We start from the raw sequence: 95,553 nt of genomic DNA on the forward strand, positions 1-95,553 counted from the left end.
CAGGAACTTAATGAACGCCAAACATTAGTTGATACCGTTAAATATTACGAAGAAAAGTTTAAGGGTGAACCCGTGCCGTTACCTGAGTTTTGGGGAGGTTACCGAGTTATTCCAGAATCAATAGAGTTTTGGCAAGGTAAAGCAGACCGTTTACATGATCGTTTTGTATATAAAAATGAAGAGGGTAAATGGGTTATTACTCGACTTAATCCTTAAACTTTACCCGTTAACTTTTATTCCTTAAACCTTAACCTAGGAGAATTCCTTCTTAGATAGGTTTACTGGTCATGTTGCTTTGTTTACAATCATTATTGTAAGCAAAGCAATAATACGAACCGACATCGCTATTCTTCATTCCAATATAGCACCAAGGTCGCACCACTGATTGAACTGCCATAATTGACTGAAAGTCCAATACCTATATTATCCAAAAATGGAATTTTATCTTGAGTATCGATGACCCAACCGACTGTTGTTTCATAATAGTAACCGTTATCTGCCATTGCCTCTAAGTCACCCATCAAATCAATTCGCTTAAAGTCGACGGTGATAAAGTCATTAACACCCCATAATTCTGGGACGTTAACCGTAAACTCAACACCGTTGGTAATTCGCCATCCTTCAGGATTGATGCTACTTGGTTTATCAATCGAACCAGACAAACCATGACCATAAATATAATTGATTTGATTATGTGCTCGCCATTTTCCCCATTGCTCATCTCTTTCATACCCAATGCCTACTTCCGGCTCAGCAATTAAAGCCAAGGTAGTAACATTAAACGCGATATTATCCAATTCTGCTTTTATTTCTTCTGGAAAACCATCGCCGTAAGAGTAAGAGTTTTTATAATAACTGAGGTGTGCGCCTAAGGCGGAAGTGACATACCATTGATTAGTAATATGGTAAAACTGAGAATAATTACCGTAAATACCATAGGTATTTTGCTTTAATTTATCACTGACATCACTAAATAACTGGCTATCTCGTTTAGAAGCGATGTAAAAAGCACGTACTGTTATCGCATGGTCCCAAGCTTTACTTTTAGGCTCTAAATCCCAGGTATAAGGGATCACAAACACATCCAAGCTATTTTTAAGGTTGGTGCTTTTTTCGTTGCCAAAGCCTGGGTCTTCGACTTCTAAATCTACATTAGCAAATCCAAAAGTCAGTGCCTCGCTGTCGGACATCAACGTAGCAATCGCCAAAGCTTGCTCTACTGAACGCACTGCAACACCTAAGGACTCACCATAAACAGGCGTCGTTAAGGTCGAAGTTAAGGCCGATGTTAAAATTAATGGTGAAATGATTTTTAAATAACGATGATAATACAAGACTACAACCACCCATGCTGTTCAAACATTAATGCTAGTTTATCCAATTCTTTATCAACATGTGTTTTCCAACTAATGCCATTTTGTGCAGCACCCAGCTGCTGCATAAACCAATTATAAAAGGCGGCATTATCAAATAATCCATGTAAATAAGAGCTATAAATATTACCCTGTTGCCAGCCAATATTATCACTGATAAAGGGAGTGACTGCATCATTTAATAGCTGACTTTCACCATGATGAATTTCATATGCTTCTATACTTTGCCCCAACCAATCTATATTTCTCTGCTGCGTTGCTTTATTTGGCGCGAGAGTGGTTGTTAGTCCAATTAAGCCAAGTGCACTTTTATCACCATCCTCTAATTGTAAAGGGTCTTTGATTTCATGCCCTAATATTTGCAAACCACCACAAATTCCAAGTACTAGTTTACCACTTTCAGCAAATGTCTTAATAGTCTTGTCTAACCCTGTTTGTTGTAAAAAATGCAGGCTTTTACCACTGTTTTTACTACCGGGTAAAATCACAGCATCAAAAACAGATAAATCTTGATTTAACTGCACTGGGACTAAGTTAATATCATCTTGATAAATTAAAGCATCGAATTCATCCATATTGGATGCGTAGGGATAATATATCAGTGCAACATTAATTGCGCCCTGTTGCCAAGTTGTGCCTAACCTAAAACTATCTTCTTCTGGCAATTGATGGCGGTGATAAGGCAAGTTTGCAACGGTAGGAATACCGGTTTTTTCTTCTAACCAGTCCATTGCGTTACCTAACAACTCGGGGTCTCCTCGAAACTTATTCAGTACAAATCCTTTGATCAGTTTTTGTTCTTCTTCAGCTAAACATGCCCAGGTACCTAATAAATGAGCAAAAGATCCGCCTCGGTCAATATCAGAGACAAGATAGACATCCGCTTGGCAAGCTAATGCAACACTCATATTAACGATATCGCCTTCGCGTAAGTTTATTTCTGCGGGGCTTCCAGCACCTTCAATAACAACTTGTTGGTATTGTGCTTGTAACAACTCAAGTGACTGTATTACTTTTGGCCATAATAGTTTTTTTCTTGCCATCCACGGCATATTGGAGATTTCAGTATCGACCTTGCCATTCACAATTACCTGGCTAAATGTATCGGCACTTGGTTTTAATAGAATAGGATTCATTAATACTGAAGGTTTCGCTTTTGCAGCCAATGCTTGCAGATATTGCGCTCGCCCTATTTCTAATCCATCTTCAGTAATGGCAGCATTGTTGCTCATATTTTGTGCTTTAAAAGGTGCAACACTGACACCTCTATTCGCTAATAATCGGCAAATAGCCGTGACAATCAGCGATTTTCCAGCATCACTGGTACACCCTAAAATCATGATCGGTTTATGTGGTACAGTCATTTCACTCACTTGCAAATAGTCTCGTCAATTAAGGGTAAAGGTCACAAACGACTCGGTCGATTATCTAAAACCAAGTACATAATTGCTTGGGCTTAAGTTTTAAAGACAAAAAAAAGCACTGTCTAAACAGTGCTTTTAATAACCGTTAATACGTCATTAACCACGACGAGCAATAACAGCCTCAGATAATTGTGCTAATAATGTTTCAGTTGCATCCCAACCAATACATGCATCAGTAATACTTTGACCATAAGTAGGTGTAACACTTTCACATAGATCTTGACGACCTTCGACTAAATGGCTTTCAACCATAACACCTGAAATTGCACGGTCACCCGCTGCAATTTGACCACAAACATCAGTACAAACTTTCATTTGATTTTCGAATTTTTTCTCTGAGTTTGCATGACTGAAGTCGATCATTAATGTTTCAGTTAATCCTGATTTTTTAAGATCTTTTTTGATAGCTGCAACGTCTTCTGCGCTATAGTTAGGCGCTTTACCACCACGTAAAATAATGTGACAGTCAGGGTTACCTGCTGTTTCAACAATCGCACTATGACCAAATTTATTAACAGATAAGAAGTGGTGAGAAGCATTAGCTGCACCAATTGCATCAACGGCTACTTTAATAGTACCGTCAGTACCATTTTTAAAACCAACTGGGCAAGATAAACCAGAAGCTAATTCACGGTGAACCTGTGACTCTGTAGTACGTGCTCCGATTGCACCCCATGTCATTAAATCAGCAACATATTGCGGTGTGATCATATCTAAAAATTCAGTCGCAGCAGGTAGGCCCATTGCATTAATATCTAATAAAAGTTTACGACTTTTACGTAAGCCTTTATTAATATTAAAAGTACCATTTATTTCAGGATCATTGATCAAACCTTTCCATCCAACAGTCGTACGTGGTTTTTCAAAATAAACACGCATGACTACTTCTAAAGAATCTTTATATTTTTCACGTAAAGGCATTAATTTTGCTGCGTAATCAAGTGCTGCTTCTGTATCGTGAATTGAACATGGTCCGATGATCACTAATAAACGGTCATCTTGGTTACTTAAAATTTTGCTAATTGCTTTACGTGAATCAGAAACCGTATGGCTGATTGCAGATGTAGCTGGAAATTTCTCTAAAAGTGCAATAGGGGGTAATAGTTCTTTAATTGCAGTTATATTCACGTCATCTGTTTTGATCATAATTTTTCCTGAGGCACATCGTTGTGCTTATAGTTAGTATTTAATATATTTTTATTAATTATACCCGTTACATTTTTACCTTACGGATATAAGTATCTTTTTTGCATTGCACCTTTTACATGGTGCTTTTTGACTAATACCATCAATAAACAAGCAACGATGTTGATTAAAATCATCAACTTTCATAGGAATAAATAAACAAGCAAGCTACTAACATTTTTATAAATGGCATAATCAGTAAAAAATTAATTTTTTATGATTGTTCCTCTTGTAATGGGTTAACAGCAGTCCCCCATCAAAAGCTATAAAATATAACCTTAAAACTCGCTTACTTTTCCCTGTGTTACTTGCTCCACATGATTAATGGAATTGGTCTTTTTTCGTTATATTTATGGCATTTAAACGTATTAATCCATTAGGGGACTATACGGTTCAATCACCACTGTTTCACCTACGCTGATATTGCCACGGTCTTGCTCAAGCACAATAAAGCAATTTGACTGACTCATTGAGCTAAACACACCAGAGCCTTGATTACCGGTTGTATTGACAACTAATTGGCCTTGTTCATTGACAGAATAGTTCCCGCGTTGAAAATCAGTTCTTCCTGGTGCTTTAGACAATGCATCGGTACAGATTGCATTGAAGCGAATAGCGGGTTTAACAACTTCACCACTCATTTTTGCCATTGCTGGCACTGCTAATTGGTATAGAGTCACGATAGCGGAAACAGGATTTCCTGGCAACCCAAAAAAGACACTGTTTTTCAACTTACCAAAGGCAAATGGTTTTCCAGGCTTAATAGCCAGTTTCCAAAAGCCAATTTCACCAATTTCATTGAGTACTTCTTTAATGAAATCAGCTTCACCAACAGACACACCACCGCTAGTGATCACAACATCAGCTTGTTGATCTGCACTAACCATTGCCTGCTTAATAGTTTCATAATCATCTTTGATAATACCAAAATCAATTATTTCAACATTTAAACGTGATAATAAAGCCATGATGCTATAACGATTAGTGTCGTATATCTGCCCTTGTTGTAAAGGTTCACCTAAACTTGTTAATTCGTCACCCGAGGATAAAACCGCTACTTTTAATTGACGGTATACTGCGACGTTTGGAATACCTAATGAAGCAAGTAATGGAATGTCACGGGGTGTTAATTTATGCCCCTGTTGCAATACCGCTTGCCCAATACTTAAATCTTCACCAGCAAAACGCACATTGTTGTATTGTTTAGGTGCGTGGTTAAAGGTGATTTTCGTACCTTCTGCCACAGTACGCTCTTGCATTACCACACAATCTAAATCGTCAGGCACAACGGCGCCGGTCATTATTCTAATACAACTGCCTTTAGGAATATTTCCGTCAAAAGGTGCGCCCGCAAAGGATTTACCTATTTGCGTTAAATGCACAGGATTACCCGCATCACAGTTTTTTAAATCGCTAGCATGAAGTGCATATCCATCCATTGCTGAATTATTAAATGAAGGGACATTTTTTTCTGAAATTATATTTTCACTTAGCGTAAAACCTAGCGCCTTAGGCAAAGGTAAAACGATTTGTTCACAAACGTTAGAGAGAGACGATTGCATCTTTTGTAGTGCATCAGAGAGCGGCATTAAGCCTTTTACATCACAACAACTCATATTTGGTTACTCTTTTAATTAGTTAAATAGCAGTATTATTATTGTGTCTTTTTCTACTATAGCGTGCAATTGAACAACTGAAATAAATGCCTTTTAGATCAATTAAACTGAATATAAAACGTTAAGTGTCTATTTTTCATTCAGTTAATTACAGGTTAAACAGGCTAACAAATCTCCCCCTATCATACCCTTGACCTTTAACTTAAACATAAGCTTTACTAGCTTAAATCTAGGCTTTTAACACTAAAACCTTAATTGTTCCCCTGGAAACTTGAGCAAGGCATTTTTATGCCTTTTAAGTTTTCAAAACAACTATCGATAGCCGTTGAGATAAAATCCTCAATAAATGCCAAGGATTGTTGTTCTTCTCGTACTGCTGCATATAAGGTTTTCCAGACGCCCTCTTTTCCTAAACGGCGAGCAACCACATAATCTTTTTGTAAATACTCAAATAGTGCCCAGTCAGGTAAACCAGCAACGCCTCTGCCACTCGCTACTAGTTGTAACATCATCAACGTCATATCTGCATGACGAATATTAGCTGGAGACACGCCTTCAAGCATCAAGAAGCCATTAAAAATATCTAATCGTTCTTTTTCAACAGGATAAGTAATCAATGTTTCTTCGCTCAGGTCTTCAGCATCGATGTAGGTCTTGTTTGCTAAGCGATGGTGGCGACTTAACGCCAACATACATTGATAACTAAATAATGGAATATAAGTGATCCCGGGAATTTGTTGTGGATCTGAAGTTACCACCAAGTCTAAATTACCTCGTTTTAATGCCGGTAATGGTAAAAAGCTAAAACCACTGGAAAAGTCTAATTCTACCTCTGGCCAACTGTCCCTGAATTTATCAATGGCAGGCATCAACCATTGAAAGCAGGAATGACATTCTATTGCCATGTGCAAACGTCCTGCATCACCAGAAGCAAAACGCGACAGATCCCGTTCTGCTTGACGAATTTGAGGCAATACTTGGTCTGCAAGTTCCAATATACGGAGTCCAGAAATAGTAAAACGGATCGGCCGAGACTTACGAATAAATAATGAACAATCAAGGCGTTGCTCTAATTCTTTTAGTTGATGTGATAGCGCTGACTGAGTTAAATGCAATTGTTTTGCTGCTTCTACTAAGCTCCCTGCTTTACTTAATACTGATAATGTTTTTAAGTGTTTAAATTCAATCATATTTTGTCCTACTAAAAGCAAACAGGCAGAAATTCTATTTTAAGAATTAATTATATTAAAGCTTTTTTGTTATTAATTGAATTAAATTCACTATTAGTTGTATTTAGCCCTACATATTTTTCATTTCATCTTCACTAACGCAATGAGATAAGGTACTTTAACTCACTATCAAAAGCATTATGGAAATTAGGGTTTAAGGGGTTTAAATGTATTCAATTGTTCGTTCAAACAAACTAGATAACGTCTGTTATGACATTCGTGGACCAGTATTAAAGCAAGCGATGAAATTAGAAGATGAAGGCCAACGCATTCTTAAATTGAACATAGGTAATCCCGCCCAATTTGGTTTTGAAGCCCCAGAAGAAGTATTAATGGACGTGATCAAAAACTTACCAAATAGCCAAGGTTATTGTGATAGTAAAGGTCTCTTTTCTGCACGTAAAGCGGTAATGCAACACTACCAAGCAAAAGGTTTATTATCTTTAGATACCAACGATATCTATATTGGTAATGGTGTCAGTGAGTTAATCGTAATGGCGATGCAGAGTTTGCTTAATAATGGTGATGAAATATTAGTGCCTGCTCCAGATTATCCATTATGGACTGCGGCGGCTAATCTATCAGGCGGTAAAGCTGTTCATTATATTTGTGATGAAGAGTCTGACTGGTTTCCAGATATTGACGATATTAAATCAAAAATCACCTCTCGCACTAAAGGTATTGTGCTAATTAATCCTAACAATCCAACCGGTGCTGTTTATAGTAAAGAGCTATTAGAGCAAATAGTTGAGTTAGCACGTCAACACAACTTAATTGTTTTTTCCGATGAGATTTATTCAAAAATTGTTTATGACGATGCAGTTCATATTCCGCTTGCAACCTTAGCCGATGATATTTTGATTGTGACCTTTGATGGTTTATCTAAAGCCTATCGCGTGTGTGGGTTTCGAGTCGGTTGGATGATGATCAGCGGTGCTAAAAAACAAGCGCGTGATTATATTTCGGGCATAGAGATTTTAGCCAGTATGCGTTTATGTGCCAACGTACCGATGCAACACGCGATACAGACTTCACTGGGCGGCTACCAAAGTATTAATGAGTTAACAGTGCCGGGTGGGCGCTTATACGATCAAACACAAACGGCTTGGAAATTATTAAATGATATTCCGGGTATTAGCTGCACTAAACCCAATGGCGCGTTATATCTTTTTCCTAAGTTAGATCAAAAGCGTTTTAATATTAAAGATGACCAACGCTTTGCTATGGATTTATTAGTTGAAGAAAAAATACTCATTGTGCAAGGTACTGGCTTTAATTGGCATAAACCCGATCATTTCCGTATCGTTTGTCTACCTCGCGTTGATGAAATGGCTATCGCGATCAAAAAAATAGGCAATTTCTTAGAAGGTTATAGTCAATAAGATTAATGCTGTTACAGGTTAATTTTTCCTAAAATAAAAGTGTCTTTTTGCACAACATTAGATAATCAATGTTGTGCAAAAAGATGCTGCTCCATATTCAAATAGTTAATATGTAGTAGCAGTATTTGGTAACATTATCATTTGGTAACATTATCATTTGGCAACATTACGTATTAACAGTATTTCATTGCGATATAAAGTAGACAGAGACAATACGTAAGTACTCTATAATTTAACAAAGACCTTCTGTTCACTAACTTTTATCACTTCATTCCCTTTGAGTTAAAAGATGTTTAAAAAAATAATTTTCGCTGCTTTGGCAATCTGTGCTTTTTTATTACTATTTATTGATGTGGGTAGCTTATTTTCTCAACGATTAATTGAAGCATTATGGCCCATTGGTCATCTTAGTGTTTTTTGTTTTTGGAGTTTCTTACTACTACAATACCACCCGTCAATCAGATCACTTCCCCTGCTTAAACAATGCTTCACACTGACACTCTTATGTTTTGCTTTTGGATTGAGCATTGAAATAATACAACCGTATTTTTCACGTGAAATGGAGGTACAAGACCTATTTCTCAATTACATGGGAGTATTATTAAGCTTAATTTTATTTAGTAAACACCCTATCCATTGGCTATTTAAAGTCGCCTACTTGCTGTTAATAGGTTTAGTTCTGCACCGTTCTGCTTTATTGATTTATGATGAAGCAAAAGCACAAATCGATTTTCCTGCTTTAGCCTCATTTGACCAAGAGATCGAACTGACTCGCTGGAAAGCAGATCAACCATTAATGATTAAAAAGCCAATGATACAAACAGGCTCAAGCAGTATGATGCAAATCACTTTTGTGCCGCGGCAGTATAGCGGAGTGGCGCTACGTTATTTTCCCGGTGATTGGCAGGATTACAACAAGATAACTATGCGCTTTTATAATCCTAACCCAAACGCGTTACCTGTAACCTTAATTATCATTGATCAACACTATGAAAAAGGGCACCCAAATTACCGTGACCGTTACGATCAACATTTAACCATTGCCCCAGGTTATAGTGAACAAAGTATTTTGCTTACTACTATTCAAGCTGGTGTTGAATTGAGAGAAATGGATTTAAGTAAGATAGCTGGTGTGGATTTTTATATGTATAAGTTGAAAAGCCCAATCCATTTATATTTAGATTCAATGTATTTGCAATAAATTTAATCACTATAATGGAATTTATAATAGGATATGTAGTGGCGACGTAAAGTACTAGATGTTATGTACTAGATGTAATGTACACTATGTAGTCGGCTATATAATAGGCAACATGTTTGTTAACGCAATGAGCATTTTAGCTCAATGAGTATAAGTGACTAAGATTGCTGATGCACAAATTAGTCACTCATTTAAAGCAAGAAAATGATTATAATGGACCGTAAATTTTATCCGTTAGGCGCACATGCACAGTTATCTCTTCTCGATCATGGTATAAATGCTTAGCTTGTAATTCATAGTTAAAACCAGCTTGATCAATCATATCAGTTAAGATTTTTAAATCGTCAGTAGCTTCTTGGTAACGTTGTTTCATGGGTAGCTTGAGATTAAAAATCGCCTCTTTACACCAACCATCAATCAACCATTGCGCCATTAATTTTGCTACACGTTTAGGCTTCTCAATCATGTCGCACACTAACCAGTGAATGTTTTTACGTTCTGGTTCAAATTTAAAACCATCTTCCATGTAGTGGGTCACCTGGCCAGTTTCCATTAAGCTATCGGCCATCGCCCCATTATCAACACAGCTAACGAACATACCACGTCTTACTAATTGATAAGTCCAACCACCGGGACATGCACCTAAGTCGACTGCGCGTAAACCAGAATGAGCACGTAAAGCTTGTTCTTCTTTAGTCAAGAAAGTTTGAAACGCTTCATCCAACTTCAATGTAGATCGACTTGGAGCTTCATTGGGGAATCTTAAACGAGTGATCCCCATATGTTCTTCGCTGCGATTATTGGGTAAAGAGTAGCCCACATAGGCAGTTTCATAATCCATAAAGCAAACGTGCGTACGTCGTTTTTTAAGGTTTTCTTTATTGGTCAGATTATTATGTTTTTTTAATGCTTGTCTAAAAGGCACAGTAAATTTACGACAAAAAGTAAGCAGAGGTTTTGTTTCATCACCTTCAGGGCATTCAACATAAACATCGCCGGCCATAGGTAATTGGCGAGTGATCGCTAAAATAGGCGTAATACGGTCTTCAGCAGGCAACTCATCTACTAATGCAACTGCCACAATCATCTGACGTGCAAAAATTAATTGCGCAAAGTTTAATTGCTCGGCTAATACTTCAACTTGTGATGAGTCATAGCAGTGATATAAAACAAAGCCACTGTTTTTCAGCGTTTTAATATAGCCAAAGACTTCAAGTTCACTAGCTTTAGCTTGAATTTCGTTGGCACAATCGTTTTCAAAACCTGGACGACAATATAATAAAATACCTAACATAGAACCTCTAACATAGAACCCTTGGTTTATTGTTCATAAATAAACCTTTATTTTTGTTTAAAAATCATAGAAATAATAATGGCTAGCCAGCCAAAAATCAGTAATAAACCACCGACAGGTGTAATTAACACCAGCAGCTTTGAACCTAAAAATACCAAGTAATACAAGCTTCCACTGAAGCATAAAGTGCCTAGCATAAAGCAATACTGACTTATTGTGAGTAAACGTTTAGAACCTGCCGGCAATGCAAACACACTACCTAACACCGCAATCAATAATAATATGATGGCATGGAATAACTGATATTGCGCAGCAAGTTGTACTTGTGACACTTGAGCAGGTGTTGCCCATAGCGCTAAACCATGGCTAGCATACGCTCCAAACATAACCGCCGTTGCACCCAAGAAGGCTGCAACGGCGATAAAAGTACGAGATTGTTTAGTTAATAACACAAGTGTTCTTATTCAGTGACTATTGGTGCTAAACTTTTTGCTAAATCATCCATTTGTTTCATTTGTGTTAGAAATGGCACTAGCTTATCTAGTGGTAGTGCACAAGGGCCATCACACTTAGCATTACTTGGATCAGGATGAGACTCAAGGAATAGACCAGCAATCCCCTGTGACATACCCGCTAAACCTAATTGTACCACTTGGCTTCTTCGGCCATCGGCACTATCACTGCGAGCACCTGGTTTTTGGAGAGAATGGGTAACATCAAAGATAACCGGATAACCGGTTTCTTTCATGGTGCTAAAACCTAACATATCTACCACTAGGTTATTATAACCAAAGCAACTACCACGTTCACAAAGAATGATTTTGTCGTTACCAGCTTCTTTAAATTTAGTAATAATATGCTGCATTTCATGTGGCGCTAAGAACTGTGCTTTTTTTACATTAATCACCGCATTTGTTTCTGCCATTGCTTGCACAAGGTCAGTTTGGCGACTTAAAAAAGCAGGTAATTGAATAACATCAACGACTTCAGCTACCGACTTAGCTTGATAAGGTTCGTGCACATCAGTAATAATTGGCACATTAAACGTAGATTTAATCTCTTCAAAAATACGTAAACCTTCTTCTAAACCAGGACCACGATAGCTATTGATCGATGAGCGATTTGCTTTATCAAAAGAGGCTTTAAAAACATAAGGGATATTCAACTTACTAGTTGCTTCCACGTAGGTTTCAACCATTTTCATCGCTAAATCACGAGACTCTAAAACATTCATTCCACCAAATAATACAAAAGGAAGGTCATTTGCAACGTCTATATTGCCTACTTTAATAATTTTCTGAGTCATTTTTTCTCTCTTGTTAGTTGTAACTTGCTATGCCAATTTTTGCAGTAGATTCATTATTGGGTAGCTAAGTATTCTCGATAAACCGGTGCGTGATTAATGAATTGTCTGAGCACTGTGCTCATCTGTCATTTGCTTAATTTGTTGTTTTAATAAATTAACAATCGGGTCTTCTGGGCACTGTTCTATAAAATAGGAGAAATCATTGCACGCTAATTGAAAACATTCTAGTTGCTGAAATAAGAAGCCTCGATCTCTTACTTCAAAAGCATCTTCGGGATCTAGGCGTAATAAAATATCACTACACAATAAGGCCAACTCGATATTTTCCGCTTGAATATAAGCCGCTTTCAAAACACTAATATAACGTTTTATAATCACTTCATTAGTATCTGCATTGAGCATTTCAGCAGTTAGTCGTGCATGATTACCCAACTGACCACGTACTTTTAGCTCTAGTTGCTTAAAGCTGACCAGTTCACCATTAAAGGGGTCAACATAAATAACATCGTGTTCTAATTCAACTTTTACAATGAACCCACTTGGAAAGCAGATCCCCTGCGCAGAAAAACCTGTCTCTTTTAGCATTTCAATCAATAAAATCCCTAAACTAATAGGAACCCCCTTACGACGTGCTAATACTTTAGAAACCAAGGCATTTTTAACTTCGAAAAATGCTTTCCAATCTCCGCTAAAACCTTGCTCTTGATAAAGTGTATTTAACAATAATTTTAACTTATTTAGACAGTTCGTTGTTTCATTCTTTATTTGTGATTTGATCACAATCATCTGTAAACGCATTGAATCTTGAAATTGTAAAATAGACTGACCAGTAATTTCAGATTCCACCATAGTCGCTAATTGCAAAAGCGAATATGCACTATAGTCAATACCCTCATGAATAATACTTGCAGTAAGAATGGGCTGTTCTATTGCATCTTGTTCATCTAATTCCACTTTTTACCCCACTAATAAAATGGCTTGTTTAGTGAATGCTAATTTCGCTATGTAGGCCAACCAACCGAAAGCACCAATAAACGCTAACCATTGAATATGTTTTTTAGTTTTTTCATTTAATGCGACTTGCACCATTGCAAAATAAGCGACAAAAGCAATGAGCTTTTCTAATAACCAATATCCACTTTCAACAAAAGGATTAAAGTGCAAAAGTCCCATTAACGCTAGTCCTAAAACGATAATTGTTAAATGAGTATGTAAATGAATTTTTTTGTAAACGGCTTTCTGTGCATTTGCATGCCCTGATTTTAGCCAAAAGAACCTTAAAATAAAGATAACTATAGCCAGTAAAATGAAAGTCATATGCGTGTGTTTTAAAATTGAGTACATCTTTATCCTAGAGGTAAGTCATTAAACTTACAGTTATTTTATTAATATTGTTCGAAAATACAAATTTATAATATGAACGTTAACTCGGTAAAAATCCTAACGTCACACGGTCGTTATTTGCGTAATCTTGTTCAGTTCGTATACCTGTAAAGCCATTTTCATGCAAAATGTGACTCACTAATTCAGCTTGTTCAAAACCATGCTCAAATAATAGGCAACCAGCGTTATTTAAATAATTTTTTGCCTGTTCGCAAATATGCCTTATATCAGATAAGCCCTGTTCATTAGCCACTAAAGCGGATAACGGTTCAAAACGCACGTCACCAAGGTGAAGGTGTTTATCATTAGCGTCAATATAAGGCGGATTACTAACAATCACGTCAAAACACTCATGCACATTTTCAAACCAATCGCTTTGGTATATTTGTACTTGTTTAAGCTCTAAATTATCTCGGTTTTCAGTGGCAAGTTTGACTGCCTGCTCACTAAAATCTACCGCTACGCAATGCGCTTTAGGTAATTCACTGGCGAGTGCAAGAATGATTGCTCCTGTGCCCGTACCCAAGTCCAATATATGCGCATCAAGGTAATTTTTTTCAAGTATTATATTAAGCGTAACCTCTACTAAGACTTCAGTATCTGGTCTCGGTATCAAGGTACTATTATTGACCTTTAACGGTAATGACCAAAACTCGCGCTGCCCGACTAAATGAGCAACGGGATGACCATTAACACGTTGTTCTATTAAAGATTCAAAATGTGCCTTTTGCTGTACACTTATATCGCGCTCGGGCCATGTTATTAAATAGAGAGTTTCTTTGCCAAGTACAAATGCTAACAATACTTGAGCATCCAAAAGTGCAGAATCACTATTTACAAGCGTGAACTCTGCCCATACCAAAGCATCATCAATACGCAATTAGAAATTACCTTGTGCCAATGCCGCTAATTTGTCTGCTTGGTCTTCTTGTAAAATAGGGCCAAGCAGTGCATCTAACTCACCTTCTAAGACTTCATTTAGACGATAAATAGTTAAGTTAATACGGTGGTCACTAACACGACCTTGCGGATAGTTATAAGTACGAATACGCTCACTTCGATCGCCACTGGCTACTAAGCTACGACGAATATCTTGCTCTTCCGCATTATTTTTTTCATCTTCAGCTTGTTGCAAGCGAGCCTGTAATACTGACATAGCTTGAGCACGATTTTTATGCTGCGAACGCTGATCTTGACACTCAACCACGGTCCCAGTGGGAATGTGCGTAATACGAATAGCAGAGTCAGTTTTATTAACGTGCTGACCACCTGCACCTGATGCTCGGAATGTATCAACTTTTAAATCAGCAGGATTAATTGAAATCGCTTCAGATTCTGGGATTTCAGGCATCACTACCACAGTACAAGCGGAAGTATGTATACGCCCCTGAGATTCGGTTTCAGGTACACGTTGTACACGATGACCGCCAGACTCAAATTTCATTAAACCGTAAGCACCTTCACCTTCGATTTGCATGATTACTTCTTTGTAACCACCCTGCTCACTGACGTTGCTATTCATGATCGTCACACGCCACTTTTTACTATCACAATGCTTACTGTACATACGGAACAAGTTACCCGCAAAAATAGCAGCTTCATCACCACCAGCTCCGGCACGGATCTCAACAAAACAGTTGCGATCATCGTTAGGATCTTTTGGTAATAATAAAATTTGTAACTGGTCAGCTAATTTTTCTACATTAGCCTTTGCTTCAACAACTTCGTCTTCCGCCATTTCGCGCATATCTTCATCATCGTCTTCTAACATAAGTTCAGCAGCGACGAGGTCTTGTTGTGCAGTTTGAAATGATTTAAAACACAGCACAACTTCTTCTAGCTGTGAATACTCTTTTGTTAACTCACGATATTTCTGTTGATTACTAATGGTATCAGGATCGCCTAACAGCGCTTGAACTTCTTCGTAACGTTCAACTAAAATTTCTAATTTTGCAACAATTGATGCTTTCATCTTTATCTCTTTTTATGAACAGGTAAGCAGTCGAGCTACTTAATATATTCTTTATAAATCATCTTTTTGGCTTAAACCCAATGTTACTCTGAGTAACTCTAAATCTTGTTCATTACCGGTCTGACTAACTGTAGTTAGTGCTTGACTAGGGTGATGAATCAGTTTATTGGTTAATTTAAACGCCAGTTCTTTTAATACTTTTTCGCTATCATTGCCATTCGCTAATGAAGTAATAGCACGTTGTAATAGTTCATCTCTTAATTGCTCACTGTTTTGACGATATAAACGAATAGTTTCAACCGCTTTTAAAGATTCTCTCCAAGCCATGAAAATATCAACACAGCCGACAATGATTTTTTCTGCTTCAATTGCGGCTTCGGCACGAGCTTGTTTGTTTTCTTCTATTATGCCCTGCAAATCATCCACACTATATAAATAAGCATCGTTTAATTCTGAGACTTGCTGCTCGATATCACGAGGTACCGCAATATCAATAAATAACATTGGTTGATGACGACGGTCTTTTAAAGCACTTTCCACCATACCTTTACCAATAATGGGCAAAGGGCTAGCCGTTGAAGAGATAATAATATCTGATTTAGATAAGTGATTAGGAATTTCACCCAGTGTGATTGCTTTGGCATCAAACTGTTCTACTAAATCCATGGCACGTTCTAGGGTACGGTTAGCAATAGTGATATTAGGCACTTCATGCTCAAGTAGATATTTACCTACTAGTTCAATGGTTTCACCGGCGCCAATTAATAAAACACGACTTTGTTTTAAATCACTAAATATTTGCCTTGCTAAACAGACCGCAGCAAAGGCCACAGAAATCGCATTTGCTCCAATTTGTGTTTCAGTACGCACTCGTTTAGCAACTCTAAAAGAATGTTGAAACCATTTGTTTAGTGTTTTACTGACCGCTTTGTATTGGCTAGCGGTAGCAAACTCTTGTTTGATCTGCCCTAATATTTGCGGCTCACCCAGCACCAATGAATCTAAGCCACTGGCAACACGAAATAAATGCGCTACGGCTTGCTGATCTTGATAGCAGTAAAAATTATCATTTAAGCTGTCAGTTTCAATACCATGGAACTGCGTTAACCAATGTAATATTGAACTGGGGTCTTCCTGCTCAAAATGACAATAGATTTCGCATCGATTACAGGTTGAGATAATGACCGCTTCCTTGACAAAGGGTTGAGCCAACAAATCAGCATAGGCAATAGATAAAGAATCAGGCGAAAAAGCAACCTTTTCTCTCAGCTCTACTGATGCAGTTTGATGATTAATTCCTAACGCAAATAATGGCATTTATATAATTCACAGAGTCAAAAAGATTGGGATAAAATAAAAGAGCTGAATTCTACGTAAATTTACAACAAATTTAAAGCTAACTCTGTTTCTAGCACCTAATTAGTCTTATTTTTAAACAATTACTTAACTTGTTCTGCTTGATAAAACAGAAACACAAAATTTCTTCGCTTATATTTTTACTTGTCTGCTGTGCTTGGGTATTATCTGCTTCATCATTTTCACCCTTTAACGATTGATGAGCCCATGAACATTAAAAAAATATTCGCTAGTATTATAGTTACCTTTTCGCTTTCAGGTTGTTCTTATTTGTACGATACCTTTGTTTACCAAATTGATGTAGTGCAAGGAAACTATATTGACAGTGAAAAACTAGCCAAAATTGAGATAGGCATGACACAGGAGCAAGTTATTTACGTTTTAGGCTCGCCGATGTTAATAGATCAGTTTGATTCATCAAAATGGTATTACATTCGTTATATCAAACCAGGCGGTGAAGACATTCAGCAATCAGAAATTTTACTTACTTTCAAAAATGGTCAATTAGTTGAAATCGTGAGTGACAATACCTCTGTTGAAAATCCATTAATTAAGAACCCTAAAACTAAAAATGCACCTAATGAAGCTGCGCAAAGTGATCAGACCGAAGTGCCTCTAACCTCAGAATAAATTTTATAATACGGTTAAAGTGTCACTAGAAAAAAGGAATGCCAAGGGCATTCCTTTTTTTATTGCATTATTATGAAAGTGAAATTAACAAACCTCATTTCGTAGCCATAAAACAGATTATATTCTCCATAGTAATATCTGTTTAAGTGCGCTAAATCACCTTTAATAACAGAATATTACAGAGAATTGATCTAGCCCATGTTCCCTTCGAGTAAATTTTGCTTTTTATATAACAGAGCATATGATGAAAGTTCCTTAATACAATAGAAGTGAATTAAAGATGATTAAAACTTACTCTGATACTTTTTTCGAAGAAATGAAATTACTTGCTAAGTTCCCACAAAAATCACAATTAGAAGGATTAAAAATTCACAAAGAAGCATCCCCGTCAGTTATCCAAGCCGCACAATCTCTTTTTGACAAAGGTCTCACTACGCAGCATGACGGAGGTTACTTAACCGACAGTGGTTTAGAAACAGCCGAGCATTTACACCATGTATTGATTGCGTTAAATTAATAAATCAATCAAATTGATGAACTCAGTTAATGAATTTACTTAAAATAACTAATTAAAAAAATTGGCTGATTAAAATAATCAGCCAATAGTTAATGTAACTTTGTATAGAATATACAGCGGACATTTAATTAGATAACTATTCTGCATTTTACAAATGCACTTCTATCAAATGTATTTTGACTCAACGTAGATTAAATAAATGTATTTTTTAATCATTGTACTTGATTAAATCTAGAGACTATTAAGCTCGTTTCAATATTGTTGGTACTGTTAAACTATCGATAAATAGATTAGTAAGCGATGCTCATATGTTGATTTAAATGCGCTGCATTTTCAGCTTCATCTACCATAGCAATCGCATAATCAGTCACTGATACTTTACTTTCACCATCGGTATTAGTAAAAAATGTGTTATCACCGATACGATATTTAGCTTCGCTATCGCCTGGATAAATAATCGCAGCCGGACTAACAAATGTCCATGATGCATTACTTTTACTGGCTTTGAACACATTTAATGCCTCTACTTGTGCTAATGCTTCTTGCTTATAATCTTCTGGAAATTCAGGTGATGAAACGAGTGTAACACCGGGTGCCACTTCTAAGCTTCCAGCACCGCCAACCCAAACGATGCGAATACTACTGCCATCAAGATCTGTCATCAAACGTTGTGCAGTTTCAGCCACTAGCTGGTGATTATCGTTAGTACGTCCACCGACAGAGACAATCACGACTTCAACATCACGTATCAAAGGTGTTATCTCTTGTTCGTTTTGTAAGTCAAACGAGACAACACTAGTTTTTGAATTACTGATTTTTGTCGGATCACGTACAAGACTAACCACCTCATGACCACGCTTTACAGCTTGCTCCATAATGTGACTACCAATCCAACCCGTTGCACCTAATATTGCTAATTTCATTTTATGTTCCTTCTTTCATGTTTACTGTTGAGCGAGTAAAAACAGTTTACTTGTTCAATTTAAAATGATAAATATTGAATTAAGATGCATATTGTTTCTAAATAGGATGCTAATGGATAAGATAACGGCAATAAATAGCTTCATCGAAGTTGCTCGAACAGGCAGCTTTACTAAAGCAGCTGAACATTTATCTTTAAGTCGCCTACAGGTAAGCCGCCATGTACAAGAAATAGAACAATGGTTATCACTTCGATTATTTCATCGCACTACACGTAAAGTAAGTCTAACGTTACAAGGAGAAGAAGCTTTACTGTATTGCCAACAAATAATCAGCACGGTTTCAGACATGCAGAGTCGTGCTCATAGCCATAATAATGAGCTAGTGGGGACAATACGAGTTGCATCACCCATTGGGCTTGGGCAAACGTTGCTTTTTGATAAAGTTGCAGCATTTTTAACATTACACCCTAATACAAACATTCAACTTATTCTGTCTGATAACCTGTCACAGTTAGTTGATGAGCGTGTCGATGTTGCGCTTCGTTATATGCAACAGCCCGATGAGCAACTTATTGTTCGCAAATTGATGCACATCGACAGTGTATTATGTGCTTCAAGCCTTTATTTAAAAAATTCTTCGGCATTAAAAATTCCGCAAGACTTAATCACTCATAACTGTTTGGTACATAGCAGTGCCACTAAATGGCGGATTACATCTTCCAACAGTGATCAAGAAATAACGGTCAAGGGGAACTTGCAATGTAATGAAATGGGCGTCCTGATTAATGCAACGCTCAGAGGTATGGGCATTGCTAATATTCCGTGTGATTTAGCAAATACCTATTTACAAAGCGGAGAACTAGTTGAAGTGCTACCTGACTATTATTCTCCCGGCCATAACTTATGGGCCGTTTACCTTTCTCGTAATTATCAACAATCGGTCGTGCGTGCTTTTATCGACTTTTTAGCAACACACTGGCAACAAGATATTCATAAATTTACTGGAACCATCTCCTAAGCATAATCACCCCATAAACGGCACTGTTATAATTATTACAATTGTGAGTAGCTATACCCATGCTACCTCTAGATGCAAAGTCAGCAAGGCAAATTGTACCGAGATGCTAGGCATAAAATTGAAGTATAGTTATTCTACATAGAGATTTTATAACAACGCAGATTGGTACAAGTTGCCTTGCCCTGAGGGGCGCAACCTCGAAAATCAGCCCTGCGTTGCAACAATCAAAAAGGGAATAACCATTACCTCATGTTGCGCCTTGCTCTGGTATCCGAGGTTTCGCCTGACAAAGCATATTGAGGTAGCATGGGTATATACAAAGAATGTAAAAGATTAGTATTTAAAAAGCCCCCAACCAATAGCGACTAATATTTATATAAAGCCAGTTAAATAAGCTGCGTAGGCTTTAATTATTATTACTCGGTTGAGTAAATAAGCACAACAAGGTACATTCAGCCTTTCGATTCTGTAAAGGCTATTATTTTATGAAAGTTATCTCCTTCAATATTAACGGGCTACGTGCACGTCTACATCAATTACAAGCAATTATCGATAAACATCAACCTGATGTGATCGGTTTGCAAGAAATCAAAGTGCACAATGATGCATTTCCAATTGAAGCAGTAGAAGCAATGGGTTACCACGTATACTTTCATGGACAAAAAGCCCATTACGGCGTTGCAATGTTATGCAAACAAAAACCAAGCTCAGTTCAGTATGGCTTTCCTAGCGATAACGAAGAACATCAAAAACGCATGATCATGGTCACCGTGGCAGATGAAGATGGTCAGCCAGTACATATTTTGAATGGTTACTTCCCACAGGGTGAAAACCAAACCCATGAGACTAAATATCCTTATAAACGCCAGTTTTATAAGGATTTAAATACTTATTTACATGAAAACCATAATGCCGATGAACAGGTCATTGTGATGGGTGATATCAATATATCTCCGCTAGATTTAGATATCGGGATCGGTGAAGTCAATGCTAAACGTTGGTTACAAACAAAAAAATGTAGCTTCTTACCGGAAGAGCGTGAATGGTTAGCCACATTAATGGACTTTGGTTTCATAGATACTTTCCGCTTATTGCACCCGGAAGAAAATGAGAAATTCAGTTGGTTCGATTATCGCTCTCGCGGTTTTGATGACAATCGAGGTTTACGCATCGATGTCGTATTAGCAACACACTCATTAGCAGAAAAGACGATAGAAGCCGATATAGATTATGAACTAAGAGGTATTGATAAACCTTCTGATCATGCACCTATTTGGACGGAATTTGCTTAACTCGGAACATTAAATCACCTTTCAATGAATAGTGATCAACATGCTGTTGGTCACTATTATAGTTATTATCATTGAAGAGGCAAAAATCATTCAATGAAATCCTGTAAATATTTCTAAAAACTTCTCATAAAACGAATTAAAGTTTAGGCCAATGTAAGCCGTCACAGTTACCCAGTTCTAATAGTTTTTGCTGACAAGCATCTGATAGAAATTCTACTCCCGATTCTGGCATTACACTAAATTGATGATCTTGCCCTAGATAATTAAACTGAATTTGATAAGCATGTAAATACCCTCTGTCGTATTGATGCGCGGTTTCCGTAGCATAAATAGGATCGCCACAAATAGCACTACCAACACTTTTTAATGCCACTCGAATTTGATGCGTTTTACCGGTTTTAGGTTTCACAATAAATAACCGCTTACCTTCACCTAGGGCATAACTAAAAAACTGTGTGATAGCAAGGTTATCTTGATTACGTGTCAGTTTCCACATCGAGCGACGCGATTTCTCCATACCACCTTTAATTAGCCCCTGTGTTTTTTTAGGCTTCTTATCTGCAATAGCAAGGTAATACTTTTGAACCTGCTGTGCTTTGAATAATTCAGACAGACCATTCGCTACCTGCGATGATTTTGCCAATAACAATAGTCCAGAAGTCATCTTATCCAAACGATGTACGCTATACAGCTTTATATTCAAAAACTTTTCTACTGCAACAACAACACCAAATTCACCATCTTCACTATGAAAGTTAATACCCGGTTGCTTATTAATGACAACAAAGTGTTCATTTTCTGACACTAATGAAAAGTACTCATTTTCTGTTTTACTCTGTGCAATCATTGCTAGCTCCAAGCGTTAAATAGCTTATTATTGTTGGCCTGTATTAGTGTGGCCTCACTTATAAGCTAAATTGCTTACTTTTTATTAATAACTACTAACTTATAATCTGAATCCAAGAATTACTGCTGATCTGTATTTGTTGAAGCTGCACTATAGGCTAAATTGCTTATCAGCTGTGGTAGTATTTTTACTATTTCAGCAACATCAGGTAATTGCTCAAAAACTTCTATCAGTGCCGGATCAATGGTTTCACTTGGAGCCATTTTTGTTAACAGTAAAATAGTTGTTTGTAGTAAGTTTTGCGCCTCAGGATCATCTTCAAGCATTAACCATTGTGCATTAAACAATTCAATGGCGGCTAAAAATCCTGCTGAAAAAAAGTGAGCATCATTACTTAATGTTTGATCTCTTCGGATCCAGGAATCACAATCCAGTGCATTTAACGGAGTCGCTTGTTCGTATAAACGTTCCAGTTCAGCAACCAGTTTCAATACATTATTTGCAAATTCAGCCGCTTGAAGTTCATTTTCAAAACTAATGTCAGCCCCCTCTTGCCATAAATATGCTAACCACTGCTCAAGATCCACTATTTCGGGTATTGCTTGAACGCTACATATAAAACCAAGCTGATAATAGGAGGGATGAAGTTGCTGTGACTGTTGGCAGTTTTCGTTGTAATCAATGAATTCTTTAAAAATGCAGATTTTATGATCGGACATAGTTATTCCTATTATACTTTCTATTGTTATCGTTATTATATTAAATAAGGGTTGTAAGCTTCACGAAGGAAAAATGGCTTAGTTCAAGGTTAAATCGATGTGAAAATATTTTATGCTATATAAACAAAAACTTACAACGAAGCACTAAGTTATTTTAACAAAAAAATAGGTTATTTATTGAATGTGACGAGTCTCATTAATATTGACAAAAAAAAGCCTACTCGAAGGTAGGCTTAGCCGATCACTTAAATCTTACCGATGATTTAGTCTTATGTTTTAGTATTATGTTTTAGTATAATATTTTTGATAAGTCGTATAAATCTTGGCGGAATGGGCGTTGCATTGTTTGTAAACACTCAGCAATATCATGGTGAACCATTTGACCATTCTTAATACCGATACAGCGTGCGCTTTGTCCTTCTTTTAATAATTCAACAGCGTATGAACCCATACGACTTGCTAAAATACGGTCAAAGGCCATTGGCGCCCCACCACGTTGTAAGTGGCCTAAAATAGTCGCGCGTGTTTCACGCTTAGTTCTTTCTTGAATACGTTTAGCTAGCGCATTAACATCGGTGATATGCTCGGTAATAGCAATAATCGCATGTTTTTTGCCTTTTTCTTCACCAACTCGTAACTGTTCAATCAAACCTTCTTCATCGAAGTCTTTTTCAGGAACAATCACATACTCGCTACCACCAGCGACAGCAGCCCATAGTGTTAGGTCACCACAATGACGGCCCATGATTTCAACAATTGAAATACGGTTATGTGAAGAAGAAGTATCACGTAGACGGTCAACCGCTTCTACGATTGTATTTAAACAAGTCATAAAACCAATAGTGTAATCAGTACCTGCGATATCGTTATCGATAGTCCCAGGAACACCAATACATGGGAAGCCCATTTCGCTTAATTTCAACGCACCCATGTATGAACCATCACCACCGATTACGATCAAAGCCTCAATACCATGTTTTTCTAATTGTTTAATCGCTTCTTTACGAACACTTTCTTCTTTAAATTCAGGGAAACGAGCTGAACCTAGAAATGTACCACCTCGGTTAATAATATCTGAAACTGAATAACGGTCTAATTGTTCAATTTTACCTGCATGCAGTCCTGCATAACCATCGTAAATACCAAAAACTTCAATACCGTGTGAAAGACAAGTACGCGTTACTGCACGTATTGCAGAGTTCATACCTGGCGCATCGCCACCACTTGTTAAAACACCAATTTTTTTAATCACAATTTACCTCAACCAATTACACTAATTGACAAATAATATAAAACTACGTTATTACGACTTATGAATAATTTCAGTTAATGATTATTGTCTATAAAATTAAAACTTTTATTATTTTAACTCAACTTATATGCAGTTTTCTATAAATAATATAGACATCAAAAATCACTGCGTACTTTGAATGGTTAAAATAGCTATTTTTTAATCATTGGTTTTTCATGTAAACAACCGATGACACTCTGAACGGTAAGCATACAATAACTGTGACGACTACAATAACAATATTATAAAGATTCTCACTAAAAAGATGTTTATTTATTATTTTATTAACATCTTAATTTTTACTACAAATCTTTTTTAATGGTCACAAAATTGTAACCTTTACAGGTTATTGTACTTACTAACTAAAAGGAGAAGAAAATGAAAAATAGAAAGAAAACATTTCGAAATAAACACATATGGTTTTCAGTTTGGAATCCAAAATCCACACAACTCAGTCCTAAATGTGATGCAGACTACCGTCCTACCCGCCAATCAAACCGCTAAAACAAGCTGAAAAATAGTTTCATATATTATAAAAGAATCAAACCATCAAACAAAAAAGCAGGCGATTATCCTGCTTAATACCCTACACCTTAAATACTAACCCTTCATCTGAATGTTAACGGTTAGTATATCAATAAGGTTTATATAACCACTTAACCCAGTTGGTCTGATGCAACCGCATAAGATGGATCTTCAATTACATTCATTTCTACTAATACGCCCGCTTTGTTTAATAGCTTGCGACAATCTTTACTTAGATGACGAATATGTAATTTTTTACCTTCTTTAGTATAGCGCCCGTTTAACACACTAATCGCTTCGATAGCTGAATGGTCAACAACGCGACACTCTGCAAAATCAACAATGACGTGGCGAGGATCATCTTTCACGTCAAATAACTCTAAAAAGTTGCTAACAGAACCAAAGAATAAAGGACCGTTAATACGGTAAGATTTTTCATTGCCGTCTTCACTCACTTCAATCTTCGAATGGATATGACGCGCATGTTCCCATGCAAATACTAAAGCAGAAACAATCACACCAATAAATACAGCAATCGCAAGGTCAGTAACAACGGTAACACCACTTACTAACACAATAACAAATGCATCTTTAATCGGTACATTACGCATCATCTTGAATGAAGCCCATTCAAAAGTGCCTAGTACTACGATAAACATAACCCCCACTAAAGCAGCTAATGGCACGATTTCAATCAGGCCTGACGCAAACAAAATGAAAGCAAGTAATGCCAAAGCAGCAGTAACACCCGACAAACGACCACGACCACCGGAGTTAATATTGATCATTGATTGTCCAATCATGGCACAACCACCCATACCACCAAACAAGCCGTTGACCATGTTAGAAGCACCTTGTGCAACACATTCTTTATTAGGTCGACCACGCGTACCTGTCATTTCATCAACCACGGTTAATGTTAACAATGATTCAATTAGTCCAACCGCGGCTAAAATTAACGCGTAAGGTAATATGATTTGTAATGTTTCTAAATTAAATGGCACAGCAGGAATGGCAAAGGTAGGTAAAGATCCAGCAATGGTTGCATTTTCATCGCCACTCATACTTTGCAGGTAATCCAGTACCGTACGAGTATCTAATGCAGGTACAAAATAAACCAATAATGTCACCACTACAATTGCAACTAAGGTAGAAGGTACTGCATTAGTTAATTTTGGTAAAAAATGAATAATTGCCATGGTTAAAATAATTAAACCCAGCATTACATATAATGCTTCGCCTTGTAACCAGCTTAGGTTACCACTTGCATCTTTGACCTTAAACTGCCCAAGTTGAGCTAAGAAAATAACAATCGCTAATCCATTAACAAAACCTATCATTACCGAGTGTGGCACCATGCGGATAAATTTACCCAAATGAAATGCACCAAATAAGATTTGTAATAAACCTGTTAATAAGACAGCTGCAAATAAGTATTGCAGTCCATGTTCGCTCACTAGTGCAACCATTACTACGGCCATTGCACCTGTTGCGCCAGAAATCATACCAGGGCGACCACCAAATATAGCAGTAATTAATCCCACCATAAATGCGGCATATAAACCAACCATAGGTTCAACACCAGCCACAAAGGCAAAGGCTACTGCTTCAGGTACCAGTGCTAATGCAACGGTTAAACCTGAAAGCACATCATTTTTAATACTGCTTTTATTCATTTGGGGAAATTCGAACACCGATTAGTTCCTTGTAAGGGCAAATATAGGGCGCGTATTATAGCGTCCATTGAGGTGAACAGCAAAACAAACAAAATTTATAAGAAAATTTATTATTTTTTAGCGTTACTTTTTTAGCGCTACTTTAGGTGAATATCGATATATCGTTGCTGCTTTTTTTGTTTTAAATAACTTAAATCCACTACCACTAAACCATCAACACAGTGGTTAAAGTCCGGATCAATATTAAAATCAACAAACTGAACACCTCCTTCATTACAAAGTTCAGTATATTGTTTATAAAGTGTCGGTACGCTAACACCCAGATCATGCATCATGGTTTTTAACTTCATAAAGTCCTTTGTATAATTTTCTCCAGTGAAATACTTACATAACTCATTATCTAATTCATCTGATATTAAATAACCATTACGTGCACTTGCTAATGTACCCTGCGCAGGAAAATATAACTGATAAAAATAAACAAGGTAAGCATGAGCAGCCCTAGGTAAAGTAGCACTTAAAGAAACAGCTCCAAATAAGTAACGTATATCCGGATTCATGGCTAAATAAGCACCAATCCCCTGCCATAAAGATTCTAAACTGCGCTTTCCCCAATACTTAGGTTGTACAAAACTACGCCCTAACTCAATACCTCGCTCAAATATGGGATGCATATCAGACTCATATTGAAATAGTTTATGACTGTATAGTCCATCTAATCCCTGCGTAGTGAGTAATTTTGATGTCTTAGCAAAACGATAAGCACCAACTAACTCAAGCTGTGTTTGGTCCCATAGAATAATGTGCATATATTCTAGATCGTATTTATCTACATCACGTTTTTTACCCGTCCCCTCTCCAACAGCCCGAAAAGTTATTTCACGGCATCGACCTAATTCTTTTAATAGCACGCCCTGTTGTGGGTTTTCTAGTAAATATATACATTTATTATCCGACGTATTACCTAGCAGTTTACATTTTTCAATTGCTTGCTTTAAATCAACTCTCGGGACAGGGTGTGCAATCACCGATTCTGTCTTGAAATAACTAACTTTACCTTTAGCTACTCTGGAGACCTCATTTTGTAACAAGTTTACTTTTACCTGAGTTGATAACTTATTTTTAGCATAGCTATTGAAAGGAATTAATTTACCTATACTTACCAGGATGCTTTGTTGGTTATGGTTAAACATCTCCTGTACTAATAACAGACTTGCAAGTGGTTTATAAAAAAACGAAGACGCATAGAATGTCCATGAATTTCTTGCTTTTATATGTATCGGTAGGATCGGTGCTTTAGCACGTAAAGCTATTTTTAAGAAACCTTTATGCCAAGTACAATCTTTAATACCTTTGGCTGTAAAACGAGAAACTTCACCGGCAGGAAAGATGATCACTGCACCATCACAGGAAAGGAAATCATGAATATTTAATAAATCTTGTTTTGCCGTATTACCCGAAAAGTTATTAACCGGTAGTAATAACTCATGTAACGCAGATATTTCCATTAACAGTTCATTGGCCACCACTTTTACATCACTACGCAGCTTCCTAATTAAGTGCAACAATGCCAAACCATCTAGGGTGCCAATAGGATGATTAGATACAATAACAACACGCCCTGTGACTGGTATCCGCTCAATTTGCCTGTCAATCGTGGCAAAACTAAAATCAAAATGTTCGAGGGTTTTTTCTATCAAATCAAAACCACGTAGGTTGGGATAACAATCTGCGAAGTGAATAAATTCCTTTTCATGAAGCAGTTTTTTGCAAACAGAACTGAGTAGCTTATGTTTTAAGGTATTTTCTTGTAACAGTGGAAAATATTTTTTTAAAATTTGTTGGCTTGAAATCATCTTAGTCATACCTCTTATCTCAGCGTTTTTTATGCTTTTAAATTAAGATAAGTAATAACGATGACAGTTAGGTTGCAAAAATAAGACGTATTTATGACGTATAAAAATACAAATACAAAAACTTCGGGTTTATATTTTAAGTTTTATAGGCTTCAAGGTTTAAAGACTTTGTGGTTTGTTGATCTTTCAATTGATGAAAGATCAATTAATCTATTTAATGAGAAAATTCAGTTTCAACTTCCCACGCTTGTTGATGGTATTGATAAAGCGCATTACTGCCTAGATAATTAACCTTGATGTTATCTTTATCTACATAGAAATCTTTATTAAAAACAAATGACCCCGTTAATAACGGCAACGTTAACCACTTTGTTGGAACATCAATATCATTGAATGCAGATAATCGTTGTAAAGGAGGCAACCCAGTTTTACTTGCAATGGTCCAACCCCACTCACCAAATGATGGAACATTTTGATGGTATTGTTGGGTTTGATAACCAGCCTTTTGTAATGTTTTACCGATTGAGATAAAAGCTGATTTTGCATGAAATGGGGATGTTGATTGGATAACTATCGTCCCGTCACCATTTAATAAATGCTGTAAGCGATAATAAAAATTAACACTATACAATTTATTCAAATCTGGATGGCTTGGATCCGGTAAATCGACAATAATCGTATCAAAACTTATGTTGGCAGCTAATAGCTTATCAATAGCAATAAAAGCATCATCGTGAATCACTTCAACCTCGGGTTGATTAAAACTATTTTGTGTTAATGCTTTAATTTTATTGCTTAAATGTGCAGGTAAAAATTTTTCAGGTTGTTTAAATAAGGCTACTAAATTAGGGTCAAGATCAATTAAAATGACCTTCTTAGGGTACCATTTTTGTACTTCTCTTAAAGCAAGCCCATCACCTCCCCCAATGATTAATACTTTATCGTGGCGGGCTGATGCTTGCATTGCAGGATGTACTAAAAATTCGTGATAAATATGCTCATCTAGACTCGAAAACTGCAATCGACCATTAATATAAAAATTATAAATAGGTTCATAACCGCCACCAAGTAGACGCTCAGTAAATACTAGATTCTGATAGGGAGTCTGCGTTTGATAAACTACTTTATCCAAATACAACATATTCTGCATCTGCTTTTGCCAATGTCCACCAGAAACAAAAATTAATACAATTAACAGCCCTAATAGAACGTGCCCTAACACCAGCTTAACTTTAAAACGAAGATAAGTTCTGAAGCGAACTAAGAAGATAAAGCCTGCGATCAGGTTTAAAGACGCAGTTAATGCCGCTGCTTGGCTGATTTCTATTTTCAGCATGAACAACACCCAGATAGCAGCCCCTATCCCTGCACCAATATAGTCTGCACCATAAATAGTCCCTGCATTATGGGCGAGATGATGACCATAAACGGTCTCTCGAATACGAGCGATTAGTGGGATTTCCATACCAATTAAAAAGCCAAGAACAAATGCAAAAAAGTAAGGTAGCTGCAGGCTTACCCAACTTAGCGTTGATAGAAAATCGCCATTCACTAATACATCATTAGGTATTTGATAGGTATCAGCGATAATTTGTGGCAAGGTTTGACTAAAACCAATCACCGAAGCAATTAACAAAGTTGCACTACAACCGATCAATGCAACGGTTAACTCTAATACCACAAATCCTTGAAATGCATCCTTTATTCTTTTTGCTGCAAAAGCCCCTAAGCCCATGGACACAATCATGATCCCAATGATTGCATAAATAACCGTTTCAACACTGCCTAAAATGCGCGCTGAATAATGGGATAAAAGGTATTCGTAAATCAAACCACAGCAGGCTAAGGTCGCCATGATTAAAATTAATAGTGTATCGTCAACAAGGAGTTTTATTTTGTTATTTTTGTCAGCATTTAAGGACATAGATTGATATTCGCTTATAAAAAAGGCCATCTTAAAGATGGCCTGAACGATTTAGGAGACTGTAAATTACGACATTAATGCCATTAGTAATAAAGCAATAGAAAATGAGGTTGTTAACTCAATCGTTGCAACACCGATATTTTGCTGATCTTCAACTTCTTGTCGACGGTCAATGCCCCATAACACTAATAATTTAGCAACGGTTGTTAACAGAGTTAATAGCACCATTAATACCACACTGATCACGACCCACTGTGCTAGCCCTAACCATAATTCGTCGATATTAAATTCAATAAAGTAACTGGCTGCCGTAACTGACATTGCCGTAGAGATTAAATAGCCGCTGTAGCGAATGGATAATGCAAGATGCTCATTCACTAATGCAGTTTGAAAGGTAATACCGTTGTTTTTCGAGTACTTCCATTCAAAAATACGCGTAATGATCACTAGCATTACCTGTGACACTATCCACACGCACGTTAATGCAATAAAGGTATCAACACTGATCCCTTCTACCCAAATAATGGCAGCACGCACCACAATAGCCGTTGCAATAGCAGAAGCAGCATCAACTAAACCAACAGCAATATTTCGATTACCGATCAAATCTTGTTTATTAAAAGAAGGTAAGGCAAATTTATCGTGAATATAGCGGCCTGCTTTAATCAAGATTAATGCCGCTATTCCGTAGCTGAGCATACCAATTAACTCTATTTTATAAGAGCCTGCCACTTCGCCAGTAATTGCACCACTTAGTGCGATGCCCATAGCCGCGACACCGCCAGCCATACTAATACCAAATGCAAAGTTGTCCTTGGTAGCCAGTTCATCAGTGGTATCTAACTTATTGAATAGACCCATCATATAACGGATACAGCCGAGGAAAAGCATCGCGACTGCCATATCAATAGCTAAGTAACCTATTAGGGAACTATTGTTTTCCAATGTTGTAATTAACTCATTCATATCAATACCTTATTTACCGCGACTAACGCCGCGTGACGTGGTCGATTTACTATTTCTAAAGCTACTACTGCCAGTACTGGTAGACTTTTGCTTAGAATAACTAGACTTAGATGCAAAACTTGGGGCTTTTTGTGCTTTTTTACTCGCTGTAGACATCCGACTCGCGCCCGTTTTTGATTTGGCATAAGGGCTATTAAAACCGCCTTTATTGGCAAACTGTTTTTTAGTTCGTTGTGCTAAATCATTTTGAGACTGTTTTTGTTGTGGTGAGGTATAACGTTGGCGACCAACATCATTGTAATAACTATAATCACGTCGAGATGACCAGTTATGGTAACCAATCGGACGAGGGGAAATAGCAGAAAACAGAGAGTACGCAGCGTACCATTGCCAAAATGAACCGCCACTACTGTTTGTTTGCCACTGCCCGTAACTTGGATTACCTACTAACTGACTCCCCGCCCCATTATTTTCTGCCGCGTTCGCTTGCAAACTTTGTGCTTGGCTGATGGCATTAACACGCGCTAGCTTTCCTTCAGACATATCTGCGATTACATTGATTGGATCTGACAATGCATCACTGAACAAGTTAGGGTCGGACGCTTCTATTAAGGTATCACTTTCTGACAACTGTGCATCAATATCACCCAATAATTCAGGCTTTGATTGCAACGTAGACAAACGATGACTCAATGAATAATACATTGGTCCAGATCGGTTAGCATCCTTAGATAGCTCAGTAACTAAGGGTTTAAGTGACGGTTTTTGTGCTGCGAGTAACTGAGCGTATTGTTGTAAAATAATCGCATTACGGACACGCCCGGCATCTAAGTCTGAGCCTAGATTCTCGATCAAATAATCAGCGGTTTTAATATTTGCTTGTAAACGATCATCTCGCTCATCACCACAAGCGATTAATAACCAACTCACACAGCAGATAATAAAAATACGCATAAGTGTTATGACTCCATAGAGTGTTGGGTTGCGTTTGCTAAAACATCAATCACACGTTGTAGATCTGCAGCGGTATCAACACCAGCAGGTGGTATTTCACAAGCGACATCGACGTGAATTTTAAAACCATGCCACAATACACGCAATTGCTCTAATTTTTCAATGACTTCTAATGGTGAAACCGACAGTTCCGCATATTGTTTTAAAAAACTAACTCGATAGGCATAAATACCAATATGGCGTTGTAAATGCGTTAAATTGACTTGTTTAGCCTGTTGATTTTGTGGCGTAAAGTTATCTCTATCCCACGGCGTTGTTGCTCGACTAAAATATAATGCGAGATTGTTTTTATCGGTCACCACTTTGACCGCATTAACATTAAATGCATCCTCTTGGTCGGTGATAGGCGCACTTAATGTTGCGACACTGGCCTGTTGATTAGTAAATAAATTATTGGCCACTTGCTCTATAACAACCGGCGGAATAAGTGGTTCATCACCTTGCACATTGACAATAATTTCATCATCGGCAAACTGATAAATAGCACAGACTTCAGCAAGTCGATCAGTTCCTGACTCATGGTCAGGAGACGTTAAACAAACATCGATATTTTGTACATTGTGTAATACATCCACAATACGTTGATCATCGGTTGCAACAATAACTTGTTTTGCTCCACTCAGCAGAGCTTGATTTGCAACGCGTTCAATCATGGTTTTACCCAAAATATCAGCCAGTGGTTTCGCTGGTAAACGTGTTGATTGATAACGGGCAGGAATGACAGCAATAAATGACATAGTTATTCCTCGTCCGCACTCAATCTTCGAGCTTCAACATACAATAAAGCCGGAATTCCGTCTCGCACGGGATAAGCTAAATGATCAAATTTACAGATTAATTCATTATTAACTTTGTCATAAGCTAATTTACCTTTGCACACTGGGCAAGCAATAATATCCAGTAATTTAATATCTAACATTTTGATTCCTTAATCTGTTTTAATTTTTCTAAAAAAGGCTGAGTAAAGTCAATGGATAGTTGTCCATCAATAGGTAAATACCACCAATTTGGTTGCGCAAATGCAACACATTTAACGGCATCTTTTTCTGTCATCAATAGTGGTAGATTAGATTCAAATTGTTTGAAATCTTCTTCGCTATAAGGATGATGGTCAGCAAACGCCACTTGTTTTCTAACACTAAAACCTTGTTTTACCAAGGTATCAAAAAAACGCGGTGGATAACCAATAGCGGCACAGGCATTGACCTCTTGAACGGATAAAGAAGAAGCCTCTCCATTCACTTTCTTAGCAGCAGATGGTGCTAATAACATTGTGAATTCACCTGCGTGCTGTTCACCGTTATTAATAATAAAATCTACACTATTTAGGCGACTAGTTGGTTCTCTTAATGGCCCCATCGGCATAATATGCTGGTTACCGTAACGACGTTTACCATCAACGACTACAATTTCAATATCTCGCTGCAGCGCATAATGTTGAAGACCGTCATCGGTAATAATGACATCAACATCACAATGTTGATTAAGGTAAGCCGCAGCATTTGCGCGTACTGGATCAACCACCACCGGAATATTTAAACGTTTGTGGATTAAAACAGGTTCATCACCCGCTTCTTTTCCGGTGGTATCCATGTTCACTGACAAAGGATAACTGTTGGCTTTACCGCCATAGCCTCGACTGATCACACCGGGTTTATAACCTTGTGCCATTAATAACTCACACAAGCTGATCACAAAAGGGGTTTTGCCATTACCACCTACGGAGATATTGCCAACCACCACAACGGGTAATGCACTTTGATAACTTTTTAACCAACCTTTTGTATAACAATAGCGACGAATAACATTAATACATTGCATTAACAACGCAAAAGGCCATAGGCTCCATGCCCACCAACGTGTTGGTTGATACCAAAATGGCATTACAACTCTCCCGATGCTTGCATCTGGTTTAAGCTATGATAAATCTTTCCTTGTGCTAATAATTCTGCGTGCGTACCTTGCTCTACAATTTTACCATGGTCAATAACTAAAATTTGATCGGCATGTTCAATGGTAGACAAACGATGCGCAATGACAATCGAAGTTCTGTTCTTCTGTAACTCATCTAATGCAGATTGTATATGACGCTCTGATTCAGTATCTAGTGCTGAAGTTGCTTCATCTAAAATCAAAATAGGTGCATCACGTAATAACGCACGAGCAATAGCTAAGCGTTGGCGTTGACCACCGGATAACATCGCGCCATTTTCACCAATAATAGTGTTCAGTCCGTCAGGAAATCCATTAATAAATTCCATCGCATGGGCAGTAGTTGCAGCATCAACGATATCTTGTTCAGAGAATTTACCTTCACTGGCGTACGCAATATTATTAGCAATAGTGTCATTAAATAAATGTACATTTTGAGACACAATAGCAACTTGACTACGTAATGAGGTTAAACGATATTCTTCTATATTTTTACCATCTAATCTTATTACACCGGAGTCAATGTCATAAAATCGAGTTAACAAATTAGCAATGGTCGATTTACCACTGCCAGAGCGACCTACTAACGCCACAGATTGGCCTGATTTAACTTCAAAACTGACTTGATTTAATGCTGGCTTTTCAGCCGTAGGATAAGTGAAAACGATATTATCAATACTTATATCACCCTTCACTCGTTCAGCGTCATATGTTCCTTCATCCTTCGCTTGTGTCATGTCTAACATATTGAAAAGACTGGTACTAGCGGAGATACCTTTTTGAATTTCGTTGTTAACTTGCGTAACATTTTTAATCGGTTTCATTAACGCCATCATAGAGCTGATGATCACCACAAAAGTACCCGAAGATAGCGTATCCATGATTTGCGGGAAGGTAGCAAGATAAAGCACAAACGCTAAAGCAAATGAGGCAATAGTTTGAATGACAGGAACACTAATCGCATTTGCACTGGCCATTTTCATATTTTGAGAACGTACCGTGTTACTGACTTTTTTGAATTTTTCATTCTCGACTTTTTGACCACCAAACATCAAGACTTCTTTATGTCCTTTTAACATTTGTTCCGATGACGTGGTTACTAGGCCCATCGCATTTTGTAAGTTTTTACTTATTTTTCTGAAACGTTTACTAACGATATTAATAGCAATACCCACGATCGGTGCAACTACAAAAAACACTAACGATAATTGCCAACTTTGATAAAACATTAACCCTACAAGGCCAATAACAGTGGCACCTTCACGGAAAATTTTAACAAGAGCATTACTGCCCGCGTTAGAAACTTGGCTTGCGTCATAGGTGATTTTTGATAACAAGTCACCGGTATTGGTTTTATCAAAAAATGAGATAGGTAGCAGTATCAACTGTGAAAAAAGCTGTCGTTGTAGCTTCATCACAACATGTGTGCCTACCCAAGCCATACAATAAGAACTCAAAAATGCAGATACACCACGTAGTCCAATAATAATGACAACGAAATAAGGCATCATTTCTAGCACACTTGGATCTTTACCAGTGAAACCATCGTCGATTAAAGGCTGTAGGGACCAGATAAGCGCCATATCAACTGCGGCGTAACCTACCATGCCGATAATCCCACCAAATAACGCCAGTTTAAATTCTTTAATATAACTCACTAGTCGCTTTAATATCGACCAGCCGTTTTCTTTATTCTCTTTCATGAATACACCAAATAAGCCATTTACAATGCAAGATGCCGATGATACCAATAAGCGGCAAGATCTTCTCTATAAGTTTTTACTTCAATGTGATGATTTTGCACATTAAATCGAATAAATCCAGTATTTGCTGTGCTTAAATGCTTAATTCCTAACTGTTGATAACGTTGTACCACTTGCTCAACAGGGAAACGCCAACGATTTTTGTACCCTGCGGAAAACACCACCCATTGCGGGTTAACTTGCTTTATAAATGCCAAACTTGAGGAGGTATTACTGCCATGATGTGGGGCGATTAGAATATCAGCATGTAAATTGTTAACATTTTTTTCGGCTATTGATTGACGGTTTTCGACTATTAATTTTTGTTCTACAGCTTTACTGATATCGCCCGTTAGTAGCACCCTATTAACACCGTCACTGACCTGTAATACACAGGAGTTATTATTGTTATTACTCCCTACTGATGAAGGAGATAAGGTAGTCAACGTTAATTTACCTAACTGGTGTACTTGACCACTGAAACACTGTTGATACTGTGTATGACGCTTATTTTTATGTTTTTTAGATAGACGGTTATTAGTTTGGTGACTATGAGTTTGAGTTTGAGTTTGAGTTTGATTCATCAAGTCAGCTTCACCCGCATACGCTTTTTTTATATCAAGGTTATCTTGAATGACTGCCCTTCCCCCCGCGTGGTCATTATCACTGTGGCTAATAAAAAAATAATCTAACTGCGTGATGCCACGAGCTTGTAAATAAGGTAAGACAGTGCTCTCTGCCACAGCATAACTACCACCATAACTTGGCCCTGTATCATACAATAGAGTTTGGCCATTACTGTAAATAAGGATTGCTAAGCCTTGTCCAACATCAAAAACCTCTAGTTGCCACTGTTGCTCATTTTGCCATCTTTGTTCCACAACTCTAATGCCTACAAAAACTAACAATATTGACGGTAATAACCACATTTTCGTTTTAGTGATATTAAAAAAACGGTGTATCAAGTTTAATAATAAAAATAATGAACTGAAAAGAATGAAGGTTAAGATCAATACAATATGCAATTGAGATAACGTCACATATCCCGCAGACAGTATTGAGAAATAATCGAGAAAATGGCTAAGAAATTGGTCACTAATTGAGAATAGAGCTACCCCGACGGGCTCTATTAACAGTAAAAACATTACACCGAGTAACGTTAATGGAATAATAAACCAAGAAAATAATGGAATAGCAATGAGGTTAATCGGTAGTGCATAAAGACTAATTGCTGAAAAATTAATTAATTGAATTGGCAACATAAATAAGGTTAGAACTAACTGCAATAGTAATAAACCTTTAATGGTAATGAATAATCGTTGTAATTTGACCTTATACCATGAATTTTTCTGTTCTGTAGTTTCCTGAGGCCGTTGCAATAGCCAAATAAATGCCAATATCGTACTCATGGCCATAAAAGATAGCCATAAACTACTGCTCAAAATGGATAATGGATCCAGCAATAAAATGATCCATAAGCATAAAAGAAGTAAATCCAATAGGCTAATTTTCAATTTACTTGAGAGTACTAACACACTGATTAACAACATCAATAATGCACGCTCTGTGGGTAAAGAAAACCCGGAAATATAGCCGTAACTTAAACACACTAACAACCCGACCGTGTTCACTAAACGCCAGCAAAACCAACCTAAATATCTGACAGGTAAAAGTTGCTTAAATACTGCATTTAAAATAACCGTAGAAAATATAAACAACAACCCGATGTGCAATCCTGATATGGCAAATAAATGGGCAATTCCAAGTTGTTTAATCAAGCTTTTCTCGTGCTCATTTAATAAACTTTTATCGGCAAAAATAAGTGCCAGTAAACTCCCCTGCTGTGGCAGCTCGTTTGTAGCTTGCATCACTTTTTGATATAAGCTTGCCCGTATTGATATACGCTTATCAATAACTTGCATATGTTGTTTAATATTCGCAATGTAAGCGATGTGCTGTGAATAACGCCATTTTTGCCGATCAAAACCATGAGGGTTAGCTTTGCCTTGTAACGCTTTTAACCTCACTTTGAATTGGTGCACTTGGCCCGCTTGAACTTGCAGGTTAGGTTTATACCAACGCATTTCAACTAATGGGCAAAAATCACAACGTTGTTCATTGATGGAAATAATACTTGCTATAAAATAACCAGTATTTTTTGTATTGATTAATGATTTAACCCTGACAATTATGGTATTGTCTTGTTTGCTAAGTGTAGAAGAGGTCTGACTTACTTGTTGCTTATGTTTCTTAATGTTTGAAATATTATTTACTAATTGATGATTCCCTGGTTCAGAATTGGATAGTGAAGTACGCGAAGTTGACTGCAGATGAGCTAAATCCTTTGCTAATAAAGGTATTGCTAACAGATCATTGGCAAGTAGCGGTTTATAGTTAATGGATTCAAAAGACCCGCCAAATAAACTAACGTAACTAAAAAGGCTAAAATAAAGTGCTGTAAATGGCAAAATTGCCAAATACCGCCACTTTGGCCAACATAAAAAAACAAAAATACACAGCGCACAACTGAATATACCACTATAATTGACTAATTGTGGCCAATACAGAGTGGTAACAAAAACAGCGATTGAGAGCCATATTGTTATTCTCATTTTTTCCCGTTTACAAAGATAAAGTTTAATTATATGCCAAAAAAATTTATTAAACGTTTTTCCCCTAATCCAGAAACATTAAAAGCCCACCCGCATTTAAAACACTTTGGCGCTAAATTACAAAACCCCAATTTATGGCATATAAATAGGCGAAGTGCAGCAGGTGCAGTTGCCGTTGGATTATTTTGTGCGTGGATGCCGATCCCTTTTCAAATGTTACTTGCCACTTTTGTGGCGATGTTTTTTTCTGTGAACTTACCAATATCAGTTGCTCTGGTTTGGTTATCTAATCCATTCACTATGCCGCCATTGTTTTATGGCGCTTACCGTTTGGGTGCATTTATACTGCAACAACCTTTAATGGACTTTCATTTTAAACTTTCATTTCATTGGATTATTAATGCCTTAGAAACCATTGCACCGGTTATGTTTTTAGGTTGCTTTATTCTTGGTTGTATTAGTGCATTTGTTGGTTATTGGGGCTTTACCGTATTCTGGCGTTATAGTTCTGCACAGAAATGGAAAAAAAGAAAACGTACGCCAAAACGTTAACTTGTCTATTAAACTTTGAACCTAAAGTAATAACCTAACGATTAAATTCTATGCCAAAAATATCATTAAGCTTAGATGACAATCGCTAAAATAATATTCATTCTCAATATTTGGTTGAAATTTTCTCGCATTTGTTACTTGAATTGAAGACTAAATAATCACCAAGTTTATGCGATTTCGCTTAATACAAATAGATGGATTGATATGCCACTTCCATTTAATCTTGTCTTGGGATAATTTAATTCTTGTCTTAGGATAACTTGCAATAATAGAAGTGAACGCTGTCATTGTAATAATAAATTACATTTTACAGTTCGGTTCATTTTGTGCACTTCAAAGCTAATTATCAAATTTTGAATTCAAGTATTAACTGAACGCTAATAAAGCGCTCGAGTTTATGGATTATTTAATTTATTCTATCTCTACATCAGCATTGTCAATATTATTGAATATTTTTTATTGTTCTCAATGCTTACTCATTATCGGTTAGCCCTAATCCTTCAACTTTAGTTGTTTTTAATAAAGTCAGTTATTAGTGATGATCTTCAAAATTTTAACATTGGAAACGCCCATGAAAATGTATCAATACATAATGCCTACTTTACTACTTAGTACTTTTTCATTGCCTACTTTGGCAGAAAGCCTAAGCACGGAAACCTTAGCTAGTAACGATTATGTGACCATTACAGGCTATTTAGGCGCTCGTCTCAATCAAGATATTAAGAATGATTACAGTGGGCAAGATGTTGATATTAGTTCTGAGCTCGCGCAGGCCATCTCTCTCGGCTGGTATTACGCTAAAAACGCAGAGGGTGAGTTAATATTTTCTAATAGTAAGCAAAACTTTTCATCTCCAAATGACTTCGATATTGATGTTTATGTGCAATACCTACACGTGGGTGGCAGAATATTATTTAGAACTAATTCGCCATTCTCTTCGAGCATTGGATTAGGAATGGGCGTAACTCACTTTAATCCATCGGGTAGTCGTTATGATGCAAAATTTGCTTTTTCTGGTAGCGTTTCAGCGGGTATACGTTATCAATTGACTGAGCAGTTTGCACTACGCAGTGATTTACGTGTTTATGGGACCTTTTTAGAAAACAGTGACGAGATGTTTTGTGATAATGGTAGCTGTTTATTAGATGCTTCTGATCATCTGTATGTCGACGCAGAATTATTAGCGGGCATTGAATACAAGTTTTAAAGATCTATCCTTCGATTCTTATTTCTACAAAAAAGCCTTTCTAATTTAGAAAGGCTTTTTCTCAAATTTGATTACTGTACCACTACAAGTGAGCGTTTTTAAAATAACAGCTTAGCAAATGTAAGTTTATTTTTGCGCTAATGCTTTAGTCACTTTTTCGTACAGATCAACAGCCAAATCAGGTAATGCGAGTAAGCGATTTAACTGTACTTTTATTAGCTCAATACGCTTTTTATCAAGACGTTTAAATTGAGTTAATGGCGTTATCAAACGTGAAGCGACCTGTGGATTTTGACGATTAAGTTTAATCAATTGATCCGTTAAGAACGCATAACCACTGCCATCAATATTGTGAAAGCGATAAGTATTATTCTGCGAAAATGCCCCCACTAAAGAGCGTAATCGATTAGGATTATTAAAATCAAAACTACGATGCGTAAATAAGGCTTCGATATTATTAAGTGCATTATCTGAAGGAATGCTAGCTTGCAGTGCAAACCACTTATCCATCACCAAACCATTCTCAAACCATTTATCATCAAAAGCCTGCATAACAGCTTCACGGCAAGGTAATAAACCATTGTTAGCGGCAGTTAACGCACCCAGATAATCGGTCATGTTATTACAATTTGCAATTTGTGCTAACACATATTCATCTGCTAATTGTTTATCAACACGGGCAATGAAGGTTAACGCTAAATTTTTCAATTTGCGTATCGCAATATCATTAATATCGGGCTGATAAGCTTTTAACTGTTTATGGCGTAAATAAGTATCTACAAACAACTCATGCAACTGTGTTGCAATCTCTTGCAGCATAAAATCACGTGCTTCATGAATAGCATCCACATCAACTACTTCAAACAGCTCTCGCGCACCATTTTCACTAGTAAAAGTAAACATATCAGCAACTAGAGAAGGATCTAATGTTTCACTAACTAGTACAGATTTGAATCCATCAATGAAAATAGAAGGTAATGACAGTGTTTGACCTTTGTGTAAGGCACGTACATTACTTACTAAATATTTATTAAATAAGGTTTGCCCTGCATCCCAACGAGAGAACTCATCGGTAGCAAAGCTCATGATATCTAATAACTGCTCATCACTATAAGCATATTGATATTTAACCGGCGCAGAGAATCCACGGAATAAACATGGCACCGGGTGACTTTGAATATTTTTAAATACAAAGGTTTGCTCTTTTTGAGTCAAACTTAACACACGATTCTTTTTACCCGCTAATAATTCAATTGAATTACCATTGCTATCTAGTAACTCGATATCGATAGGAATATGCAGTGCGAGTTTTTTGCTTTGGTCTGCAGTTGGCATCGTTTTTTGCTTAAATGTAAGCTGATAGGTGCGATTAGTCGCATCATAATGATCAGTAACAAAGACATTAGGCGTACCCGATTGTGAATACCAACGTTTAAATAAAGTGAGATCAATACCACTTGCATCTTGCATTGCAGTAACAAAATCATCACAGGTAACGGCTTGACCATCGTGGCGTTGCACATACAATTGCATACCTTGTTGGAACTTTATTTCACCTAATAGCGTATGTAACATACGGATAACTTCTGAACCTTTTTCATACACGGTTAAAGTATAAAAATTATTCATCTCCATCACACTTTCAGGACGAATTGGGTGAGACATCGGCCCAGCATCTTCAGCAAACTGATGGTCACGCATAGTCATCACATTAGCGATACGATTAACACTGCGGCTACCTAAATCAGAACTAAATTCTTGATCTCGGAAAACCGTTAACCCTTCTTTTAAGCTTAATTGAAACCAATCTCGACAAGTAATACGGTTACCTGTCCAGTTATGGAAATACTCATGTCCAATAACCGCTTCAATGCCCAGATAGTCTTGGTCTGTTGCGCTTTGGGAATTAGCTAATACAAACTTAGAGTTGAAAACATTTAACCCTTTGTTCTCCATCGCGCCCATATTAAAGAAATCAACGGCAACGATCATATAGATATCTAAATCGTATTCTAAATTAAAACGTTGCTCATCCCATTGCATGGATTTTTTAAGCGAGATCATCGCGTGTTGTGTTTTGTCTAAGTTGCCTTTATCAACAAACAAAGCCAATTTCACATCGCGTCCACTTTTTGTTACGTAACTATCTTCTAAACAATCAAAGTCACCAGCTACCAATGCAAATAAATAAGCAGGTTTAGGGAATGGGTCTTGCCAACAAACAAAGTGACGACCGTTATCGAGCTCACCTTGGTCTACTTGATTACCGTTAGATAACAAAAAAGGATAAAGCGTTTTATCTGCAATCACTTTAGTCGAGAATTTAGCCAACACATCGGGACGATCTAAGTAATAAGTAATACGACGGAAACCTTCAGCTTCACATTGTGTACAGAAAGCATCACCCGATTTATATAAACCCTCAAAAGCTTGATTCGCTGCGGGGTCTATTTCAGTATTGATTTCTAACTTAAATGACGCAGGCAGGTTGTTAATGTTCAAGCCTCCTTCAACCAATTCAAAATCAGTATAATCAACATCATCAACTAAAATAGAAACTAAATTTAGTGCCTCACCAAATAAAAATAAAGGCGTGCTCGCTTGGCTAACACGTTCAACACGACTAACGGCTTTGACCTTTGTTTGGTTATCAAACAAATCGAATTCAAGGTCAATACTGGTGATTGTATAATCTGATGGACGGTAATCACTTAGGTGTTTTTCTTGTGGATTTTTTTCTATATTCTCTGCTACGAGAGAGTCGACTTGGCTCATTATTTATACACTCTTAAGTCTGGGGAAATAATACGCTTAATATACAAGAAGGCTTACTATTTACTAAGCCTTATTTGCATAGAATCTTGACACACAATGATCTAAACATTGAATTAGTCATGTTAATAGGTTGAACTAACATCTAATCTCGGCTAATCAGACCGAAGGACCTTTGTTTAGTTCCATATGCATATTAATCACCCCTTCTTCTATATCTCTTTCTGTAGAAAAGCCTAATTTTTTGGCCAATGTTGCCATGCCTCGATTACTCAGCATGGTCATTCCAGCCAGATATTTAGTACCTTTTGATGTTTGATAACTAATTAATTTATTGAGCAGAACTTTACCTAACCCTAACCCTTGCATCTCGGAACTAACCACCATTCCAAATTCAGCTTCGGTATTATCAGGATCAGTCGAAGCGCGAATCACGGCTAACGTTTCTTGCTCTTCAGAGCCTATTAAACGTACGGCAATAAAAGCCATTTCTCGCTGATAATCTATTTGCGTTAACATCGCCATCTCTTCGTGAGTCATTGATCCTCGTTGTGAGAAATAACGTTTGTATCTATCTTCTTTGGTTAACCCATCATCAAAAGTTTGATGCCTGACTTCATCTTCAGCTTTAATCGGGCGAACTAATACCTTCTGACCATCTTTGAGCGTGACTACCTCTTCTAATTGCTTTGGATAAGGGCTAATAGCAAAACGATTAGCTAAATTATCGCTATTGTTAGCGTTAGTGCGAGATAATTTCACTTGGCTATCAACGATGATCACATCACTGCCAGAAACTAATACCGGATTTAAATCTAAATCGTTAATTTCTGGATTATCCAACAACATTTGAGATATCTGCGTCAACATCAAACATACCGCTTGCATATCAAAGTCCTTAGCATGTTGCTTCACTTTGATTTTTTTATCCTTAATACCTTGAATCACTAGGTAACGTGCAAGCGCCATATTTAATGGAGGTAAAGCAACCACTGCATTCTCTAAAGTGGTTTGTAAGTCACGCGCATCGCTGTCCTGTGATATAGCAATAACAGGACCAAAAATAGCATCTTGCTTGATCATGACTCGTAGCTCTAATGCTAGTCCAGACGCCACCATTTTCTGTAACGTAAAACCATTTAATCGCACATCAGGCAAAGCGGTTTTAATACGTAATTTAATGGAATTTAAGGCAGAGTCTAATTCTCTGGCGTTATTAATGTTTAACATCACACCATGCACTTGAGATTTATACTGAATATCAGGTGAATTAATTTTTACCGCCAATGGATAACCAATAACTTTTGCTTTTTCGATAGCATCTTCAATATCTTTAGCGATAGCGGTATCAATGGTATTGAGATGATAAGCGTCTAATAAAGGTTTAGTGAAGTAAGTATCCAATTTAACGTTTTGTGGCAATAGTTGTCGATCATGATCTGAAAACTCACAGGTCGCCTGCAGTTCAAAACGCTGTTTAATGTACTCGGCAGCGATATCTGCTTCGTAAATTAAATGATCAGGCAATGTTGTTGGAGTTTCCATTAATAACTTTTTATTGCGACGATATTGTACTAAATGCATAAAAGCGGTGATCGCACCATTAGGCGTACGAAATGTCGGAATTTTTGCATTAGCAAACATTTGTCGCGCCGGTTTAGCCGCTTCTTCTCCAGTCCAATTGGTTAAAATATTAATCTGTTTACGCTTTGGATGCTGCTTAATTACATCAATAATAGCTTGAGCTGTCTCTTCACTATCAGATAAAGCAGAAGGTGAATGCATGATCAGCACAGCATCTACTTTATCATCATCCATTAAATGCCCTAATGCCGTAGCATATCGCTTAGGATCCGCATCTCCAATCATATCAATGGGATTATTATGCGACCAATTCACTGGCAAACATGCATTTAATTTATCCATTACAGTGTCGTCTAGTTCCGCTAACCGGCCCCCTTCTTCCACTAAATTATCCACGGCTAAAACGCCTAAGCCTCCGCCATTACTAATAATGGCAAGGCGTTCCCCATGTAAATAATTGGAATAGGCAAGTGTTTCTACTGCGGCAAATAATTCGTGTAAATCATGTACTCTAAGCATGCCGGCACGCTTAATTGCCGCATCATAAACACTATCATGGCCAAAATCACCGCGACTATGCAACGCCGCTGCTTTAGCGCCAAGTACTGAACTACCTGATTTAATCACCAACACCGTTTTATGTTGTGCAATAGCGCGTGCCGCAGATATAAAATCGCGCGCATTATCAATATTATCGATATACAGCAAAATAGATTGGGTTTTAGGATCTCTAGCTAAATAATCTAATAATTCAGCAAAGGAGATATCTTGTGCATCACCTATAGAAATAAAAGCAGAAAAACCGATACCTTTGCTAGTTGCCCAATCTAATACCGTGGTACAAACCGCCGCAGACTGGGAAATAAAAGCAATATTACCCGGTAGCGCATTACAGTGCGCTAAACTAGCATTCACTAAATTATGTGGATTAATGATACCTAGGCTACTCATGCCTAGCAGACGAATTTTATGTGTCGCTGCAATATCATAAATACGGGTAGAAACGACATGGTCGCTTTCGGTGGTAACAATAATAGCTGCATGGCAACCTTTAGCAGCTAATGCTTCCAATATTTTTGGAATGCGAAACTCATTAGTACAGATCACAGCCAAATCTGGCACAATTGGTAAGTCACTTACCTGTTTATAAGCAAGCACACCATGTACAGAAGTATATTTAGGGGTTACAGGCATAATAGGTCCGTTAAAACCTGCAGCTAATAAGTTATTCATCACTAAATAACCCGCTCGCTTAACATTAATAGATGCTCCGATAACGGTGATCGACTGCGGATTAAAAAAGTGTTTAAGTAACTGCAAACTCATAGAAAACTCGCCTCATATAAACATTAAAAATAATTGCTATTTGTTATCATTCACGACAGCCAATCATGAGCAGCGGAATAAACAGATTGTGTACATAAAAGTAAAAATATAACGGCTATAAGTTTACCCTTTAAAACGAATCCTGCTGTGTTTTTTAAACAAAATCAGAGCCATATCATTTAAATATTTTACGAATTCATTTGCTCACTTTGAGTACTAAGCTTACACTCGCCCTTTTGCCCTGCTCGGAGTGATTTGTGCCTTTTATTATTGAATCTAAAAAAATTATTAAACTCAGCTTACCTATATTTATTGCACAGTTTGCACAAACTGCAATGGGGTTTGTAGATACAGTAATGGCAGGTGGAGTAAGTTCAACGGATATGGCCGCAGTAGCCATCGCATCGAGTATTTGGCTTCCTTGTATTCTGTTTGGAGTGGGTGTGTTGATGGCCATTGTGCCCTTAACTGCACAAGCACATGGTGCAAACGATCTGCTACAAATCCCTAAAACAGGGCAGCAAGGTTTATACCTGGCATTATTATTATCTATTCCAATAGCCGTGATTTTATTTAACGCCGGCTTGTTAATGAATATAATGGATATTCATGATTTATTAGCGTCGATCACCGTACAATATTTGTATGCTATGATTTTTGCGATACCTGCTTTTTTGCTATTTCAGGCCCTGCGCAATTATATCGAAGGTTTATCGCTAACCAAACCAGCAATGGTGATTGGATTTTTAGGCTTGATCGCAAATATTCCACTTAACTGGATGTTTGTTTACGGAGAGTTGGGTGCGCCAGCTTTAGGTGGTGCGGGTTGTGGAGTCGCCACTGCAATAGTGTATTGGTTGATGGCATTTGCATTAGCGAGTTATGCTTTTTATACAAGAAAACTAAAGCATTATCCTCTGTTTAAACAATTTACAAAACCCGACATCAGACATCTATTGTCTATCACTAAGTTAGGATTGCCTGTCGCCGTTGCTTTGTTCTTTGAAGTCACCATTTTTGCCGCAATAGCGGTCTTAATTGCACCACTAGGTGCTAATATTGTGGCCTCCCATCAAATTGCGATTAACTTCTCAAGCATGGTCTTTATGTTACCAATGAGTATCGCTAATGCGGTTAGTATTCGTGTTGGCTTTAATCTTGGCCAAAAAAGAAACGAAGAGGCAAAACAAGCCAGCTATGCAGGACTTGCTATTGGTTTAGGTCTGTCGGTAATAACAGCGTTATCTACTGTTATTTTTAAAGAAAACATTGCCTTATTATATTCAGATAACCGAGCAGTTATCGACCTAGCTATTACGCTGATTCTTTTCTCTGCTATTTACCAATGTGTTGATTCGATACAAGTAGTGGCAGCCGGCGCATTGCGTGGTTATAAGGAAATGACGGCTATTTTTACACGTACTTTCATCTCTTACTGGGTAGTTGGGTTACCACTGGGTTATATCTTAGGCATGACTGACTTGTTAGTTTCGCCACTTGGAGCCAAAGGATTTTGGATAGGTATTACGGTTGGTTTAACCGTAGCTGCGATCCTATTAGGTCAACGCCTATATACGGTACAAAAGCATCGCTTTGCCTAATAACTCGAATAAGAGTGGTTAGTTTAAAAGGTGATAAACTAAAGTTATAGCAATAGTGATCGATATAGTTATTAAAGCAAAAGCCTAATAATTGGCATTGATGAATAATACTTTAATCAATGCCAATATTTTTTAAATCACCTTTCGACATTTGGTTTAAGGTTTAAATGGGCTTAATCTTTAAAAGTACTTATTACATAAATTTACTTAATGTTAAAATGGGCTTAGCCCTTTAAATAACTGCCACGTCATCCTATAGACTAATAAACAAAGTAATAACAAACTGGCTAAGATAATCCCTATCACAGACAGCGTTGATAATAAATTCAATCCCCCTGTTAAACCAGAATCCCATTCACCACCTAAATATTGATAAAATCCTTGTACTATTAGGTAAATGACCAGTAAAAGTATCAACCCGCTCCACGATCCTTTTAGGTCCTCCTTTGAAGGAGATAAATGTAAACTGATCGCAGCACATAAATAAGCCCAAGTAACAACATGATAAGGAGAAGTTAAATAAGCACTTTTAAAGAAGTAGAAAAGGTCACTGCTTAAAGCAAGTAGCGAATGCAATTGAAGGGAATATAAGTCGTTCAGGAGTGCGCTTTTGATTATAAGCAATAAAGTACCGCTATCCTCTAACATTAACAATGTTAGTAAATAAATACAGCCCAGCCCGCCGAATAAAGGTGCGATACCAATCAGGAAGTTACCCAACACTTTCCATAATTGACGGTTATCATAAGAGTGTGTCACATAACCTAATGTACCACGTCGGTCAGGATTAAATAAAACCATCCGCTGAATTTTATGACCAAATAATACACAACATAATGCATGACTTAGCTCATGAACAGGCGTGCCAATCCAAGCACTGATATAAATGAGTCGGCCACTTAACATGTTATTTGCCAATATCAATATCGATTTTTGTAAAAGAAAGAGGATCCCTACCAATACAAAAAACACACCCACATGACCGCACAAGGTAACTAACTGAGTCATTGACCAAGATAACCACTCAACCGAGAGACTATTTATAAACTCTAGAAATGCTGACATTAAATTGTGCCTACTAATAAGTTTGGTTACTTTTAACGTGATACTTGCCCGGAGTCTACTTGATAAGCTTTAATCCTTGCCACCAAAAAATCTATTGCCGCTTTTAACTTAGGCACTTTATAACGTTGTTTTTGATACAGTAAATATATGCCTAAATTAGGGTTCTGAGTTATGACTAAAGCAGGTTTTATTGCTAACTCGATTAATTCACCGGATTGTAAATAATGCACTAACGCCCAACGAGGCATCATTAAAATACCTTTACCAGCAATAGCTTTCTTTAATAACCAGGGTCCATGATTAGAAATTAACACGGGTGGCGCAGATACATCCTGCCATTGTTCATTAATTTCACATAACCATGGTGTTGGTCCATTTGGGGTTTTAAAATACAACCCATGATGTTGCTGCAGGCTTAATGCGTTATTAGGATAACCGAAGCTAGCAATATAACTTTCTGCACACACGGCAATAAAATCATTATCCATTAATCTGATCGCCACAACACGTTCATCGGGGGCGTAACCGCCTCGAATCGCGATGTCAACTTGATCTCTTGCAAGTGTAGATAATTCATCACTTAAATTAACATTCAAGGTTATTTTCGGGTACAAACTTGAAAACTCATCTAACAGAGGTAATAGAATTTGTTCACCAAACCCAACCGTGGAACTAATATTTAGTACTCCCATGGGTGTACTTTGATATGAACGCACAGACTCATCGGTTATTTCCAATGATTTTAAAATTTCACTGACTTGTTGGTAATAACGCTGACCAATCTCAGTTAATGTCACCACGCGAGTCGAACGCTTTAATAACGTAGCACCGAGACTCTTTTCTAAATCAGCAATCCGTCGAGACAGAGAGGAAGGCGGAACAGAAAATACGTCTGCAGCCTTAGTGAAACTTCCTGCATCAACAACTTGAACAAAATATTTAAGGGCACGTAGCTGGTCCATAAGATTCCTAGAATGTTTTAGTGTTTGGCTTACTTTTTAAGGTACTTTTTATGTGTATATATCTATTCATTGCTCAACGAAATGAATACCGCTCAGGATTGAATTTTCTAATATCAAGTTCAGATGCTATCAATCTATTAAATATATTTATTATTGTCTTTAAGACAATAGTAAATACTAAATTAGCTACTATATCTTACTGTTTAAAGTTGCCATAATGATTTAAAGCAATACGTTCAATCTTTAATAAAAGGAACATACAATGACAACATTTACAGCCATTAACTTAGTTAAACGCCCTCAAGGCGGAGCAATAGATTCTTCATTATTTGATGTAGTACAAAAACAAATACCAAGCGTTGCACCGGGGCAAATTTTAGTAAAGCAAAATTACATGTCATTAGATCCTGCTATGTTTGGTTGGATGAGTCCGGACACTAATAGTTATATTCCACCCGTTGCATTGGGTGATGTAATGCGTAGTTCTGGCATTGGTGAAGTCACCGTTAGTAATCACCCCGACTTTACCGTTGGCGACCGAGTAATGGGTATGATGGGATGGCAGGAATACTGTTTAAGTGACGGCCAAGGTCTTAACAAAGTAACAGCTCCCCTTCCTGATGAAAGTATTTTATCAGTGTTCGCGCTACCAGGTTTAACAGCTGTACAGGGTTTGTTTAATGTAGGTAAACCTCAAAAAGGCGAAACCCTAATCGTTACTGGTGCAGCAGGATCAGTAGGCTCTATTGTTGGCCAACTTGCAAAAGCCGAAGGCTTACGTGTGATTGGTGTGGTGGGTAGCCAAGAAAAAGCAGATTGGATTGTTAATGAATTAGGATTTGATGCTGCCATCAATTACAAAAGTGATGATTTAGATGCTCAATTAGCTACCGCTGCACCCGATGGTATTGATTTATTCTTTGAAAATACCGGGGGCCCTATTCAGCATTTAATCTTCGATCGAATCAATGCGCATGGGCGAGTAGTTGTTTGTGGTCTAATTTCAGATTATCACAACGAAGTACCCGCAGCAGGACCAAGTTGGTTAAATATCATTAAACGTCGCATTACTATTCAAGGTTTCACTATGCCTGATCACTTTCATCAAGTACCTGAGTTATTAGAAAAATTAACTCCCTATGTGATGGCCGGAAAAATAAAACATCGCACGCATTTATTGGATGGATTAACCTCTGCCATTGATGGTTTGAATCTTTTCAGCACCGGCGCTAATAAAGGCAAGTTGATCGTTAAATTATAAAAAAGCTGAAATTATAAAAAAGCTGAAATTATAAAAAACTTGAACTATAAAGAGCTTAAATTATAAAGCTCTTTGATTTGTTACTATGGGCTTAACACGGGCTGAAGATTACATTTTAATTGGCAATGAGTAATCGCCAAATCCCAAATGTAACTGCTTTAGATTTGCCGCACACTTTGCATGTGTGGCTTTTTATTTGTATTGTTTAGCAAATAATTAATTAAGTTAACTTTCAAAGTAGAACCAACTGAACCAATTGGAAGAACTGAAACCATTAAGCTAAAGAGGAATAACGATGACTCGCAACACCATATTATTTGATATCAATGAAACCGTGCTTAATTTAAATTTATTAAAACCTAAGTTTGCTCAAGCCTTTGGTGATGAATCGGTCACCGCACTTTGGTTTTCTACCCTATTACATTCATCAACGGTAGCTTCATTAACCGGATTAAAAACTGGTTTCGCAGCATTAGCCGCTGATATTTTAGATAACATAGCCGCCCGAAAAGACATTAATTTATCGGCTAGTGACCGAGATGAATTGCTTGCAACTTTCGCTAGCCTAGCGGCTCATGATGATATAAAACCTGCATTAACACATTTACGTGAGCAGGGTTACCGCACTATTGCTTTCTCAAACTCATCATTAACCTTAATTAACAAACAAATACAGAACGCAGGGTTAACTGATTACTTTGATGAAGTTGTTTCCGTTGAAGAAACCGGTAGCTTTAAACCCGATCCTAAGGTTTATCAATTTGTGGCTAATCACTTAGGGCAACCAATTTCATCGCTACGTTTAGTGGCGACACATGATTGGGATACACATGGTGCAATGTCAGCAGGTATGATGGCGGCCTATATAGATCGTTCTGGTGCCCCTTATCACCCGCAATATTTGAAACCAGCTATTGAAGCCACCAATATGAAACAAGTGGTTGAGCAAATAATCAAAGAAGACAGTGTGAGTAAATAATCTGAAGCAGGCAATCTGAAGCTGCTAATCAGTAGCTTCTAATTGGAAGCTTCTAATCGGAAATAAGGAATCATACAAAAGCCAATAAAAGAAATTAATAAATAGCCTCTAATCATTTTTTAAATCTATCTTTATTAAAAACCACCGGTTCATATTTAACTGAATCGGTGGTTTTATATTTCAAGAATATTATTGAAAATACTCAATACTGTTTTATAGCGTCTGACATTCACGTCATATTTCCTGCACATAATTTACTTATGATTTAAACCCAAGACTCACAGAAAAATCCGTTTTAATAGCACTAGTGTTAATAGTTAGAATGGCAACAGTAAAATAGCTATATATAAATATTGCCACTACAGTTAATTCTTGATCTTGAGTCGAATAATAATGTGCTATTTAAACTAATTTAAAATGAAAAATAGCGTGCCTACTGTCAATCCACCCATTACATAGTTAAAGTGTTTTTTACGTTTTGGCGTGGTTAATAGTTGAGAAATGGTTACACCGAGATAAGCCCAAAGACTAATTGCAACAAAACCAGTGATAGCAAAACAGAGCATGATCCATAATCCAGACTCAATATACTGCTCTCCTGCAATCGTAAAGCTACTGATACTTCCAACACACATCGCCCAAGCTTTTGGATTTACAAACTGAAAGCAGGATGCTGAAAACATACTCATTGGTTTACTCTTAATATCTTGGTCTTCAACTTGTAAAGGAGCTAGCGTTGTAACCTCTGTAGAGGCCGTTGTTATTTTCCAAGCAAGCCAAAATAAATACAATGAGCCGACGATTTTTAATGCTTGATATAATTCAGGGTAACGCTCAAACACAACACCAAAGCCTAATAATATAGATGCTAATAAACAGGCAATGCCAATCACAATACCAAAAATATGCGGTAAGGTTCTTTGGTAACCAAATTGGGCGCCAGAGGCAAGTAACATAACATTGTTAGGACCTGGCGTTACCGACATAACAAATGCAAACACGGCAATAGCCAACAATAATGACGAGTCCATATTAGCCTCCCTTCAGTAGATAGAGAAAATGGCTAGCAGCAAGATTAAGTAACTTATTTTTATTTAATTCTTGTGCGATCTCAGCTTTAGTTCGCCCTATATCCTGAAGTATAAAATCAGGTAAATTTTGTAATTGTTTACGCGTTTTATAAAGTTTGATCAGCTTTCCTATTTTGTTTATTTTATTCTCCATACCCATCTCCTTAACAATTACTGTGAATATTCATTGTAAACAAGCCGACAACTCAATACAGATCCAAATAAAATTACTTTATAGATACAGATGACCAATATAAATGACTGTATGGATCACAATGCATTAAACTGTATGGTTATAATTTAATATTGACGGGTATATTAATACAGATAGAAGTATCATAAATGTATCAGTCCGTTTCTATTGAGCTAGAAACAATAAATTGTATTTAAGATTTATCACTTAATGATTGAAATCGATATTAATAGGAAAGCAGGGATAGCATGAAATTATACGATAAAGTCGCAAAGGGCTTACGAGAAAATATTCACAATGGTTTGTTTGTCGCCGGAGATAAATTACCTTCAATTCGTCAACTGGTTGCAGAGCATAGCGTCAGTATTTCTACCGTACAACAAGCTTATCACCAGCTTGAGATGGAAAACTTAATTGAAGCCCGCCCTAAATCTGGCTATTTTGTTGCCTATAAACCGATCGCTGCCACACTGCCAGTGACCTCTCGCCCAGCCCAACGCCCAATCGAAGTCTCACAATGGCAACAAGTACTAGAAGTACTACTTGCCAAAGAAAATGTTTCAACAGTACAACTACAACATGCAATGCCTGATATGACAGTACCCAGTTTAGCGCCACTATTAAAAAAGATGACCTCACTGATGCGACACCAAGCCTCACTGAGTTTACCCTATGGTAATATTGAGGGCTCCTTAGTGTTACGAGAACAAATAGTTAAGCTCGCGACTTATTCGGGCTGTGCACTGCACCCTGATGATCTGGTGATCACTTCCGGTTGCCAAGAAGGTTTATCCGTCTGTTTACGTTCCGTTACAGAACCTGGTGATATAGTTGCCGTTGAATCACCGAGTTTTTATGGTTCAATGCAAGCCATTAAAACCGCCAACTTAAAAGCTATTGAGATTCCAACTAATGCTGAAAGTGGATTAAGCTTAGAAGCTTTAGAGCTTGCATTAGAACAATGGCCAATTAAATCTATTTTAGTGACCCCTACCTGTAATAACCCAATGGGTTACAGCATGCCAGAAGCGGCGAAAAAACGTCTATATCAGCTCGCTCAGAGTTATGATATTACCATCATTGAAGATGATATTTATGGTGATATAAGTTACCAATCTCCTCGTCCAAAAAGTATTAAATCCTTTGATGAGGATGGCCGTGTTTTATTGTGTAGCTCATTTTCTAAAACCGTTGCTCCAGGGATCCGTGTTGGTTGGATCGCACCCGGTCGTTATCGAGACAAAGTGACCCACGTAAAATATGTAAGTAGTTCAATGTGTCCAACTTTACCGCAATTAGCGATAGCAGATTTCATCAAAGGTGGCGGTTATGAACGGCATACCAGAAAAGTACGTTTACTTTATAAACAAGGGCGAGATCACCTTATTCAATGTATCAAACAACACTTTCCTAGTGATACACGTATCAGCTATCCGGAGGGAGGTTATATTCTATGGGTAGAATTGAATAAACGTTATGATGCGGTCAAATTGTCGACGCAGTGTAAGCAAGGTAGCGTCAGAATTGCTCCGGGTATTTTATTCTCTGCTACGGGTAAATATAGACACTGTATGCGTCTTAATTTTAGTGAAAAAACAGAATTAGAACGTGAACAGGGTATAAAACAACTTGGTCATTATATCGCTAAACAAGAACAGGATTAAGCTTGTAACTTCTTGGGATGTTTTGTTGCAGTATTTTGTTGCAGTGTTGGCATGATTAGTTTTTTGATTTTAATTAATTTGCAGTTATTATACGCACCAATTTAGTTAGCTAAACATTCAGAATCAATGATTAATTAGCCATTAACTAATATCCGCTATATCTGTTATTTCTTAAATATACTTTTATTCGATCGAGGCACTGCTCGTTAATGGTCAACAACACTCAAGACATGAAACAAACATATGACCATCAAGGTTACTTTGTGATACGTAACTATTTTAATGATGCTCAAATAACTGCGCTTAGAGAAGTAATTTTAACCTTTCATAATGCATGGAAGCAGGCCAATAAAAGGTTTTACCAAGAAGAAGCATTTAACTCGTCACTCATTACTGGCAGTGAGTATCTAAATGATGATGATCGAGTTTCTCTATTTAATTTTATCAGTTCAAATAAAATAATGGACATTGTTAATGCAGTGATCCCTAACCACCCTGCTTTTATGAATACTCAATTGTTTTTTAATCCATACAATCAACAACAAGAGAACTTTTGGCATCGAGACTGTCAATATGATCACAATCTTGCCGATCAACAAAAAGCGATTCAAGAAACACAAGTTTTGCACCTTCGCGTACCACTATTTGACGAACCAGGCATGGAGCTTGTTCCAGGGTCCCATAAACGCTGGGATAGCACTGAAGAATTAGATGTACGATTAGCGCGTAAAAGAAAATTTAGCAGCGATGCTTTATCGACAGGTAAACAAATTGAATTAGCAGCAGGTGATCTATTAGTATTCTCTGCGGATATGATCCATCGTGGAATATATGGTTTAGATAGGTTAGCTTTTGATATTTTAGTATTTGATTCAGCAGGCGATTTTGTAGATTATGTTGATGATGACTGTTTGCCCAATCAACAAATGTTAAAAGAAATAAATAACCCTAGTTTATTTAACAACACCCTAAGATTAAAAGCATTACAGTTAGCCAACCACAGCGACGAAGTTATCGTTTAAAAAGCACACTTAACAAGAGTTCTGGGGATCAGTTCCGAAGATGGGTTTCGTAAATTAATTCCGGAGAAGCCAACTAGTTAACACAACTAGTCTGACACAAAGGGCTGATGGCTATTTTGGTTATGCAGTTCCGTTAGTTTTGCATAGTTCAAGGCGAATTATTGAAGCAATAACTGGTTATTGAGAGATTATTTAACGAAGAAATCTGCGGAAATAACGATGTTGTATCGCTTTGCTTATCCAAAATTGAAGTTATTTAGTTAGCAACTTAAAATAACTATGATCATTCAGTGCCTTACTGATCATCATTCCTCCTTCCAACACACTCATTGTCATGATAGCTGCATAAGCTGGATCTTGTTCATTATTTGCGCTATGTGCTGTTCGCAACCAAGATAAATTTAGTTCGAAAAAACGTTTAACTTCTAAACGCACTTTATCGGGTAAACTTTCACTTTGAGCACCTAATAAACCACATAGACACATTTTGTCATCCTCTAAAAGTGCCTGTCGAAAAAGGTCAGTATAAATATCAATAGGATTTTGGCCTTTTTCTTTAATCTCGTTAGGCTCACCTAATGCAGATAAAAAAGAATTAGTATATTGATGAGCAAGCGCGGCACCTAAATCAGCTTTAGTTGGAAAATGGTAATGCACACTGGCACTTTTAATGCCAACTTCAGTCGCCAGCTCTCTAAAGCTAAAATTATTATAACCACCAAGACGAACTTTATTTTCCGCCGCTTTTAAAAGTGCTTCTTTTTTACTCATTCTCAAATTTCCTATTAATTAGAAATAAATTATCGGCCAGTCGATCCTTATTTACAAGGGGTTTTAATGCTTTAGCTGCATTCTATTGTTAACTCATATTATTTTAAATGTTGACTTGAGGTAAACTTCATAATATAACTTACCTATCGGTAGATAGCTAAAGTAAAAACATTGTAGTATAAACTTATAAAGGAAACACCATGAAAATTTATGACGTAGCAAACTTCCCTAATCCCCTTCGTGTTCGTATTGCTTTAGCAGAAAAAAATGCGCTAGATAAGGTTGAGTTCATCCCAGTTGATATAATGAATGGCGAACACCGTAGCGACGCCTTTTTAGAGAAGAATCCGCAGGGCACTGTTCCACTGCTTGAATTAGATGATGGCACTTATATCTCAGAATGTTCCGCCATCATTGAGTACATTGATGCAGAATTTTCTGGCACTTCATTAACCGGTACAACGCCAAAACAACGTGCAGTAATTAGTATGATGCAAAAACGTGCGGAGGAAAATGTATTGGATGCAGCTGCTACCTACTTTCATCATGCAACCGATGGCTTAGGTCCAACATTAGAAACCTATCAAAATGCAGAATGGGGTCAGAAGCAAGGTAAAAAAGCACTACACAATATGGTTTATTTCAATAACGTATTAGCAAAATCAGATTACGTCGCCGGCGATACCTTTACTGTCGCTGATATCACGTTATTTGCAGGGTTAATTTTTGCAGGGTTCGCACAAATTTCTATCCCTAGTGAATTAACATCTTTACTGCAATGGCAAGAAAAGCTGTCAAAACGAGCAAGTGTTATGACGGTATGTTGATCTTTAACGATTTTTTCATACCAGTATTTTAATACCAATGATACTAACTATATTAGCTAACATAGTTAGTATGCCTTACTTTTTATTAGATATTTAAACTAACGTAAACACATGTTTTACATGTAAAAAATAACAAAAAAAGTGATTCAAGCCAGTAAAATAGGTGCATCGCTATTATGATTGGTTTAATTTAAGAATCGAAAATAGGAATGAAAATGAAAATATCAGCAGATTTTAGCCAACGTAAAGTTGTACATAGCGAATCACTTGAATGGCTGTCATCTCCGATGATAGGTGTTAATAGAAGACCGCTTGATAGAGTTGGAGATGAAGTTGCTCGAGCGACTACTATCGTACGCTACGCACCTGGAAGTGAATTTTCTACACATGTACATACAGGTGGTGAAGAATTTCTGGTACTTGAAGGCACATTTCAAGATGAACATGGTAGTTTTCCAACGGGATCATATATAAGAAATCCCCCACAATCTAAACACCAACCTCGTTCAGAAACAGGTTGCATAATGTTAGTTAAGTTGTGGCAATTTCAACCTGAAGATAGAACTCATGTGCGATTACAAACACAATTTATGGGGCAAGTTGCACACCCTGATCATAAAGGAGTCTATGTAACCCCACTTTACAAAGATAATTATGAAGAGGTAAGTTTATTGTATTTTTCGCCTGATAGTGAAGTCAATATGAAGGTTGAGGGAGGTGCAGAATTACTAGTACTCGCAGGCGCATTATTAGAGCAGAACGATAAATTAATAAAACACAGTTGGTTACGAATACCGGTAAAGGGAGAGTTTAACGCAAAAGCCGGTCTTGATGGAGCAAAAGTATGGATAAAAACAGGCCACTTAACCGATGTTGATAAACAGATAGAACGGGTTGAGAAAGTATAATTAGCCTGAAATACAACATGAAGAATTTATTAAGTTATAAATTAGAGCTATTCACAGTTGCCGTTGAGCACTTAGATTCAGATCATAAGTAATTAACGTGAAAGCTAACTGGTAAATATTTACTGATCTACATTTTAGTAAAGTACAAAAAAGTAAACATAAGCACAGTTCCAGACTAAACAAGATAATTTTACAAGCTCAATGTACAGGTAGAAGTGTCAGTGACTTTAATCATGTTGCTAATTGAGCTATTTCTAATTAAAGCCACGTTGCTAATACACTTACATCTTTCAGAGCCTTAGTGTTTCCACCTAAACGTGTAAAGCAAAACTGAGTAATACTCGCTTACCGGATTCAATTTTTGAAACGCTATGGGGGTATAAATCAGGGCGAAATAAATAGATGCGGTTGGCTACATTAATAATACTCTTAGCACACTTAAACACCCCTCCCACCTTAGGCTGTCGTAATATAAAATTAAGTTTGTAATAACGTCCTTTTTCTACCAAATCAATATGTTCCATCACACTGTGGTTAATAGGGTAAGTGACATAATTAATAGAAAATAGTTTACTACTAAATATGCTCTTATTGGTGACTGTGTTGGTCATAATTCCTCAATTGATATCGATTTAGTTGTTGTTCTTATTTAGGTTATACAGTAGCGATTTAAATTGCAGTGCCGACTTACTTTGCAGTATCGATAACATTAAAAATGTGTTGGAAATGATAATGATCCAATAGACATTTTTAACCTGAACGAAATGAAACTAACATGAAATAGCAATAACTTACAGTCATTGAAAAGTGAAGTTTTTTATCAATAACAGACAACCTAGGGGGACTAGCCTAGCGCCTGATGCTGTTATTAAAGTTAATTATACTTAGGAACAAAATATTATAACGACAAGCAATGCCAAGGGAACAGATTAGCGACTATTGCAGTTTTGAAAAGTAATTATAGTGCGGTTCGCTTTATAACGTTAATCCTTGAATAACGTTATATTGTTTATACCGGTACTCACGCTTATACCCATGCAACGTCGTTAACATTTATCGGTGCATTACCCCTACAACCAAGCGTTTTACACCAAAACCAACTAGCAAAGACTACCCCCCCTTTTTAGTCTTTGCATCGAGCAAGTGCCAGTTTAGGAAGTATCACCTGACTCGAGAATCGATGTTTAACACAAAACACTAAAATCGCTCTTTAACTTGTCAAAATAACAACTGACCGAGGTGCAGCTAAGTAGCTATCCTTGAACCAGTACTTTTTATCACCTTCAATATGTATATCTTTTCCACCACTCAAAGCCGTATCCACCGCTCGTAACCATTTCCCTGAAGGGGAAGTAGGTAATTCGAAATGTAATTCTTCCCAATAAGCATTAAAAATGACATATGAAACACTACCACAATGAGGATGCTGACTTTCTAGTGCAATCGCATGTGAGTCATCGCTCCAATTCGGTTTATTAAGTTTTATTCCATGCCAACTGATACCGGCCTGCGCGATAATGTCATGTAATGAATTTCGGTTTGTCTCATCAAAACAAACCAGTTCCAACATTGAACGTTGATCCAGTAACGCTTTAGTAAAACGAAATTGTTCACTATTTTTTTCAAGGTCAGTCCAATCAAGCCAAAAATCAATATTGTCCTGACAATAGCCATTATTATTGCCTTTTTGTGTTCGTCCTATTTCGTCACCCATCAATAACATCGGAGTGCCCAAGGATAACAAGTTAATCACCATCATATTTTTCATTTGTTGAGCACGTAACCTTAAAATTTCCGGGTCATCCGTTTCGCCTTCAACTCCATGATTCCAACTAAAGTTATGGTCACAACCATCTTTATTATTTTCACCATTTTCTTGATTGTGTTTGTCGTTATAACTAACCAAATCAGCCAAGGTAAAACCATCATGACAAGTAATAAAGTTGACCGATTTAGCAGGTTCAAGAGAGCGATCTCCATAAATATCTGGACTGCCAATTAAGCGAGCTACAAACTGTTTGATCATGCCGTTATCACCTTTGACAAAGCGACGTACATCATCACGGAAGTGCCCATTCCATTCTCGCCAACGCTGTCCAGCTAAACTGCCAACTTGGTAAAGGCCACCTGCATCCCATGCTTCTGCAATTAATTTAACCGGAGAAAGGATCGGATCAGTATCGATACTCCACAATGTAGGCGGGCTTAACATCGGCTGTCCTAGCTCATCTCGCGATAAAATTGATGCTAAATCAAATCTGAAGCCATCTATATGCATTTTTTCAACCCAAAAGTGCAAGCTATCAATGATCATGCGGCGTACCACTGAATGAGTGCCATTTAGCGTATTACCACAACCGCTGTAGTTCATATAATGTTTCTTATCTTGCGATAAAATATAATAATCTGAACTATCAAACCCGCGAAATGAATAAGTCGGGCCTTGCAAGTCGCCTTCTGCTGTATGGTTATAAACTACGTCTAAAATCACTTCTATATCGGCGGCATGTAATGCTTTGACCATATCTCGAAACTCATTGATTGGCCCAAGCAAAGATTTATCCGCACTGTATTCACGGTGTATTGAAAATAAAGAGATGGGGCTATAACCCCAATAATTTACTAAGCCAGCATGGTGCTCGTTAGGGTCAAATTGATAAACAGGCATTAGCTCTACAGCTGTAATGCCTAATTTTTGTAGATACGGTATTTTTTCTATAATGCCTGCGTAGGTGCCACGTTTATCTTGATCCAATCCAGAGCTTGGATGACGTGTGAATCCACCCACATGCATTTCATAAATAACTGTTTTTGCAAAAGTATGACGTGGATGACAATCATCTTCCCAGTCATAATTATCAATATCAACAACAACACCCTTTAAGCATTTATCAACATTTGCATGTTGTCCAAGTGCAGCATCGCGAGAAAAATTATCACCTCGTTCAACTAATAAAGCATAAGGGTCGAGTAATACTTTTTTAGGATAAAAATTTACTTTCTTATTCGGTCGATAAGGGCCATCAACACGAAAACCATATAATTGCCCAGCTTTTACACCTTTTACAAAAATGTGCCAATAAAAGGCCGTTCTATTATCTACATCAGATAATTCAAAAACATGAGAAGGTAACAGTGCATCTTTATGATCGAAAAAGATTAATTCTACTGTTTTAGCAAGACGAGCATAAACACAAAAATTTGCACCTTCAGAGGTAAATGTAACGCCTAATTTGTCAGGAACACCATCACAAGTTAAAAACATATCTCTCTCCCAGATATCTTACCAATCTCAAATAACTTTACTGCATTAAGCATGTTCCTTTGTGCTCAATAAAGCAAAAAATAAAAATCAAATTAAACGGAATGAGCAGATAATGATAATCAGATAATAATGATCAGGGGTATTAGTCAGATTACTTTGATGTGATACAGAAAAAAGAAAAAACAGTTACTTCCAATTGCCCGTATAGGTTAATTAGTCTGTATAAGTTACATGAGCGCTATTAATAATTATTCTTAGAATTAATGACTTCACTCAGTTGAATTAGCAATTTTATTGGAGTCAGTGGAGAGTAGATTAAAATTACTTTTCAAATAATCATTAACTTGCTTACTTTCTATCGGTTTGGAGTATTTATAGCCTTGCACATAATGTACACCAAGTTTTAATAAAGCATCGGCTTGAGCCTCGGTTTCTACACCTTCAGCGACTACCGAGAAACCGAGTGTGGCAGCAATATGCATCACTGCAGAAATAATTGCCCCACCATGACAATCTATGTTATCCACGAATGATTTGTCTATTTTAACCATATTAACGGCTAAGTTTTGCATGACGGAAAGTGAAGAATAGCCAGTGCCAAAATCATCAATCGAGACTTTAATTCCCATTGTTTGAAGCTGCTTAATCTGTTCCTCTATAAACACAATATCAGACGCAAAAACAGACTCAGTAATTTCTATATACAATCGCTCAGGTACTAATTTGCTGTTATTTAATGCATCCTTAACGATGTTTATAAACCCAGCATCTTGGAGTTGGATCACCGAGACATTTACACAAATAGCAAGTGATTGCTCGGACTGCCATTGTGTTGCTTGTGCACAAGCGGTTTGTAATACCCACGCCCCAACTTCATGGATCAACCCATATTGTTCAGCAATACCAATAAAATTATCTGGTGGGATATTTTCTCCATCAATTTGCCACCTTAATAACGCTTCAAAAGAAACCACGTTAAGCCCTTGCGCAGATAGAATAGGTTGATAGACCAAACGAAGTTGTTGCATTTCAATTGCTTTAGACAGGCCATTTTTTAAATGTAGCTCGTAGGAATAAAGCTTTTCCATTTGCTCTGAAAAAATACCCACAGTCGATCGCATCTGTTTTTTTTGAGAATACATTGCCATATCAGCAAATTGAATAAGACGTTCCTCTGTATTGGCTTGTTGTGGATAAAGCGCAACACCTATGGTCGCACCAACCGACAAAATACTATTTTCAATAGCAATAGGTTGAGATAAAACGTCTATTAATTGCTTCGCATTTTTAACAATAAGTTCGGGATCATACTCTTCAAATATAACTAAAAATTCATCCCCACCCCATCGACACAATAGCGGTGAATTAAGCATAAATACTTTTAACCGCTCAGCAGTTTTTCGTAATATTTCATCTCCAGCTTTATGGCCAATGCTATCGTTTATTTTTTTAAAACCATCTAAATCAATAAACAGTAGTGCAAAAGGAGAACTGTTGGTTGTTGTTAATTGCTTTAGCTGGTTTAGGAAGGCAGTACGATTATATAAATGAGTTAAAGGGTCAAGGTTTGATAGTTCATAAATTTTTTGAGTTCGTTGCTTCACTTTCTCTTCCATACGGAGAATTAGGTTAGCATTTTGATTTTTTAAAAAAAGTGTATGTCGCGTAAAGTCAGCAGACTTTCTAGCAATAACGATGATCACCAGAGTAAAAGAGATCCCTAATACACCGAGTAATTGAAAATTATATTTATCAGATAAAAGTAGCGAAATTGAACCCGGTAGTAACAATATCAAAGGGTAAAACATGACCGTAAATTTATGCGCAGTAAGTACAGCAACAGAGCCACCAGCCATAGAAGCAATAGCGATAATAGTGGTTGCTACTTCAATATCCTCATTCATGGTTGTACTATGTACTAAATAGATAGCCCATAAAACTGCAGTTATATTTGCCCCTGTGACAAAAAATAAAACAGACCTTTTACCATCAAATTCAGTATTTTGTAACTTTATTTTCCACCATGCTACATCGACAAGCCTGACTAAAAGAACAAAAGTCATCACGAACCACCAATCTAACGTGAAATGCTCAACGGAAGGATAAGTAAAAGCAAATACTAAAAAGGTAGACGTAATAAAGGTAATAAAAAGGCCAGCGAATGCATTGCCATATAATAATATAGCTGCATCGCGGTCCATGTCTTTATCAAATTTTGTAGTAGTGTTGGTCACAAAGAATGCTCGATATTATCTAAAGTATTAATTCTTGAATTCAGTAAGAATGTATCAATATACACCATTATTGGTATTTTTGTATTTCAAGGAATTTTCAAATAAGTAACTGAGAGCAATTGATCGTTAATATTTCCTAGACTCGCATCATAAATGAATACGTATTTAAACAATAATTGCTTGGCTATTACAGTAGGTTATAACAACTTGGCTATTACAAACAGATAGACTAGGCATGGTATGAACTTTAGGAGAATAGGAATGATGTGAATCTTAGGAGAATAAGAATGCATGCTTATTATGCATGCACTCAATTATTTTTCTTTTGTAGGTGAGATTATTTACACTCGCTAGCATTCAAAATTACTGTACCACTACAAACTAGCAACTGCGAGAAACTAGCATCCTTCCAGGTAAAACCTATTAGGCATAAAGATTAAAATCTAACTTAGAATGAAATAGTTGGATTATACATTTAATACAAAATCATTGATTACTTTAGCAACACCATGCTGATCATTTGTCACGGTAATATGGTCTGCCACTGCTTTAATATCATCGGTCGCATTACCCATTGCCACACCTAACCCTGCATATTGGATCATATGAAAATCATTACCAGCATCACCCATACAAATAACCTGTTCAGCGGGAATTGATAAATGATCAGCTAAAGCTTTAACTCCAATACCTTTATTACTGTCTTTATTTAAAAACTCTAAGAAAAATGGAGCACTTTGCACAATAGTAAACTGCTCGTATAGAGCGGCAGGTAATTGCGCAATAGCTGCAGATAATTTGTCAGCATGATCCACTAACATTACTTTTAAAATGGCTTCATCATCAGTTAACTCTTCAAAATCAATGAGTGTAATTGTATCGCCATTTATTACCGATTCATGAGTGGTGTAATCATTATGAGCGGGTGTAATTAGTCCTTTTTGAGGTGAAAAAGCATGAATATTTATATCCAATTGTTTAGCAAGATTAGCCAGTTGTTTCGCTTCATGCCCTGTCAATATCTGGCTACGAATAATGGTCTCACTTTTTACTTTTTGTACTACAGAGGCGTTATAACTTAATACATAGTCATCATCTGACAACATATTTAACGCTTCCAAAGACTCTCTCATGCCACTCGTTGGACGACCTGATACTAGGACGACTCGTACTCCTTCTGCTCGAGCAGCGTCAATCGCAGCTTTATTTTCACTAGAGATTTGTTTATCGCTATTGAGTAAGGTGCCATCAAGATCTAAGGCGATTAATTTGTACATATTCACTCCGCTATATTCATACATCTTTATTTGAATAGTTTATTTAAAAGTATTGTTGTTAAAATGCTGTTCTTTAAAGTCGTGTTGCTAAAATTTTTGTCGCTAGAAAATCAATTATTGATTCTGTATCCAAGCTAAAACATCGGCAAAACGATAACGCTCTAAGGCTGCAAACCCAGAGAGTTGACGTGCTTTAATACGTGTAAAAATCGGTGTTGTCAGACCACAGAAAAAGCGAGCCTGTAATACCTCGCTATTATGCTCACCTAATTTACTCGCAATTTCAGCACTCAATTGAGCAGCATTGTATTGTTGTAGTGGCGTTAAAGCCTCAACGACAGGCATGATTGCGGGATGTCCAGCACACACGGAACAATGTCCACAGGGCCCCGTTAAATTATTATCAGCAAAATAGTTTGCAAGTTGTAAGTTTAAACACTGGTTACTGGCAAAGAAATCCAACAAATGATGGATACGCTGAATTTCGCTGCTTTCCTTTTGTAAAAATCGTTGCGTTAATTCACCGCGTAATTGCGCACTGATTTGTGTTTTATCAACTTTATACACCTGCGTCATTTGCTTTGTTTGTAACTCGATCAAACCTTGTTGATCTAAATAATCGATGGCCGTTAACACTCGGCTTCTTTCACTTTGATAAGTTTGCTGCATTTTTTCGAAGTTTAATGTAAACCACGTACGCGCTCTATCCGACGTCGCTAAAATGGTTTGCACAAATTGTGCGCGTTCTCCATTAAAGCGATTAACTAACTCTTGCTCTGGCACTAAGAGTTTGTATTTATATTCGGCATAATAGCTATAGGCAGGTTCTATCACTTGCTCTAATTCTAAATACACCAATAAAGTTTTGAGTGCTAACAAACGGATATTAGACTGTGTTGAGAGGCTATTCATAACCACCTCCCAGTTACCTTCAGTCCGATCTATTTCATTAATAATAAAATCGATCGCTGTCCCTTCTGGTGTATCTGCATAAACAAAGTTTTCTAGTACGTTCAGGTTATTTTTGTTGGCTAATACTAAACATTCAGACCTGTTACCATCTCTGCCTGCTCGTCCAATCTCCTGTGCGTAATTTTCAATTGATTTAGGCAAGTCATAATGCACTACAAAACGGATATCACTTTTATCAATACCCATACCAAATGCAATGGTGGCAACGATTAAAGATATTTGCCCCGCCATGAATTGCTGTTGAATCTGTTGTCTTTGTTCATTACCTAATCCCGCATGATAAGCAGTGGCTTGTATCCCTTGTCGTAATAAAGATTCAGCCACCTGTTGCGCGGTTTTTTGTAAAGTCACATACACAATACCTGCAGACTGTTGACGAGTCGTTAACCAAGGCACCAAGGTTGCTAATTTCTGCTCTTCACTTACCCCAGTAACGGCTAGGTTGAGATTGGCGCGATAAGAGCCCGTTAAGGTAATATGATTGAGTGTAATGTTAAACTTAGCGGCCATATCCTCAATTACTTGTTTTGTCGCCGTAGCAGTTAATAACAGCACTTGCGGGATAGCAAATTCTTCACGATAACGCGCTAACTTTAAGTAATCAGGTCTAAAGTTATGGCCCCACTCACTAATACAATGTGCTTCATCAACCACTAATAATGAAATAGGTACTTTCTTTAAAAATGCCCTAAAACGTTCACTATTAAGGCGCTCAACAGAAATAAACAAGATATCAATCTCTCCGTTTGCAACATTTTTATAAACCTGTGATGATTCTGCGGGACTCTGCATCGATTGAATACTTGCAGCAGCAATGCCTTTACTATGCAAAAAGTCTAATTGATCTTGAATCAAAGCTAATAAAGGAGACACTACCAAGGTAAGATGTGGCAGATGCAATGCAGGTAATTGATAGCATAATGATTTACCTGAACCGGTAGGAAATATTGCCGCTGCACTGTGGCCATTTAATAGCGCTTGTATGACGGGTTCTTGCCCGGGTCTAAATTGCTCAAATCCAAAATATTGCTTTAATGAAGCATGCATAATATAAAACCTAAATAGTATGTTGACGGTTATGACGCACTGATTGGTGAAAAACACGACTCATTATAGCGTTTATGATGTCCAAATTTATGATGTTCGACTCTCATTATGATCTAATACTTTTTGTAACAAACTTTCTAACTGTAAACTTTCATTCTCAGATAAGCCTGCGAGTAACTGCCGCCCTTGCTGCTGTATCGTCGGCATGATCGTTTCAACAAGTTGCTTACCTTTTTGATTAAGCTGTACCAGTTTACTGCGTTTATCATGCGGATTTTCTAATCGCTCAATTAACCCCGCCTCAGCTAATCGTACTAACACTTTTGTTAACCCTCCCGAACTAAAGAACATGCTTTGATATAATTCAGTTGGCGATAAACAATAGGGTAAAGGACTTCGTCTTAATGCTGTTAATACAATAAAATCTGCATGTTGTAACTGAAATTGTTCAATACATTGGTCGATGCCATTGTTAAAAAGGTTATGCAATCGTGACACTTTTAATAAAGAAAATGACATCGTCTTAGCACATTCGGGCCAATTCTGTTGCATCCCTAACTCAATTTCTCGCACACTATTTTTCACCGGACTTCCTTTAAACAGAGGTTTTAATAATCTAACACCAATATATCTTGCGAGAAAGATATGATCCACTTATTATCTTACTAGCAAGATATAATAGAGGTCAAAAATGATTCAAACCCAACCAAAAACAGTCAGTATGGCATTAGTGATAACACTGTCATCTATTTATGCAGTTTCGCCCTTTGCTATTGATAGTTACCTGCCAGCGATACCGATTATTGCAGAGGAAATGCAAGTCGATATTTCGATGCTGTCTGTTACCGTGAGTTTATACATTTTTGGTCTGGCAATTGGTCAGTTAATTGGTGGCCCGTTATCAGATAGACATGGTCGATTACCGATCATGATTCTAGGTTTAGGTATTTTCGCTTTTGCCAGCATGTTGCTCACTACTAGCTCCCATATTAGTATGTTATGGATATGGCGAATTTTGCAATCAATAGGTGGTGGCATTGCTATTGTCGGGGTACCAGCCACGATTCGAGATAATGCAGAAGGCAAAGAAGCCGCGAAATTATTTGCCTTAGTTTCATTAATAATGATGATAGCGCCCTCTATCGCACCTACTATCGGTAATTTCATTTTATCTTTACATAATTGGCACGGGGTTTTCTACTTTATGACCGCCTCCTCTTGCTTCGCTATTTTGATGGCCATTAAGTTCGTCCCCCATCAATCATCGAAACGAAAAAAAGAGTTAGCCATCACCATCGAACGTAGAAAAGGGATTCGATTCATTGATGTGTTTAAGCACAAACATGGCATTGGTTACATGATTGCTCAGGGCTTTGCGTTTGCAGTGATGATGACGTTTGTGACCAATTCAGCAATGATTTATATGGGTGTTTTTGAAGTAAGCAGTGATGTTTTTTCAATGTTATTTGCGGCTAACATCGCAGGATTAATTGTTATCAATCGCTTGAATACGTTTTTATTAAACCGTTTTGAACCCGCTACTTTATTACGTTGCTTCCTGACTATGCAAGTGTTTGGCGCTCTATTGTTAGTGATATCCAGCCTGTTAGAGACTAAAATACTAGCCTTTACTGTGGTCGCGTTTGTCATTACGATCAGTGCAAATGGTGGCATCATGGCCAACTCCAATGCCTGCTTTTTGAAACACTTTGCTAAAGATGCCGGAACAGCTTCCGCCGTATTAGGCGCTTTTCAATGTACCATGGGTGCAGCCATTAGTGCCTTTGCCGCTTTTATTAGCATGGGTTATCTACAACCGGTGGTTATCATTATGCTGATATCTTCTGCGACAGCACTGACAGCTGCAATTCACAGTAACAAACAAGCACAGATTGCGGAGCTAACGGACGAAGTTAATTGATGGGCAAAGCCAATTGATGTAAAAAATTAATCTAACTTTGCTTGATGGAGATATCAAGATGAGGAGCAGCTTAAACGAGAGTACTTTTTCTTCAAATCACCTTGTTTTTCAAGTAATTCTGCTTTTTCAAATTTATATTTATAAAAAATTACTGCTAAATGAAGCATACGTTTTATAGTGAATTTTAAAGCTATAGCAAACTTAAAAAATGACCATAATAGATTTTTTCGCCCACCAAGGATTCAATTTCCTGACTGCTCGGAAAAGAGGCCCATTTTTTAGCCGTTGCTTTCACTGCGTCTTGGTTAACCCAAGTTAATTGCCAACAAAGCTGGTCATCTGACTCTGTATTTTGAATAATATCGTAAGAGCTAATCACAATACCCGCTTGGTTTATTTCATCAAACAGTAATAAACTCAATGCCATAACTCTTGGAATATGTTTTTTTTCAACTTTGAAAATAGCCACTTCATAACAAAGGCTCATACACTTCCTTTCTGGTTTAAATACAAGGTTATCAATACTTTTTTAAAGCTATGTGAAAGTATCTGAAGGTATGTAATGTTAAGTAAAGTTATCACATAAGGAAATAAATACTTTCTTTCCTCTATTGTTACTCTCTTTCAACATATTAATTGGCGAAAGTGTTTTATCCAGTCCTTCATACCCATTGGTAATTTTATTAATTGCTGCTTGGTCTAGTGATTTAAAAGCCATAGACCAATCTTTAAATGCTCTTTCATTAATTGCACCCTCATAAAAAACACTCACACGAGTATGTCGAGGATCTTCAACGATAGTATCAAACAAGGCTTGAACAGCACTTTTCTCACCTTCTAAAATTTGCATGACCTCGCGTTGGTGATAAATCATCATACCCGAGATCCCAAGTTGTTTATTTTTGATGCGAGCTTTAGTCAATAACTCTAGCAATTCCTGTTCCGATAAACCTTGCGGGGCAATACTGGTATAAAGTAATTCAAACATATTGGCTTAACCTATTTTTTACCTAATTTATTGATTAATCTGGGGTAGTGACTTCGATAAATTGATCACTCCTTAAAAAAGGATACTAATTATAAGAAATCATCAGCCATAAATAATACTTTATTCATAAATTTCTAACGGTAACCCATCGGGATCACTGAAAAAAGTATATTTTCTATTGGTATATTCATCAACCCTAACCGGCTCGACCTCAATACCAGCAGCAATTAAATAAGCTTTAACAGACTCTACTGAATCGACACTAAAGGCTAAATGTCTGAGCCCTAATGCTTCAGGATAACTTAGACGTTGTGGCGCATTATTAAAAGAAAACAGTTCTATTTGCCCACCATCGGGTAATTGCAAATCAAGTTTATAGGAGTCACGTTGTTCTCGATAATTTTCAGCTACTATTTGTAATTTTAGAATCTCAGTATAGAAACGTTTAGAAACAGCATAATCCGAACAAATAATAGCGGCATGATGAATTGATTTGAGCATTTTAAATCCTATTTAATATCGTCTAAATGTATAAGCATTGTTGAGGAAGCAAAACGAACGACACAGCTTAATATGAAAAAGATTAACATATTGATAGTTAATAGCATTAGGTTTTCATTTTCTGCAGATGAGATCATATTCTTGAATTCAAGTAATAAAAGATAAGTAGCCCGTGAAAAACTCTCATTTATGATCGAACAACTGAATAAACATAATAATGCAGAACAATGTAAAAATATTGTTTATATTATTAGCCAAGTCACACCAATAACCTCTTTGTCACACCAATAACTTCTTTTTTTGAGATAAGTATTACTTAATACCCCTCTCACTCATGGCATTCAGTGATACCTAAATAAAGGTAGCAAAGATGATCACTTAATCAACTTTCAAGACTTACTTAAGGCAGTGCTTACCGCAACCATTGAACGTTAAGAAAAATAAGAATGCAGTAATGAAACTAACTGATAATGAGTGATAAAATTATCACCAGTTAAAGACACTAATAGATTGATAAAACATATAAAGTAGAACAAAAAACTAAAATAACGTGGCGTTTTTGTTGCAATGTTTTTAAGGTAAATAAAAGACTGAATTTTCATTAAAATACTCACATAATTAAATTGTGTAAATATTTTATTGCCTGAAACTGAAGATTTGCTTTAGATAAACTGAAGGTTCACTGATTACCTATTTAAATAACTAGATTTTACAAATAAATATAAACTTTAAAGCACCGGAAAAACTGCTACTTAGGCCTTAAGGTATACAGATTCTCCGGGTAATCGTAATGAATATACTTACCACCACTTTACTATGGTAATCCTTGATAGGAATTCACTCATTTTTGTGATGGTAACTGCTCGCTTTGCGTACGCTTCATTCTTATTAGGGCTAATGTAATGACAGCTACAATAAGCGGTATAAAAGAAACCCAAAGTACAATTTGCCAACCATTTTACAACGAATTACTGGCTATTTGTAAAACTTGCGAACAGCTAGATCGATACTGCACTTTATTGTATTACTCGAAAATTGCACTACACCAAATAGTCAGTACCCCAAAATAGTGAGTAACCATTGTCTCTTGTCTTTATTATTTCCCATAAAATGCATATTATTGGTGACACAAAACTTCTTAGAGTAAATAGACCATTTTATGGCCAACAAACTTTAAACTACAAACAGCCTCGCAGCTTTCATTACTAGCTAAGCTATTTTGAGGTGCTTTACTGATTACTAATAAGGTAACTTTTTTGTGCCGTATAATAGTCATTTTTAAAGGCTAAACTTCCCCACATCGCATTAGCATGGGCACGCCTAATGATGGATTGCAGTATCGGCTTTTCACTCAAAAAATCTAACTCAGGATCATATAAGTAAGAACTTGCTGCTTTGCCAGGACTAAAAACAACTACCTGATTATCTTCTGTCATCCAAGCAAAATCTTGACCGCGTTGCATCATTGCTCGTTGTTTTTCAATAGGCACTTGTTGTGTTAAGTCATGTCCAATGATCGGATTCTGACTATCAATACCCGCTAATGATAATAAAGTAGGCAGCAAATCTAACTGACTTACTAAACGGTTATCAGCACGATGCTCGATACCACCTCCAAAAATAACAGCAGGAATTTTAAAGTGTCCAATGGGCACATTCAACGCTCCACCCGCTCTATTATCGTGGTCGGCAACCACCACAAATACTGTATTGTTCCAATAGGTTGAATTTTTTGCTTTTTCAACAAATTTACCTAACGCATAATCTGCATATTTAACTGCGTTTTCAACAGTTTGTTTAGGCTCATTAAACAACGTAATTTTATCATCAGGGAAATCATAAGGACTATGGTTTGAAGAAGAAAATACCAAACTGAAAAATGGCTTATGTTGCGCAGATAATGCAGTAAACTGCTGGTCGGCTTTATCGTATAGATCTTCATCGCAAGCCCCCCAAGAACCAATAAACGCCGGTGATTTAAAAGTCGCAAGATCTTGCATATCAGCAAAACCATTGCCTAGAAAAAAGCTTTTCATATTATCAAAATGACTTTCTCCGCCGTAAATAAATTGAGTGTGGTATTGCTTCTCTTTTAATAAGTCAGCAATACTAAAAAAGTTAGTTTGGCTTTTACCTAGCTTAACCACAGAGCGAGCAGGCGTTGGAGAAAAACCTGTAGTTACCGCTTCAATACCACGCACTGAACGAGTACCACTGGCATAAATACGCTCAAACCCCCACCCTTGTTGATAAAGCTTATCTAAATTAGGTGATAAATCCTGACCCCCAAGACTTTTAACATATCGTGCACCGTGGCTTTCTAACAATAATATGACAATATTTTTGGGTTTACCCTGGTACGTTGCCCTATGATTTGCCAACGTCGGCTTAGCATCTGTTACTTTCCCCTCCGTAACAAAAGCAGATTGTTCTATATTCATTGAATCTCGTACTTCTGAAATAATAGTGTCAGGCCCAATACGAGGATAAAAATCTTCAGCGCTTTGTTCACTGGCCATCTGTTTAATAGCAAACATTAAAGAATAAGAAGAGTTTAAAGTTAAATCATTAATCAGAGGATCACTTGAGAATGCTACCATCGCCGGATTTAATGGACGGTGCCCTAAGGTTGAACGGGCTCCCATCACTCCTATTGCAACCACAACAAGCGCAACGAGTGGACGCCATTTCCATTGCGTAACCGTAAGCCCCTGAGTCACCCGACAACTTAACTTCCAACCTAAGGTTAGCGCTGTAATGGAGGCTAATAATCCGATCAATAGTTCAATTTTATATCCGCCCCAAAGCATTGCTAAGACTTCTTTTGGGTAAATCAAATACTCTATAAATAAACGATTAGGGCGAAGATCATATTCAATGATAAAAGCAGGCGTGACCACTTCCATATAAACAATCAACCAAAGTCCAAAAGTGATCCAACCTCTCAGCCCCCAAATACAGATCCTCCCCATTAAATGTTTACCTGATAGTAAGCTCATCAATAATGCAGGTAATACAAATAGATAACTAATTGAGGCAATATCTATTCTAAGACCACTACTAAGAACACGTAACCATCCGTCGGCTTCGCTCACTCTATCGAACTGCCAAATAGACAAACCTAAACGTGACACAGTAAAGATCAGCAATATAACTAAGCTGGTGATCACAATAGGATAAATTGGGCCTAATTTTACTTTTAAACGTTGCATTTATTTCTCTTAATTATATTGAGTGGAATTGAAACATCATTTTTTCAAAACAGTAGTTAACCTTAATGAACTGATTTCAAGGATTTAAATCAGCTCAGTTAAAGCGATTTATTTCTTTTTAAAACAACATATTTGAGAGGTAATAGAAGGAAACTCAGATCTAAAAAAAGAGCTTAAACAATGTGATAAAGACACAAAAAATGGTTTTAACGACAAATGTATGGAAGCACAAAGCCAAGCAATAACGGCTAACAACAGCGCAACCATAAACAAAACTAAAACATTGATATAAATGATAAAATAGGTAATAGATGAGGCAGCTTGAAGTACTTTTATTGACCCAAGCTGGAGAGTCATTGGATTCATTTTTTTCATTAACATATCTACTCAATTAAATAATGCAGATATCGTATCCCTTGAAACTTAAGGTTTACTTTAGAAAAACTGAAAGTTCACTGAATGTAATTTGAAAGCGCATTGCTCTGGCAAGGAACAACTCGTTTAACAGAGTTAAAACGCAATAAGCAAAGGGATTAGTAATCAGAGTCGGTGATAAATTGACTGTTCGGTAGATGTTCAAACAGTAGATGCTCAATAAAATATTAGGATTTTTAACTTAAGGTTTTTTAGCTTAGACTTTTTTAGGTAAGTTAAGTTGATGATAATACTGCCAAAGGAAAAGAGCCCCCGCACTTTGCCAAGGTGACCAATGCTTTACAATTTCACGTGCTTGTTTTGCCGTTGGTTTTTCAGGTAACCCTTTGAGATGTTTCAAGGCCACTAATAAACCTAAATCGTCAGCCGGAAACACATCTTTTCTATCTAAAGAAAACATGAGGTATATTTCCGCACTCCAGCGGCCAACCCCCTTAATTTCGGTGATTGCTTTAATCGCATCATCATCGCTCAGCTTACCCAAATTATCTATATCAAACCGATTCGTTGCGATCGCTTCAGCTAGGCCTTTGGCATATTCAACCTTACGCCAAGATAACCCCGCATCTCGAAGGCTCTGATCCGGAATATTAAGAAGGCTTTCAGGAGTGAGATCCTCTACCAAAGCAACAACGCGATCTTTAATGACCATAGCCACCTTCGTCGATAATTGTTGGCTAATGATGGTAGAAAGGAAAGTTTTAAAACCCTCTGGGCTGCTTCTCTCTGCAGGTAACCCAATCTCTGTATACGCCTGTTTAATATCTTCATCAATAAGACTAAGCGCTTCCATTCCAAGCATCATGTTTTCTTTGTTCATCATTACCTCATATAGAACGTGTCGGCTACAAGGAGCTTTAGCGGTGCAAGATGCAGCGGTCTAGGCTAATAAACTAAGTAACATGCTCAGCAAATGAATTAGGCATGCTTAAAAGTACTTGAATAAAGGAGCTTGAGCACAGATGCTTGAATATGAGTAGTTAGGTTTTATAAGTGATTTCCAGAGTCAATCGATTAACTATCTGAAAAAACTTTATTTGAAAATACAACTGTTCTATTTCTCCCATTTTCTTTAGCTTCATAAAGCGCCTTATCCGCTCTATTTAATGCTTCACTTATATGATTATCATCGCGATAGTTAGTGCTCGATATGCCTATACTGATAGTAAATTTTATATTATATATTTCAATATTTATCGTATTATTTTCAACTACACGCCTTAACTTCTCAGCTATTGCCAATGCGCCTGTGCTATCAGTGGAGGGTAATAAGATTGCAAACTCCTCACCACCGAACCTTGAAACAATATCAGCAGCTCGCGTGTTGTCTATTAATATTGCGGATAATACTTTAATGACTTCATCACCGATGAGGTGCCCGTAGCTATCATTAATACCTTTAAATTTATCGATATCTAGCATAAGGACACTAAAATTATTACTCTCTCTTTTAGCAACTTGTAAAAAGCCCTGTGCAACTTCATTAAAATACCTTCTATTATACAAATTAGTAAGGTAATCATGATTAGCCTGTTCTGTGAGTTTATTTTGTGCTTCTTCAAGTTTTTTATTGGCATTATTTAATTCGTCAATCACAGTATTCGATAAATTAGTGAGCGCATCCAACACGATAAAATGTTTGTTTTTAAAAACATTCTTCTCTTCATTTTTAACTGTATTTTTTTGCACAGTATGTATGATCTGTTGATTAGTATTTTCAGACAGCCCGAGTATTGTCAGGCTAATATTAAGAAAATTGTTTTTACCGTGCTTATGAAAAATTTCACCGAAAGTAAAAAAACCAGCAATAGGTGCAACACAATTCAGAGGCTCTAACTCCTGCACAATATCAGATTGTAAAAAAGCAATTCTTGACGCACAGCTATAGGTGAAAATAGCTTCAAATTGTAAAAGAGAATATTCTTGAATATTTTTTCTTGCTCTTTGAAGAATTAAATTAACATTCCCAAACGCCAGCCTAACTTTGTCGCCGACCTGTAAGTTTCCAATTGATAGAAGCGATCCATCTTCTTCAAATTTATGGGTAAAGACTCTACATACTTCCATACCATCATCTTCAATTTTTAATAAAGGAAACTCGGTTGCAGAATGCGGTAATCCATCGCCAACTGCATCACCTAAATATTTTTTGTAAATATCACTCACTGAAATATTATCTATTTCGTAAAGATGATTCTTATCAGCCTTCGTCACCGTCATAAACTTACCAATAGGTTGCCAATTTAATTGGTAATCAGTAAATACTTTTAAAACGTCGCTATTAAGGGAAACGACAACAGCGCCTTTGCGGTATACACCTTCATTATTAAATAAAAACGTGTTTTTTAACGCCCCATTTTCTGCCGCCATACCACCAGCGATAGGAATGTTAGAATTGATTGAGGAGATGCCATCAACAACTTCACTTCCATTGGTTAGCAGCCCATCAATAAAGATGATGGCAACTTTTGTATCATTCTTAAAACTTGTCTTTGCGATATTTCTGCCAAGCTCATAATCATCATCATGGTGAAAATAATAAGAATTAAAGCCTGTGAATTCAAACTCCATAATAGAAATCGAGATGGTATTTTTAAAAACTTGTCCGTTATGGATCTCTCCTGCCGTCGTTGTACCAATAAATGTAATACCACTGCATTTTTCATTAATAATGGATTGAATTTGTCTCACTTCACTTTCTGTCACCAAGCCACTGAAAACTTGCATTAATGTATTTTTAGAATCGACATGGGATAAATCTAAATTTTGTTTTAAATCAGCTAAGTTTTTATAATTATGGTTAGTGACTCTCATAGATTCCTCTTCAGTACAGTACTTTAAATTACAATTTATGCTAAACGTTCATGCTGTTACGACTATTTACAGGAGAAAATAAATACTTTCTTTGATAAACGTTAATATTAGGCTAACTCGACTCACCTTGCCCCAATGTTATTCAAGTAACTTAACTAGCTATCGTGATTGTTATCCCTACTTTCACCAACAAAATAAACTAAGAATTAGAGTAAAAATGGTTTATATAGTGAGTCTACAGATAAGCACATTGCGATTGCAATCAACAATTTATCCAAATAATTTCACCAAACAATTTAATTAAGCGGCCATAAATAATGATAAAATTATGGCAAAAAATATGGCGGCCTTACTTACCCAAGTGAGAGTATGAACAGTTAGCTATATTTTCAACCTAAGCGGCTAATTTATTTGCTGGTAAAATAAGAAGTGGACAAAAAGAGTACAGGTGAAAAGAGTATAAAAAATTGTTAGCCAAAATGAACAAAAGCAACTCGCAAGTCCCTGCTTGCAAAATATAAAGGGTAACCAGTACATAATCAGTCCTAAGCTTTTGAGCATAGTGTCTGTTTGTATTAATATAGCTTTTATTGTGTACTCTTCGAAAAGATGGTTGTTCATGAAAAAACGTCTAGATATACCCTCACATTCTTACACTGAAGCGTTTGATAAAGTTCAACGTGCTCTCGAACAATCACACCCATTACTGGACCCAAAATTACCTTTCTTAGTAACAAGATTTGAGTTAATGAGTGGCGTTGGCGTGGTTAATTATCCTCACCGTCATGATTGTTATGAAGTGTTATATATCAGCGAAGGTGAAGGGATTCATATTATTGATTTTGTGCCATACCAAATTAAACCACCGATGTTTTTTTTCCTATCAAAAGATCAAGTTCATTTTTGGCAACTGATAAAACCTTTAAAAGGCTATGCCCTTCTTTTTACCGAGGAGTTTCTAGGTTTTTCATCTTCTAATATTATCCGATCTCAGGACTTTTGCATTTTTAATGATACGACTGATAGTCCTTGGCTTTCTGTTGCAGATGAAAAATTGAGTGTGTTTAATGGATTATTTGCCGACATTGAGCAGGAATTTCATCACGAAAATGCCAGAAGTATTTCTGTGTTACGTGCTTATCTACATATCTTGCTTACTAAAATCCATCGATTATATCTCATTGACCATCCCGAAATGGGCTCTGTAACCTCATCATCTTTGGTTCGCCAATTTAAGCAATTAGTATCTGAATATTTTATTACAGAACATGGGGTTCATGATTATGCAAAAAAAATGGGGATTACTACCAGCCATCTTAAAGACACGGTAAAAGCTATTACGGGATCTGCGCCGGGCAGTATTATCCGTCAACAACTTATTGTTGAAGCGAAACGACTACTTGCTCATAGTAATGTCACTGTTGCTGAAATTGGTTATTGTTTGAACTTCGAAGATGCTTCCTACTTTGGTCGTTTTTTTAAACGCGAAACAGGTATGAGCCCTATTGCTTTTAGACAGCAAGTTAGGAATAAATATCAAATCTCACCAGAATAGATCCCAAGCAAAAACTTAATTTTTTCTCACATCGATAAACTATATTATTGAACCGCGGAAAGTGCCAGAAAATATGCGTTCAGTCTCTTTATAGAACCAGTGCCAAGGCAGAAAATATACTCCTGAATGAAACATACCTGTTGAGAGGCTTTTACTTTTTAGTGATGCCAATCATCGAGTAATACAAAGGAGTATGAACAATGACATTATCAAAAAAAATAGCAAAAAAATTGCCAAAAAAATCATCAAAAAGGTTGTTAAAAATATTGTTACCGAGACGTATGCATAATGTACTAGGTGCATGCGCTATTGTCGCCCTCTCTTCATTATGCGGAAATGTACAAGCCTCGGATAAATTTGATATAGAAGCGGTAAAAACAAAATATAATTCAATAGATTACGTATATACGTCCATACCAGAGCGAGGATACAACTACTACAAGGTTGCCGACAATGCTTACTATATTCATAATGAGTTCGATAGCATGGTCTTTTTTATTACCGATATTGGTGTGGTCGTTTATGATGCAAGACCAGAACTAACACCAGGTGTATTAGATCTCATTCCCAAGCTAACAGATAAAAAAATCACTCATGTAATCTACTCCCATCATCATAGAGATCACGCTGAAGGTATGCACCTTTATGTTGAATCAGTCCTAATGGCAAAAGATGCCAAAATCATTGCACAACGTGAAACAGAAGAATTCTTAAAAATTGCCCATGAAGATTTACCGGCGGAAAGAGCAAATATGCGTCCAATGCCAAATCTTGTCTGGGATGATGAGTATGTACTTGAAACCGGTGGACTGCGCTTAGAATTTAAAAACTATAGCCGAAACTGGCATTCTCATGATGATGCCGTTGTTTATGCACCTAAACAAAAAATCCTATTTGCTACGGATACATTCCACGCGAAATCAGCTCCTTGGATCCATTTTGGTGAAGCAAGCGATCCTATGATGACTTGGAAAATCCCACAAATATTGTTAGATGATTACCCTGATTTTGAATTTGTCATTACCGGACATGAAAAAATAGTTGCGACACACGAAGATCTAGAACAATACAGAGATTTAATCGCAGATATGCAAAATATCATGTGGGAAGTGGTTAAATCGGATGGCTTCCATGCAACGATGAAAGAAGCTGGACTTCGCTATAAAGATGGTTCCGAGTGGTGGAACTACAGAGAAGGGATTGATCTCGCCGCTGAGTTATGTGCTGCAAAATTTGTTGAACGTTGGGCACCAAAAGTACGTAATGCGAGCTTAAATGCAAAAGAAAACTTTAGCATGATGTTTATGCAAAACATGATCCTTAACCCATAATTATGTATAGGCTCCTCGAGTAAACTATTTAATTACTCACGGCCAGTTTCAAACTCGCCGTGAGTTATCGTTTATTTTTTATAAAAATATTTGAAGTAAAAAATGGTTCATCCAATCCTATAAGATCTTAACCGCCGCTATTCAACAAAAAATATGACCCAAGCAAGCGTATCTCTGCTTATAATATGGCTGTGATCACAGAAGCGCTAAATATGACTACTTCATCCGTTAATACACAACCGTGGAAGTTTATTGTTATTGAAAGTGATTAAGCAAAGCAACGACTACATGAAACATTTGCGAACAAATAATAGTAATAAATGAGGAATCTTTCGAAATCACTTTCTTCTAGGTAAATAGCCTGTCTTTCATTACCAGCTGATGATGAATAATAAAGATGATATGATAATACGCACCTGAAAATTCTAACCTCAACTGACGACTCATCCCCTAGCCCTATAATTAATAGTGAATACTACAAATCTAGCTTAAATAATCCATACTTAGATTCAGATGAACAATGAAAATCTTGGCGACATTTTTTTGGGAACTTCTCCCCCTCGTACAACAGAGAGGGAGAATATTAGGTGAGTTTAATAATGGGGTTAATTATGCACTTGTACTCCCATATGATTTAAATAACCATCTTCATTTAATTGTTCTCTCACTTCTTTTACTTTTGATGCGGTGACGTCAGAACTGATTTTATTACCCCATGTTGTATTCGCAAAATTAACTAAATTAGCAACATCCTGATCTGAGATACTATCTGTAAAAGAGGTCATTGCTACAGACCCTTTTACTAAACTTTCTTGCTGTTTTGGAAGACCTCGAAGGACCACTGCAATAGCATTAAAAGCAGAATTGTCATTGAAGATGGAGTTCTTATTCAATGCGACTACTGCATTGGGTTTTCCTAAACCATCGGCTCCATGACAGCCAGAGCAATACGCGGCATAAGTTTTATAGCCTTTGTCTGACTTTTGTTGAGCAGATAAATAAACCCTAGATGATGTGAGTAAAGCATCTACCTCCTCTGGTTCCATATCCAATAGATATACAGACATTGCTAAACGTTGTGCTGGCGTTAAATGGCTTAAACTTTCTTGAATAACCAACTTCATACCTGCAAACGTTGTACCTTGGTCAGAGTTACCTGTTGCAAAAAAATCGGTTAAAGAGCTTAATGTCCAACCATTTTTCTTTAGCGCTTCTGGGGTGATAGCAACTGCATTCCAACCTTCAATGATTTGGCCTTGTAATGCTTGATCTGTTTTCATAGCGAATAATAAATTTCTTGGGGTATGACACTCACCACAATGACCTGAAGCCTCAACTAAATATTTTCCTTCATTCCATTGTTCACTCTTGCTTGTATCCGCTTTAAAATCAGTGTCATCAAAAAACATTTGATTCCAAGTGCCTAATGTAAAACGAATATTTGCAGGAAACATAATATCATTGTTTATATTTTCAGCTGGAATACCGGTGATAGTTTTCATATAAGCCCACAGTGCATCCATGTCTTCATCACTTAATTTACGATAAGATGTGTAAGGCATCGCAGGGTACAAGTTACCGCTGTTTTTAGAATAACCATATTTTACGGCATGATAAAAATCTTCACGGGTATAATTTCCGATACCATATTGTTCATCCTGCGTTATATTGGTCGAATACAGTGGGCCAAAAGGTGTCTCGAATTCTAATCCCCCAGTATAATCTGCACCGCCTTCTGTGGTGTGACAAGCTAGACAGTCACCTTCATAAGCAACTGCTTTACCCCGTGTTATTTTCTGTTCTAATGTCAATGCAGATTTTTTTTCTGCAGCAACTTCAACATGTTGTCCACTCCCGTAATAGACAAACAGAAGTAAAGCGGCGAGTATGACAATAAAACTGACACTGATAATTTTTTTCATAATCGCCTACTTAATGAGTTCAGGTTGCGAAAGAATTAATGTTTCCATTGCCTCATAATATTTCACATAACCGGTGCACCGGCAGACATGTTCCCCTAATGATGCTTCAATAGACTCTCGTAGCTGTTCTTTTGCAATTGGCGTTTTCTTTAATTCTTCGTAATAACCAACGGCTTCATTAACAAACCCAGAAGTGCACCAACCACACTGAAAAGAAAAGTTTTCAATGAAGGCTTGCTGTACTGGATGCAGTGCTAGTTCTTGTGTTTTAACATCAATCCGAGCATGCCCTTCCACTGTCGTTAATTCCATGCCGTTGAAGGCTGCAGCACCAGTAATACAAGTCCTATGAGTGTTATGCCCTGTCATCGTTTTTTCTAAAATTACACAGGCATGACAAATACCAGCTCCACAACCAAATTTAGTGCCGGTTAAATTTAAATATTCATGTAAAAAGGCAATCATCATCGTACCTTCTGGTACTTTTGTTGGACCTACTTTTTTGCCATTTAAGGTAAATTCTACTTCGTTATAATTCATCCGTTTAATCTCTTTTTAATTTGTTCTGCGGTAATTGGCGTTTGATCGAATCGTTGTCCTGTTGCATGAAATATAGCATCTTGAACTGCTGAGACAACAGGCATCATGACGACTTCTGCAATGCCTTTAGGGCGCGCTGTTTTATCTGATGTAGGTAGAATTTCAGAGGTCATTGTCCAAACGTTTACATCCCTTGCCATCGGCACGTGATAACGATTAAGGTTCCATGTACCGTTACCAGCACCTTCTTCAAATGAAGGTAAGTATTCGTGTAACACATGCCCTAATCCCATGACTAGCCCTCCTTGAATTTGACCGTCAACGATAGGTTTAGAAATAACCGGTCCTGCGTCAAGTACACTGTGAGTACTCAATATTTCAACCTTGCCAGTATGTTTACTGATTACTAATTCGATGAGGCAATCACAAGGTGCGTAATAAGTCACCATGGCATTGTTATATCTGGTACTTGGGTATTTAACCCAATTTCGTTTAATTAAATGATATCCGAGATCATCCATGGATTGTTTTTTAGAAGTTGTTGCGCCATTGCCGTAACGAACGGCTACTGCGTCTAATGAGTGAATCCGTTTATCACCTTCAATCTCGAATTCAGCTTCAGTCCAAGACCAGCGATTAACGGTATGAGCAACAGAGCCTGTTACTAAGCCTTTCTCATGTGCCTTTTTAGCTAATACTCTCAGTGATAATGGTTTATTATCTTCAAATGTTAATTTGCCATCACGCCATTTAGCATTGCTTAAATCAGATTTGGTATCTAGTTTCCATAGTAAACGCGCAGCAGGCAAAATACCGTACAAATAAACTATATTACATGCACCTTTTGTTGCTTCTGTCTGGAAGGTCGCTGAGTCTGAAGCACTACTTGCCATATGCTTAACTGGTGTCCATAGAGGATCTTTAGACATTTTATCTTGTTTTTCTTGGCTGATAATATATGGGTTATCTGTTTCATACAGTTGTAATGCTTTCCATGTTTCGGTAACGGCTATCTTCACTTCCCCAGCTGCTTGGCCAAAAAAATCATGTGTCAATAAGCCTTGGCTTGTCTGAGCTCCAGAACCCATTTCCATGTATTCTATTTCAAGAATTATTTCGCCGTCAGCTGTAATATTAACGGCCGAATTTGGTCCAACATTACCAGTGCCATAGTTTTTTGATAATAGTGAATAACCTACGCCAAATAATTTATCAGGGTTGATTGCTTCAAAGCTTTTTTTGTTAGTAAATCTTTGTTGCCAAACAGGGTGTTTTTCCGCTTTATCTAATATTTCTAAGTATCGGAGTTCACCATCTATTTGGGCACCTTGCGTATTAAGATCATTAGTTTTTAATAGATTTTTTCGGCGAATTTCAAATGGGTCCACATCTAGTTCAGCTGCTGCTTGAGTGATCATCAAGTCAATCACAGGCATACATTGAACGGATCCATAACCCCGCATTGAACCAGAGGCTACATTACGAGATTGGAAAGCGGTCGCTTGTAAATCACTTTTAGGAATATTAAATATACCTTGCATGGCTGACATACCAGCAGAGGCAACACTTGCTGAAAAGTTTTCTCGGCCACCACCATCAACTTCTGATTTAGATGTTAACGATTCAATCTTCAATGTTTTTTTATTGATAGCTAATTGGTTATGGATCTTAAATGGATGACGTTTTAAGCCTGATTGAAATTGCTGGTATCGGTCATTTGCAATACGGATAGGGTTGCCATCTGAAAATAAACTCGCAGTTAACGCATAGAAAGGAAATACTGAATGATCTTTTGCGCCAAACCCTCCACCTACAAATCCAGAATAAAGCACTAAGTTTTTAGTTTCTTTACCTTGCTTAGAGGCTTTAACCATATGCACGGCCATTTCAGTAAAATCAGTTGGGTCTTGACAGGTAACCGCTCCATGAAGCGTTTTTTCTTTATCATCGTACCAAATATTAGCCGCTTCAGGTTCTAGCATCATTGGGTCAATAATTTGTGTTTGGTAATGTCTATCAACTACATGCAAATCTGGATTCGCCATATCTTCGGCTATTTTATCAGCATAAAACATACCTCTTTCACTTAAACTTCCATTCACATTTTTGGTTGTAGGCCATTTAGGTTGTCTTAATTGATAAGCAGGAAAAAATAGCCCATCTTTAAAAGGCGAGTAGATATCGACACCTTCAGTTTTATCCCCTGCAACTCTAATAACTCGCCACGATGCATAAGGATTACGTTTATAAAGTGGAGTTTTATCACCGTACTCAACTAGATTAGGGTTAAAGTCTAAACGTGATTTCGCAGCGTTAAAATCATCAAATTGATCAAATAATAAAATAGCGACAGGGTGACCGATGAAATGAGGTGTTTTACCTTTTGGTAGTAACATATCTTCACCATGAAACTCAGGTAAATAGATATCATTTTCTATTAAATCTTCTGACAATATGATTTTTGTTGGCGGCTTTTCTAAGAAACTTAAATTGATATCTTTGAATATATGATCTGCTTGCGTCGCACAAACGATGTAACCATGCCATTGGTTATCAGGCCAGTTTGTAAAGTCTTTAGCTCTAAAATCACGAGCAAAAACTTTTTGCCCCGTTACTTTTTGAATCGCATCTACGCGATGCTTAGCTTGATTGCCTTCCGCCCATGGTTGATTAGGTTTGTATAAATAGTTTTGTTCTCTACCAGAAGCGGCTCTAGTAAGTGATGCAAATGAAACGCTCACGCCAGCAATAACCATTGTTTTTAGGAAGTCTCGGCGACTTTGTGTAAATTTTTTCATTATAATTACCTACATTTATAAGTATAAAGCTTCATTCGCATGCTATGAATATCCAGACCACAGACTCAAGTTATGTTGAGTTTTTACTATGTGTAATCACCCGACATAAAATAATCTGCTTCATATTAGTACTTTTAGGAGAGCCTTAAATTGAACTTAATGATATATATTGTGATGAGCTAGCACTTATTTTAAACCCTATGGATAACAATTTAAATAAAACGATTAGATATTACTGATTGTTTTATATTAAAAATATCCACGTAGTGCTTTGTTAATGCTGAATATTACAGTCTAAACCATTTTAATTGAAATATATAATTAATCTACTTTTTAATGATAAGGCTGTGGTTTTCTTCTCTTTTAAGCTGGCTTCATTGATGATCTTTAAGGAGTGATTTTAAAGGTATTTTTAAGGTGTTTTTAAGCTTCATATCTTTCCTTTTAAATTATGTTATGTTTTACCCGCAGGTATAATCTACTTGCTAACGAATAATGTACTTTAAAATAAGCACTGATTTATTTCATTTTATTCCACCAGAGTTATGGCTCTTATCATCGCAACAGAGCATTTTAACAGCGCATCCACTGCTAACCCGTATAGAGAAGCTTGTTTTCCGGCCATACAATGCCAACTACTCCACTGCCATTCATCAATTCAAAATGAAAGACAGGCCCCCACTTTCCATTGTTAAATTTCCATATTTCAAAGCAAATACTAGCTAGATATTATTAACATCAATATCACAACTCTTGTTTGTTTAATCACCACACATTTTAGTTTTCGGTTATAGTCTTTTGATTAGCCGACTATTTTAAATAGTTGTTAAAGCACTTATTTTACAACGTAAATTACATTATTTAGCATTAAAAAATAACGGCTATTCGCTAAATTTTTAGTCTGATCAGCATTACGGCTATCAGGTTTCTTTGATAAGGGAAGTCATATGAAAATTTCAAAAGTGGTTCTAGGTGTTTCATTAGCACTCGGTCTTTCAGTGGCAGCGCAAGCTGCAGAAGTAGAAGTATTGCATTGGTGGACTTCTGGCGGTGAAGCAAAATCTATTGCAGAGCTGAAAACAATGTTAGAAGCGAAAGGCCATGTATGGAAAGACTTTGCTGTTGCTGGCGGTGGCGGTGAAAGTGCCATGACGGTGTTAAAATCTCGTGTCGTTTCTGGTAATCCTCCTGTAGCTGCCCAAATCAAAGGCCCAAGTATTCAAGAGTGGGGTGAAGAAGGCGTATTGGCTGACCTTGATGACCTAGCTAAAACAGAAGATTGGGACAATCTGTTACCTACCGTTGTTTCGAACACAATGAAATATAAAGGTGAATATGTAGCCGTTCCAGTCAATGTCCACCGTGTAAACTGGATGTGGACAAACCCAGAAGTGTTTGAAAAAGCGGGTGCGACTGTACCAACAACGTGGGATGAGTTCTTTGTTGCGGCAGACAAAATTAAAGCAGCGGGCATGACAGCTGTTGCCCATGGCGGACAGCCTTGGCAAGACGCAACAACGTTTGAAACAGTTGTATTAGGTACCGCTGGTGCAGAATTTTATAACAAAGCATTCATTGACTTAGATCCTAAATCATTGAATAGCCCTACCATGATTAAGGCGTTAAAAGTTTTTCATAAAATCAAAGACTACACCGATGCGGGCTCACCAGGACGTGACTGGAATCTAGCGACAGCCATGGTGATTAATGGCGAAGCGGGTATGCAATTCATGGGTGATTGGGCAAAAGGTGAATTCACTGCTGCGGGTAAAATGCCGGGTAAAGACTATCTATGTGTAGCTGCACCAGGTACAACCAATGATTACACCTTTAATATCGACAGTTTTGTTATGTTTGAAGTGGATGACAAAGAACTACAAAAAGGCCAAAACGATTTAGCGAGTACTATACTAAGTCCTGCTTTTCAGGAGATATTCAACCTGAATAAAGGCTCAATTCCTGCTCGTTTAAACCTACCTATGGATAAGTTTGATGACTGTGCAAAAATATCAGCAAAAGACTTTGTCAGAACTGCTAAAGCAAACACCTTATTACCTAGTATGGCGCACGGTATGTCTACGTTCTCTTCTACTCAAGGTGCAATCTTCGACACCATTACTGAGTTTTACAACTCAGATTCAATAACGGCAGAAGCCGCAGCTGCAAAACTAGTAAAAGCAGTCGCAGCCGCTCAATAAAGTTTAACCCTTTAGTTCATCCGGATATCAGCTATTTCTAGTTGGTATCCGGCTTTCATTTTAGCTATATCATTTAGCTATTTAAGAGGATCGATCTTCTTATGAATAAATCCAGCGCTCCCCGTCAATCGCTAGGGGAATTATTACCAAAATTAGTCGTAGCGCCAACTTTTGTTGTGGCAGTGATTTTTATCTATGGCTTTATGTTGATGAATGCTTGGTTATCCTTTAGCTCATCCCGTATGTTGCCAAAATATAATTGGGCAGGATTTCTTCAGTATGAAAAGCTGTTTGCCAATGATCGTTGGTGGGTAGCCGCTGAAAACCTATTTATATTCGGTGTTTTATTCATTGTAATTTGCTTAGTGCTTGGATTGTTTATGGCGATTTTTCTGGATCAGAAAATTCGTGCGGAAGGCGCTATTCGAACTATCTATTTATACCCGATGGCACTGTCTTTTATTGTTACCGGTACGGCCTGGAAATGGATATTGAATCCTGAACTGGGGATCCAACGATTAGTGCGCGAAATGGGATTTGAATCATTCACTTTTGATTGGTTAGTCAACACGGATATGGCCATTTATACCGTGGTTATCGCTGGTGTCTGGCAATCATCAGGTTTCGTTATGGCACTATGCCTTGCTGGTTTACGAGGCGTTGATGACAATATAATTAAAGCAGCTAAGGTTGATGGTGCTTCAATGCCACTTATCTATCGAAAAATAATTATTCCAGGGTTACGCCCAGTATTTTTCAGTGCATTTATAATACTGACCCATATTGCAATTAAGAGCTTCGACCTCATTATTGCCTTAACAGGAGGAGGCCCCGGATTCGCGACCGATGTGCCTGCTACCTTTATGTACACCTTTTCCTTTACTCGTGGACAAATCGGACTGGGTTCAGCAGCTTCTATGATGATGTTAATGGCGGTTATTACCATTATCGTCCCGTATCTGTATTCGGAGCTAAGGGAGAAAAATAATGAACATTAAAAGAGTTTTGATTTATAGTATTCTAGGCTTTGCCGCCCTTATATATTTATTGCCTCTCGTAGTTATGGTGATCACTTCGCTTAAAGACTTGGACGAAATCCGTTCAGGCACCCTATTATCAATGCCACAGGCTTTGAACTTCGATTCGTGGGATAAAGCATGGGGTTCTGCCTGTACAGGAGTAACTTGTGAGGGCTTGAAAGGATACTTCTGGAACTCAGTATTGATCGTAGTCCCTGCCGTCATCATCTCTACGGTAATAGGTGCATTAAATGGATATGTACTGACCAAATGGAAGTTTCGTGGTAGTACTCTATTTTTTGGCATGTTACTGATTGGTACGATGATCCCATTTCAGGTTGTCCTATTGCCAATGGCGCGCATGCTAGGCTTTCTTGGGCTTGCAGGAACCACCTCTGGCTTGATCATGGTACACATCATTTATGGTCTGGCATTTACTACATTATTTTTCCGTAATTATTACATCAGTATTCCTTCAGAATTAGTCAATGCCGCGCGTATTGATGGTGCTGGATTTTGGATGATTTTCCACCGTATTATTCTACCTCTTTCAATACCGATCATTGTTGTATCGGTGATTTGGCAGTTTACACAAATATGGAATGACTTCTTATTTGGCGTAGTTTATTCATCAGGAGATTCACAACCCATTACAGTTGCACTGAATAATCTGGTCAATACGAGTACGGGTGTTAAAGAATATAACGTAGATATGGCAGCTGCCATTATTGCAGCACTACCTACCTTGTTCGTGTATATCGTTGCCGGCAAGTATTTCGTTAAAGGACTCACAGCAGGCGCTGTTAAAGGTTAAGGGACATTATATGCACGCTTTAAAAATACAGAATATTGAAAAAATCTATGGAAAAGTCAAAGTACTCAAGGGCATTGATTTAGAGATACAACCGGGTCAGTTTTTGATTTTAGTGGGTCCATCTGGCTGTGGTAAATCTACCCTGCTTAATATGATTGCCGGTTTAGAGCCTGTTAGTAATGGCAATATTTTTATTGGAGATAGAGACGTCACGCACTTAGATCCAAAAGACCGTGATATTGCGATGGTATTTCAATCCTATGCGCTCTATCCAAATATGACCGTTCGTCAGAATATTGAATTTGGTTTAACCATTCGTAAGACGGAAAAATCAGAACAAAAAAAGATTGTAGAAAAAGTATCAAAGTTATTACAAATAGAATCATTACTGGACAGAAAACCTAAGCAACTTTCTGGTGGCCAACGGCAACGTGTTGCAATGGGCAGAGCCTTAGCCCGCGATCCTTCGATTTTCTTATTTGACGAACCGCTATCAAATCTTGATGCTAAATTACGTGTTGAGATGCGAGGTGAAATTAAAGAATTACATCAGCGAGAAGGAACCACCATTGTTTATGTTACTCATGATCAAATTGAAGCCATGACATTGGGTGATGTTATCGCAGTGATGAAAGATGGTGAAATACAGCAATTTGGACCACCACAAGAAATTTATGACAATCCGCGTAATCAATTTATTGCCAGCTTCATGGGAAGCCCTTCAATGAATTTCATCCCTTGTCAGGCTGAAAAAGTGGATGGTGATATGCCAACTATACAAATAACTCTTGAAAGCGGTAATGAGAAAGTGAAGGTGCCAATTAAACAGAGTATTAAAGGATTAGAAGCATATGCTGGCAAATCTGTTATTTTGGGTATTCGACCAGAGCAAATTACTCAGCAAGGTGAAGAAAAACCCGATAGCGCCATGTTGAATTGTGATGTCGAACTTATAGAACCAACAGGCCCAGATACCCTAGTGACAGTGAGAATAAATGGTGTAAAAACGGTTTGTCGTATCCACCCAACTGCAGAAAGCAAAGTCGATAAATTAATGCCATTATTGTTAGATATGTCAAAGGTAGTGTTTTTTGACCCCGATACACAGGAACGTGTGTATTAACGGTTAATTTAAATGTAGATGGTTAATGCTTTAGTTATTAGCCTAGACCCATTAATAACTAACCACAGATTACACTCAATAATCTGTGGAGCTATAATAGCAATTCTTATTTTCCATCTTTTGATCTGTCAGAAGACATAAAGTCTTTAAACTCAGACTCATCTGCACGGCGTTTCGCATTAGCACGAAAGTTCCTAAAGCTACGAGCACGATTTTTGATTTCTTCTTTCAGTTCTTTGATGCGGTCATATTGTGTTTGTTGGTATTCGTCAAAGATCTCATTTTCATCCTTCGAGTCTTTACTTTTTGTAATACCAAAAAATGATCCACTGGATATTTCTGACCATTTTTCTTGAATTGCGCTAGGTAAGTCTTTTACATTTCGACCAGAAATATTCCAATACAATAACAATAATCCAACAGGCCAAAATAATACAAAGCCGATAACCATTACGGCAACATTCATGCCTGACCAGTTACCTTTATTACAGCTACCTTTACGTGAATGATTAGACTGACTTGATGATGTCATAATGATTACCTCTCTGTTTAAGCTTTAGTTGACAAATGTAAACGTTGTTCACATAATAATATACGTACTTTGTAGAATATTTCAACATATAATGCAATAAAGTTTACAGTGTTCACATAGTTAGTGTGATTTATTTAAGTTTTAACTAAATCTAGATTAGAGAATAAAAAATGAAGTCAGAAAAAAAACCTTATCATCACGGAAACCTAGCAGAATCACTTTTAGAAGCGGTTGATGAGCTCGCGACTAAATTTGGATTAGAAGCCGTTACATTAAGAGGTTGTGCAAAAATAGTGGGGGTTTCTCCTTCATCTGCCTTCAGACATTATGCAGATAAACGCGCCCTACTCACTGCATTTGCAACAAAGGCTTTATTGCAATTATCAGAATTGATGGTATTAGCTCAAACTCAAGCCTTAAAAGATGGGTCTAATGCATTCACTGCGGTAGGACTTGCTTATATTGGGTTTGCGCTCGATAAGCCTGCTTTTTTTCGTGCGATGTGGCGAGAAGAAACAACCTATACCAACGATCATGCCTACATTATGGCGACAAAAAAATTGAGTTGTCATTTACAAGGAGGTTTTGCAGCGACAATTGCAGATGAAGATCCTCATAGTTTCAGCCCCCAGGAATTATTAGCCTGGTCGTCTGTTCATGGTTTAGCACATTTGTTTGTTGATGGCCCCATCGATAAAGGGGAATCTAAACAACAAAAACTAGCCACCGCCGAAACAATGATACAAGCACTTGTTCCCATTTTTGATGCTAAACCTTAATCTCTTAAAGTAGAGGGTTGCAGATCCACGCTAAGACTTTAAAAACATTTAAAGAGAAAGTGCGGATACTGACCAATCGAAACTGTGGGATTGCAATACGAAAACAGATCCACAAACTCAATCTGTATTTACGAGGATGGGGAAATTATTTTCTAATTGCCAAGGGCTACCAATTAACGATTGAGCTTGACCATTGGATCCACCGCCGACTGCGAATGTATTTTTCATCAACAAGTGCGGCGACAATGGCGAAAGCCACGGACGAAAGTGAGATCATTGATCAAACTGGGTGTCAGTGAACGTTTAGCTATTTCCTGTGCCAGTGGGCTTATAAAAAGTACCAGCAAAGGACCTTGACGTAGTTCGAAAACCAAAGGGATCAATGTAGCGATCAGTAATGCGTTTTTAGCCAGACAAGGTTTGATATCATTAAAGGATTTGTGGATTAATATTCACTATTCATCATAAGGTAAACCGCCCTGTGCGGAGCTGCGTGGTGTGGTTCTAGAGGTTAGATAAATTGGGAAAGCTCGGTTTTAATCGTTTAATGTTGATTCGTCTGCGCTCATCCTGACAGCTAGCTATTTATTTGCAGTGTTTTCGCCCTGTCGGCGACATCCTTTCTTTTACCAGAAAAGAAAGGATGCAAAGAAACTGGCCACCGGAGCACTTTCTTATCCAAACGCTAATTGCCTTTCTTAACGCACCAGCTCATACAGCACTTCCATGTGCTTAATGAACTTACAGCAAACGTCCTGTTTGCTGTTGCTGAAAGTCACTTATCGCTTGGGAAAGCTTTACGGTGGGGGAGCTGTAGCCACATCGAGCATCGTTTTTCTTGGGATTTTGTTTAAAAGTTTTTTTAAAAGGCAAAAAACAAGATCCGAATGGCACTCACCAGCGGCACCCTTAGCCATCTACTGGAATACTTGAATTACCGGGCGATGATGGCGCATCATTTCTCCACATATATTTATTAATATCGTTATCTTCTTATATACCATTACGTCTGAACATTAGTATTTACTATTACGTGTCAAAAATTATCTAAAACTAAACACCCGTCAAGGTATTTTACTTTCGCCATTGACTATAGTTAACGCGTTAAGTAACTTCAAAAGGAACGTCGAGACAATTTTTATATAAATATAATAATATATTAATTTGATCTTTCAATGTAAATACATTCTATTAACCATTAGGGATAACAATGAAAAACTTATTTATTTTTATAATAATATTATTTTCTTTACCATTAAAAGCCGAATTAAAACAATCTGATATAACTCAAGTTATTATGTTAGGAACAGGTACGCCATTTAATGATGCTGAACATAGGGGGCAATCTATAGCAATCATTGTTAAAGGAAATGTATATTTAGTTGATTTCGGTCCTGGCCTCATGAGACAAATGGATGCAGCTAAGAATAAAGGCTTTAAATACTTTCCAAGCGATACTATTCGCCCTACCTTCATAAAAAAAGCATTTTTAACTCATTTAGACTCTGATCATACAATGGGTATTGCTGAGTTATTACTTACTCCTTGGACATTAGGACGTAAAGTACCTTTAGATATATTTGGACCTCCTAATACTGAAACTTTAGTAGAAGGAATTCTGAATGCATACCAAACTGATATCAAACATCGATTAAATGGAGCACAACCAGCTAATAAAAATGGCTATAAAGCAAATGTCACCATAATTAAAAAAGAAGGAGAAGTGTACAAAGATGAATTTGTTACAGTAGAAGCTTTCAATGTTAGACATGGTGATTGGGCAGATGGACACGCTTTAGGTTATAAGTTTACCACTCCTGATCGAGTAATCGTGCTTTCCGGCGATACCACTTATGATGAAGAGGTTATTAAAAATTATGAAGGAGCTGATATACTGATCCATGAAGTTTACAGCTTGGTTGGTTTATTTAAAAGAAGTCAAGATTGGATCACTTATCATTCAAAAGCCCATACATCAACAAAACAACTTGGTGATATTGCAAGAAAAATAAAACCAAAACTATTAGTACTTAACCATATATTATACTTTGGTACTAAAAAATTGGATTTTAATGAAGAATTTAAAAGAAGTTATAATGGAAACTATCTAATAGCTGAAGATTTAGACTCTTTTTAATCACTTAATAAAGCTTTATAGCGGGGGAGCGTAGCCGCAAGCAGTATTGCTGTTTATTAGCTTATTGATATGGTTGGTTTTAATTAATGGCGGTCCACAACTTTTTCCATTTGCTCGGATTGCCAACGCTCAACTAATACAGGTTTTGAATAGAGCTGACACCAACGCTCACAAACTTCCTCATGCGTTAAGCTTTCATTATGTTGCTCATCTATGTGCAATACGAGGTGATAATGGTTGGACATGATAGCGTAAGCACAGATATTAATATTAAAAAGGGAAGCGAGGTAATGCATTCGCTCAACAACCCACTGACGGCGATGTCCAAAGGATTTTTCAGTGTATTTATCTTAACCACACAAGTAAGCTCTGCGAACACAACGCGAAATACAGTGGTAATAAGGTGTATCAGATAATGATACTTGAGATTGGCGAGATTGAGTCATAATAAACTACCTCCTAAATACAAAAACATGCACTTATAAAAGATAGTTTAACGATGGCAATTATTCAAATAGATGGTTGTCCAGATCTTTCATGCCGTTTCAGCTTATCTGATTGGTACGGGGAGTCCAATTATCTTGTTAAGTGCGGTTATGAGCAATGTTTTCAGCTGAAATATCTAGCTTAAGTTGATACATCTGCAATATTGTTTTCGTATTATCTTCAGGCGAAATTCGAGTCACAAGATCTGACACCCCAATATTTGATATTGGCGTTCCTAAAACCCTAGATGCAACCGCATCTAGTTTTGTTTGAGTCGATGAGCTTATATGAGCCGATGCGTTTCTAATCACTCGTAAATCGGACAAATCTCTGGAAATTGAATTTAGCGCGGTCAAATAAGGTTCAGAATTTTCAAAGTAGAGGCCAGCTATTTTATTAACAATTTCATTATTTGACCAAGCTACATAATTCTGGGTACCAATCAATATCCTATGAGCATGCTTTTCATCGACAGGAGAAGCATATCTAACCAATTGATTACCATCTAAACTTTCTTCACCAGTTAAGTAAGAAATAAATGATTTTTCTAAAAAACTTTCCCAAGCTATAAAGAGCTTCAAAAAAGCAGATGTAACTAAGAATTCGATTTCTTCACCTGTTCTTAAGTTATTTGAAGAACTATCCTGTTCATAAGCAAGTTCAATATAACTATTAACTTTGGTGACATTTTGACGAAACTCTACTAACGAAGTAATTAATGTCATATCAATCTACACCATTAAATCTAACAAGTATTCACTTCGTCGAATTCTTACAGCCGTATCTGTTGTGGCTCTTCTACAATCTGTTAAGAATTGGACATCTGCTTCATTTAAATTATTTTTATCATCCTCTGAAAAAATATAATCAACTCGCTCTAGTTTCTGAGATATTTTAGGTATGTCACTATCTTTTATTTCTGCTCTTTGATGTGGAATGTTACTGACACCATATTGTTGATGATATAACGACATGAACAGTGAATAGAAAACATGATTTCTTCTAAATTCACGTTTACTTAGATTACCATTGAATATCTTAGTAATGAGACTGAGTATATTTTCAAAATGCTCTGATAATAAATCGACATCTTCATTGAATTCTTTTTCAAAAATCTCATAAGATTTTTTAATTAGTTTCTTCGTTTTGATACCGCTAATCATCCCTATTAATAAGTCAGCGGTCATTTGTACATCCTCCATCCTTAAAACTTTTTGCTCAGTAATAATTTTATTATTTAACCAAAAACTATTATTCCTGTGTGCAATTGAGTCGGCTAAAGTCTTAAACTCACTGAAGCAAACAATGCTAGAAAGCAAACAATGCTAGACAGCCAATAACTTTTACAATTAGATAATGAGTTAATGATGCACACAGTTGAGTGGAATATGGTCAAAAAACTGTAGATTCTCGTCAACAGGTGAAAGTTGAAGAGAAATTTCTGAGTATAAAATAGATTTTATAGTGCTTTAGACAGGTAAATATTTTAGCTTTCGCTAATAGCTTATTAAGAAAGAAAAAGAGCAATAAATTAATGCATATTTCGTCGTAATTCGTTTTTACTGGCAATCCAACGCTTACCGGTATGCGCTGCAAATGCGGCTAATTCATCTAACGAGCCTACCGCGCCTTGGTAGTCTTTTCCAAAACTACTCGCTAGCGATAACCAACTTTCACTGTCAAG

General features: G+C 37.1%; 79 protein-coding genes and 1 pseudogene (1 of these 80 cut by a window edge). 27 read left to right on the top strand and 53 right to left on the bottom strand.

Translation table 11 applies throughout. The features are described from left to right. Positions 1-216 carry the final stretch of a pyridoxamine 5'-phosphate oxidase gene (gene pdxH / locus MT391_RS04925; protein WP_499497090.1) on the top strand. 438 nt of this gene lie to the left of the window's left edge, so only the last 216 of its 654 coding nucleotides appear in the window; its start codon lies off the left edge, out of view; the stop codon is at positions 214-216. A 128-nt stretch (positions 217-344) separates the two neighbouring features. Here the strand turns inward: pdxH and MT391_RS04930 are convergent, their stop codons facing one another. The 5 genes from MT391_RS04930 to MT391_RS04950 all read right to left on the bottom strand — a co-directional run bounded on the left by MT391_RS04930 (position 345) and on the right by MT391_RS04950 (position 6,788). Further along, positions 345-1,334 (bottom strand): Solitary outer membrane autotransporter beta-barrel domain, encoded by a 990-nt coding sequence (locus MT391_RS04930; protein ID WP_499497091.1) that lies wholly within the window; start codon positions 1,332-1,334, stop codon positions 345-347. Positions 1,335-1,336: 2 nt separating this feature from the next. Further along, a complete protein-coding gene (locus MT391_RS04935; RefSeq protein WP_499497092.1) occupies positions 1,337-2,737 on the bottom strand; it encodes a cobyric acid synthase in 1,401 nt (466 codons plus the stop codon). A gap of 156 nt (positions 2,738-2,893) precedes the next feature. After that, positions 2,894-3,943, bottom strand: a complete 1,050-nt coding sequence (gene aroG / locus MT391_RS04940) for a 3-deoxy-7-phosphoheptulonate synthase AroG (RefSeq protein ID WP_499497093.1) — start codon at positions 3,941-3,943, stop codon at positions 2,894-2,896. Positions 3,944-4,350: 407 nt separating this feature from the next. After that, positions 4,351-5,598: a molybdopterin molybdotransferase MoeA gene (moeA, locus tag MT391_RS04945; protein WP_166369146.1), complete on the bottom strand. Its 1,248-nt coding sequence runs from the start codon at positions 5,596-5,598 to the stop codon at positions 4,351-4,353. 251 nt (positions 5,599-5,849) lie between these two features. Next, positions 5,850-6,788, bottom strand: a complete 939-nt coding sequence (locus MT391_RS04950; RefSeq protein WP_499497094.1) for a LysR family transcriptional regulator — start codon at positions 6,786-6,788, stop codon at positions 5,850-5,852. A gap of 206 nt (positions 6,789-6,994) precedes the next feature. Here MT391_RS04950 and MT391_RS04955 point away from each other — a divergent pair, with 206 nt between their 5' ends. Both MT391_RS04955 and MT391_RS04960 read left to right on the top strand, forming a co-directional pair. Beyond that, complete coding sequence (locus MT391_RS04955; RefSeq protein ID WP_299663202.1) at positions 6,995-8,209, top strand: pyridoxal phosphate-dependent aminotransferase; 1,215 nt, start codon at positions 6,995-6,997, stop codon at positions 8,207-8,209. A 289-nt stretch (positions 8,210-8,498) separates the two neighbouring features. Continuing rightward, positions 8,499-9,410 (top strand): VanZ family protein, encoded by a 912-nt coding sequence (locus MT391_RS04960; protein WP_499497095.1) that lies wholly within the window; start codon positions 8,499-8,501, stop codon positions 9,408-9,410. 208 nt (positions 9,411-9,618) lie between these two features. On the opposite strand, the gene rlmM is transcribed toward MT391_RS04960, so the two are convergent. The 8 genes from rlmM to hemA form a co-directional block, all read right to left on the bottom strand. After that, a complete protein-coding gene (gene rlmM / locus MT391_RS04965) occupies positions 9,619-10,704 on the bottom strand; it encodes a 23S rRNA (cytidine(2498)-2'-O)-methyltransferase RlmM (protein WP_499497096.1) in 1,086 nt (361 codons plus the stop codon). A 47-nt stretch (positions 10,705-10,751) separates the two neighbouring features. Continuing rightward, a complete protein-coding gene (locus MT391_RS04970; protein WP_299663196.1) occupies positions 10,752-11,156 on the bottom strand; it encodes a DUF423 domain-containing protein in 405 nt (134 codons plus the stop codon). Positions 11,157-11,164: 8 nt separating this feature from the next. Beyond that, entirely contained in the window at positions 11,165-12,010 is an 846-nt protein-coding gene (gene kdsA, locus MT391_RS04975) for a 3-deoxy-8-phosphooctulonate synthase (RefSeq protein WP_166369137.1), read from the bottom strand. Between the two features lie 93 nt (positions 12,011-12,103). Beyond that, positions 12,104-12,964: a SirB1 family protein gene (locus MT391_RS04980; protein ID WP_346774317.1), complete on the bottom strand. Its 861-nt coding sequence runs from the start codon at positions 12,962-12,964 to the stop codon at positions 12,104-12,106. A gap of 3 nt (positions 12,965-12,967) precedes the next feature. Then, the gene (locus MT391_RS04985) at positions 12,968-13,354 is read right to left on the bottom strand and encodes a SirB2 family protein (protein ID WP_166369135.1); all 387 of its coding nucleotides are present in this window, start codon (positions 13,352-13,354) and stop codon (positions 12,968-12,970) included. A gap of 79 nt (positions 13,355-13,433) precedes the next feature. Further along, complete coding sequence (prmC, locus tag MT391_RS04990) at positions 13,434-14,273, bottom strand: peptide chain release factor N(5)-glutamine methyltransferase (RefSeq protein ID WP_499497097.1); 840 nt, start codon at positions 14,271-14,273, stop codon at positions 13,434-13,436. Next, a complete protein-coding gene (gene prfA, locus MT391_RS04995; protein WP_499497098.1) occupies positions 14,274-15,365 on the bottom strand; it encodes a peptide chain release factor 1 in 1,092 nt (363 codons plus the stop codon). It lies immediately after the preceding gene. A gap of 51 nt (positions 15,366-15,416) precedes the next feature. Next, complete coding sequence (gene hemA / locus MT391_RS05000) at positions 15,417-16,682, bottom strand: glutamyl-tRNA reductase (protein WP_499440156.1); 1,266 nt, start codon at positions 16,680-16,682, stop codon at positions 15,417-15,419. A 246-nt stretch (positions 16,683-16,928) separates the two neighbouring features. Between hemA and MT391_RS05005 the strand changes: the two genes are divergently transcribed. Both MT391_RS05005 and MT391_RS05010 read left to right on the top strand, forming a co-directional pair. Then, entirely contained in the window at positions 16,929-17,351 is a 423-nt protein-coding gene (locus MT391_RS05005; RefSeq protein ID WP_166369127.1) for an outer membrane protein assembly factor BamE, read from the top strand. Positions 17,352-17,631: 280 nt separating this feature from the next. After that, positions 17,632-17,868, top strand: coding sequence for a TIGR02647 family protein (locus tag MT391_RS05010; protein ID WP_028867728.1), 237 nt, complete (start codon positions 17,632-17,634; stop codon positions 17,866-17,868). Positions 17,869-18,158: 290 nt separating this feature from the next. Here MT391_RS05010 and MT391_RS05015 read toward each other — a convergent pair whose 3' ends face one another. After that, on the bottom strand, positions 18,159-18,791 hold the full coding sequence (locus tag MT391_RS05015) for an NAD(P)-dependent oxidoreductase (protein WP_499497099.1): 633 nt from the start codon (positions 18,789-18,791) through the stop codon (positions 18,159-18,161). A 112-nt stretch (positions 18,792-18,903) separates the two neighbouring features. On the opposite strand from MT391_RS05015, the gene MT391_RS05020 reads away from it, so the two are divergent. Together MT391_RS05020 and xthA are read left to right on the top strand one after the other, a co-directional pair. Next, positions 18,904-19,809: a LysR family transcriptional regulator gene (locus tag MT391_RS05020; protein WP_499497100.1), complete on the top strand. Its 906-nt coding sequence runs from the start codon at positions 18,904-18,906 to the stop codon at positions 19,807-19,809. 485 nt (positions 19,810-20,294) lie between these two features. Continuing rightward, on the top strand, positions 20,295-21,101 hold the full coding sequence (gene xthA / locus MT391_RS05025) for an exodeoxyribonuclease III (RefSeq protein WP_499497101.1): 807 nt from the start codon (positions 20,295-20,297) through the stop codon (positions 21,099-21,101). Positions 21,102-21,237: 136 nt separating this feature from the next. Here the strand turns inward: xthA and MT391_RS05030 are convergent, their stop codons facing one another. From MT391_RS05030 to MT391_RS05090, 13 genes are all read right to left on the bottom strand, one after another. Next, positions 21,238-21,948 carry a TIGR01621 family pseudouridine synthase gene (locus MT391_RS05030; RefSeq protein WP_499497102.1) on the bottom strand — a complete coding sequence of 237 codons (711 nt, stop codon included), beginning with the start codon at positions 21,946-21,948 and terminating at the stop codon, positions 21,238-21,240. A 119-nt stretch (positions 21,949-22,067) separates the two neighbouring features. After that, on the bottom strand, positions 22,068-22,667 hold the full coding sequence (locus MT391_RS05035) for a UPF0149 family protein (protein ID WP_499497103.1): 600 nt from the start codon (positions 22,665-22,667) through the stop codon (positions 22,068-22,070). Positions 22,668-22,956: 289 nt separating this feature from the next. Next, the gene (gene pfkA, locus MT391_RS05040) at positions 22,957-23,919 is read right to left on the bottom strand and encodes a 6-phosphofructokinase (protein WP_166369115.1); all 963 of its coding nucleotides are present in this window, start codon (positions 23,917-23,919) and stop codon (positions 22,957-22,959) included. A gap of 695 nt (positions 23,920-24,614) precedes the next feature. Beyond that, positions 24,615-26,177, bottom strand: a complete 1,563-nt coding sequence (locus tag MT391_RS05045; RefSeq protein WP_499497104.1) for a SulP family inorganic anion transporter — start codon at positions 26,175-26,177, stop codon at positions 24,615-24,617. Positions 26,178-26,296: 119 nt separating this feature from the next. Then, positions 26,297-28,024, bottom strand: a complete 1,728-nt coding sequence (olsF, locus tag MT391_RS05050) for a bifunctional ornithine lipid synthase OlsF (protein WP_499497105.1) — start codon at positions 28,022-28,024, stop codon at positions 26,297-26,299. A gap of 205 nt (positions 28,025-28,229) precedes the next feature. Continuing rightward, positions 28,230-29,969: a polyamine aminopropyltransferase gene (locus MT391_RS05055; protein ID WP_499497106.1), complete on the bottom strand. Its 1,740-nt coding sequence runs from the start codon at positions 29,967-29,969 to the stop codon at positions 28,230-28,232. A 36-nt stretch (positions 29,970-30,005) separates the two neighbouring features. Then, positions 30,006-30,905 (bottom strand): DUF350 domain-containing protein, encoded by a 900-nt coding sequence (locus tag MT391_RS05060; protein ID WP_166369109.1) that lies wholly within the window; start codon positions 30,903-30,905, stop codon positions 30,006-30,008. 9 nt (positions 30,906-30,914) lie between these two features. Then, positions 30,915-31,859 carry a hypothetical protein gene (locus MT391_RS05065; RefSeq protein WP_499497107.1) on the bottom strand — a complete coding sequence of 315 codons (945 nt, stop codon included), beginning with the start codon at positions 31,857-31,859 and terminating at the stop codon, positions 30,915-30,917. Positions 31,860-31,864: 5 nt separating this feature from the next. Beyond that, complete coding sequence (kdsB, locus tag MT391_RS05070; protein WP_499497108.1) at positions 31,865-32,656, bottom strand: 3-deoxy-manno-octulosonate cytidylyltransferase; 792 nt, start codon at positions 32,654-32,656, stop codon at positions 31,865-31,867. 2 nt (positions 32,657-32,658) lie between these two features. Then, positions 32,659-32,838, bottom strand: coding sequence for a Trm112 family protein (locus tag MT391_RS05075; RefSeq protein ID WP_166369105.1), 180 nt, complete (start codon positions 32,836-32,838; stop codon positions 32,659-32,661). Further along, complete coding sequence (gene lpxK, locus MT391_RS05080) at positions 32,832-33,803, bottom strand: tetraacyldisaccharide 4'-kinase (protein WP_166369103.1); 972 nt, start codon at positions 33,801-33,803, stop codon at positions 32,832-32,834. The genes MT391_RS05075 and lpxK overlap by 7 nt, the downstream gene beginning before the upstream one ends. Continuing rightward, positions 33,803-35,554, bottom strand: coding sequence for a lipid A ABC transporter ATP-binding protein/permease MsbA (gene msbA / locus MT391_RS05085; protein WP_499497109.1), 1,752 nt, complete (start codon positions 35,552-35,554; stop codon positions 33,803-33,805). Before msbA ends, lpxK begins: the two co-directional genes overlap by 1 nt. A gap of 20 nt (positions 35,555-35,574) precedes the next feature. Further along, a complete protein-coding gene (locus MT391_RS05090; RefSeq protein ID WP_499497110.1) occupies positions 35,575-38,205 on the bottom strand; it encodes a DNA internalization-related competence protein ComEC/Rec2 in 2,631 nt (876 codons plus the stop codon). Between the two features lie 33 nt (positions 38,206-38,238). Here MT391_RS05090 and MT391_RS05095 point away from each other — a divergent pair, with 33 nt between their 5' ends. Together MT391_RS05095 and MT391_RS05100 are read left to right on the top strand one after the other, a co-directional pair. Beyond that, entirely contained in the window at positions 38,239-38,757 is a 519-nt protein-coding gene (locus MT391_RS05095; RefSeq protein WP_166369097.1) for a DUF2062 domain-containing protein, read from the top strand. Between the two features lie 571 nt (positions 38,758-39,328). Continuing rightward, positions 39,329-39,964: an outer membrane beta-barrel protein gene (locus tag MT391_RS05100; protein ID WP_499497111.1), complete on the top strand. Its 636-nt coding sequence runs from the start codon at positions 39,329-39,331 to the stop codon at positions 39,962-39,964. 126 nt (positions 39,965-40,090) lie between these two features. Here MT391_RS05100 and pepN read toward each other — a convergent pair whose 3' ends face one another. Both pepN and MT391_RS05110 read right to left on the bottom strand, forming a co-directional pair. Then, positions 40,091-42,706, bottom strand: a complete 2,616-nt coding sequence (gene pepN / locus MT391_RS05105) for an aminopeptidase N (RefSeq protein WP_499497144.1) — start codon at positions 42,704-42,706, stop codon at positions 40,091-40,093. A gap of 189 nt (positions 42,707-42,895) precedes the next feature. Further along, positions 42,896-45,646 (bottom strand): bifunctional acetate--CoA ligase family protein/GNAT family N-acetyltransferase, encoded by a 2,751-nt coding sequence (locus MT391_RS05110; protein ID WP_499497112.1) that lies wholly within the window; start codon positions 45,644-45,646, stop codon positions 42,896-42,898. Between the two features lie 257 nt (positions 45,647-45,903). Here MT391_RS05110 and MT391_RS05115 point away from each other — a divergent pair, with 257 nt between their 5' ends. Then, positions 45,904-47,247, top strand: a complete 1,344-nt coding sequence (locus MT391_RS05115; RefSeq protein WP_499497113.1) for an MATE family efflux transporter — start codon at positions 45,904-45,906, stop codon at positions 47,245-47,247. 213 nt (positions 47,248-47,460) lie between these two features. On the opposite strand, the gene MT391_RS05120 is transcribed toward MT391_RS05115, so the two are convergent. Both MT391_RS05120 and MT391_RS05125 read right to left on the bottom strand, forming a co-directional pair. Then, a complete protein-coding gene (locus MT391_RS05120; protein ID WP_499497114.1) occupies positions 47,461-48,312 on the bottom strand; it encodes a hypothetical protein in 852 nt (283 codons plus the stop codon). A 32-nt stretch (positions 48,313-48,344) separates the two neighbouring features. Then, positions 48,345-49,274 (bottom strand): LysR family transcriptional regulator, encoded by a 930-nt coding sequence (locus MT391_RS05125; RefSeq protein ID WP_499497115.1) that lies wholly within the window; start codon positions 49,272-49,274, stop codon positions 48,345-48,347. 262 nt (positions 49,275-49,536) lie between these two features. Between MT391_RS05125 and MT391_RS05130 the strand changes: the two genes are divergently transcribed. Further along, complete coding sequence (locus MT391_RS05130) at positions 49,537-50,535, top strand: NADP-dependent oxidoreductase (protein WP_499440129.1); 999 nt, start codon at positions 49,537-49,539, stop codon at positions 50,533-50,535. A 295-nt stretch (positions 50,536-50,830) separates the two neighbouring features. Continuing rightward, complete coding sequence (locus MT391_RS05135) at positions 50,831-51,514, top strand: haloacid dehalogenase type II (RefSeq protein WP_499497116.1); 684 nt, start codon at positions 50,831-50,833, stop codon at positions 51,512-51,514. A gap of 407 nt (positions 51,515-51,921) precedes the next feature. On the opposite strand, the gene MT391_RS05140 is transcribed toward MT391_RS05135, so the two are convergent. Continuing rightward, complete coding sequence (locus MT391_RS05140; protein ID WP_499497117.1) at positions 51,922-52,545, bottom strand: LysE family translocator; 624 nt, start codon at positions 52,543-52,545, stop codon at positions 51,922-51,924. 1 nt (position 52,546) lies between these two features. Beyond that, positions 52,547-52,738: a DUF1127 domain-containing protein gene (locus MT391_RS05145; protein ID WP_166369077.1), complete on the bottom strand. Its 192-nt coding sequence runs from the start codon at positions 52,736-52,738 to the stop codon at positions 52,547-52,549. A gap of 287 nt (positions 52,739-53,025) precedes the next feature. Here MT391_RS05145 and MT391_RS05150 point away from each other — a divergent pair, with 287 nt between their 5' ends. Next, the gene (locus MT391_RS05150) at positions 53,026-54,441 is read left to right on the top strand and encodes an aminotransferase-like domain-containing protein (RefSeq protein WP_499497118.1); all 1,416 of its coding nucleotides are present in this window, start codon (positions 53,026-53,028) and stop codon (positions 54,439-54,441) included. A 209-nt stretch (positions 54,442-54,650) separates the two neighbouring features. Beyond that, on the top strand, positions 54,651-55,463 hold the full coding sequence (locus MT391_RS05155; protein ID WP_499497119.1) for a phytanoyl-CoA dioxygenase family protein: 813 nt from the start codon (positions 54,651-54,653) through the stop codon (positions 55,461-55,463). Positions 55,464-55,715: 252 nt separating this feature from the next. Here the strand turns inward: MT391_RS05155 and MT391_RS05160 are convergent, their stop codons facing one another. Continuing rightward, positions 55,716-56,234 (bottom strand): TetR/AcrR family transcriptional regulator, encoded by a 519-nt coding sequence (locus MT391_RS05160; RefSeq protein ID WP_499497120.1) that lies wholly within the window; start codon positions 56,232-56,234, stop codon positions 55,716-55,718. Between the two features lie 200 nt (positions 56,235-56,434). Here MT391_RS05160 and MT391_RS05165 point away from each other — a divergent pair, with 200 nt between their 5' ends. Further along, positions 56,435-57,061, top strand: a complete 627-nt coding sequence (locus MT391_RS05165; protein ID WP_499440118.1) for a glutathione S-transferase family protein — start codon at positions 56,435-56,437, stop codon at positions 57,059-57,061. A gap of 215 nt (positions 57,062-57,276) precedes the next feature. Further along, positions 57,277-57,969, top strand: coding sequence for a cupin domain-containing protein (locus MT391_RS05170; RefSeq protein ID WP_499497121.1), 693 nt, complete (start codon positions 57,277-57,279; stop codon positions 57,967-57,969). A gap of 311 nt (positions 57,970-58,280) precedes the next feature. On the opposite strand, the gene MT391_RS05175 is transcribed toward MT391_RS05170, so the two are convergent. The 6 genes from MT391_RS05175 to MT391_RS05200 form a co-directional block, all read right to left on the bottom strand. After that, positions 58,281-58,580 carry a 2OG-Fe(II) oxygenase gene (locus MT391_RS05175; protein ID WP_166369065.1) on the bottom strand — a complete coding sequence of 100 codons (300 nt, stop codon included), beginning with the start codon at positions 58,578-58,580 and terminating at the stop codon, positions 58,281-58,283. 599 nt (positions 58,581-59,179) lie between these two features. Continuing rightward, positions 59,180-61,234: a glycogen debranching protein GlgX gene (gene glgX, locus MT391_RS05180; RefSeq protein ID WP_499497122.1), complete on the bottom strand. Its 2,055-nt coding sequence runs from the start codon at positions 61,232-61,234 to the stop codon at positions 59,180-59,182. 269 nt (positions 61,235-61,503) lie between these two features. Next, a complete protein-coding gene (locus MT391_RS05185; protein WP_499497123.1) occupies positions 61,504-63,468 on the bottom strand; it encodes a putative bifunctional diguanylate cyclase/phosphodiesterase in 1,965 nt (654 codons plus the stop codon). Between the two features lie 467 nt (positions 63,469-63,935). Beyond that, positions 63,936-64,745, bottom strand: a complete 810-nt coding sequence (locus MT391_RS05190) for a Cof-type HAD-IIB family hydrolase (protein ID WP_499497124.1) — start codon at positions 64,743-64,745, stop codon at positions 63,936-63,938. Positions 64,746-64,859: 114 nt separating this feature from the next. Beyond that, positions 64,860-66,764: a RecQ family ATP-dependent DNA helicase gene (locus tag MT391_RS05195; protein ID WP_499497125.1), complete on the bottom strand. Its 1,905-nt coding sequence runs from the start codon at positions 66,762-66,764 to the stop codon at positions 64,860-64,862. 87 nt (positions 66,765-66,851) lie between these two features. Then, complete coding sequence (locus tag MT391_RS05200; protein WP_299664659.1) at positions 66,852-67,349, bottom strand: MarR family winged helix-turn-helix transcriptional regulator; 498 nt, start codon at positions 67,347-67,349, stop codon at positions 66,852-66,854. Positions 67,350-67,455: 106 nt separating this feature from the next. Here MT391_RS05200 and MT391_RS05205 point away from each other — a divergent pair, with 106 nt between their 5' ends. Continuing rightward, positions 67,456-68,685 carry a multidrug effflux MFS transporter gene (locus tag MT391_RS05205; protein ID WP_499497126.1) on the top strand — a complete coding sequence of 410 codons (1,230 nt, stop codon included), beginning with the start codon at positions 67,456-67,458 and terminating at the stop codon, positions 68,683-68,685. A 190-nt stretch (positions 68,686-68,875) separates the two neighbouring features. Here the strand turns inward: MT391_RS05205 and MT391_RS05210 are convergent, their stop codons facing one another. The 6 genes from MT391_RS05210 to MT391_RS05235 all read right to left on the bottom strand — a co-directional run bounded on the left by MT391_RS05210 (position 68,876) and on the right by MT391_RS05235 (position 76,635). Beyond that, entirely contained in the window at positions 68,876-69,172 is a 297-nt protein-coding gene (locus tag MT391_RS05210) for a hypothetical protein (RefSeq protein WP_499497127.1), read from the bottom strand. Positions 69,173-69,250: 78 nt separating this feature from the next. Then, positions 69,251-69,673, bottom strand: coding sequence for a BLUF domain-containing protein (locus MT391_RS05215; RefSeq protein WP_299664666.1), 423 nt, complete (start codon positions 69,671-69,673; stop codon positions 69,251-69,253). Positions 69,674-69,793: 120 nt separating this feature from the next. Then, the gene (gloA2, locus tag MT391_RS05220; protein WP_166369051.1) at positions 69,794-70,174 is read right to left on the bottom strand and encodes an SMU1112c/YaeR family gloxylase I-like metalloprotein; all 381 of its coding nucleotides are present in this window, start codon (positions 70,172-70,174) and stop codon (positions 69,794-69,796) included. A gap of 1,229 nt (positions 70,175-71,403) precedes the next feature. After that, entirely contained in the window at positions 71,404-73,386 is a 1,983-nt protein-coding gene (locus tag MT391_RS05225; protein WP_499497128.1) for an LTA synthase family protein, read from the bottom strand. A gap of 631 nt (positions 73,387-74,017) precedes the next feature. Next, positions 74,018-74,644, bottom strand: a complete 627-nt coding sequence (locus tag MT391_RS05230) for a DNA-3-methyladenine glycosylase family protein (RefSeq protein WP_499497129.1) — start codon at positions 74,642-74,644, stop codon at positions 74,018-74,020. 191 nt (positions 74,645-74,835) lie between these two features. Then, on the bottom strand, positions 74,836-76,635 hold the full coding sequence (locus tag MT391_RS05235) for a sensor domain-containing diguanylate cyclase (protein ID WP_499497130.1): 1,800 nt from the start codon (positions 76,633-76,635) through the stop codon (positions 74,836-74,838). Positions 76,636-77,254: 619 nt separating this feature from the next. Between MT391_RS05235 and MT391_RS05240 the strand changes: the two genes are divergently transcribed. From MT391_RS05240 to MT391_RS05250, 3 genes and pseudogenes are all read left to right on the top strand, one after another. Next, on the top strand, positions 77,255-78,190 hold the full coding sequence (locus MT391_RS05240) for a helix-turn-helix domain-containing protein (RefSeq protein WP_499497131.1): 936 nt from the start codon (positions 77,255-77,257) through the stop codon (positions 78,188-78,190). A 200-nt stretch (positions 78,191-78,390) separates the two neighbouring features. Further along, positions 78,391-79,521, top strand: a complete 1,131-nt coding sequence (locus MT391_RS05245) for an MBL fold metallo-hydrolase (RefSeq protein ID WP_499497132.1) — start codon at positions 78,391-78,393, stop codon at positions 79,519-79,521. 102 nt (positions 79,522-79,623) lie between these two features. Then, positions 79,624-79,790: pseudogene (locus MT391_RS05250) on the top strand (nitroreductase family protein); the annotation flags it as partial. Positions 79,791-80,126: 336 nt separating this feature from the next. On the opposite strand, the gene MT391_RS05255 reads toward MT391_RS05250, so the two are convergent. Genes MT391_RS05255 through MT391_RS05265 form a run of 3 tightly spaced genes read right to left on the bottom strand, consistent with a single transcriptional unit; the run spans position 80,127 to position 84,781 of the window. Beyond that, entirely contained in the window at positions 80,127-81,443 is a 1,317-nt protein-coding gene (locus tag MT391_RS05255) for a c-type cytochrome (RefSeq protein ID WP_499497133.1), read from the bottom strand. A 6-nt stretch (positions 81,444-81,449) separates the two neighbouring features. Then, positions 81,450-81,983 carry a (2Fe-2S)-binding protein gene (locus MT391_RS05260; RefSeq protein WP_499440099.1) on the bottom strand — a complete coding sequence of 178 codons (534 nt, stop codon included), beginning with the start codon at positions 81,981-81,983 and terminating at the stop codon, positions 81,450-81,452. Next, positions 81,980-84,781 (bottom strand): xanthine dehydrogenase family protein molybdopterin-binding subunit, encoded by a 2,802-nt coding sequence (locus MT391_RS05265; RefSeq protein ID WP_499497134.1) that lies wholly within the window; start codon positions 84,779-84,781, stop codon positions 81,980-81,982. The genes MT391_RS05260 and MT391_RS05265 overlap by 4 nt, the downstream gene beginning before the upstream one ends. Before the next feature lie 947 nt (positions 84,782-85,728). On the opposite strand from MT391_RS05265, the gene MT391_RS05270 reads away from it, so the two are divergent. The 4 genes from MT391_RS05270 to MT391_RS05285 all read left to right on the top strand — a co-directional run bounded on the left by MT391_RS05270 (position 85,729) and on the right by MT391_RS05285 (position 89,935). Continuing rightward, positions 85,729-86,979, top strand: a complete 1,251-nt coding sequence (locus MT391_RS05270; protein WP_166369039.1) for an ABC transporter substrate-binding protein — start codon at positions 85,729-85,731, stop codon at positions 86,977-86,979. Positions 86,980-87,080: 101 nt separating this feature from the next. Continuing rightward, the gene (locus MT391_RS05275; RefSeq protein WP_499440096.1) at positions 87,081-87,977 is read left to right on the top strand and encodes a carbohydrate ABC transporter permease; all 897 of its coding nucleotides are present in this window, start codon (positions 87,081-87,083) and stop codon (positions 87,975-87,977) included. Then, positions 87,967-88,812: a carbohydrate ABC transporter permease gene (locus MT391_RS05280; protein WP_299664708.1), complete on the top strand. Its 846-nt coding sequence runs from the start codon at positions 87,967-87,969 to the stop codon at positions 88,810-88,812. Before MT391_RS05275 ends, MT391_RS05280 begins: the two co-directional genes overlap by 11 nt. A 10-nt stretch (positions 88,813-88,822) precedes the next feature. Then, on the top strand, positions 88,823-89,935 hold the full coding sequence (locus MT391_RS05285) for an ABC transporter ATP-binding protein (RefSeq protein ID WP_499497135.1): 1,113 nt from the start codon (positions 88,823-88,825) through the stop codon (positions 89,933-89,935). A 106-nt stretch (positions 89,936-90,041) separates the two neighbouring features. Here MT391_RS05285 and MT391_RS05290 read toward each other — a convergent pair whose 3' ends face one another. Beyond that, positions 90,042-90,467, bottom strand: a complete 426-nt coding sequence (locus MT391_RS05290; RefSeq protein ID WP_499497136.1) for a DUF2852 domain-containing protein — start codon at positions 90,465-90,467, stop codon at positions 90,042-90,044. A gap of 170 nt (positions 90,468-90,637) precedes the next feature. On the opposite strand from MT391_RS05290, the gene MT391_RS05295 reads away from it, so the two are divergent. From MT391_RS05295 to MT391_RS05305, 3 genes are all read left to right on the top strand, one after another. After that, positions 90,638-91,246, top strand: a complete 609-nt coding sequence (locus tag MT391_RS05295) for a TetR/AcrR family transcriptional regulator (protein WP_499497137.1) — start codon at positions 90,638-90,640, stop codon at positions 91,244-91,246. A 17-nt stretch (positions 91,247-91,263) separates the two neighbouring features. Beyond that, on the top strand, positions 91,264-91,545 hold the full coding sequence (locus MT391_RS05300; protein ID WP_499497138.1) for a group II intron maturase-specific domain-containing protein: 282 nt from the start codon (positions 91,264-91,266) through the stop codon (positions 91,543-91,545). A gap of 911 nt (positions 91,546-92,456) precedes the next feature. Next, positions 92,457-93,383 (top strand): MBL fold metallo-hydrolase, encoded by a 927-nt coding sequence (locus tag MT391_RS05305; protein WP_499497139.1) that lies wholly within the window; start codon positions 92,457-92,459, stop codon positions 93,381-93,383. Between the two features lie 83 nt (positions 93,384-93,466). Here the strand turns inward: MT391_RS05305 and MT391_RS05310 are convergent, their stop codons facing one another. The 3 genes from MT391_RS05310 to MT391_RS05320 all read right to left on the bottom strand — a co-directional run bounded on the left by MT391_RS05310 (position 93,467) and on the right by MT391_RS05320 (position 95,056). Next, complete coding sequence (locus MT391_RS05310; RefSeq protein ID WP_499497140.1) at positions 93,467-93,679, bottom strand: hypothetical protein; 213 nt, start codon at positions 93,677-93,679, stop codon at positions 93,467-93,469. A gap of 288 nt (positions 93,680-93,967) precedes the next feature. Continuing rightward, on the bottom strand, positions 93,968-94,594 hold the full coding sequence (locus MT391_RS05315) for a hypothetical protein (RefSeq protein WP_499497141.1): 627 nt from the start codon (positions 94,592-94,594) through the stop codon (positions 93,968-93,970). A 6-nt stretch (positions 94,595-94,600) separates the two neighbouring features. After that, positions 94,601-95,056, bottom strand: coding sequence for a hypothetical protein (locus MT391_RS05320; protein WP_499497142.1), 456 nt, complete (start codon positions 95,054-95,056; stop codon positions 94,601-94,603). Positions 95,057-95,553 lie beyond the last annotated feature (497 nt).

The organism is Vibrio sp. 1-Bac 57 (assembly GCF_037546855.1).
GTDB lineage: Bacteria > Pseudomonadota > Gammaproteobacteria > Enterobacterales > Psychromonadaceae > Psychromonas.

Coding starts and splice junctions, on each gene's coding strand:
- MT391_RS04935 (WP_499497092.1), bottom strand. CDS start 2,737: ATGACTGTACCACATAAACCGATCATGATTTTAGGGTGTACCAGTGAT.
- aroG (WP_499497093.1), bottom strand. CDS start 3,943: ATGATCAAAACAGATGACGTGAATATAACTGCAATTAAAGAACTATTA.
- moeA (WP_166369146.1), bottom strand. CDS start 5,598: ATGAGTTGTTGTGATGTAAAAGGCTTAATGCCGCTCTCTGATGCACTA.
- MT391_RS04950 (WP_499497094.1), bottom strand. CDS start 6,788: ATGATTGAATTTAAACACTTAAAAACATTATCAGTATTAAGTAAAGCA.
- MT391_RS04955 (WP_299663202.1), top strand. CDS start 6,995: ATGTATTCAATTGTTCGTTCAAACAAACTAGATAACGTCTGTTATGAC.
- MT391_RS04960 (WP_499497095.1), top strand. CDS start 8,499: ATGTTTAAAAAAATAATTTTCGCTGCTTTGGCAATCTGTGCTTTTTTA.
- rlmM (WP_499497096.1), bottom strand. CDS start 10,704: ATGTTAGGTATTTTATTATATTGTCGTCCAGGTTTTGAAAACGATTGT.
- kdsA (WP_166369137.1), bottom strand. CDS start 12,010: ATGACTCAGAAAATTATTAAAGTAGGCAATATAGACGTTGCAAATGAC.
- MT391_RS04985 (WP_166369135.1), bottom strand. CDS start 13,354: ATGTACTCAATTTTAAAACACACGCATATGACTTTCATTTTACTGGCT.
- prfA (WP_499497098.1), bottom strand. CDS start 15,365: ATGAAAGCATCAATTGTTGCAAAATTAGAAATTTTAGTTGAACGTTAC.
- hemA (WP_499440156.1), bottom strand. CDS start 16,682: ATGCCATTATTTGCGTTAGGAATTAATCATCAAACTGCATCAGTAGAG.
- MT391_RS05005 (WP_166369127.1), top strand. CDS start 16,929: ATGAACATTAAAAAAATATTCGCTAGTATTATAGTTACCTTTTCGCTT.
- MT391_RS05010 (WP_028867728.1), top strand. CDS start 17,632: ATGATTAAAACTTACTCTGATACTTTTTTCGAAGAAATGAAATTACTT.
- MT391_RS05015 (WP_499497099.1), bottom strand. CDS start 18,791: ATGAAATTAGCAATATTAGGTGCAACGGGTTGGATTGGTAGTCACATT.
- MT391_RS05020 (WP_499497100.1), top strand. CDS start 18,904: ATGGATAAGATAACGGCAATAAATAGCTTCATCGAAGTTGCTCGAACA.
- xthA (WP_499497101.1), top strand. CDS start 20,295: ATGAAAGTTATCTCCTTCAATATTAACGGGCTACGTGCACGTCTACAT.
- MT391_RS05030 (WP_499497102.1), bottom strand. CDS start 21,948: ATGATTGCACAGAGTAAAACAGAAAATGAGTACTTTTCATTAGTGTCA.
- MT391_RS05035 (WP_499497103.1), bottom strand. CDS start 22,667: ATGTCCGATCATAAAATCTGCATTTTTAAAGAATTCATTGATTACAAC.
- olsF (WP_499497105.1), bottom strand. CDS start 28,024: ATGACTAAGATGATTTCAAGCCAACAAATTTTAAAAAAATATTTTCCA.
- MT391_RS05055 (WP_499497106.1), bottom strand. CDS start 29,969: ATGGCCTTTTTTATAAGCGAATATCAATCTATGTCCTTAAATGCTGAC.
- MT391_RS05060 (WP_166369109.1), bottom strand. CDS start 30,905: ATGAATGAGTTAATTACAACATTGGAAAACAATAGTTCCCTAATAGGT.
- MT391_RS05065 (WP_499497107.1), bottom strand. CDS start 31,859: ATGCGTATTTTTATTATCTGCTGTGTGAGTTGGTTATTAATCGCTTGT.
- kdsB (WP_499497108.1), bottom strand. CDS start 32,656: ATGTCATTTATTGCTGTCATTCCTGCCCGTTATCAATCAACACGTTTA.
- MT391_RS05075 (WP_166369105.1), bottom strand. CDS start 32,838: ATGTTAGATATTAAATTACTGGATATTATTGCTTGCCCAGTGTGCAAA.
- lpxK (WP_166369103.1), bottom strand. CDS start 33,803: ATGCCATTTTGGTATCAACCAACACGTTGGTGGGCATGGAGCCTATGG.
- msbA (WP_499497109.1), bottom strand. CDS start 35,554: ATGAAAGAGAATAAAGAAAACGGCTGGTCGATATTAAAGCGACTAGTG.
- MT391_RS05090 (WP_499497110.1), bottom strand. CDS start 38,205: ATGAGAATAACAATATGGCTCTCAATCGCTGTTTTTGTTACCACTCTG.
- MT391_RS05095 (WP_166369097.1), top strand. CDS start 38,239: ATGCCAAAAAAATTTATTAAACGTTTTTCCCCTAATCCAGAAACATTA.
- MT391_RS05100 (WP_499497111.1), top strand. CDS start 39,329: ATGAAAATGTATCAATACATAATGCCTACTTTACTACTTAGTACTTTT.
- MT391_RS05110 (WP_499497112.1), bottom strand. CDS start 45,646: ATGAGTTTGCAGTTACTTAAACACTTTTTTAATCCGCAGTCGATCACC.
- MT391_RS05120 (WP_499497114.1), bottom strand. CDS start 48,312: ATGTCAGCATTTCTAGAGTTTATAAATAGTCTCTCGGTTGAGTGGTTA.
- MT391_RS05125 (WP_499497115.1), bottom strand. CDS start 49,274: ATGGACCAGCTACGTGCCCTTAAATATTTTGTTCAAGTTGTTGATGCA.
- MT391_RS05130 (WP_499440129.1), top strand. CDS start 49,537: ATGACAACATTTACAGCCATTAACTTAGTTAAACGCCCTCAAGGCGGA.
- MT391_RS05135 (WP_499497116.1), top strand. CDS start 50,831: ATGACTCGCAACACCATATTATTTGATATCAATGAAACCGTGCTTAAT.
- MT391_RS05140 (WP_499497117.1), bottom strand. CDS start 52,545: ATGGACTCGTCATTATTGTTGGCTATTGCCGTGTTTGCATTTGTTATG.
- MT391_RS05145 (WP_166369077.1), bottom strand. CDS start 52,738: ATGGAGAATAAAATAAACAAAATAGGAAAGCTGATCAAACTTTATAAA.
- MT391_RS05150 (WP_499497118.1), top strand. CDS start 53,026: ATGAAATTATACGATAAAGTCGCAAAGGGCTTACGAGAAAATATTCAC.
- MT391_RS05155 (WP_499497119.1), top strand. CDS start 54,651: ATGGTCAACAACACTCAAGACATGAAACAAACATATGACCATCAAGGT.
- MT391_RS05160 (WP_499497120.1), bottom strand. CDS start 56,234: ATGAGTAAAAAAGAAGCACTTTTAAAAGCGGCGGAAAATAAAGTTCGT.
- MT391_RS05165 (WP_499440118.1), top strand. CDS start 56,435: ATGAAAATTTATGACGTAGCAAACTTCCCTAATCCCCTTCGTGTTCGT.
- MT391_RS05170 (WP_499497121.1), top strand. CDS start 57,277: ATGAAAATATCAGCAGATTTTAGCCAACGTAAAGTTGTACATAGCGAA.
- MT391_RS05175 (WP_166369065.1), bottom strand. CDS start 58,580: ATGACCAACACAGTCACCAATAAGAGCATATTTAGTAGTAAACTATTT.
- glgX (WP_499497122.1), bottom strand. CDS start 61,234: ATGTTTTTAACTTGTGATGGTGTTCCTGACAAATTAGGCGTTACATTT.
- MT391_RS05190 (WP_499497124.1), bottom strand. CDS start 64,745: ATGTACAAATTAATCGCCTTAGATCTTGATGGCACCTTACTCAATAGC.
- MT391_RS05195 (WP_499497125.1), bottom strand. CDS start 66,764: ATGCATGCTTCATTAAAGCAATATTTTGGATTTGAGCAATTTAGACCC.
- MT391_RS05205 (WP_499497126.1), top strand. CDS start 67,456: ATGATTCAAACCCAACCAAAAACAGTCAGTATGGCATTAGTGATAACA.
- MT391_RS05210 (WP_499497127.1), bottom strand. CDS start 69,172: ATGAGCCTTTGTTATGAAGTGGCTATTTTCAAAGTTGAAAAAAAACAT.
- MT391_RS05215 (WP_299664666.1), bottom strand. CDS start 69,673: ATGTTTGAATTACTTTATACCAGTATTGCCCCGCAAGGTTTATCGGAA.
- gloA2 (WP_166369051.1), bottom strand. CDS start 70,174: ATGCTCAAATCAATTCATCATGCCGCTATTATTTGTTCGGATTATGCT.
- MT391_RS05225 (WP_499497128.1), bottom strand. CDS start 73,386: ATGCAACGTTTAAAAGTAAAATTAGGCCCAATTTATCCTATTGTGATC.
- MT391_RS05230 (WP_499497129.1), bottom strand. CDS start 74,644: ATGATGAACAAAGAAAACATGATGCTTGGAATGGAAGCGCTTAGTCTT.
- MT391_RS05235 (WP_499497130.1), bottom strand. CDS start 76,635: ATGAGAGTCACTAACCATAATTATAAAAACTTAGCTGATTTAAAACAA.
- MT391_RS05240 (WP_499497131.1), top strand. CDS start 77,255: ATGAAAAAACGTCTAGATATACCCTCACATTCTTACACTGAAGCGTTT.
- MT391_RS05245 (WP_499497132.1), top strand. CDS start 78,391: ATGACATTATCAAAAAAAATAGCAAAAAAATTGCCAAAAAAATCATCA.
- MT391_RS05255 (WP_499497133.1), bottom strand. CDS start 81,443: ATGAAAAAAATTATCAGTGTCAGTTTTATTGTCATACTCGCCGCTTTA.
- MT391_RS05260 (WP_499440099.1), bottom strand. CDS start 81,983: ATGAATTATAACGAAGTAGAATTTACCTTAAATGGCAAAAAAGTAGGT.
- MT391_RS05265 (WP_499497134.1), bottom strand. CDS start 84,781: ATGAAAAAATTTACACAAAGTCGCCGAGACTTCCTAAAAACAATGGTT.
- MT391_RS05270 (WP_166369039.1), top strand. CDS start 85,729: ATGAAAATTTCAAAAGTGGTTCTAGGTGTTTCATTAGCACTCGGTCTT.
- MT391_RS05275 (WP_499440096.1), top strand. CDS start 87,081: ATGAATAAATCCAGCGCTCCCCGTCAATCGCTAGGGGAATTATTACCA.
- MT391_RS05280 (WP_299664708.1), top strand. CDS start 87,967: ATGAACATTAAAAGAGTTTTGATTTATAGTATTCTAGGCTTTGCCGCC.
- MT391_RS05285 (WP_499497135.1), top strand. CDS start 88,823: ATGCACGCTTTAAAAATACAGAATATTGAAAAAATCTATGGAAAAGTC.
- MT391_RS05290 (WP_499497136.1), bottom strand. CDS start 90,467: ATGACATCATCAAGTCAGTCTAATCATTCACGTAAAGGTAGCTGTAAT.
- MT391_RS05295 (WP_499497137.1), top strand. CDS start 90,638: ATGAAGTCAGAAAAAAAACCTTATCATCACGGAAACCTAGCAGAATCA.
- MT391_RS05305 (WP_499497139.1), top strand. CDS start 92,457: ATGAAAAACTTATTTATTTTTATAATAATATTATTTTCTTTACCATTA.
- MT391_RS05310 (WP_499497140.1), bottom strand. CDS start 93,679: ATGCATTACCTCGCTTCCCTTTTTAATATTAATATCTGTGCTTACGCT.
- MT391_RS05315 (WP_499497141.1), bottom strand. CDS start 94,594: ATGACATTAATTACTTCGTTAGTAGAGTTTCGTCAAAATGTCACCAAA.
- MT391_RS05320 (WP_499497142.1), bottom strand. CDS start 95,056: ATGACCGCTGACTTATTAATAGGGATGATTAGCGGTATCAAAACGAAG.